Genomic DNA, 115343 nt, shown 5'->3' with positions numbered 1-115343 from the left:
CCATCCGCAAGCTGATTCGCTCCATTTTTTGCATCGGTCGTTCCTTCATGTAACTTCCCAGCACCATTACTTGCATCACTCAACCCTTGTGCCAAATCTTGAAACTTTGAAAAGACACCTTCTGTATAAGATTTCGTAATACTGTTTGAGATTTTTGTTTTCATATTTTCAACAGCTGTCGTTCCAATTTGAGCCGCTACAAAGTTTTTACCTGGATTTACTTTGTACTGCAACTTTGCTGGCTCTGGTTTCTCATTCATAAGTGTACTTACCTTTTTAGAGAAATCTTCCGGAATCGTAACAACCATATAATATTTATCTTCTTTTAACCCTTCATCCGCATTTTTTTCTGATACGAAATGAAAAGCCAATTCCTTATTCTCTTTTAAATTTTTAACAAAATCGTCTCCTGCATGAATTGTTTTTTCATCCATCGCAGCACCCTTATCTAAATTCACAACCGCAACAGGTAATTTATCTAATTTTCCGTACGGATCCCAATACCCAGCTAAAAAGAATCCTGAATAAATTAACGGAACGATTAATAAAAAAATTAAAGCGATACGTCCATGTTTATGGTGCCACATCGCTTTCCAATCTTTAAATATAAGTTTAATTCCCTTCATGAAACATACTCCTCTTCTAATTTAACACCCTTCGAATGGTTTAACAGATTTACTATACACGTCACTTTACATACTGTATAATACATCTTTAATTATTAATTCATTCCTTTTGGTCTATAGAAAGGAGACTCGAAATGGAACTGCTCCAGTTAAAATACTTTCAGACAGTTGCACGACTAGAACACATGACAAAGGCAGCTGAAGAATTGCATATCGCGCAACCTTCACTCAGCAAAACAATCGCTAGACTTGAAAAGGATTTAGGCGTCCCTTTATTTGATCGCCAAGGCCGACAGATTACTTTAAATTCTTTCGGAAAAGTATTTTTAAAACGAGTAGAACGTATTTTTCATGAATTAAGCGAAGGGCAACGAGAAATTAAAGATTTAGCCGAATTACAACAAAGCTCTATTACGCTGGCCGTTTCTATTCCGAGAATATTACCAGAACTACTTGGCTCTTTTTTACTAGAACATCGTAACGTTCGATTCCAACAATTTCTTGCATCCACTCCTTCTATGAAACGACAACTAGATAATATAGAAATTGACTTTTGTATCTCCTCTGTGCCAATTGAAGGTGAGGAGATTGTTTGGGAACCACTTATTACAGAAGAAATTTTCTTAGTCGTCCCTTCAGGCCATCGTTTATCAGGCCGAGAAAATATCCACCTGCATGAAGTAAAAAACGAACCGTTTATTAGTATGAACACTGGCTACGGATTTCGACACTTAACGGATGAATTTTGCAAAGAAGCTGGTTTCACTCCGCATATTGCTTTTGAAGTAGATGAACCGACCGTGATTAGCGACCTCATTAAGCAAGGTCTCGGCATCGCTTTTGTTCCAAGTTTAACTTTATTAAAAAACTCTACTTTAGCATCAAGCAAGTTGCGTATTATTGAACCCAATTGTCAGCGAACCATCGGATTAAGTTGGTCAAAAAAACGCTACTTATCAAAAACAGCTCAGCAATTCCGTGAATTTGTGATTGATTACTTCTCCAACATTAGGACGTAAAATTATATCAACAAATAAAAGTTGCCACCCTCATATGGTGGCAACTTTTATTGTTCACTCTTTTTTAATTCCATTTCAGCTAAAAGTGGTAGTACATTATCAAAAATATGCGTATTATTATTTTCACCTGTTACATATCCACCGTAATATCTACTAAATACGTTATCATTTCGGAATGTGGCCATGTGATCATACAATTCTTTCGCAAACTTTTTATCACCTGTTTGTAGTACGTACAAAATCGTTAATCCGTATGCGGCTGGCGATTCATAATTCACAGTTTGTTTTCCCGTTTCTAAATTGTAACGACCGTATAGCTTTCCATCCTCCTGGAATTTCTTCTTTATAAATTCCAAATAAGCAGCTGATGAAAGACCACTTAAACTTCGATGATATGCAACGTATGATTGGTCAATAAGATTCACTTCTTTATCGTACGTAAATGTACCATCTTCTTTATACTCTTTCGGGAATGCCCAGCCATGCCTTGGATAGTCCGCTAAAAATTGAACGACTTCCTGATATTGCTGAGCAGAAACTTTGTCGTACTTCTTCATATAGGAGAATGCACGTGGATTTATGTATGATGTTGTTACAAAATTATTTTGTTTCCCTGCATCTGCATCATAATAATCAACATAATAATTATCTTTTTTATTATAACGAAGTACAGCATCACTTAATTGATCGGCAAGGTTTTTATAACGCTCTTCCTTATACATTTCATAAGCACGATATAATTGTTCTATAATACGAAGATCATCTATAAGTGCATTTGTAGCTGACTGCCTCTCTCCCTTTTCAGAGAGTTTCCATAAAACGATATGATTCTTATATACGAAATTATCTTGAATAACCTTTACTTGCTCATCAAATAACGCCTGATCATCTTTATCAAGTGTATATTGTAACCATAATCCCGCTGATTCTGATAAAGCTTCACGTCCCTTTGCTTCACCCGTACCTGCCTTAGTATCTACTAAACGGTACGTGGCAAGCGTTCCATTGTCATTCACCATATGTCTTAAAATAAAATTTTCTGTACGGTTTCCTTGTAAAGCTGACCAAAATACAATTCCACCTAAACCGATCAAGAAGATAATTCCAATCCCTATATATAAACGTTTCCGCAATCTTTTCACCTCCCTAGTAAGGCTAACCTTAATTTTATCAGAACATACATAAATTTAAAAAAGACAATCCACTAGATTGTCTCCCCCATTTCTATCCCTCGTAAACCTCTTTAGAAGGTTTATATAGCGATTGTACAAGCCGATCATATTCACGACGTGTAATCTCTTTATTATATAGCTTCAATAATAAATCTCTATGCTCTTTTGAAAATGCCATCTTTTTAATGACTTCAGGATACATAAAACACCCTCTCCATTTCACATAAACTTCTTCTTTTTGAAAATAGAACTTATGTTCGCATAAAAGATTATAAAAGATTCCTGTAAAAAAAACAAACAAAACATGAGAAACTATTTATTTCTTTCTATTCAAAATATTACAACATTATATTATTATATTCACTTTTTAAATACATATATATTTTTGGTAGTTTTTTTGAATAAATCTTCCAATTCAATCAGAAAATAATGGCAAAAAAGAAGAGGAGTTTACATATGGATACGGTAACATTAGCAAGAGCATTTTTTGGTTCTTCATTAGCATTCCACATTATTTTTGCAACACTTGGCGTCGGACTTTCATTGATGATTTTTATAAGCGAAATACTCTATCACTGGAAGAAAGACTCCGACTATGCCATTATGGCGAAAAGATGGACAAAGGCGTTTGCTATTCTTCTCGGTGTAGCAATTCCAACTGGAACAATTGTTGGTGTGCAAATCTCACTTCTTTGGCCTGGTTTCGCCAAAATTGTTGGGCAAGTTATTTCTGTTCCCTTCCAAATTGAGATTTTCGCCTTCTTTTTGGAGGCTTTATTCATGTCGATTTACGTATATGCAGCCGATAAACTCCCTCCATTTATGAGATTAATCTCGCTATTTTTCGTCATGCTTGGTGCCACGGCATCCGCCGTGCTTATTACATCAGCAAATACATGGATGAATACACCAGCAGGATTTTCAATGAATCCAGATGGATCTGTTTTTAACGTTGATCCGTGGAAAGCTTTCTTTAATCCAAGTTTTGGCACAAGTGCATTTCATGTCGTTATTACGGCTTATGCAACTGGTGCGGCTGTCATTGCTTCTATTGCTGGATTTAAATTATTGAAGAAAAATTTAAGTACACGTGAAATTGCTTATCATAAAAAAGGGCTGCTATTAGGGCTTGTCGTTACATTTATTACAGGCGCTACGATGTGGCTTTCAGGACATGAATCAGCGATTGCCTTACATAAACACTCACCTGAAAAACTTGCATCTGCTGAAGCTTTATTTGAAACGACATCACACGCACCGCTATCCATTGGCGGAGTTGTGGATCCTAATACACTTGAACTAAACTATGCACTTGAAATTCCAAACATGCTTAGCTTATTAGTTGGACTAGACCCTAGCACTGTCGTAAAAGGACTAAACGAATTCCCACAAGAAACATGGCCACCATTTTATACACATACACTATTCAACTTAATGGTCGGCACTGCTGCGTTTACCTTTGCTGTTGCAGCAATTGCACTCTTATATTGGTATTTCGTGTACCGAAAAAAGGGAACAGAACTACCGAAGTGGCTACTTTGGGGGGCTGCCGCATGCGGACCAATTATGATGCTCGGTATTGAATTCGGATGGATTTTCAGTTGTAGCGGTCGTCAACCATGGACAATTTATGGTATGCAACGTACCGTCGATGCATCTACACGCGCCGATTTCGTCGGTCCTTTATTTGTTTTGTTCATCATTTTATATATTGGACTCGCTATTTTAACAGTCATTGTTCTACGGACATTCTTTAGAAGACATCCATTAAAGAATGATTTACAACACCAAGGAGGCGATTCTCATGCATGAGGAAAGTATTGCAATCATCATCTTATGGGCCCTTATTTTCGTATACAGTATACTAGGGTCCATTGATTTTGGCGCTGGTTTTTGGGGCATGGTATACGCAAAACATCCGACGCTCGCTGCTAAACTTGCGAATCGATACTTATCACCAACTTGGGAAGTAACAAATACGTTTCTCGTTTTCGTCGTTGTCGCATTTCTCGGCTTCTTTCCGAAAGCGGCCTTTACTCTTGCGACAGTAATGTTCGTACCAGTTATGTTAATTTTAGTGCTCGTTGCAGTACGTAGTACATTTATGGTGTTTGCTTACTCCTTGCCGAAATATCAGTACCTTCTTCGGGTTATTTCAGGTATTACTGGTCTCTTAATTCCAGCACTATTAATTACCGTTTTACCCGTTACAGAGGGAGCCTATATTACAATGTCTGAAGGGAAAGAAGTACTCCTGTATGGAAAACTTCTTTCTAGCCCGGTTATCTATTGCTATATGCTCTTCGGAATAACGTCTGAACTATTTCTCTCCTCTCTCTTTCTTGCTGATTTTGCGAGAGAACAAAGTTCAGAAGATACGTATAGAATTTATAGAAGAAATGCCATCATCCTTGGTCCTGCAACGCTCGTTACGGCGATCATCGCCCTCGTTGTAATGGATCCTGAAACACATTGGCTTATGCAAGGATTAATAAAGCAATTCCCGTGGTTTACAGTTTCTATTGTTTTATTCGTTATCGGATACTCGTCCCTTTGGTGGACAAACAAAAAGTACAATACACTAGGATATCCTCGCATTGCCGTTTTAGCTGTCGTCGCTCAATATGCATTTGCAAGCTACGCTTACGGCGTCGCGCATTTACCTTATATTATTTATCCTGACGTAACTGTATTTACAAGCTTTACAACGACAGAAACGTTCTATGCACTGCTCATTCTATACGCAATTGGGATTGCAATTTTATTACCAGGATTTATTTTCTTCTGGAATTTATTCTTGAAGGATCGTACTTTTTTGAAGGAAAAATAATATAGTCTTGGGGTCTGTTCCAAAAGGCATTTTGGGATGGGCTCCTTTTGTCATGTTTTGTCGATAAGTCGATATATTTTAAAAATCGCTGATATATTTTGAGTTGCACCGATATATTTCAATGATCGCTGATATATTTTGAGTTACGCCGATATATTTCAATAATCGCTGATATATTTTCAGTTACACCTATATAAATCTCATTTACTACCTTACTGCCCAATCAATTAATAGACTCCTATCACAATAGTTATTTCACTACGAGTGACACTTGTCCTTTAGCATGAAAAACACATATTCGCTTCATCTCGTTATACGTCTAGTTCTTCTTATTTTTTGCTGAATATACTACCAATATAAACTTGAGACAAGCTACATCTATTCAAGGGAAAATAGAAAGGTAGGCAAAATATGAGCATTGAAATATGGATTACTATTATTGTATTCTTCTTAACGATGATTGTTATCTTTTGGCGGCCTCGAGGTTTAAATGAGGCGTGGCCAGCAGCAATCGGAGCTGGTATCATCATAATTACTGGACTTGTATCAAAACCAGACGTCATGGATATTATAAGTAAAATTGGCGGTGCTTCCATAACAATATTAGCGACTATCGTCATGGCAGTTATATTAGAAAGCTTCGGCTTTTTCCATTGGTCCGCAGCGAAACTAGCAAATTTAGCAAAGGGTTCTGGACGCCGCTTATACTGGTATATTCAATTATTATGTTTTCTCATGACTCTTTTATTCAATAACGACGGTAGTATTTTAATTACAACTCCAATTTTAATTCTTCTTCTAAAAAATCTTCAATTAAAACCTCATCAGCAAATTCCTTATTTATTAAGTGGTGCTTTAATCGCTACGGCATCTAGTGCACCAATTGGTGTAAGTAATATCGTAAATTTAATCGCATTAAATATCGTTAATATGACTCTTTATATGCATACTGCTATGATGTTTGTACCTGCAACATTAGGCTTATTATTTATGTCATGGCTCATGTATACAGTTTTGAAGAAAAAACTTCCGAAAAAATTACCTGTTTCTTCATATGATATTGAAGAAATTTTCTTCACGAAAAACTTCCATCCACTAAAAGGAAATAATTCTGTTGATACGAAACAAAAACGGACAAGATTCATGTTAAAAGTATTAGGTTTCGTCTTCCTTATGCGCTGTCTTCTATTTGTTGCATCCTTCTTATCCATCCCAATTGAAATCGTTGCAGTACTTGGTTCACTCGTTCTTCTCATTTGGAGATGGTACTACTTACGAACAAATCCTGTCGACATTTTGAAAAAGACACCGTGGCACATTTTAATTTTCGCCTTCTCTATGTACGTCATTATTTACGGACTCCACAACGCAGGATTAACAGCTGCACTTGTACAATGGCTCGAGCCAATTGTGAATCAGCATCTACTCTATGCTAGCTTTGCAATGGGCGGACTTGTATCCATCCTCTCTAACGTCTTCAATAACCATCCTGCCCTTATGATTGGTACAATCACATTAACAGAAATGGGACTAGATCCAGTCACATTAAAAACTATCTATCTTGCAAACATCATTGGTAGTGACATCGGTTCACTATTACTACCAATTGGTACGCTAGCTTCACTCATTTGGATGTATATTCTGAAACAAAACAAAATTAAAGTAAAATGGAAAGACTATTTAAGTGTATCCCTTATCGTTATCCCGCTCACAACAGTCGTCACACTATTCCTCTTATTCTACTGGGTACATCTCTTCTTCGCCTTATAAACAACAGAAGCCCCATTTGCTACCGTCTTAGCAAATGGGGCTTCTTCTATAATAAAGTTAGGTACTACAGTGTGATCAATTAAGTAAAGAGGTGTAACATGTTATTGATATAAATGACTACCAGCTTCTTTAAATTCTTCTGCTTTCTCTTTCATTCCTTTTTCAATTGCTTCTGTCGTTTCTAAATCATTTTCTTTTGCATATTCACGAATATCATGTGAAATTCTCATACTACAAAACTTCGGTCCACACATTGAACAGAAGTGAGCTGTCTTTGCCCCTTCTGCAGGCAACGTTTCATCATGATATTCCATCGCACGTTCAGGATCTAAAGATAAATTAAATTGATCGCGCCAACGGAATTCGAAGCGTGCTTTTGAAAGTGCATCATCACGCTGATGAGCCGTTTTATGTCCTTTCGCAAGATCAGCCGCATGCGCTGCAATTTTGTACGTAATAACACCCGTGCGTACATCATCTTTGTTTGGCAAACCTAAATGTTCTTTCGGCGTTACATAACAAAGCATCGCTGTTCCAAACCAGCCAATCATCGCAGCTCCAATTGCAGATGTAATATGGTCATAACCTGGTGCAATATCTGTCGTTAGTGGCCCAAGTGTGTAAAACGGCGCGCCCTGACAAATATCAAGCTCTTTCTCCATATTCTCTTTAATTAAGTGCATCGGTACGTGTCCAGGTCCTTCAATCATAACTTGCACATCATGTTTCCAAGCAATTTTGGTTAATTCACCAAGTGTTTCAAGCTCAGAAAACTGTGCTTCGTCATTGGCATCTGCAATAGACCCTGGACGTAATCCATCTCCAAGAGAGAACGAAACATCGTACTGCTTCATAATTTCACAAATCTCTTCAAAGTGAGTATATAGGAAGTTTTCTTTATGATGGAATAAACACCACTGTGCCATAATCGAACCACCGCGCGAAACGATACCTGTCGTACGCTTTGCCGTGATTGGAATATAACGAAGCAATACACCAGCGTGAATCGTAAAGTAATCAACGCCTTGCTCCGCCTGCTCAATTAACGTATCACGGTACACTTCCCACGTTAAATCTTCTGCAATTCCGTTTACTTTTTCCAGCGCTTGATAGATCGGTACAGTTCCAACTGGTACAGGCGCGTTACGAATAATCCACTCACGCGTCGTATGAATATTTTTACCTGTAGATAAATCCATAATCGTATCCGCACCCCAGCGCGTTGCCCATGTCATCTTCTCTACTTCTTCTGCAATCGAAGAAGATACAGCTGAGTTTCCGATATTCGCGTTTACCTTCACATGAAAATTACGCCCGATGATCATCGGTTCAGCTTCTGGATGATTAATATTCGCTGGTAAAATAGCGCGGCCTTCTGCGATTTCCTTACGAACAAACTCCGGCTCTACCCCTTCACGAATCGCAACATATTCCATCTCAGACGTAATAATGCCATTACGTGCATAGTGCATTTGCGTAACGTTTGCACCTTGCTTTGCTCTAAGCGGCTGGCGATCCATTTGCGGGAAAACAGGTGTATGCTTCGAAGCTACTTTCACACCGTCATCCTCTGGTTTCACTTCACGCCCTTCGTATGCTTCTACATCACCACGCCCCATAATCCAAGAGTGGCGCGGCGTTGGAATTCCTTTTTCCAACTCGACCTTATACGCAGGATCTGTATAAGGACCGCTCGTATCATACACACGGATTGGTGGATTTGGAACGCCATTCGTTTCGCTTTGTTCAATCTCACGCATCGGCACTTTCATACCTTCTCGTGGTCCATCCACATATACTTTCTTACTCCCTGGTAAACTCGACTTCAATTCAATTTGCTCAGCTGAAACAGATTGTTTCATAATTTTTGTTGCCCCCCTGTTCGTGACAAGGACAAGATATGGCCAGCGCATGCCAAAATAAAAAGAGCCAGGTCCATAAAAAAATAAGGACCTGGCTCATAAAGACATCATTATGTAAAGCCGTTAACTTCCCTACGCTGGTACGAGCCAGATCAGGTCCAAAGGGTTAAGAAGTTCACGCGCTTCTCTCTCAGCCTACGCATACGTTAGGCACCCCTAGTTTATCACTGATTTAATTTTCAATACTTTCCCATCATACACGATAATCTGAAAAATGAAAAGTTTATTTCTTTTGCACTTTACGGAATCATCCAAGTTAAATAATATGCCTGAACATAAGTCATAATCCCCACAATTATGACGAAGAACAAGCTATGTTTCACTGTAAAACGGAACAAATCCGATTCTTTTCCAGCAAGACCAACCGCCGCACAAGCGATCGCAATCGACTGCGGGGAAATCATTTTCCCTGTTACACCGCCTGTTGTATTTGCTGCAACGAGAAGCACTTCAGATACGCCGACTTGCTGTGCTGTAATGGCTTGTAAATTTGAGAACAGTGCATTCGCAGACGTATCAGACCCTGTTAAGAATACGCCAATCCAGCCTAAGAATGGTGAGAAGAACGGGAATAGTCCGCCAGTTCCGGCTAATGCTAACGCTAACGTAGAAGATAGACCAGAATAGTTTGCGATAAATGCAAACCCTAGTACAAATCCGATAGATAGAATTGGCATTTTTAATTCGCTTAACGTTTCTTTAAATGTCACTACTGCATCTTTTACATTCATTTTCAAAATAAACATGGAAATGATACAAGCAATTAAAATCGCTGTTCCAGTTGCCGATAATACATCAAACTTCAGAATTGCCTCGTAAGGCGTTGGTTTATTTACAATTGGCTCTGCTTTCATTACTAAATTATGCAGACCTGGAATTTCAAACTTAAATACAAGACTTTCTAAAGCCCCTCCTGGAGCGAATAATGCCTTAAAGAAACTTTGGCTCCAAATGACTACCATAACCGTTAATACGATAAATGGGGACCATGCCTTCACTACTTTTCCAAACGTTAATTTTGGCATCGATGCTACTGTCGTTGTTGCTGCTACTTCACTATTTGCTTGCCCAGATTGATAAGTTTCTTTCGGCTGCCAAACTTTTAAGAACAGCGCTAAACTAATTAAACTTACAAGTGCCGATGTAATATCCGGAAGTTCCGGTCCTAAAAATGTCGCTGTAATGAACTGCGTAATCGCAAATGAACTACCCGCTACAAGTAACGCAGGCCACGTTTGTCTTATCCCTTTAAATCCATCCATTAAAAATACGATAAAGAATGGAACAAATAATGATAGGAACGGTAATTGATGCCCAGCCATTTGTCCAATTTTATGTGGATCAATACCTGTTACTTGTCCAGCAACTGTAATCGGAATTCCCATCGCTCCGAACGCCACTGGTGCAGTATTTGCAATCAAACAAAGACCTGCTGCGTATAAAGGATTTAACCCAAGACCCGCAAGAAGCGCTGCTGTAATCGCTACTGGTGCCCCAAATCCTGCCGCTCCTTCTAAAAATGCTCCAAATGAAAATCCAATTAAAATAACGAGTAGACGATGATCGTTCGTAATCGATAATACCGATGCACGAATCACATCAAATTGACCTGTTTTCACAGAAATTTTATATAAAAATACGGACATAATGATAATCCAAGCAATTGGCCATAACCCGTACAAAAAACCGTACCCGGTTGCTGCCATTGCCATCGTGAACGGCATTTTATAAGCGAATAACGCTACTAAAACTGTAAGTACAACTGTAATAAATCCTGCCACATACCCCTTCATGCGGAAAACTGCTAAAGCTAAGAAAAAAAAGATAATCGGAATAAGTGCGACCGCTGCCGAAATCCAAATGTTTCCGAATGGATCATAAACTTGTGTCCATGTGTTCATTGTTCTCTCCCCCTAAAGAATCCCCTTTTAAATAGAATAACCTCATCAATAGACTATCAGGTCATCATACCTTTAAGCCTAAAATAAAAAAACGTTTAAGAAAACGTTTTCAACAACTTTCATTTATACTGTACCATAACAATTTCTATTAAAAAAGATTTTTTTGAAAATTTTATTATTTAATAGAAAATCTTACAAAATCGTCACGTTCTTGTAATGTTCATCGATAGGAAGTTTGCCAAAATTATTGCATAATAATAGTATAACAACAGAAATTATTCATGAGGTGATATATATGAACGGAAATAAAATATTAGCTGCGTTATCATACTTTAGTGTACTATTTGCCCCTATCTTATTCCCTATTATCGTTTGGATTGTGGGAGACGCTGAAACAAAACCACATGCAAAACGTGCTCTATGGACACACATCATTCCAAGTATCGCTACATTCATTGGCGTAACTATTCTAGGAATTATGGGCCTTGGATCTGATCAACCAGATGTAACACTTGGAATTGGATCAATGATTGTCTTAGCTATTTGCGGAATCATCAGCTTATACTACTTCATCTGGAACATTGTAAAAGGAATTAAAGTGCTGAAAGCTTAATTTTAAACAAATGTTTGTTTAAAAAGGGCCCCTTGCAATTTGCAAGGGGCCCTTTTCCTAATTCGTTCACTTTATCTTCTGCGTTTCTTCTTTTTTCTCATCATTTTCTTTCGGCGCGTATTCACTTTATCCGCTATAATGTGGAGCGTACTTGCCACAACAATTCCCATTAAGAACGTTACAATTTCAACCTCATGCTTCTTCGCAATTTCTATTAAATTACCATCCAGTGCGATTACATTTAATAGTAACAAAAATGGAGAAAAGACGATTAACATGTACGCAATACGAATTACATCACCAAGTATAATCGTATGTGTAAAGAAAGATCGATGCGGCATTACTTTCTTATAAGGATACCAAAATATACGTAAGAAACCCCATTTGTTATAAGCATTACTGTACGTATCTAAATCTGGTGTTAAAAATGAAGTACCTACTAAAAAACCAATCGTAAAAGTTAATAAAAAATCAAAATTTGTTAATCCATACGAAAAGAGCAAAAACAAAACAACCGGAAGGGATATTAAGTTTATTTTCGTATGCGTTCTTCCTGATGGCATAATGCACTTCCTCGCTTACGTTCGTCCTGTCACCTTATGACAGGTTTCAACTATTGACCTAATTTCTGATCGATAAATGTTGTGTCTATATCCGAACCAAACCATTCTGCCAACTTCACTCGTGCCTTATCTTTCACATCTTCATTGACGTATAACGACACCTGTATTAGTGCGGCCGTTAACGCCCCCAAATCATCCGTATAGCCAATTCCAGCAATGAAATCTGGAATCGCATCAATCGGTGCAATAAAATAAGCAAGTGCTCCAATTACAATAATTTTCACTCGTTTTGGAACATCGGGTCTTTGCAAAACGTAAAACAGTAATAAACTTGCATAAATGACCGATTGCCCTGCTTGCTTTGCAACATGTTTTCCTTTCTTCCAAAACGCTTCAACTGAAAATTTTTGTTTCATGTAAAAAGCCTCCCTATTTTTAAAAAGAAATAAGCTACAATATGTTATCAGTAAAAGTTCATGGAAATTACACAAAACCTATCAATGAACTTTTATTGTAACAAACAAACCAAAAAAGAACAAGTGTTCGTTAATTTTCACACTATTTCCTTCATATAATAGATTTCTAGATAACCCTTACCCATCTTCATTTCTTATTTCTCAACAAAGAAAATTTTCACTTCCACTTAACATTCTGCTCTACCTTTGTTATATTTTCTAGTTGACGGACATATAAACGAATGTTAAAGTTTTCTCTGGTAGTGACAAATCTTATACAAAAAATGTAAAATGTTATAGTGTTTCTCAGAAATGAATTTTGTTGTATAATACAGAAATGACGTTATGCTTATGAGCAACAAAAGAAACCAAAAGGGTATGCATAGTTATAGTCGTATATGGGTGAATATAGAACCTTTAATTATGGCCAAGAAAACTATGTATTTTTTATTTTAGCATTTTTCGCTCCAAAATCGACCAAGCCTGATAGAGAAAGGGTGGAAATGAATGAAAGAAACCTTGAAATCACAATTTCAAAATGTGCGTTTCACTGTATTCGTAGCTTTAGCCTTATGGCTGAAAACTTACCTTATTACACGCACAAGCTTTGATTTAAAACTTGAATCTTTCATGCAAGAATTCATTTTATTCCTTAGCCCATTAGCAGCATCATTACTGCTTGTTGGTCTTGCATTATTTGCAAAAGGGAAAAAACGTAACTATATAGCACTTGGAATTAATTTTGTCTTAACAATCGTTCTTGTTGGTAACGTAATGTTCTACGGATTCTACAATGACTTCGTTACATTACCGGTGCTAGGACAAACATCTAACTTCGGAAGTTTAGGTTCTAGTGTGAAAGAATTATTTAACTACAAAATTATTCTTGCATTTGCAGACATTATCGTTTTCTTCGTTCTATTAAAGAAAATGAAGAACTTTGCACCTACAGAGCGTGTAGCACGCCCGATGCGTTCTCTATACTTCGTATCAACAGTTGCTATTTTCTTCGCAAACTTAGGACTTGCAGAAGCTGAACGCCCAGAACTATTAACACGTTCATTCGACCGCGTTATGCTTGTTAAAAACTTAGGATTATATGTACATCAAGTATACGATCTTGGCTTACAAGCAAAATCAAGTTCACAAAAAGCGTTCGCTGACGGTAGTAAATTACAAGAAACAGAAAACTACGTAAAAACAACACAAAGTAAACCAGATCCAAATATGTTCGGTACTGCAAAAGGGAAAAACGTAATTGTTGTCTCTCTTGAGTCATTACAAACATTCTTAATTGGTGCAACAGTTAATGGACAAGAAGTTACACCATTCTTAAACCAATTTACGAAAGAAAGTTATTACTTTGATAACTTCTTCCATCAAACTGGTCAAGGTAAAACATCTGATGCTGAATTCCTAGTAGATACTTCGTTATATCCACTAGACCGCGGTGCTGTATTCTTCACACACGGTAACAATGAATATACAGCAACTCCAGAAATTTTACGTCAGCAAGGGTATCACACGTCGGTATTCCACGCAAACAACGCAACATTCTGGAACCGTAACATTATGTATCCAGCACTTGGTTATGATCGTTACTACAACGAGCTTGACTACAAGATTACGCCAGAAACAAAATTAAACTGGGGATTAAAAGATATCGAGTACTTCGATCAATCTATTGATATGTTAAAACAAGTGAAGCAACCATTCTATACTCGCTTCCTTACTTTAACGAATCATTACCCATTCACTTACGATGACAGTACAAAATTAATCGATGAATACAATTCTGGTGATGGAGTATTTGACCGTTACATGGTAACTGCTCGTTACTTAGACGAAGCAATGAAACACTTTATTGAGCGTCTAAAAGCAGAAGGTATTTACGACAACTCAGTAATCGTATTCTACGGTGACCACTACGGTATTTCTGAAAACCATAACCGTGCAATGGCACAGTTCTTAGGAAAAGAAGAAATCACTGCATTTGACCATATGAACTTACAAAAAACACCGATGTTTATTCACGTTCCAGGTCAAAAAGAAGGTAAAACAATTTCGAAACCAACTGGTGAAATTGACATTAAACCAACTATTCTAAACTTACTTGGTGTAGATTCTACAAATGACGTTCGATTCGGTCATGATGTATTCTCACCTGATAATAAAGGATTCGTTGTTCTTCGTGACGGTAGCTTCGTTACAGATAAATACATGTACACAAACAGTACATTCTATGACCGTGCTACTGGCGAAGTTGTACAATTACCGAAAGAAGAATCTCAACCACTAATTGATCGTGCCCAAAATGAATTGAACATGTCTGATAAAATCATTGAAGGTGACTTACTTCGCTTCTCTGAAAGTAATAAGATCAAAACTGGTGAAGTAAAAACAGTTATTAAAGAAGAAAAGAAGAGCGCTGAGTAATCTCAGCCTCTTTTTTATTTTCTTCCATACAACTACTTATATTCATTAACTTTAAAATTACATAACCTTTACCAAATATTCACATAGTGTTAATGAAGAATCTCTATAATAAAATATGTAAACGAGGTTCTACATATTTCTCATCTCTCATCTTTCGTAAGATCCCTTAAAGAAATGTGTAAATCTTTTGTTTCTACTTTCTTATAATTGTCTTTCAACTTGTTTTGTTTCCATACACAAAGCATTCAACGAGACAATGTCCCTATGAAAGATAGCTACCCTCCTTGTGCAGCATTCCATAAGAATGTTGCTTTTTTTATTTAAAAGCAGGATTCTCATTTCTTATTTTCGAATTTGTATATACAAAATGCTGTAAAGTGAAACTTTAATCAGCCCTCATCAATCGGGCATTTACGGGCAGTGATTCGCCCACTTCACTTCTTTGCTCTACCCGAATTTGTAAGTAGGGGCTTTACTGCCGTTAATGCGGGGTAGATCATCCTTATTTCTCTATGATTTACAAATACATATATGGTCATATGTAGAGAATTGCTCACATAAAAATTACTATAGTGATTTTTATCTCGCATGAATGAAAGTTTCACGTTACTTACGTACTTACGAAAGGATGGGACGGAAATTGGCATACGAAAAATTTGTACTTTGGAATGATGAAGTTATTGATACAACAAAACAACAAACGTACATAGAACTTGAAGAGAGAGGTTCGCAGTTCGGAGATGGTGTCTATGAGGTTATTCGCCTATATAAAGGGAACTTTCATTTATTAGATCCGCACATAACGAGATTATATCGATCCATGGAAGAAGTAGAATTATCGCTCCCTTTCTCAAAAGCTGAGCTCATCACTTTACTTTACAAATTAATTGAACGAAACCATTTCCACGAAGATGGCATCATTTATTTGCAAGTATCTCGTGGTGTACAAGCTCGCACACATGTATTTTCATATGACAACCCTCCGACAATTTATGCCTATATTACAAAAAAAGAACGACCAGCTTTATGGATTGAATATGGTATACGCGCTATATCAGAACCCGATACTCGATGGCTACGCTGTGACATTAAATCATTAAATTTATTACCAAACGTACTAGCTGCTACGAAAGCTGAACGGAAAGGTTGTAAAGAGGCACTTCTCGTAAGGAACGGTATAGTAACGGAAGGAAGCCATTCCAACTTCTTTTTAATTAAAAACGGAACGCTTTACACACATCCAGCCAATCACCTTATTTTAAATGGCATTATTCGTCAATATGTCCTTTCTTTAGCGAATACTCTTCACATTCCTGTGCAGGAAGAACTTTTCAGCGTTCGTGACGTTTATCAAGCAGATGAATGCTTTTTTACAGGCACAACGATTGAAATTTTACCAATGACCCACCTTGATGGGACCGCGATTCAAGATGGGCAAGTTGGGCCTATCACCAAAAAACTGCAAAAATCTTTTAATCAAATCTTATTACAATCCAATATGTCATCTTCTTAAACACGAATAATTTCTGTCCTTTCATATTCAATATATGCATTTAAATGGAAATCAAGGTGTAATTTTATGCCTTGATTTTTTTCTTGTAATCTTTTTGTCATATTCAGATTCCTATATAAGTCTTGACAGTAATCGACATGCTCTTTAGAATTTTTAACAGTTGGTAAATATTTCTTCACTACATTACAGACAGAAAGGAATCGACAAATTATGAAAAAGTATCTTGCCGGTCTTGCGGCAGTGTCTGTAGCAGGAGGAGCAGCACCTACACTTGATAGTGTTCAAGCTGCACCTGAACAAAATACACAAAAAGCTGCTACAACTGTCCAAGCTTCTGCATCAAACAGCTCATCTTATAAGGTAAACGCGAGCGTATTACATGTTCGTGCGGGATCAAGCACTTCTCACGACATCATCTCACGCGTTTATAACGGTCAATCACTAAACGTGATTGGCGAAGAAAACGGTTGGTTCAAAATTAACATTAATGGACAAACAGGCTTTGTTAGTGGCGAATTTGTATCAAAAAGTGGCGCAGCAAACAACAATGTAAGTACAGGTGGAAACAATAAAGTTACCGCTGATGTATTACGTGTACGTACAGCTCCTAACACATCTAGTTCTGTTTCTGGGCGTGTATATGAAGGACAAACATTAAACGTAATTGGACAAGAAAATGGTTGGGTGAAAATTAACCATAATGGACAAGTAGGTTATGTAAGTGGCGAATTCGTATCTGGCGTTTCTTCTAATGCAGGTTCTTCAAACAACAATACGAATAATAACAACCAAGAAGTAAAACCAGCAAGCGGAAACTATACAGTAAATGTATCTTCCCTTCGCGTTCGTACAGGTCCTAGCACCTCTCATACAACTGTAGGTTCTGTCAAAAAAGGACAAGTAGTACAAGTTGTTGGCGAAGTTCAAGATTGGTTCAAAATCAATTACACAGGACAAACTGCTTATGTAAGCAAAGACTACGTAACAAAAGGCGGTTCTAACGAAAACGTTACAGAAGGCAACAAACAAGAGCAAAACAATAATAATGGAACTATTCAAACTGGTGGTTCTTACGTGGTTAACGCTACATCTCTACGTGTTCGTACAGGCCCTGCCGCTTACCATAGTGTAATTGGTGGCGTTTTAAATGGTACAACATTAAACGTAGTTGGATCTGAAAACGGTTGGTTTAAAGTAAATTACCAAGGAAAAACAGGCTTTGTTAGTAGCGAATTTGTAAAATTCGTTAAAGGTGGCACTACTACTCCTGAGCAACCAAAACAACCTGAAAAACCTAACCAAGGTGCAATTGGCGACTACTACATTAATGCTTCTGCACTAAATGTACGTAGCGGCGAAGGTACAAATTATAGAATCATAGGCGCACTTCCACAAGGACAGAAGGTTCAAGTAATCTCTGAAAACTCTGGATGGAGCAAAATTAACTACAACGGTCAAACTGGTTATATCGGAACACGTTACCTGTCTAAAACACCAGTTGGAGGCGCAGTAGATAATAAGCCTAACAATAACCAAAATAACAATCAAAACAATAGCAACAATAATAATACAGGCAACAATAGCGGCGACAGTTCTTCCGTACTTGCATATGCAAAATCAATGCAAGGTGTACCGTACGTTTGGGGCGGAACTTCTGCTAACGGTGTAGACTGCAGTGGCTACATCTACCACGTATTTAAGAAATTTGGTCATAACATTAGCCGCCAAAGTGTTGCAGGATATTGGAGTAGCCTACCAAAAACTTCAAGTCCACAACCTGGTGACTTAATTTATTTCCAAAACACTTATAAATCTGGTCCTTCTCACATGGGTATTTACCTTGGGGGCGGATCATTTATCCAAGCTGGAGATAAAGGTGTCGCGATCGCTTCATTAAGTAACTCTTATTGGAAGAGCCACTTCTTAGGATACACGAAAGCACCTTAATTAATAGTTTCAAAGCCTTCTAGTTTACTAGAAGGCTTTTTTTGCTATGAGTTCAACATATTACTCCCTTTCTCCTACCTTCTCTCTACAAAAATAATGTATCCATTCTTCCATTTCATACACTTTATTCTACAAAAACAATGCATAACGTTATCATAATGTATATATTTTCATAAAAAACATAACCTATTTCATGTCTATTTATTTTATATGTGTTTTTTTGAAGAATTTTCTTTTTATTTAAACTTTTCATTAGACGTTTGACCTCCGATGTCCATTATGATAAGTTACTAAAGATGTTATATTCGCAAACGTATAGACAACTGGTTTATACACTGTTTTTACTATGAGGAAGGAGCATACACTGCATGAATCTTTTATGGGGAATTGGCGGCGTGATTGGAGTATTAGCAATTGCTTTCTTACTATCTTCCAACCGCAAAGCTATTAATTGGCGCACAATTTTAATTGCGCTAGCATTACAAATGTCATTTTCATTTATCGTATTACGATGGGACGCTGGTAAAGCAGGTTTAAAACACGCTGCTGACGGTGTTCAAGGATTAATTAATTTTTCTTACGAGGGAATTAAGTTCGTTACTGGGGATTTAGTCAACGCAAAGGGACCTTGGGGATTTGTATTCTTTATTCAAGCACTACTTCCAATCGTATTTATTAGTTCATTAGTAGCAATCTTATATTATTTCGGTATTATGCAGAAATTTGTTAGCATCGTTGGTGGTGCATTAAGTAAACTTCTTGGAACTTCTAAAGCAGAAAGCCTAAACTCAGTAACGACTGTATTTTTAGGACAAACTGAAGCTCCAATTTTAATTAAACCTTACTTAGCACGCTTAACAAATAGTGAATTCTTCACTATTATGGTAAGCGGTATGACAGCTGTTGCTGGATCCGTTCTTGTCGGTTATGCAGCAATGGGTATTCCGTTAGAGCACTTATTAGCAGCTGCAATTATGGCGGCTCCATCGAGCTTATTAATTGCGAAACTAATCATGCCAGAGACAGAAAAAGTAGATAATAACGTTGAACTTTCTACAGAACGTGAAGACGCAAATGTTATTGATGCAGCTGCACGCGGCGCATCTGAAGGTATGCAACTTGTTATTAACGTAGCAGCAATGTTAATGGCTTTCATCGCATTAATCGCTTTATTAAATGGATTATTAGGATGGGTTGGTTCTCTGTTCGATATTAAACTTAGCCTTGATTTAATCTTTGGTTACTTATTATCACCATTCGCAATCTTAATCGGGGTTTCTCCTGGTGAAGCGATACAAGCAGCAAGCTTTATCGGTCAAAAACTTGCAATCAACGAATTCGTTGCATACGCAAACTTAGGACCACACATGGCAGAGTTCTCTGACAAAACAAATCTAATTTTAACATTTGCAATCTGTGGATTTGCAAACTTCTCTTCTATCGCAATTCAATTAGGTGTAACAGGAACGTTAGCTCCTACTCGCCGTAAACAAATTGCACAATTAGGGATTAAAGCAGTTATCGCTGGTACATTAGCGAACTTCTTAAACGCAGCAGTTGCAGGTATGATGTTCCTATAAACTTATATAGAGTCTTCTCTTTCTACAAGAGGAGACTTTTTTCATGCAATCCAAACGTCTTTTATGTATCTATTAATCAATTTATCCTAAATATAGGCACATTATGATACAATAATGTTTAAGTCTTTTTATTTTTCTTATGAAAATAGAGATACTACTTGTTGTTACCCTTCAAAAGAATGTAACGACATGGTCAATTTCTTAATAATTGCGCATACTACAAGTATCTATTGATGAAATAGCTTTAAGGAGGAAAGTTTTGTGAAAGATAAGTTCTATAAAATCCTCTCTATGTGGATTTTACAAATTGTATTTTATTTTACTACTGTACATGTGACGAAATATGAGCATGCTCTCATTTTTACACTAATATACGTAATCGTAAATGTACTATTCTTATTTTTAGCTGACAAAACAGCATTTATTTTCTTCATACTAGGAACCATTATTTCCGTATTTTATTTGTTCTATCAAGCATGGCTTCACTTATGGAGTACATCAGATCAATGGCAATATATGATTACCCACTTCCTGATGGCAGCTAACTTCTTCATTGTATATATAACAACTCACCTATTGAAAAAAGTGATTCATGAAAATAAAGCTTTAACTGAGCGTGTGAGAACATTGGAACAATATATTGGAGAATCCAAATTACTAACAAGACAAGAATTCGAGAGACGCCAAGCGTTATTAACGACTGCAATGAATCGTCGTAATGAAACAGGCATTATTGTTTACTTTGATTTCACTTCCTTTAGTAAATATACAAAGGAAAGTGTTATGGACCGTGTAGCTTCTTTATTAGTTGAAACGGTAAGGAATGATTTTGACCTTGCTGCTGAATATGATAATAATACGCTAGTTATTTTATTACAAAACACAAATGAAGCTGGTGCTGACATTGTAATGAACCGCCTAAAACCAAAAATGGAGCAATGGCTTGCTGCTGAAGCAATCAAAGATATAAAAATTTCACGCGAGCAAATTGGAAACAAAGGACAGACACTGTTATGATGACTCTCGTTATACTTCTTTTATTCCTTCTGTTTTGCGTACTCGTTTTTTGGATTAGTATCACATTTTCAATTAAATATGTACTTATTTTTACGGCCTTTCTATTCTCTGGCTTACTCGTTTACTACTCTTTCTTAACAATCGCGGGCTTAATTCACCGAAATAGTAAACGAAAAGATCGTACGCTAGAACATTATCCGAGCGTCGATATTTTCATACCTGCCCATAATGAAGGCGTCGTTATTAAAGATACTTTAGAGGCGATGGCAAAGATTGAATATCCAGGAAAGCTAACTATTTATTTATTAAATGATAACTCTCAAGATGAAACACCTGAAATCGGAGATGATTTCGACAAAGCTTATGCTCATATTCGTCATATTCGTGTTCCTCCCGGTGAACCGAAGGGTAAATCACGTGTACTAAACTATGGGCTTAGTATTTCAGATGGTGAGTACTTCTGTGTTTACGATGCAGATAACCAGCCTGAACCACACGCACTGCGAATGCTTGTAGAACACGCTGAAACAACTGAAGATGCTGTTGGAGCTGTTGGACACGTTCGTACAGTAAACGAAAAAAGAAACTGGTTAACGCGAATGATTTCGCTAGAATTCCAAATCTTCCAGCTCCTTATGCAATCTGGACGCTGGTTACTATTCCAAACGGGCTCGCTGACAGGAACAAACATGCTTCTTCGTCGCTCCGCACTAGAAGAGCTTGGTGGCTATGACCCTTACGCAATTGCAGAAGATGCTGAATTAACATTACGAATTACACAAAAAGGTTATCTCTTACCAATCGTCCCAGAATCAGTTACTTGGGAACAAGAACCAGAGCATTTAAAAATTCTTATTAAACAACGTACACGTTGGCTCCAAGGAAATTTATATATTTTAGAAAAAATGTTCTCATCATTAAGTTTCTTTAAAGGAAAGCTGCTTGTTCATTCCTTACAACAAGTTCTAGTGTATGTTGTATTTTGGCTATTCCTAATCATTTCGAACGTTTGGTTTGTAATTGGGCTACTCGGGATATTCCAAATTCAATATAGCATTCCGCTACTATTTATGTGGTATGTCGCATATATTACATATGTTTCTCAATTATTTAGTGCCCAGAGTGTCGAACGAACCTTTACACCGACTAATATTTTTATTAGCGTTATTATGTACTTTACGTACGCACAGCTCTTTACGTACTTATTTATTCGTAGCTTAATCTTATACTTACGTGCAAAGAGCAAGAAACAAGTCATTGGCTGGGATAAAACAGTTCGATTCAAAAAAGATAAATAATAAAAATAAGCACAGAGCGCCGTATGCTCTGTGCTTATTTATTGCCGTATAAATTATATATCAGACAATACCCCTTAGCTGAAAGTAATTTCACGTCCATCCCCCAACGAACGATCGACCTTCATTTATATACGAAAAAGTGATTGCTATTTTTGTAGAACCAATTGCTTCTCTTGCTGTTCTTTGCGCGTTTCAGTCTTAGGTTCCGTGCTTTCTTGGACACTACGATGTGCCACACGTTTCAAACAAATATGCTTCCACTTTCTTTCGTAACGTTTCATTATTCTAGATGTCCCCCTTGAATGCGCTTTAAAACTATTTGAAATCGCTTACAGGAAATAATATAGCACATATATATAAACGTGACAACACATTTCCGACAATTTTTTGTCAAAAATATGAATAGAATTCGTAAGGGATCGAATATTGTCGAAACCTATCGTTTTTTCTTCGTATAAAAGGCATACTACTTATATGGTAAAGTATTTTATTTCCCCTACCCGCATTTCAAATTCCTTCTATATAAAGTGAAACTTTAATTAACCATCACCAATCGTACTTTTACAGGCAAATAGAGAAATAAAAAAGAGCTGATATGAAATCAGCTCTTTTCCTTCTATTGTTAATGACGCTTCATACGTCCCTCTTTTTGTAACTCTTTAAATAATGCTGCCATCATAAAGAAAATAACAAAGACAAACGGGAATGCTGCAATAATAGCTGCCGTTTGTAAGGCTTCTAATCCGCCAATATATAATAGCGTAGAAGCTATCGCGGCTAGAACGATACCCCAAATCATTTTAATGCGATTTGGTGGGTTTAAACTACCATGTGTCGTTAACATCCCTAAAACAAATGTTGCAGAATCTGCAGATGTAATAAAGAATGTAGAAATAAGAAGAATCGCTAGAACAGATAAAGCTGATCCAAAGCTTCCCATTTGATCAAACATAGCGAATAATCCTACTTCTGTTCCCATCTCTTTAATTTTTTCAAAGATATGTGCATCACCAAACAGCTCCATATGAATACCTGTTCCACCGAAAACAGAGAACCAAAGTGCACCAATTATTGTCGGTACGAGTAACACACCGATTACAAACTCACGAATTGTACGTCCTCGTGAAACACGAGCAATAAACGTACCTACGAACGGTGACCATGCAATCCACCATGCCCAATAGAAAATTGTCCACGATTGAATCCATTGGTTCCCACCTTCGTCTAATGGACTTAAACGGAAGCTCATGCTTGGTAATTCCTGAATATAAGAACCGATTGTTGAAGTGAAGTAATTCATAATAAAGTTTGTTGGACCCGCAAATAATACAATAATCATAAGTGCAAACGCAAAAATAATGTTCGTATTACTTAAATATTTAATTCCCTTATCCAGACCTGTTTGCGCAGATAACATAAATAATACTGTTACGATTGCAATAATAACTAACTGTGTCGTTAATGAGTTCGGGATAGATGTTAAATAACTAACGCCACCCGCAATTTGTTTTGCACCGAGACCTAATGACGTTGCAACACCAAACACAGTTGCAAAAACAGCTAACACATCAAATGAATGAGCAATACGCCCGTGTTCCCCGCCCTTAAATAACGGACCTACTGTCGCACTAATCGTACTTGCTTTTCCTTTTCTAAAGGTAAAGTAAGCAATACATAACGCTACAAACGCATATAGTCCCCAAGGGTGTAATCCCCAATGGAAAAATGAAAAACGCAGTGCAAGACGCGCACTTTCCTCAGTTGCACCTTCTCCAAACGGAGGTGCGTATAAATGGTTTAATGGTTCGGCAACGCCCCAGAAAACTAACCCGATACCCATACCAGCACTAAATAGCATAGCAAACCATGTCATATAACTATAATCAGGTTCGTCATCATCTTTACCTAGACGAATAGAACCGTATTTCGAAACAATTAAAAAGATAGACACACCTAAAATAATAGAAACGGAAATAATATAAAACCAGCCGAACTTACTAACTAATGCAGTTTGAATTGCGGTTGTTACATTTCCTAAACTACCTTTTCCAATAATAGATTCGGGAATAATCCCCCAAATTGTAAATGCAATACATAATGTTAATGAAACGATGAATGTTTTTGTCAGTTTCCTCATCAAATCCCCCTTCGTAGGTTTCGCTTTTGTAAATAACATAAATTCCGATATGTAAAATCGGATAGAAAACTATAATTTTGCGGTGATTTTCTTACTTTCACCTTCACCAATTTGAATTCTTATGGACAGCCTTACCTTTCATATAACCTTTTCACTCTGCAAGAGCTACAAGTTAGAAATACTGCTGTCAAATTGTGTGAGAAAAACGCGGATAGGAATGTATTTTCCTAAAAAAGGATGTGTTACATATGTAAAAAAGGGCAAATTTCTTCCTTGCAACCCTTTCGTTTTGTAACAATTATGCGGTTTTTTTGCTAGTATATAGCACGTGTTTATAGCTTCACAAACAAAATGTTTATGTTTATATAACTATATTACCCATAAAACGGTAAAATACTCAAGGAATGTAACCGTTTAGTAAACATCATGTAACATTCCTGTAATATTTTTATTTACGTCGAAAAAAACATGTTGTATTAAATATTTTGAATATAACTAGAAACCTATGAGTCATATAGAATGAAAAACGCTTTCCTATATTTTTTGTTATATTACAAGATATTAACGACTTATTACGAATGGTTTGTAATTGTGTGTTTTCCCCAAATCCGAAAAAATCTGTTGCTATAATGAGGACACGAAAACAAACGCAATGGAGGCTATCATGAAAAAATTAATTGGTATAGCAACAGCAGCAGTTTTTGGTCTTGGGATTTTCACATCATCTGCTAATGCAGAAACTGTTGTAACAACAGACGTACTAAACGTACGCGAAAACCCTACTACGGAATCAAAAGTTGTCGGTAAATTACTAAACGGTAATAAAATAGATGTACAAAATACAGAGAACGGATGGTCAAAAGTTACTTTAAACGGTAAAGACGCATTCGTAAGTGCAGAGTTCACAAAAAGCATCTACTACGTAACAGCTAACGTATTAAACGTACGTGCTGAAGCGAACACAAACTCAGAGGTTCTTGGAAAGTTGAAGAAAGACGATGTAATCGAAACAACGAACCAAGTACAAAATGAGTGGTTACAATTTGAATATAACGGGAAAACAGCTTATGTTCATGTTCCTTTCTTAACAGGTACAGCACCTGTAATTGAGAAACAAGAAACAACTGCTCCTGCTAAAGCTGAAGCACCAGCTAAGGCTCAAGCACCTGTAGCACAAGCAAAACCAGCTGCTAAGCCTGCTGTGAAAGCTGCTGAAACTAACACACCTTCTGGTGGTCGTGAGTTAACAGTTGTAGCTACAGCATATACAGCTCACCCGAGCGAAAACGGTGGCACATATGGCGGCCGTGTATTAACTGCAATGGGTCATGATTTAACTGCGAATCCAAACATGAAAATGATCGCTGTTGACCCGAAAGTAATCCCATTAGGATCTAAAGTATGGGTAGAAGGTTACGGAGAAGCTATCGCTGGAGATACTGGTGGTGCAATTAAAGGTAACCGTATCGATATCTTACTTGGATCAGATAGCGCTGCTCAAAAATGGGGACGCAAAACTGTTAAAGTGAAAATTTTAAAATAACCAATGACTGCTAAATTACAAGCCGGTTCTCTTTATTGAGAGCTGGCTTTTATTTATTTATAATACATATAAGGAGGCTATGCCCATGAATGTACAAGCAAAAGTAGACTGGATTGGTACGCCAAAACCGTACATATATAAAGATGAAGTAACATATAACGCTACGTCTATTGATTTCTCACTCGCTGGCGATGATAACCGCTATAAGTTAATTGTGCTCAAGTCTGAAAACAATACACATTACAAAATTGTGCAATATGGAATAAAACCAGGCTCTCAAAAGCCATTTCCTATCGACATTCCATTTGAACAAAACATGTTACCAATTATAGAGCAGATATTACATGATCCATATGTACAAGCGATACTAAAGGAAACGCACTCATAATTGTAAAAAAATATATCAACGATTTTTCAATTATATCTATCATAACTTACGATATATCAACGGTTCAAAACGAAATATCGATTTAGCTACAAAAAAAGAAGCTGTTCAAATATTGAACAGCTTCTCTCATATTAACGAGTTGGACCAGATACATCTTCTGATTTCAACGTATTATTTGCACCAAGAGAATGATACAGCATCTTTCCATTTCCATTCACAGTTACAATATGTTCGTTATTAAAACTTTTGAACTTCACAGATCCATCACCGTAACGAATATGATACTCTTCATATGTCGTTACTTTATATTTCGTATCACTTTGACGCTCTACATTACGAACTTCCATTGTTAATAAGTCTTCTGTAATTCCTTTTTTGTGTAAATACTGTATATAATCACGGTCTTCCTTATACGATTTCCCACTCTTATCATAATTCTTTTCAATTAAACTAAAATCATTTAATGAAATTGCACGTACGTTATCATAAATATGATTTCTTACAAATTCACCCACTGCTGAACTTGATGTTTCTTTCGGGAATTTTAAATAATACGTGCTTTGGTCTCCAATTTTAACACTTTCAGATTTCATCACACCAAAATCAGTAGTTTTCTCTAAATGTACTTCTACTGTTTCATCTGTGGATACAGGACCAAGCTTATAACTTCCATAATTTAATTTTCCACGTTTTTTCCCATTCACAAATACAGTTGCATCACTTTCATCAGAAGAAATGCTTACATACTTGCCTTCAAGCGATAAATCCACTTTCACCTTCTCGCTCTGTTCATCCGCTAGATCTACTTCTTTCTCTGTTTCTAATTCAGTCAGTTCTGTCTTCGCCGTTGCCTTTACAACATATGTACCTGGGAAGTATGGCCCCAACTCTTTCGAAGTTTTATCACTAGAAAGCTCTGTTTCTTTTTTGTCATTCACATATATCTCTGCATTTTTTGCAGTTGTACTAATGCTCATATAATAAGATTTCATGCTAAACTTATACTTTGGATATAAGAACCACTCTTTTCCCTCTTCTACTATTTCCCCGTCTTTAAATGCAGGTTTATCTTTTGTTAACTTTTGATCTACTGTCTCTTTCTGTAAATAAGACAGTAATTGTTTGTTGTAAGAAGGATTCTCTTTTAAATAACGCATGTACGCTTTAATATCCTCTGTCTTAATCTTTAAGCTTGAATCATTCGCTTTTACAAACTCATCAATTGCATTAATATCTTTCTTTTGGAATGCTTCAATCATTACATTTACTTGCTTTTCTTTTGAAAACTTATATGCTCCAAATTTATATGCCCCAAATAATAATGCAGCAATAACAACAAAACCAATGATCAAAAATAAATTTTTCTTACTTTTCACTGGTTTTGTCTCGCTTTGTAATTCTGTATATGAAGCAGCAGTGTTATCAACGATTACTTCTACTTTACTCCCACACTCCGGACAAAAGTTCAAATGGTCTGCAACGTTCTTTTTACATGTTCCACAAAACTTCAACGTGCTCTCCTCCTATTTTTTAGCTAATTTCATTCCAGCAAATGCCGCTACATATGTCACAATCAAGCTAAACAAAGTTAAATATATAAATGAATTTTGCATAGATAATACCGTTCCACTTGTTCCAAATAAACCTGTTACCGTTCCTGAAACATTAATTTGGAACTTAGAAATCATATTCATTACAATCATCATAATTGTGTAAGAACCACTACATACCGCTAATGTAATATATATATTGGCAGTCGGTAATTTAGCTAACTTTCTTCCCGCTCTAAACATAAAGAACAATGGAATAATAAGCAGTAATAAACCATAATGGAATACGTTATTCACTTTATCAAATTCTGCAAGGCTTTCCTCATTTGCTCCTTTTGAAATCAATATCTCTCTAAGCTCTACGCCATTTACAGAGACGCCTGATATAAATGAAAACGATAGTGTGCTCTCATATGTATTTGATTTCTTACCAATTCTAGTAAATTCTTTACTAAGTGCTGGACTTGATACTTCTAACGGCGCAAAATGAGCCATACTCCATAATTGAGGTGTTAACTCTAATGCTAATAATGTACTTTCAGATTTTAAAGTTGTTATTTCTTTTAATGGTTCAATACCATCTTCCTTACTTACTAACGCCATAATACAAACCGCTACCGCTGTTACTAATAGTCCTTTTATCATAGCTGAAACACCGTAATACACAGACGCTCCATATGGCATTAACTCTTGAAATGCTACTGCCATATTGTTTTTGCTTGTATGAGCAATAAATCCTAATAAGGTAAATAATGTCCCACATACAAAACCACTCAATAAACTCTTAATCGCTGAATAGCCAACCGTAATCTTACCTGCTTCTGAGAATGGAATTGCAAAAGATTGTGATGCTATAAAACTTATAATGAATAAAAAGACGCCATAAATAATACCAACTGTTGCTGCCATAAAGATTTGATCTTTAATCGTTTTCGCAACATGCTGTTTCCCTAACCAAATTCCTGTACCAGCGAAAATAATAAATGGAATGATTAATAATAATGTAAATGGAGTATGCCAAGATAAAGAAAATATCAACCCACTATCATCGTTAGCTGTAAAACCAAGTAAATGGTAACTTAACATCGTAGAAGTTGCACTCGAATAAAAACTTGGCAACATTTCTAATTCTTTCGCAAATTTGCTAAACATCTCACTTAACATAGAAGCAAATAATAAACTACCAATCCAACCAGCAATTAACATGAGAATACTTGCAACAGCCCCACCAATAAAACCTTTTTGTAAAACGGCTTTATCTGCTTTAAATTCAACTTTAGGAGCACCATCCATTGCAGGCAATTTTACAGATTGTTCTTTTTTCTTCACAACAGATAAAGAATACCCGCACTTTTGACAATATAAATTTTTTTGAGCATTTTCACTGCCACAACCTTTGCAGTATTTTGCAGTATCTTTTTCTAATGTTACTGCATCTATAGCTCCTGCAGTCTCCATACTACCTTCATTTGGGCAATAATTTACTTCTTCACCATGTTGTTTTCCACATGTGCGACAATACATTTAATTCACTCCCCACTTTGCTTAATTCCACAAACTGGACAGTAAGTAGAGTTTTTATCGATATGCTCATTACATGAAATACAATTTACCGTTTCGCCTTCATTTTCTACTGCTAACATCGGGTTAGGTTTTCCACACGAACCACAAAACTTATCATTTATTGATAAAGGTCCACCACATTCACATGTAGCTTTTTCACCTTGTTGTTTTTGCAATTCAACAATGCGCTTTCTTGCTTGATAAATAGCTACATCAAATTCTTGAACTGGAGCAATCATTTCTTTTAAGCTCGCTTCATTTACTCCACTTCCTCTTAATTGAACATACACTTGCTGCCCAACCTCTAATAGAACCTCTGCTTTTTTCTGCATTTGCACTTGCATTCCCTTTTTCAATTGAGCAATTTCTTGTGCAACTTGCAACTTCATTTTCCCTTGTTCTATTCCTTCTTGTAACTTATTCATTCCACTACCTAACTTCGTCTGTAAATCTGACAAATTATCTCTCCTCCTATACGTATATATTCATATATGAAATTAACATTTTATATATTACCATGATTTTCAAGTTATGTAATCCAAATTTCATTTTTTCTGTTTTGAGCATTTTTTGTTTATAATGGTAAAGGAAAGAAATATGTGTACGGAGGAATATTATGCTGCAACACTCAATTACGAAAGATGAAATTATGATGATTGCGAATGAGTTCGTTCAAGGACTAGATCCACAGCAAACAGCTGATCAGGAACATGTCGCTACAGCTCGGCACCTATATCGTAGTGGTGTTGTCTACAACGTTGACTTTGATGGTTATACACTGTCAGGAACTGTAGATGCGGAAGGCAACGTATATAGCGTTCATATTCCGATTCGTAATGTCGCTGAAAGTTATTGTGATTGCTTCGCACCAACACAATGTGAGCATATGCTCGCTGTATTACTATCTGCAGCGTCTAGTTTCGGGCAAGTAGGAGATGTATTAACTTTATTTAAAAATAATACGAGACCTTCCCTTCCTCCTATTAGAACTGCAAGACAAGTATTGCAATCATCAGCTTTTGAAGAAACGGATTATAAAAGTTGGGAATCATATTTTGAAAAAGAATATGAATCATTTAAAAAAGAACAAGCTCGCCTTACTTATAAACAAATGTATTTTCTTATGAGTATCTTTACAGATTTCTATACGAAGCTTGAGCGGAAAGCTCCGCGCGTCATCGCCATACATGAATTATTCAGGTTACATGCAGCAATTTACTGCTTTCAAAAATTATTAGAAGAAATTCAGGCATTCGAAGCAAACAAAACGTATTCTTATCACCAACCTGTTAATGTCATTCGCCTATTTGTAGACAAAGTGGAATCCATCGTTCGGGACTTACAATCAGAAGCGATTCCTTCAGAGTCTGAAATAATTTTGCAAGAAACAGCTCGTCTCGTTCATGAAGTATTCTTCTCTACTGATGCTTATACGCAAGAGCGATTTTTCATTTATCGTCACATATGGAGTGAACTTTTAAACAATAAAGAGAACATACAAGAGGAAGAAAAACGAATCGATACGAAAATCAATCCACTATCCAAAGCATTAGCGTCTTCTCATCTTCTCTTTTTAAATGATGAAGATTTACTAGCGATGGACTTACTAAAGAAACAACCTGCTTCTGTTGTGAGTCTATACTTCTATTGGTTAGAAGAACTATTAAGTGCCATGCAATGGGATCGTGCAAAAAACTGGCTTTCCTTTACGTATAAACAAGTAAAGAAAACGATCCAAGATCACGAAAATACGATTTTCATAAAAGATATCGTTCGGCTATTTGTAATCATGTATGAAACATACGCAACACATACAAATGAACACGCTGGTTTTGAAATGATTTTACAAGAACTATTACCGTATAGTTTCACAAACTACGAACAGTACGTACTCGCGAAAAAACAGTATCGCACATGGGCAGAGCTTCATCTCTTATATGGATTTGAGGCAATTGAACTGTTGAAAGAGCCACTGAAAGATATTGAAAAAGAAGCGCCAGAAGTGGCACTTCCTCTTTACCATCTTGCTGCTGTAGAGGCGATTGAAGAACGAAATCGTAAATCATATAAACGTGCAGTTCGTTACTTAAAAAAATTACGGACATTATATAAACGATTAAAACGCACCGATGAATGGGATGCTTTCATTATTCACATCGCCAATCTCCATTCACGTCTGCGTGCACTACAAGAGGAATTACGGAAAGGAAAATTAATCGATGATCAATCAAACTGAAGTAACAATTAGGCTCCAGCATGTTAGTCAAGGTTGGTTCCTTTGGGGAGAAGATGACAGCGGTACTCCATTATCCGTAACAAGTTGGAAACGAAATGCATTCACATGGCACTCCACTTCTTTCTACGGTACGTTTCTAAAAGAAGCAACCTTCGAAGGAAAACAAGGTGTGCTGCTAACAAATGCACAAGCCTTTGAATACATTGCAAACAAACCGATGAATTCCTTTGCACATATTCAAATAAACGGCACGATTACAGCACTTACGAAAGATGCAAATGAACTATGGGATGCCTTTACGAGTGGTAGTTTCGTACCAGATATGAATCATTGGCCTAAACAACCATCTTGGAAAGTTCAAAATACACCAATTGAAGATGACACATTAGCATCGCTTTTCTCAGCAGCAGTAAATGAAAGCATATTACAAGACAACCGCTCAAATGACGGCTGGGAAGATGCTAAAAGACTATATGAACATTATGACTTTACGAAAAGACAACTGGAAACAGCACTACATGAAGAAGATTGGCTTCGAAAAATTGGTTATATTGAAGATGATCTTCCGTTTACAATCGGACTAAGATTACAAGAACCACAAGAAGAATTTGAAATGTGGAAGCTTGAAACAATTGTGACACCAAAGCGCGGGGCGCATCGCATATATGTATATGAAAACATCGATTCCTTACCGAAAAGATGGCACGATTACGAAGAACGGATTACAGAAACACAAGAAGGTTTTAGTAAGCTCATACCGTGGTTAAAAGAAGGAGATACGTTCCGAAATGAACTCTTTGAAACAGAAGCTTGGAACTTCTTAACAGAAGCAAGCAATGAATTACTTGCAGCCGGCATTACAATTTTACTACCATCATGGTGGCAAAATTTAAAAGCAACAAAACCGAAATTACGTGTCCAGCTGAAGCAAAATACAGCACAAACACAATCGTTCTTCGGTATGAATACGCTCGTTAATTTTGATTGGCGCATTTCGACGAACGGCATTGATTTATCAGAAAGCGAATTTTTCGAACTCGTTGAACAAAATAAACGTCTATTTAATATAAATGGTCAATGGATGCGACTAGATCCAGCCTTTATCGAAGAAGTAAGAAAACTCATGAACCGTGCCGATAAATACGGACTAGAGATGAAAGATGTCCTGCAGCAACATTTATCAAATACGGCTGAAACAGAAATTGTAGAAGATGATAGTCCGTTTACTGATATTGAAATCGAACTAGATGGATATTATGAGGAACTATTCCAAAAGTTGCTTCATATTGGAGATATTCCAAAAGTAGATGTCCCTACTTCACTAAACGCAACACTTCGTCCGTATCAACAACACGGCATTGAATGGTTATTATATTTACGAAAACTTGGATTTGGAGCATTGTTAGCTGACGATATGGGACTCGGGAAAAGTATTCAAACAATCTCTTACTTACTATATATAAAAGAAAACAATCTCAAAACAGGCCCTGCATTAATCGTAGCGCCGACATCTGTTCTTGGAAATTGGCAAAAAGAATTTGAGCGTTTTGCACCGAATTTACGTGTTCAATTACATTATGGAAGTAATAGAGATAAGGGCAATTCTTTTGAAGATTTCCTTCAATCAGCAGATGTTGTATTAACATCTTATGCATTGGCTCAACTCGATGAGGAAGAACTAACTTCATTATGCTGGGATGCTGTTATTTTGGATGAAGCACAAAATATTAAGAACCCACATACGAAACAGTCGAAAGCAGTACGAAACTTGCAAGCAAATCACAAAATCGCTTTAACTGGTACACCGATGGAAAATCGCCTCGCTGAACTTTGGTCCATTTTCGACTTTATTAATCATGGATATCTAGGAAGCTTAGGGCAATTCCAACGCCGCTTCGTCACACCAATTGAAAAGGATCGTGATGAAGGAAAAATCCAGCAAGTTCAACGGTTTATCTCACCATTTTTACTGCGCCGAACGAAGAAAGATCAAACAGTCGCATTAAATTTACCAGATAAACAAGAACAAAAAGCTTACTGTCCTCTTACTGGTGAACAAGCTTCCTTATATGAACAACTTGTTCAAGATACACTGCAAAATGTCGAAGGATTAAGTGGAATTGAAAGACGCGGCTTTATATTACTTATGCTGAACAAGCTAAAACAAATTTGTAATCATCCAGCTCTTTATTTAAAAGAAGAAGAGCCACAAAATGTCGTTGAACGCTCTATGAAAACAAAAACGTTAATGGAGCTCATCGAAAATATAAAAGATCAAAATGAAAGTTGCCTCATCTTCACTCAATACATCGGCATGGGGAACATGCTAAAACGTGTGCTAGAAGAAAAATTCGGCCAGCGTGTCCTCTTCTTAAACGGTAGTGTACCGAAAAAAGATCGCGACAAGATGATTGAGGAGTTCCAAAACGGAACGTATGACATTTTCATCTTATCCTTAAAAGCTGGCGGAACAGGATTAAACTTAACCGCTGCCAACCATGTCATTCACTACGATCGTTGGTGGAATCCAGCTGTGGAAAATCAAGCAACAGACCGCGCATATCGCATTGGTCAAAAACGATTTGTTCATGTTCACAAACTCATTACAACAGGAACATTAGAAGAAAAAATTGATGAAATGCTAGAAAGAAAACAATCTCTAAACAATGCAGTCATCACAAGCGATAGTTGGATGACTGAACTATCAACAGACGAACTAAAAGAATTACTCGGTGTATAAAGTGAAACTTGAATCAGTGGGGGTTTTGTTCATCTCCAACTGATTATCAGCCCTCACCAATCTGGCTTTTACAGGCAACCCGCCCCCCACCTAACTTTTTTACTTTCACTGAATTTTGAGGTGGGGATCTTACTGCCCGTTAATGCGGGATAAAGTGAAACTTTAATTAGGCCAATCACGTAGAGTTTTACTACCCGCAAAAAAAGCGCTAATCTCGAAATGAGATTAGCGCTTTTTTCTATTCCAAAACCAATTACTTATTATAATCCCCGTTAACCCGCCGCACGTATCAAGCAATGAATCTTGCCACATTGGTGTACGGTCTCCCGTATACCATTGGTGAATTTCATCAAATGTTGCATAACCCGCAACGAAAAGAAGGGCATATATAAAACATCTTTTCCTCGAATAACCTGATCGATGAAAAGCGTAATAAATCAATGAACCTAGCATAAAGAACACCATAAAATGAGCACCTTTACGAAGGAAAAACTCAATAAATCCGCCTACACCTTTATTCGCAATACTAACAGGGGTTCCTCCACCATAATCGATAGATACCCATGAAAAATGCTCTTTCACAAATTCAACATTTACATATTGTTCAATATCTGAACGCATATCCTGCTTTTTATATGGTTGTGCCGAAGAATAGAAAATCAGCCCCATCCATAGTAATACAGGAATCCAAAATAACCATTTACGATTCATTATCCAGAATTCTCCTCTCTTAATCTTTTAAGGGTACCAAAAAAAGAAAAAATTTCACGCCAAAACATGACATTTGCATCCTATTTATAAAGTGAAAGGAGGTGATACACATGGCAATTGAAACAATCGTAATGGATTTAACTTTACGTCTTGTCTTAAACAACGGATTAGATAAGAACGGCAAAACAGTTTTCAAGAGCAAACAATTTAAACGTATTAAAACAAATGCGAGCTTAGATCAAGTACACAATGTAGCTCATGCTCTCGCTTCCTTACAAGCATCACCACTTCACGCTGTACAACTTGTAAGCACATCAGATCTTTCTAAACTATAAAGTAAAACTCGGATCAGTGGGGATTTTATTCATCCCCGCTGATTATTAGCCCGCAATTTAACCGGCAGACCCAAATCCCGTAAATAGCGGGATAAATACAAAGGAGGGAATAACACATGCAAGTACTAGAGTTGATTTTCGCGAAGGAAGATGGAAAAACAGTCGTTTTTTCTATCGATACGCCCATCACACCAATCGATGCACAAGTCGTAAATCAAGTAATGGATACAATCCTTGCCTCATCTGTATTTTCATCCATTGATGAAAATACAAGAAAAAAGGGAGCTCGCCTTGTAGAAAAAAATGTATCTGAAGTTCCCATTACTCTATAAAATGAAAAAGACGAATCTGCATTATTTTGCAGATTCGTCTTTTTTCTTCGGCATTTCAATCGGGATAAAAATCTTTGAAAAACCGACGCATACATACTTATAATGTTCTTCCCCTATATCAAACTCAGTCGTATATGTTGAGAAGAATATATAATCATTTCGCTTCGTATAATGATCAATTAATAACCCAACTTGTGGCTCAACATACTTTTTGGCTAACTTTTTACCGGCCGATGCCAAGTCGCCAAGAAGACCCTCTTCATTCTCTTTTTGAACTTCATCTAGCTTCTTACTCACATCATTACGCTTCATAAACTGCTTCGCTGCCCATTCTGTATATTCTCCCTTACTCGGATTACTGTTTGCTAAATATACTAGGAGAACGACAACTAAAGCCATAATAATATACTTTTTTTTCATACTATATCACCGCCTACTCTTTTCTATTTTCATATATATGTACAAGCGATGCAAATTAGAAAGACTATCACCTATTGATTGTAAACGAATAGCCAAAATTTACAATATGAAATAGAATATTAACAGTAAATTTACTTAATTTATATATAATTATATTCGGAATGAAAATTATAAGGGAGGCTATAGAATTATGGATAATGAAAACAACATTTTTATTTCTAGTTCTACAATGATGCTTGAACCATGTAAACACCCTTATTACCGTACAAAAATTATCGACAGTAGCGGAAACCATCTTTACTCCTGTCAAACTGCTCTCCAACTTATACAGAAATCTTGTCTAACAAATATTCATTCTACTTATCAAGGGAGACGTAATGCTGTAAAAACAAAATTTAAATTCAAACAAAACGTTCCAATTCCGATCAATCATAGAGAATATATTTGTGCTTTCCCAACAGAATCTCCTGCTTCTCCAAATTGTATTTGGCTTTTCTTCAAACATGTTCATACAATAGAGTTTTTCAAAAAAGCTAAACGAGCTAAAATTCATTTTTCAAACGGAGCTACCGTAACGATACAAATTAGTTCCCATAAGCTAAGTCAGCAATTATGGAAAGCTGGATATGTATTATCCCAAATGAACATGCAAGATTCATCACCTTAATAACAAATAGAATGGAAGGTAGTATTTCCTCACCTTCCATTCTATTTGCTATTTTTATCCTTTTACACTATCGCGCATTTTCTCGAGTGCTTGCCGATACATCCATCTTACTTGATAATATGTCATTTCCGTCTCTAAAGCGATTTCTCCCATCGTCTTCCCTACAAAAAAACGTTCAAAAATAATATACTTCTCCTTCTCGTCTAACACACTCATAAAATCCTTCACTCTTATTTCAACATCTTCAAAATGAAAGATTTCCTCATACTCACCTACACATACACATCTTTCTTGCAAAGTAGATTCTTTCCTCAATCTTTCTAATATATAACCACGCACCGTTACAAGTGCATATGCAGGGAAATACCCCTTCTTTGCATCAAATCTTTCATACGCATGCCAAAGACCAATTAAACCACATTGATAATACTCTTCATAATCTTGACGAATACCTAATTTCTTTATTTGATTTACAATCATCCCTTCATACAAAACAACTGCCTCTTTAAAAGTGGCTGGCTTCACACAGTACCCGTTTCTAAAAGGTATACCTTTCTAGTATTCCGCGGTACCTTCACAATATAAAAATAAACAAAAGATTTCACCGTGAGTAATTTCAAATACTACCGACGGAATTTGAAATTACAATAGGTAGTATTTGAAATTTTGTTAGTGGTATTTGAAATAGGGGTAAAAATAAAAAAGGTGACTCCTTTAAAGAGTCACCTTTTTAAAATAATATGTTATGCACCAAAGCCGCTTACTAAACCTCTTACAACGCCGAATGCAATTGTTAGGATAAAGAAGATTACAATTAAAATCGTAGCTTGTTTCTTACTTAAACCAGCTACAATGTGTAAGCCTAGTCCTGTTAGAATGAGGCTCCAAATATTAAAAATTTCAATTGAAGAGGCAATTCCATGTGCTACTGTCCCTTGTTCAAATAAAGGAGCTAAACTTGTATAAACATCAGTGCCATTTCCATCAAAAATAAAGCCTAATCCTGCATTTAACAATCCGCCGATATAATAAACAAGATTAGCATATAAGTAAATCGATAATATTTTCATGTATGGTGTATCATTGCTCATAAACATCATAATAATTTTATAAAAACCTGCCGCAATAAAGAGACCTATAGGTGTTCCTAATAGACCAACAAGTGCGCCTCCACCAAGGGTAAATCCTTTTACCATTGCCCCTGCTTCACCATTTAATTCTTTTGCCAATTCTGGAGTACTAATTAATGTTAAGTAAGACACTGCTGTTGCTATAATCGTTCCTAATATAACAAATAAGACAAATGCCCCCCAAACCGGACTTTTCGTCTTCATTCTCTCAAATTGCTCACCTGGAGAAGTAATCATTCCTAATAATGATGGCTTCTTCGCACCTACATCTTGCGTATTAATATTTGCTTCCATTATAACGCCTCCTTCTATTTATATAACCCGTTCTAACGGGCGGTTCACTTCCTCATATAGAGGCTACGAACCGCCCACTAGAACGGTAATGTGTAGTTCTACTACACTATTAATTACTCATAACGCAATGCTTCAATTGGATCTAATTTCGCAGCTTTGTTTGCTGGAATTAATCCAAAAATAATACCGAGTGTCATCGAGAACAGTACGCCTCCAACGACAACTTCCCATGAAACGAGTGGTGGCCATTTTGCGAATGTAGAAACGATATATGCTCCGCCATACCCAAGACCAATTCCGATTAAACCACCTAGAAGTGTTAACATAACGGCTTCAATTAAAAACTGTAATAAAATTTTACTACGCGTTGCTCCAAGCGCTTTACGTATCCCAATTTCACGTGTACGCTCCGTTACAGATACAAGCATGATATTCATAACACCAATACCACCAACGACTAATGAAATACCAGCGATACCACCGATAATCATCGTCATGATGCTAGTTACTTTAGAAACATTTTCTTGGAGTTCTTTTAAATTCACCAGTTCATATTTACCTGGGATTTCACTTGGCTTACGACTATTTAACACATCAACAGCTCGTTTCCCTGCTGCTTCTAAATTGTCTACATTTTTAGCTTGAATTGCGATATTTTGAATATCATCTGTCCCATATAAAACAGGCCATAACGTAAGAGGAATTAACGCTTCTTCCATTTCAAATCCCATAAATTCATTATCTGATGTATACACACCAATAATTTGCATTGGCTGTCCCTTCATCTCAATAATTTGTCCAACTGGGTTTACGTCCTTAAATAACGTTTCCTCTGTTTTTGTGCTAATCATCACAACGTTATTCGCGTGAGAAATATCTGATTCATTTAAGGAGCGGCCCTTTACAACCTTTACTTTATTAACCGCAAAATATTCATTATCAAGTCCAATAACATTCAGCCTTGCTTTTTTATCATTTACATCAAGTGTCTCTGTTGTCGAATTTGTTGTAATAACGTGTGAAACATCTTTCACTTGTTTTACTTCCAAAATATCCTCTTCCGTTAACTTCGGTATTTCAAATCCACCTATAGCAAATTCATCATTAATATCTGCTTTAAATTGAATTGGCATAAGGTTATTACCACCAGAACCTGCGAATTTCGATTTCAACATCGCTTCCCCGCCTTGCCCAATTGCAACGACAGTAATAATCGAACCTACCCCGATAATAATACCGAGCATCGTAAGAGCTGAACGCAGTTTATGAGCTAAAATAGAAGATAAGGCAATTTTTATACTATCTAGTAAACTCATACCGCACACCTTCTATCTTCTGTAACTTTCCCGTCTCGCAGTACAATGCGGCGGGCAGAATACGCTGCCACTTCCTCTTCATGCGTAACCATAACAATCGTCGTACCTTCTGCATTAAGCTTCGTGAAAATATTCATAACTTGCTCACCAGACTTCGTATCAAGTGCACCAGTCGGTTCATCGGCCATAATAAACGTTGGATTATTTGCAATCGCTCTTGCAATCGCTACACGCTGCTTCTGTCCACCTGATAACTCATTTGGTAAATGATGCACGCGATCTGCCAATCCAACTTTACCTAGCGCCTCCAAAGCACGCTTGCGACGCTCTGCTTTCTTCACGCCACCGTATACGAGCGGAAGCTCAACATTTTCCACTGCTGAAAGACGAGGCAGTAAATTAAAATGCTGGAATACAAAGCCAATATATTCATTACGAATTAAAGCAAGCTTTGACTCGTCTGCTGTTAAGATATTCACGTCATTCAGCATATATTCGCCTTCTGTTGGACGATCTAAACAACCGATAATATTCATAAGCGTCGACTTACCAGAGCCAGACGGTCCCATAATTGAAACGAACTCACCGCTCTGAATCGTTAAACTAATACCGTGCAAAATCGGCACTGCCAACTTTCCTTGATAATACGTTTTAGCAATATTATTTAACGTAATCATTTCTCTTTCACTTCCATTCCGTCATACACATCGTCGGAAGGATTTTTAACCACCTTTTGCCCCACTGTTACGCCTTCTACAACCTCTGTCCAGTCCCCATCAGTAGAACCTTTTTTCACATTTTGTTTACGAAGCTTACCTTTATCCTCAACATAAACAAATGCATCATCGCCTTTTGCTACAATGCTCTTACTTGGGACAGCAATCATCTTCTTATTCTCTAAGTTTACTTGCAGAGAAACGTGATAACCTGGAGATAAACCATCTTGACTATCAAGGCTAGCTTTATATGTATATTGAGTCATATTTTGAGTTGCTTCACCCATGCCGCCAGCTTGTGCCATCTCTGCACTTGTTGGGAACTCACTTACCTCTGTAATCTTACCTGTCCACTTCTTCTTATTATTTGCTTTTGCAGTTACAGTGAATGTTTGATCCTTTTGAATTTGTGACTTCTGAAGCTCAGTTAACGTACCTTGAACTTGGAATGGATCTTTAGAAGCTACTTGTAAAAATGCTTTTCCTTGACCACCTAACGCTTGAGATGAACTTTGTGCCACATCTTTATCTAACTTTTGAACAACACCAGCAAAATTGCTATAAATCGTAAGTTCTTTCTGCTTCTTACTTAACTCTTCTTTCTGCAACTTTCCTTTTTCTTTCTCAAGGTCAATTGTTTTTTGCCCTATCTCTAACTCGTTTACTTGCTCGTCCATCGGATCTGTTACTTCTTTCCCAGCTCCGCTATCTTTCGCCTTCTTAATTTCTTTCTTCAACGAATCAATCTTCTTTTTCCCTTGATCGTAACGCATATCTGCCATCTTCTGATCAAGCTCAGCTTGCTTCATTTGAAGATTAATCTCTTCATTATCATAAGAGAATAACTTCGTACCTTTTTCTACCTCTTGCCCTTCTTTTACCTCAATATCTTTCACTTTCCCTTTGGCCGGATCTGCATAGAAGCTTTCAATATTACCAGGCTTCACCTGACCAGAAATTAACTTCGTATTATTCAGCTTACGCTCTGTCACTTTCTCAAAACTTACAGCATCAGCATTTGTTGATGCACCCTTCTTTTTACCTTGCATAACAAAAATATTAATTGCCGCTACAATAACAATTAGTGCAATAACCCCAATAATAATCCATTTCTTCTTCTTGTTTGGAGTACGAACCGTATTTGGTAACATATTCTCTCTCCTTTTTATAACTTAATAGTTTAATATAAAAATTGTATAAAACTTTCTGAAAATAGATTACATATTATTACATTGTTTTTACAAAGTTTTACACATCCATTTATATTGTAACAAAAATTCCAATGATTAGAAATATGACATTATATCTTTTAAGATAGATTTAAGGAAAGATTATATTATATAGAAAAAGCCATCCAAAATAATAATTGGATAGCTTTTTCAAACAAAATATTACGCTACTTTAGGATCTTTTCTCTCATGTCCACGTTGAACAATAAATAAGAAGATTGTTGATAAAACCGCACCTGTTAATAGTAAGATGAAACAACCATCCCAGCCAGAACTATCAACAATAACACCAATTGCTGCGTTAGCTACAAGACTTCCGCCTACATAACCGAATAGACCACACATACCAACTGTCGTACCTACTGCAAATTTCGGTACTAATTCCATCGCACTTAAACCGATTAAGAACTGTGGTACATAAATTAAACAACCGATAATAGAAACTGCAATACTTACAACAAGTACGCTAGTTGCTTGCCAATATATAAACGTACCAATAACAACTCCAACCATACTAATAATACATAATGGCATACGCTTTCCTTTAAATAATTTATCACTTAAAAAGCCAACGATTAATGAACTTGGAATTGCCATACCTTCAAAGATTGCATATGCCGCATGCGCTTCTGCTTTTGAAAATCCTTTAACTGTCGTTAAATAAAGTGGAACCCAGTTAATAACACCGAAACGAATTAAATAAACAAAAGCATTCGCAATACATAAGAACCATACAAATTTATTTTTCACTACATACTTCATTAAAATTTCTTTTGGTGACATCTTGTTAGCATTATCTGCTTTTTCAAGATTTTCATAGTCATTACGATACTCATCAATTGGAGGAAGACCTTCAGATTCTGGTGTATCCTTCGCATTGATCCAAACAAGAACTGCAATTACCATTGCGATAATCGCAGGGAAAATAAACACGCCGCCTTGCCAATGATTTTCACCGAAAATACCTACACCAATTCCGACAAGTGGTGGTACAAGCATTCCACCAACGTTATGTGAAATATTCCAAAGGCCTGTTTTCGTACCACGTTCTTTCTTCGAGAACCATTTCGTCATAACAATACTACAAGGTGGTGCTCCCATACCTTGTACAATACCGTTAACAACGAGTAATGTAACAATCATCCCAAATGATGATGCAAAACCGAAACAAATATTTACAAGCCCTGATAAGAATAAACCGACTGCGATAAAGCGCTGGGCGAAAGCTTTATCTGATAAATTACCCATAAAGAACTTACTAAATCCATAAACAATTGCCATTACTGAGCCTAGTAGACCAATTTCAGCTGTACTAAAACCATATTCTTGTACTAAATATGTACTTGATAACGTAAAGTTACTACGAACTAAATAATAAGCAGCATATCCAACTGAAATCCCGATTAACACACGAATACGTAGTAATCGATATACACGATCGATCATATCCGCTGGCAATCTTTCAATTGCAGGTGCTGGCTTGAGCCATTTAAACATATATTTTCGTCTCCTTTTCTCACTTCAGAGAGAGACGCTGTCTATTCCATATCTCGATTATTCCGCTATTTGATATATTTTGGTTCGTCCTTCTAACCGGCTGTCCTTCTATTTCTTTCTCATTCTTCGCAAACATCGTTGGTACGCCAAACGACACTTTTTCTAAAATATGCCCCGCTTCTTCTGATAAACAATAATCAATAAATAAATCCGCAATAATACCACTCGGTGCACGTTTTAGTTTCGAAATCGCATTAACAGATAACCCCGTTTGCTCAGGTTCGTTACTTAAAATCGGAAAGCCTTGTTTTTGAAGCATTCTCTGATCTCCCATAAAGTTGATGCCTATCATATATTCACCGCTCGCAACAAGTTCTGCTGGGATGTAACCATTCACTGTTACTTCTCCAACTTGTTCTGCCAGATTCTTCACATATCCCTTCGCTTCCTCTTCACCTAACGTATCAATCAGTGATTGGAAAAACGTATATGCTGTACCTGAAACATTTGGATCGGGCATGACAATCTTTCCTTTATATACTGGATTCAATAAATCTTTCCATCTTAACGGATACGAGAGACCGAGCGGCGCTATTTCCTCGTTCCACCGCTCTTTATTAATCGCAATTGCCAGCTTCTCCACTTCATAACCGTACCAATAACCATCTTTATCTTTAACAGTTTTTGAAATACGATTTGCATGTTGGCTTATCACAGGAATAGAAAGATTTTTTTGCTTCATCATTTGATGCGCATCTACTGTACCGCCAATAATAATATCCGCCTTCGGATTTCCAGCTTCTTCTTCCACTCTACGAAGAAGTTCTTCTGTTGAAAGACGAATAAATTCATACGTACATCCACGTGGTTTACAAAATGATGAAAGTAACGCTTCACCAACTTCCTCACGAGCCGCTACATACGCAACAATATGACGATCATCCAAAATAGGGAGACCATTTTTACTATATTTAATAGAGGTTGTATCTCGAGAGCAACTAGACATCGCTCCTCCAATTACTAGCAAAAAGAAGAAAAAGGCTATCTTTCTCATGACGCATTCTCCTTTACGAATAACTCTGCTAGAGAGCCTTTCATATACATGACATTCCCGTTATTATCACCGAGATATTGCACAACAAAGTACGATGGATACACAGAAATCGTAAGAATATCTTCACGATCATTCTTTACACGCTTACCTGTTTTATAAGCCGTAATATAAGCAATCGGTTCATTCTGCGATTGTAATAACTTCTGAATTTCTCCGTAATCTGTAATTTGCTTTGCGTATCGAATAGAATCAAGTATGTGTGTAAGATTGATAGTACGTACCACATCGCCTTGACGTACTACGACATCCTTTGCTGAAGCAAAGAAATCACTAATACGCTCTGGCGTGTAATACAGGCTTAATAAATACGTTTGAAGTGCTGAAATCATCGGATCCATGCCATTCTTTCCGTATACATTTTCCCCATACTGGAACAAGTCACCTACTGCAAAAGTACGCTTATGTCCATTCAAGTACGTTACTTCTCCAGTAAATACTTGTTCTTGGCTCTTAACGTCCCCTGGCTCTATTCGAATTCGGTCAAAGAATGAAACAATCGTATGCAAACGAACTTCATCCGTTACAACGATTTCCCCCCACTTTTCATGTCTTACTTTCACTTCAATTGGAAGAGATTCATTCACCCTTTGTAAAACGGCTTGTTTATCATTTACAATGTTAATTCGATTATAGATTTGCTTCTCCATAACATAAAACAAAACAAGAGAAACAATCATACAAATGACAAACATAAGAATTTGAAATGATAGCCTTTTCATTTCTGCCTACCTCCAAGATAAAAAAACGTTGTTTCGAAAATACCGCATAATTGTTTCATAAATGTATCATTTAACCGCTTTCAAGTTTTTTATGTCTTCCATCCTTCTCGGAAGCAAAAATGTAATGAATATTGTAGTACCTACTTCTTCACTACTCTCAATCCGCATGCTTCCGCCCTGCTTATTCATAATTTCCTGACAAATATACAAACCATAACCATTCCCATAACTAGAAGGAAGTGCCTTTCCTTTCGGAGACTCATTCCACTCTGCAAGCACCACTTCATCTATACCGATCCCATCATCATGAACAAAAACCTTCGCCTCATGCTCATTTACAATTACATTCATACGAATGTGAGAAGCATCACTATACTTAATTGCATTATCAAGCACATTTAAGAAAATTTGCTTCGTCTTATCAAAATCCGCAACAACATGTACATCCGTTAACTCATTTATCACTTCAATTTCAAATTGATTTAGACGAGGTTTCACAATTGAAACTGCTTCTTCTACCAATTCCTTTATATTCACAACTGTAGGAGACACTTCAAACGTACTCGTCCCATATTTCGAAGACTTAAGCAGTTCCTCTACAAGTGATAATAAACGCTCACTTTCCACAGCCACATAACGAAGACTTTCCTGTACATCTTCTTTTGATTGTAACTTCGGAATTAAATCAACATAACCGATAATTGCCGTTAGCGGTGTTTTTAGCTCATGCGTAATGCGGTCTAGGAAATCTTTCTGCTTCTCTTTCTCCTCCTGCAACTGCTTAATATGCAGCTCAATTCCATCGGCCATCGCATTAAAAGATGCTGAAAGCTGAGCGATTTCCACGTACTCATTTAACTCAATCTTACTCTTATAATCACCATTCGCGAGCCGCTGTGCCATTTGTCTCAACTGATCAATCGGTTTATGAAGAGATTTCGCCAAACGAATCGCAAAGAAAATGCCGGTAGCTACTAAACAAAGAGACGTCATTAAGAAAGTCCAGCTCACATTTGTTAAAACTTCCTTCTCACCCGTTAACTCATTTATAAAACGAATACTTCCAATGACATCGTTTCCATAATAAACCGGGCTTGAAAACAAAAGAATAGGAGCTGGATCCGCCTCCTCAAAAACGTAAGACTTCTTCCCCTTCAAAGAACTCTCAATGTCGATGTTACGGTGAAGCAATGCCCCTTTTTGTGTATCTGCAACAACATCGCCATTCTTCCCAATCATCTGCACACGGACATCCATACGCTTCGCTAAATACGACGCAATTAAAAGTGAATTCGGACCAAGCGTATCTACTTCTGCTTCCTTCTCTAAATAATTCATCGTATAAATTTGTGCTTCTACACTTAACTTTTCTAAAGAATCTGCTGCGTTATGATACATATTCTTTTCTAACGTAATATAAACAACTGCATATAAAAGAACAAAAATCGGAATTAACAGCCCAACTATTCCGAACACCATATTTCGCTTTAAAGACATACCATCACCACTTAACAATCCAGTTTATAGCCAACGCCATAAATTGTCTTAATATATTCTCCGCTCGTCCCAAGCTTCTTGCGAAGTCTCTGCACCATAATATCAACTGCTCTCGTATTTCCGATATACTCAAACCCCCATACTTTCTCAAGTAACTCATCCCTCATAAACACACGCTGCGGATTTGAAACAAATAACTGACATAAATTAAACTCTCGGTACGTTAACTGAATCTCTTGTCCACTCACATGTACCTTTCTTTCCTTAGGACAAATCACGATTTCTCCAGCCTCAATTACTTCATGACTTACAGCAGCCTCCGTCTTCTTTACACGCCGCGCCATATTCTTAACCCGAAGAATAAGCTCCGCATAATTAAACGGCTTCGTCACATAATCATCAGCACCAAGCTGCAAGCCAAGCAACTTATCATTCATCTGACTCTTTGCCGTTAACATAAGCACCGGAATATCCCTATCCCTCTCACGGAACAAACGAAGCAACTCATACCCATCCGTATCCGGAAGCATAACATCCAAAATCAATACATCCGGCCCTTCATTCCATCGCTCCAAAGCTTCTCTCCCATCAGCCGCTGCCAATACTTCATAACCTTCCATCTCCAACTGCATCCGAATCAAATTACGAATACTCGATTCATCATCAACCACAAGTATTTTCATCATTCTCCTCCTTCCACCACGTATTATAGTACAGTTTAGTATAGCAAAAATCTTATAAAAAAAGAGAGGGTATTGTCGAACATATTTTGTCGACGATACCCTCTCTTTCATTCCTACTCTTCATAACCATCTTTGTTATTTGATTACCATCTCCAAGAATCTGCACACATTTCTTCTAATCCGCGTGTTGCCTCCCAGCCTAATTCATGCTTTGCTTTCGATGCATCAGCAAAACATACTGCCACATCACCTGGGCGACGCTCTGTAATTTTATAAGGAACTTTCTTGCCCGAAACTTTTTCAAACGCTTCAACCATCTCTAGTACACTATAGCCCATACCTGTGCCCAGGTTATAAGCATCTACTCCCGTTGTACTCAGTACTTTCTCAAGCGCCTTTACGTGACCATTTGCTAAGTCCACAACATGGATGTAATCACGGACTCCTGTTCCATCTTTCGTTGGATAGTCATTTCCGAATACGCTTAATTCTTTTAACTTACCTACCGCTACTTGCGTTACATATGGCATTAAGTTATTTGGGATTCCATTTGGATCTTCTCCGATACGCCCACTTTCGTGTGCACCAAATGGATTGAAATAGCGAAGTAATGCAATACTCCATTCTGCATCTGCAAATGCTACATCACGCATAATTTGCTCAATCATTAATTTCGTTTGACCATATGGATTTGTTGCACTTAATGGAAACTCCTCCGTAATCGGTGACGTTTCCGGGATACCATATACAGTTGCAGATGAACTAAAGATTATCTTCTTTACATTATGTTTCTGCATTACTTCACATAGCACTAACGTGCTTGTAATGTTGTTATGATAATATGTTAATGGAATCGCTACTGACTCCCCTACAGCTTTAAATCCTGCAAAGTGAATAACTGCTTCAATTGAATTTTCTTCAAAAATTGCGTCAAGCGCTTCGCGATTTAAAATATCTTCTTTATAAAACTTAAATTGTTTTCCTGTTATTTCTTTTACTCGATTTATAGATTCTACCGAGCTATTCGAAAGATTATCCACTACTATAACTTCGTAACCGCTATTTAGTAATTCTACACATGTATGACTAGCAATATATCCTGCTCCACCTGTTACAAGTATTGCCATTAGTATACCTCCATTGTTATAACTTATTAACAAAAAAGAGGCAATCACAACAGAAATGATTACCTCTTTAAGCTTCTTTTTTACTTAGCAACGAAATAATCAGTTACATATTTCGCCCAAACATCATGACCTTTCGCACTCGGGAAACCAAACTCTTCTTGTAAGTATGGTAAAATAGCCTTTGTCGATGCATCCGGCCATGCTCCCCAATGATCAATATATGTATAATTATTTTGCATCGCAAATTGTTTTAAAGCTTCAATCGCTTTCGGATAATTTTTCGCACCATACACTGGATTTGATGGTTGAATCATAATCGTAGCACCCTTTGCACTAGTAGAAAGTGCTTGAACAAACTTCTGTGTACTCGCAACAGAGTTCCCATTACCAGTTTTACCGTTATCAGTAATAAATGGTGGCTCAAATAAAATTACATCTGGATTCTCTTTCGCAATCTCTTTATCACGCTTATTCGCGATTAACTCTTCTGTGCTTTCACCCTTATATTCCTTTACAGTCACATTCCATAAACCTTTACCGTAAGCAGTTTCTAAATTAGACGTTAACTTAGCTGCCCAAGCACCTTTTTCAGATGAAGAACCTTCATCACCAACAATAACAAGATTTACTGCCTTTTTATCCTCAGCAGCTTTCTTTAACTTCTCTTTCACTGCATCTGGCAAATTCTTCGCATATGCTTCATTAAAAGATGACTTCGTATCTTGTTTCTTCTCTTCCTTTTTCTCTTCTTTCTTCGCTCCGCTGTCTTTCACTTCAGCCTTTGTTTTCGCTACTTCACTCGTTTGTCCTGTTGCATTCGCAATCTTCTTATTCCAGTACAGTTTACCACTCACAACCGAAGCAACAAACAATACAAAAATAACAAGGACAAGTACTGCTTTCTTATTCATCGATTCACCTCATCTATTAATCTCACAATATATAATACTAATATAAATCCATGCAAAAATAAACCCAACTCCTTCCAAAGGAGTTGGGTTATTACATACTACTTAGTCACTTCAAGATGCGCTCTTAACTTATTCGTTAAATCTTGTTTTGCTGCATCTGGAACATAGTAGTACCAAATACCATCAGCGGCTTTATGTCCGTCACCTGTGATTTGGATATCTTCACTATTCTGCAGACAGTTTTTATAATTCTTCTGCATATCAAACATTTGATCTTGCGTTAAATTCGTTTTCACGTTCTTTTGAATTGCTGTTAACACATCACCATAACTTGATAAAGAAGAAAAACTTGCGCCCTTCTTAATAACGGCCTGCATCACTTGGCGTTGCCGCATTTGGCGTCCGAAGTCACCACGTGGGTCCTCTTTACGCATGCGTGTGAATGCTAGTGCTTGGTCACCTGTTAAGTGGATATTTCCCTTTTGAAAATGATGTTCTCCAAGAGAGAATTCTAAATCATTATCCACATCAACACCACTAACTGCGTCGACGATATCTTTAAAGCCTTCCATGTTCACTTCAATATAGTAATTAATAGGAATATTTAAGAATTTTTCTACTGTTGCAACAGACATATCTACGCCACCAAATGCATAAGCATGGTTGATTTTATCACTTTTTCCTTTTCCAACGATTTCTGTATATGTATCACGAGGGATACTTACTGTTTTCATTGAATTATTTTTAGGATTTAACGTGATGACCATTAAAGAATCTGAGCGTCCTTTATCCTCACCACGCTCATCGGCTCCTAGCAATAGGATTGAAACAGGCTCAGATTTATTAATTTTTTCTTCTTGCTTATTCCCTTGATCACGTTTTAATGGCTTATGAACTTCATCTAATGTTTTTGAAACAGAAGAATATATATTATAAGCGTAAACTCCTCCACCTATAATTAATACCCCTATGATTCCTAATATCCAAAATAGGATTTTCTTTTTCATTAATATACCCTTCTTCCGTCAATCATTCTTAATAGATTTTCTAGGAATATAATTCTTAAATTAAAGTATCTTATTTTCTTTAACTAGTCAACTTCTCCTACCTCTACAACAATTCATCATATATATTTTTTAACATCCATACATATTGTCTGCACCCTTCTAACAAACAATTTAGTTCAATCCTTCAAAATATCATTTAAAAATTTAAAAGCAAGTTAACACATATAAGTGTTTCCTCGCTTTTAATTTGGCCTTAGTCCTCTATATATTCCAATTCTATTTTTGGCAATCAATATATCTTTTAATCTCTACTAAACAAGTCCCTTGTATAAACCTTATCTTCTATATCATATAGTTCATTGGTTAATCTGTTGGCCACAACTACATCACTCACTTTTTTAAATTCCTCAAAGTTATTGATTACTTTGGAATTATAAAATGTTTCTTCATGAAGAGATGGTTCATATACAACAACTTCAATCCCTTTTGCTTTAATTCGCTTCATAACTCCTTGAATAGCCGATTGTCTAAAATTATCTGAATCCATTTTCATGGTTAATCTATAAATGCCAACAACTTTAGGGTTTCTCTTTATAATCATTTCTGCAATATGATCTTTTCTAGTTCTATTTGCATCCACAATTGCTGTCATTATATTATTGGGAACATCCGCATAATTTGCCAGTAGTTGTTTCGTATCTTTAGGTAAACAATAGCCTCCATATCCAAAGGATGGATTATTATAGTGATTACCAATCCTAGGATCCAATCCAACTCCATCAATAATTTGTTTGGTATCCAGTTCTCGTACTTCTGCATATGAATCTAGTTCATTAAAAAAGGCTACCCTCATAGCTAAGTATGTATTGGCAAATAATTTAATAGCTTCAGCCTCAGTCGAATTTGTAAATAACACTGATATATCTTTTTTCACTGCACCTTGAATTAATAGTTCAGCGAATATTTTTGCCCTATCAGACTCTTCACCTACAATTATACGTGATGGGTATAAATTATCATGTAAAGCTTTACCTTCTCTTAAAAACTCTGGTGAAAAAATAATATTATTTGTTTCAAACTTCTCCTTTATTTTTTCTACATACCCTACTGGAACCGTTGATTTCACTATCATTATAGCTTCTGGATTAATAGATAAAACATTAGCAATTACAGCCTCAACAGTTCTTGTATTAAAATAATTTTTATCTGGATCATAGTTTGTAGGTGTTGCAATAATAACATATTCTGCATCCTTAAATGCTTTATAATTATCAGTAGTAGCCACTAAATTTAGTTCTTTTGTCGCCAAAAATTCTTCAATTTCATTATCTATAATAGGAGATTTTCTGTTATTAATCATATCTACTTTTTCTTGAATAATATCAAGTGCTATAACTTCATTATGTTGGGCAAGTAATATTGCATTAGATAAGCCTACATATCCTGTTCCTGCTATTGTGATTTTCACTTTAATCACATCCTTAATAACTTTTTGATGTAACTTTTTGGTTTAGTTAAATAATAATTTAAACGAGAACCATAATGATTCTGAAAATTCCTTAATATCTCTTGATTTAAATCTGGATTATTAAAAATACATTTTCTTAAAGATTGATCAATTTCCACATTATAATGTGATGTAATTCCACTATGTGTTCCAGATCCATCCAGCCCAATGTTTCTTACTCGAGACTTAACTGGATAAACCGTAAACATATTTTTTTTCGATTGAGTATAACACCAACGAATTGCCCAAGAATCTATCTTTCCTTCCATTTGGGCATCGAGCATATTTGACATATCTCTTCCACCGCGGTTGAACTGATTTTTTAAACGTCTATTTTTTTTAAACTCTATATAATCTTTTACATCCCAATCAACTTGATCCCATCTATTCTTCCATGTCGCCCAACCCCAACTACAACCTCTATAAGAATAATAAATGTCACTCTTATAACTCTTAGGGAATCTAATTGGTATATTATATCCACTGATAGACCAGACTTTCTCTAAAGCATCATAATAATTTAATCCTTCATTCATATATGCTAGAAAATCGGGTGTGGTTATCAAATCATCTTCTAAAACTATTACTTTTCCATATTTATTAATAATTTCACTGACACCGTTCATTACCGATTTCGCCAATCCTTTATTTTCCTGAGCCTTCTTAATTGTAAGTGATTTAAAATACTTTTTTTCTTCTATAGTATCTATATAATCACGTACTGCCTTTACCTTTTCAAATGAAGCCTCATTTTTTGCCGCATCAGAAAAAATAAAGACATCGGACTCCCTTGCTAGTTCATTTTCAGATAAAGCTTCTATTGTTTTTATGGTATGTTCAGGTCGGTTGTACACAAAAATTATTACTGGAGCTAACATTTAGCGCCCTCCATTATTATATGATATTTATAACTTTCTTAACTTAAATAGATATTTTGGAGAAAATGCTTTTAAAATCATAATGCTGGAAATTCTTGTTTTTTTAAACAAAGCCAGCGTAACTACATTGGTAAAGACTTGCGCTATAAGAGTCGCAAAAGCTGCACCAAAGCCACCATAAATAGGTATTAACAAATAATTTAATCCCACATTTATTATAAGGCCAACAAAAGTATAAACCAGCGTGTACTTTTGCAGATTTTCAACTAGTAACCAAATGGACCTAGCGGACCCTAGTGTTGCAAAAGTACCAGCCCATACACTTATAGTAATTATATCCGCTGCATTTTTATATTCTTGTCCGTATAAAATAGACACTATAAAATCTGAAAATACAATTACGAGCAAACCAAATAAGATTCCAATCCAAGCGATTATTGAATACAGAAGTTGTATAGTACCTATATAGTTCTCATGTGTATCTAATTTTTTTTTCATGATAATAGGCTGAAATGATGTAATAATAGCTAAAGGAACAAAATACCACATGCTAGCAATTTGAGTCGCAGCTGAGTACATACCCAATTCTTTCTTATCCGTTAACATAGAACCTAACATTACTTTGTCAATTTGCATATATATTGTAACCATCAGGCCTGAGAGAATTAAATACCAACTTTTAGATAATATTTTCTTTGCATACTGAAATTTAAATTTCCATTTCGTATAAGATGTTCTGTTTTTAAAGTACGCAATAACCAACGCTATCCCTATAATCAACGAATCCAACATATATATAAGAGATAAATGGAATAAATCCCCCTCGAAAAATACAAAAATAACTTTTAATAGTGCAGAAAAAATATATGCACCTATACGAATCAAGGAAGATATTTTAGACTTCTGATATGCTTGTATCCAATATTCAATAACTTCAAATGATTTAATAACCATCGTAAATGACATAATCATTACAAGTAAATGAACAAGTGGCTCATTTGGTGCAACTAATCGAATAATTATACTAGTAAACAACGTTAAAACTATACCACCTATAACCCTTAAAACTAAAGAGGTAAAAAGTATAGTCCCTTCTTCTTCCTCCTTATGCACAATTGATTTAACAGATAACGTTTCTAGACCTAATGTCGATAAAGCTGTGAACAAAGTTACATAAGCTAAAGCATAATTATATATGCCATACTTTTCTGGCCCTAAATACCTAGCTACTAGGGCCATAACAAACACACCTATGATCATAGTGACAACTTTATCCCCAACCAACCAACCCGCATTGCTCACGATTTTGGTAGCAATTTCATTACCCTTCATACGTTTTAAAAATAATTTAGAACTATTTTTCAATTTCAATGTTTATACCTTCTTTTATAAGATATCTTTATATATTTCTAATAGGCGTTTTGTATTTTTTTTAGAATCATGCGTTTGTAAAGCATGTAATCTTGCATTTTCAGAAAACCTTAGCGCTAGTTCATCTTTTTTAAATATTTCACACACATAATGCGCCAGCATATAAGGAGCATCTACTTGATACACAAAACCTTCCTCTTTATGCTTTAGCATATCAGACACCCCTCCCACATCCGAAGCAACACAAGGAACACCTAATAGCATCGCTTCTCCTAAAGAATTAGGACTATTTTCAATAGATGACGGACAGACAAATACATTTGACTCTAAATATTTCTCACACATTTGCTGTTCATTTAATAACCCAGTAAAAATAACTTTTTCTTGGATATTATACTTTTTAATAAGTTCATTGATATACTTTCCATACGATGAGAGTTTTATTTTTTCTTTTAAGGTTTTAGACTTCGTTATATCCACACCACCTATGTATAACTTCGCTTGAGGAAACACTTTTAGTATTAAAGGCATAGCTTCAATCATAAAATGCAACCCCTTTATAGGATATGATCCTTGACTTAAGAAGATAGAATATTTCTCCGCCCTTTTTATATCCCACTTATGATTATAGAATTCTTTTCTTAATGTTTCATTACAATGATGGTAAATCACATTTGGATTGATCTGAGTAGAGCATGCCTTATCCCACGTAGTTCTACCAATAACATGTTTTACTTTTTTTAGTGCTTCAATTTCAAACTTCCCACGCTTAATAAACTCTCTCTGTTGCCCTTTTATATTATTTTGTTTTAGTAAATCCCTAAAAGTATATCGATTTTGAACAATGATAGGTAAAGATAGCATATAATGTTTAGCAATAATAGATACTAATCCCTGGATAGATACTATAGTCTTAATATTTTTCTTTTGGCAAACATTTACCATTGAAAGTGTATGCACAAACTCTGTGCCAAAAATATGAACAATATCTGGATTGAATTGCTCAATGATTTGCTCAAGAAATGGATTTTCAACTATACTTTTTAAATTATTCTTATTTACAGATGGGAATGTATAATATTTAATTTTCTCCCCAGATAATAATTGAATATCATTAAATCTATTATTTGGAAATGCAACACATAGTGAAATGTCACTATTCAATGACAATGCTTCAGAGGCATTAACTAACCATCCTCCAAAAGGCAATGCTTCCTCTTTTAGAAGTACACTCGCCTCTGGTAAAGCAATGTTTGTAAGCCACAGTATTTTCATGGGCAAAATTCTCCTTAAAACCCTATTTAGATAATTATTTAAACAGAATGCTAGATTAAAAATAACCTCTACATATAAAATTTATTTATCAAAAAATATATAATATTAAAGTTAACGTTAATATTATTTATGCCAAATATAATTATAACGAGTTCCTAATACTTTTAATAATTTATTATATACTTTAATACTATAACAGCCCTGTGTTTACCAAAGGTTAATTACTTCTCATGATTTAAAAATAACTATATAACTTTTAAATCATGAGAAATTAAAATTAAGAAAAGAATATTTTAAAAGAATAATTAAGTAGATTATTTTCTTCAAATAAATCCTTATACCCAATTAAAGAATTGAGCCACAAAGCAGTAGCAAAGATAAAAACTACATATCTTGAAAATATAGAGCCATATTTACCACGGAAATATTTGGTTATAATTGGGAAAACAACTACTAAAGATACCATTGGGTAATACAAGACTCTTGTAGCAATAACAGAAGATAGCGTAGTAAATAAAATTATAATATAGCAAATGAAAAGATTAATAATTATCTGTTCATTCTTTTCAAGTTCTATCTGATTTGATGTTATTGCAAATACAAGCGCAATAACATATAAAATAAACATCACTTTCCCTCCAGATACATCCACGCTAGAGTTGAAGTCTGTTAGATAAAGTTCATACCAATAATTACCGGTTATTAAAACGTATAATGATAAAATTTTATCACCCAAATCCATTATTAAGAAAATAGGTGAAACCATTAAGATTAACGCAATTTTTTTTATGTTTAAATTTAATATAAAATAAAATATCAAACAAATCGCTGCTGATTTATGGAAAAAACTAGCTATCAGTATCCAAATAATGTATCGAATAAGATTTTTATTCACAATAAATCTTATGGCATAGAAAAAGATAGCCACAGCCACCATTTGTCGAACTGTATTGAAACCATTAAATAGAAAATACTGTAGAACAAATAACGTGATTATGTGTCTATATTTAGCAACCCTATCAAAATACTTAACGCTAAGAAAAATAAATACATAAGTTATTGCGGCATAAACAAAAAATATAAATTGTTGATTGAATCCCATCAAATGGGCAACCTTAACAATAAATTTAAATGAATATTCAATTCGAGGTATATCATTATTCATTAAGTAGTTGAAATTAAAAACATACCCATTATAGTCAGTTCCTACATTATATCTAAATCCAGTAATAAAAATCAGTATAAGATAAGGTATAAAATCAATACTATTAACTATCTTAAGACTAACCTTTTTTGTACTAAGTAATGTTGAAATGTAAGACAGGCTGACACAAATTATAGTTAACCAAATATAAAATCCCAAAATTCCCACCCTTTTAAAAAATTCACTTTAAATTGTATTAATAACCAAAGATCTCACACAATTCCCTTATCTCAATCTATCATAACATTTAAAAAGTCTAAAACTTTCTTCCCTTGAACCTTACTATTCTTATTTTCTAAAATAAATAATCTAGCATCTTGAGTAAGTTTATTTATTTCTTCATCAGGAATCAATAATATTGTTTCAATTTCTTTCTTAATTAAATTAATATCACTATCATTTATTGAATATATATACTTATCATACTCTTGTGGTATACCCTTTAATCTTGTAGTTAAAAACGGAGTCCCTGAAACCATATATTCAAATGTCTTTGAAGGGAAGGAATACATTGTATATTGATCTACTGGATTTCTTGCATTAACTAATAAAGTAGCTCTTTTTTCATATTCAAAAACTTCGGCCCTTGATTTGAAGCCAAAATATTTTACTCTTTTATCTTTTATAGCTAGATTCTCAATATATTCTCTCATATCCCCATCACCAAAAAGCCATAGTTCAAGTTCATTATCTTCTATTTGTTCAAAAGCATCTAAAATATTTTTCACACCATATTCAAAGGCCAATGTACCTGCATACATAATCGCTTTACTCTTTGGTAAAGGTGATAAATCTAAATCATTATTAAAAATACCTTCCAAAACTATATATGGTTTACCTGATAAATTTACCTTTTTATTCATTGGTTCTGTAAATAAAACATAGCCATCATAATTCTGTTCAATATAATCTACTAACCTCTTATAAGTGGAAAGAACATTTTTCTTTATCCAATGCATTTCTTTTTGTCGATTATTATTCATTATATCGCTTGAAAGATCTGTAAAAATGTTTACTCGCTTTATTCTCAATAACTTTGAAGCTATATAGATTCCGAGGGAAAGAGGTGTGTAATTAAATGGTGTCAAAATAACTTTTTCTTTATCTTTAAAGTTTTTCAGACCCCATTTTAAGGTCAAATATACTCCCTGAACCACAGAATATATCTCCTTAATAAGTGGTAAATTAATATTGGATAAATAACGCACCATATTTTTATCATTTAACCACTTTTTTCTTTTTTAAACTTTAAAAATCTTCCTTTAGGATAATATTGCTCTTGGTAAAGGTAATATATTTCCATATCAACATCTTTACTCTCTAAAATTCCATTTACTAATGCTTTTTCAAAGGAATATTGTGCGACGCTTGAAGGAAGTCCCTTGGCATTAGATATTGACTCAAACCACTCTTTATCACAAAGACTACCAAAATATAAAATTTTCATTTTCCACACCTATACATCTATAATTTTTATTCTTCATAATTCAATTAACAATTATTTTTTAACAAGAACCTTCTATAGCATCAATTATTCTTCTAGAATTATTTCTTCTGTACTCAAATTCAGAGGCAATATAATACTCAGCCTGACCTTGTAGATACTCATACATTAGTAAACTTAATTCTTTTGCATTAAAAGTATCAAAGAATTTTGCATTTTTATATTCAGCAAGCACCTCTTTTGAAAAAGGTTCATCTGCCGCAATTATAATTCCCTCACATCTTCTCGCTTCAAGCATAGGCATGCCAAAGGTTTCAATATAAGAAGGAAAAAGTAAGATTGACTTAGTATATAATTCAAATACTTCTTCTCTTGTTTTTTCCCCCGTAAACCGAATAGGCAGACGTTGACTTTGCACTTCCTTATATACATCTGCAATATACTGATTCTCGTCCCCTCTTAATGTAAATATTACTTCATAATTCAAATTCGTTAAATTTTTCAAATGCTTACAAGCTTCTACAATAACCCTATGATTTTTATATATATGTGCGCTCGCAGGATAGAAAAACGTTGATAGTGCTTTTTCATTAGGCTCAAAATGCTTTAATCTGCCTATATTTATAGTCGGTGGTATAACTTCAATTTTATTATCTAAAACCTGAGCTTTTTGTGCACATTTTTTTTTCATCCATTGTGTTTGAACAATTACTTTATTCGCTTTCCTAATAGAACTGATTATATTACGCCCTATGATATTTTGATATACCCAGAACAACCCATTTTCTTTAACGGAAAATTTATAATCGACAAATGGTAAAGATTGATGAACATAAAGAATTTGTTCACACTTTGTATGTGGGACTGTAATATTTTGAAATGAAATTACTTTATCAATTCTATATTCTTTAACTAGTTTTGGTGCTATAAAGTGATCAAAATATAAGCGATGTCCCCAGCCTTTTTTAATCCATGGAAAATTAAGGACTTTTATATTATCAGTTTCTGCTAGCTTCGGTGTACTTAATACAAAAAACCAATTAATATTTACACTGCTGTTTTCAACTACTTCATTATAAAAATCATTTAAAATAGATAATGCTCCACCATTTTCTGCTGGAACATCAAAAACCATAATATTCATACTACTAATCCTTTCCCTAAGCAATTTTATTGATAACTTCAGGGAAAATTTTAATAAATTCCACTCCTATATTTAGAAATTATCCCTTAAATAAGCATAAATCTATTAGCCATCTTCCAAGATGATATAATAATTTTAAAATATCAATTAAAATAAAAGAAATACTTCTCACACAATTACATAGCTCAACTACATAAATCCCAACTCATCTATAAAGGAGTTGGGATTTAAATTTGGTTATAAACTTTAATAATAAACATTTTAAAACCCAAGAAAACTTACTAATACCAACGGTTTTAATATAAAAAGTTATACATAATAGGAGTTTATTATTTACCCCATACAATTCGATTAACATAGTCTGTATATGAAAGAATTATTCTAAGCACTTTATCCGATACATTTGGCATACTGTAATCCCCTACAAGCCTTAATGTGTTTTTTTCTTGACTTTCTAGTACTTCTAATCCTTGAAGAATGCGATCTTTTGTTAAACCCACCATCATAACAGATGCTTCCTCCATTGCTTCTGGTCTTTCATGTGCTTGTCTTATATTGAGTGCCTTAAAACCAAGAATTGAGGATTCCTCACTAATAGTGCCACTGTCACTAAGGACTGTTTTTGATTTGATTTGAAGTTTCACATAATCATTGAATCCTAATGGCTTCAAAGTTCTTACTAACGGATTAAATTTAACTCCTTTCGTATCAATCATATTTTTAGTCCTTGGATGTGTACTTACAATTACAGGCATATTATACTTTTCTGCAATTGCATTTAGACTATCTACTAAATCAAAGAAATTAGTTTCCGAATTGATATTTTCTTCCCTATGAGTAGATACTACAAAATATTTATCCTCTTCTAGCCCTAATCTTTCTAATACATCTGAGTTCTCAATATCATTTTTCCTTGAATTTAAAACTTCAAACATTGGACTTCCTGTTTTAATAACTCTATCTGCCGGCATTCCTTCTCGTAATAAATATTCCCTTGCAATATCACTATAGGTTAAATTAATATCAGCCGTATGATCTACGATTTTTCTATTAGTTTCCTCAGGCACCCTTTGATCAAAACATCTATTCCCTGCTTCCATGTGGAAAATTGGAATATGTCTCCTTTTGGCTGCAATTGCACATAAGCAACTATTTGTATCGCCTAGAACTAAAAGTGCATCTGGTTCCACTTCCTCCATAATAGGATCAATCTTCACTAGTATATTCCCAATAGTTTCCACAGCAGTCCCAGTTGCCGCATTTAAAAAATAATCAGGTTTCTTTAATTTAAAATCAGTAAAAAATACTTCGTTTAACTCATAATCATAATTTTGTCCTGTATGAACAAGAATATGTTCCACTGCATTCGATTCCTCTAACTTGTTAATGACAGCTGATAACCTTATAATCTCAGGTCTTGTGCCAACAACCGTCATAACTTTTAATTTTTTCATCAACTATACCTCCAAAAAATAAGTATCTGGTTTTTCCGGATCAAAACATTCGTTTACCCACATTACTGTAACAAGATCATTTTCTCCTACATTTACAATTGAATGTGTATATCCAATTGGTATATCAACAACTTGTAATTTTTCTCCACTCACTCGATATTCAATAATATCATCTGAATCTATATTTCTAAATCGTACTAAACCTTCACCACTCACTACTAAAAACTTCTCATTTTTAGTATGATGCCAATGATTCCCTTTGGTAATTCCTGGTTTTGATATATTTATAGAAACTTGCCCGCGCTCAGGTGTTCTAATGAACTCAGTAAATGACCCTCTATGATCACTGTGCATTTTTAAATCATAAACAAACTTATCTTCTGGTAAAAAACTTAAATATGTACTATAAAGTTTTTTAGTTAAAGCATCTCCCATATTTGAAATACTTAAATTCTCTCTACCTTCTTTAAAGCTTTTGATAACATTAGCTAACTCACCAAGTTTAATGTTATGCGTTACAGGCACAAAACAATAATCATCCTGTATAGTTGGGGTATGATTCAAAGCTTTAAAAAATTCCTCCAACACATCATCTATATAGCAAAGATTCAGTTCTACATCTGGATTATTCACTTGAATATCTAACCCTCTAGCAATATTATGACAAAATGTAGCTACCACCGTATTGTAATTAGGTTTACTCCACTTTCCAAATAAATTCGGAAGTCTATATATATAGGCCTTACTACCAGTTTCTTTAGCGTATTCAAATAATAGCTCTTCACCAGCTTTTTTACTTTTCCCATAGGGATTATTATTTTCTGCCTGAATAGATGAGGTAATGAGTACAGGAGCCTTATTAACAGATTCCTTTAATAAGTTTAGCAACTGAGATGTAAAACCAGCATTGCCCTCCATAAACTCATTTTCATCCTTTGGTCTATTAACACCCGCTAAATGAAAAACAAAATCACATTCTTTTGTATATCTCTCAAGTAGTGTAATATCATCTTCTCTAGAAAATTCAAATATATCTTTATATCCCTGATTTTTAAGTTCGGCAACAAGGTTTTTTCCAAGGAAGCCCTTTGCACCTGTAACAAGAATTTTCATTAATTATCCCCTCCCCTCTAATTCATTGTATAAACTTTCAATTTATTCCATTCTTCAAGTTCCTTTTGTACATAATCTAATTCTAATAATTTTTCTTTAATTTGTTCAATATCAAGAATTTGTGTATTATCTGAATTATATTCCTCAACAGTCGTAAGTTTTTGATTTCCCTCTTCAAAATATTTATCGTAGTTAAGATCTCTTCGATCAGCAGGAACCCTAAAGAAACCTCCTAAATCTTCCGCTACCACGTATTCTTCCTTTGTTAACAATGTCTCATAGCGCTTTTCTCCATGACGTGTACCAATTACTTTAATTTCGTTATCAACATTAAATAATTCCTTTACAGCCTGAGCAAGATCACCAATAGTACTTGCAGGAGATTTTTGAACCATAATATCCCCAGCTACAGCATTTTGAAAAGCAAATACTACTAATTCTACAGCCTCTTCTAGACTCATTAAGAATCTTGTCATATTAGGATCTGTTACCGTTAAAGGTTGCCCTTTTTTAATTTGTTCTATAAATAGTGGAATAACTGATCCACGTGAAGCCATAACATTACCGTATCTCGTACCACAAATAAGTGTGTTTTCTGGAGATACTGTTTTTGATTTTGCAACAAATACTTTTTCCATCATTGCTTTTGAAATACCCATTGCATTAATCGGATAAGCTGCTTTATCTGTAGATAAACAGATAACTTTTTTCACATTATATTCTATAGAAGCCGTCAATACATTATCTGTACCTATAATGTTAGTCTTTACTGCTTCTAGTGGGAAGAACTCACATGAAGGAACCTGTTTTAATGCAGCTGCATGGAAAACATAGTCTACACCATGCATAGCATTTTTAACACTTGCTAAATCTCTTACATCTCCTAAGTAAAATTTCAATTTCTCATTGTTATAAAGTTTTCTCATATCATCCTGTTTTTTTTCATCACGTGAAAAAATACGAATCTCTTTTATATCAGTATCTAAAAATCTTTCCATTACTGCATTACCAAAAGAACCTGTTCCACCAGTTATTAATAAACATTTATCCTTAAACAATATAATGACCTCCATCTAATTATCTTTAAAATACCCTTTGATTTATTCTTCTAGAGTTTCCCCTTATTTATTGCTTCAATTATCATATGATAGTACATATCTGTACAAATTTTTCTATCATATAAATCTTCAAATATTTTTCTAGCGTTAATACTCGCTTCCTCTAACCCCTCCTTATTACTCATATATTTCATAATTAGTACTTTTAATTTCTCTGCCTCTCCCTGCATAACACTCCCACCAGCATTATATTCTCGTAGATTTTTAGCAATATCAGTTTTATCTGACATTATAGCTAACACTGGCTTACCTGCAGCCAAATAGCCATACGTTTTACTGGGGACTCCGATACCCTCAATCCCTTCTGCCAAGCTAACTAAACAAACATCAGATATTTTTAAGATATCAATATAGTCTGATCCTAATAAAAAACCGTCTATCTTAGCATTCTTTATTTCATTAGAATTTAAATACTCTTTAACATAGCTCACCTTATTACCATGTCCAGTAAAGATAAATAAAATATCTTCACGATTCTTTAACATAGATATACATTCCAGGATTGTATCCATATCCTGCGCGGTTCCCATATTACCACTATACAGTACAATGAATGGCCATTTTTCTCTTAGATCTTTAAATTCCTCGTTAAAAACAATATCATTATCTGTAATTTTATTATCACTATACCAATTTGGGATAACCTTAATTTTTTCCTCTTCACTAACCAGTCCTTGTTCAAGCATATAATGTTTCATTTCATTTCCCAATGCAACTACACTTGATGCATATCCATATACTCTTTTATTAATACTCTTCATTAATTTTTCGATAAATCCATCCTTTTTTATCGCTCCAAGTTTTAGAGCATTATCTGGGTAAATATCAAATGCCACAAAAATAAATTTTGTCTTTGTAATACGAGATATTAAATATGGTATTAGTGGCAATATAGGTGGATTAGAATATACCAACACACACTCATATTTAAATAGACTTGGAAACCTTAATAACATCGACATAAAAAATGAAAAGAAATTAGCAATCCTTCCTATCTTAGACTTATTATTAAACTCTGTATATTTAACTCTAGATATATTAATGCCTTTGTATTGCTCCTTTTTTGGCACTTCTTTTCCTTCATAGTACTCCTTAGGATAACCACAAAGAATATCTACTGAAAGTCCTTTTCCAATTAAGTCTTCTGCTAAATCTGTTGGTAACGTAGCAGATGAAACATATTCTGGGTAAAAATATTGGCACATTATCAATACATTTTTCTTCAAACTTCAGCACCTATTTCTATATTTTTTCACAACGTTTAACTGACTCGACTAAATCAACAACGCAATATTTACAGTCGCTATAATTAGATAATTTCGAATCAATTGTTAAATTCCCAAAGACCTTGTTAATAACCTTAATACGTACTGCTAATAGATTAATACCCAAAGACAAAATTTTTGATAAATACATATTCTTTTTCTTTTCCTTTGCAATTAACCTGACTAAATATGATGTATTAATATATTCTTGATTTTGTGGAAAAAACAATCCATGGTCTTGATTATCAATTAATAACCTTATAAATTCAGATAAATTATCTATAAAAATCATACTTCTGTTGTTATTTATCGCTGGAAACACTGGTGTCTTTTCTGTAATCCACCTTAATTGCCCGTAATTCCCTGGACAATTAGGTCCGTAAATCATAGGAACTCTTAAAATTGCAACTTTAAAGTTCTCGTTTTGAATTTTTTCAAGCAGTTGTTCGGCTTCAAGCTTACTTTTACCATAAAAGCTATTTGGACAACACAGTGTATCCTTATTAATCATAACCTCTTTGCCAACCGTTCCAACAAGACCATATACAGAAAGGGTACTCATAAATATGAATTGTTTTATTCCTGCATTCTTAGCTTTATTAGCTAATTCTATAGTTAAATCCCTGTTTACCTTATAATAAAGTTCTTCCATTTCAGGTTTTTCCTTCTGATGAACAATTGCAGCTACATGAAAAACCACATCGTATAAAGAAAAATCTTTATCTTTCCACTCTTCATTTCTTAAGGAAACAAAATCAATTAAATACTTATCGGGCCATTGCAAAAGCCATTTCTCCAAACTTCTACCAGCATAGCTGGTGTTGCCTGTAATCAATATCTTCATCTAATTATCCCCAACTTAAATTATAAAATTATTTTCTAGCTCCTTCTTTAACTCCATCACTCTTTGCTACACTGACTACTGTTTTCAAAAATACCTTACCATCAAGCAAAAAACTAATCTTCTGAGCATATTCACCATCGAGACTAGCCTTTACATCAATTGGTAGCTCATCTCTTCCATTAATTTGTGCCCAACCTGTCAAACCAGGAAGAATATCATTTGCTCCATGTTTATCACGCTCTTTTATCAAATCATACTGATTCCAAAGTGCTGGTCTAGGACCAACTATACTCATTTCTCCCTTAATAATATTTAAAATTTGTGGTAATTCATCCAAACTTGTTTTCCGTAAAAATTTACCTAATTTCGTAATATAAACCTCTGGATTTTCTAAAAGGTGTGTCGGTGTATCCTTCGGTGTATCTATTCTCATTGTCCTGAATTTTAAAATATAAAATTCCCTTTTCTCTTTTCCAATTCGACGTTGCTTAAATAACACTGGTCCCTTAGAATCGATCTTTATACAAACAATTAATATTAAAATTATGGGTAATAATATTACCAAACCTATTAGCGCAATGATAAAATCTATTATTCTTTTCAAATATAATTTATATATCATTTTTCTCCGTCCTAATTATATACTTTATAATTCAAAACTTATTTTATTTACTAATTTTTTCTCTTCACTATCAATTTTTCTTTTTTAACATCTTATTATTCGCAATATCTAATAATCTCTCTCTTATCTCTTCTTTACGCATCCCCTCAAAATCATTCATAAACTGTCTCAAAATCTCTTGATCCATTAAAACAGCTTTTCCTATATGAATTTTAGGAAATATTTGCTCTGGGTGTATCTCACCTTCATTTAATAACTCTTCATACATTTTTTCCCCTGGTCTTAATCCAGTAAATTCAATTCTGATATCTTCAATAGAGTAACCTGAAAGAGTAATTAAGTTTTTAGCTAAATCCACAATTTTTACTGGATCTCCCATATCTAATACGAATAATTCTCCACCTCTAGCCAATGTACCCGCCTGAATCACTAACCTTGAAGCCTCGGGTATTGTCATAAAGTAACGAATCATATCCGGATGCGTAACAGTTACAGGTCCACCTTTTTGAATTTGTTTCTTAAATAAGGGAATTACACTCCCCCTACTCCCAAGGACATTACCAAACCTAACGGCAACAAAACGTGTATTTGTACTAACAGATGCCATATGCTGCACAATCATTTCTGCAAATCGCTTTGTAGCTCCCATTACATTGGTTGGATTTACAGCTTTATCTGTAGAAACCATTACAAACGTATTTACTTTAAATGTATCTGCCGCTTCAGCTACATTTTTCGTGCCAAAAATATTATTTTTCACAGCTTCTTCAGGATTACGTTCCATTAAAGGAACATGCTTATGTGCAGCCGCATGATATACGATATATGGCTGATGCTTTTTCATTATTTCAAAGATTTTATGACGATCTTGCACATCAGCAATTTCTGTTGTAATTTCAACTGTATCTTGATAGGTAACTCTCATTTCCATTTCGATATTATAAATGCTGTTTTCACCATGTCCTAAAAGAACAATTTTAACGGGTTTGTATTTCATCACTTGACGACAAATTTCTGATCCAATTGATCCACCAGCACCTGTTACTAAAATTGTTTTACCAGTAATTTGCTCTCCAATTCCTGCATCATCTAATTGGATCGGCTCTCTTCCTAATAAATCTTCCACTTGTACATCTCGGAATTCATTAACAGAAACTTTGCCATCTAAAAGATCTTCAAGCATTGGTACAATTTGCGTTTTCGCCTTCGTTTTTCTACACTTCTCAAAGATCTCGTTTATTTGATTTCTATTTAAGGAAGGGATTGCAATAATAATATGTTCTATATCATTATCTTCTACAATTTCTTGGATATGATTTGTTGTACCAACAACCGGCACATTATAAATCTCCAATTTTTGCTTATTTCTATCATCATCAACAAACGCAATTGGATACAGATCCGCTTCTTTATTATGCTGTAATTGACGTACTACCATCGTTCCTGCTGAACCTGCACCAATAATTAATGTTCGTTTTTTATCAGTTGCTTTCGCAATATATGTATCACGGAACATACGCCATACGAAGCGAGAGCCGCCGATTAATAATAAATGTAGCATCCATGCGATTGCTAAAATTCGAACATAAATATCGTGATTAATAATTTGTTGAACAATTGCTGTTACTATAATTGATAGCGTTATTGCTTTAAATATTTGTTTTAATTCCCCAATACTTGCATATTCCCAAGCCTTGTTATACAACTTATAAATAGCTGCAAAAACATGATGACTACATAATAACGTAATCGAACTAATAACTACTGTCGCAGGAATTTTACTTAATATATTGGGATGTATGAACCAATAACTTAAGTAAACAGCAGTTAACACGATAAATGAATCTAATAAAATTAATAACGAGAGCCGTTTTCGATAACTCAATATACCTGTTCCCTTCTTTATACAATTCATATCTTATTTTGATAATAAAAAAGGACATTCTCTTATGAATGTACCTTTTCTTTTTTTACAAGTTCTTTCATATATTCCATTAAATCAACTTTTAATTCTTCATTTTGAAGTGCCATTTCAATCGTGGTCTTAATAAATCCAAACTTCTCCCCAACATCGTAACGTGTACCTTCGAAGTCATAAGCAAATACACGTTGAACTTCATTTAATCGTTGAATTGCATCTGTCAATTGAATTTCCCCACCAGCACCTGTTTGTTGATTCTCAAGGAACATAAAGATTTCTGGCGTTAATACGTAACGTCCCATAATTGCTAAATTTGATGGTGCTGTTCCTTGAGCTGGTTTTTCCACAAATTGACGCACTTGATAACGGCGATCATTTTGTTCAACTGGATCGATAATACCGTAACGATGTGTTTCGTTTTCTGGCACTGTTTGTACACCTATAACGGATGAGTGTGTTCCCTCATATTGATCCATTAATTGGCGCAAACATGGCGTTTCTGCTTGCACAATATCATCACCAAGTAATACCGCAAATGGTTCATTTCCAATAAATTTACGTGCACACCATACTGCATGCCCTAAACCCTTTGGTTCTTTCTGTCTTATGTAATGAATATTAATTTTTGAAGAAGCTTGTACTTTCTCAAGCATCTCATGCTTCCCTTTTTCTAGTAAGCTTTGCTCTAATTCAAAGGAATGATCAAAATGATCTTCAATGGCACGTTTACCTTTTCCAGTAACAATAATAATATCTTCAATTCCTGATTCTATCGCTTCTTCTACTATGTATTGAATTGTTGGTTTATCAACAATTGGTAACATTTCTTTCGGCATTGCCTTTGTTACCGGTAAAAACCTTGTCCCCAGTCCCGCAGCTGGAATAATTGCTTTTCTTACTTTTTTCAAATCTAGTACCCCCAGACATATTATTATATCCATATGTAACAATAACAAAAACCCTACCTATAGAGTCGTCTTTACAACTCCATAAGTAGAGTTTCTAACATAAATAAATTATGGGCATCTAACCCATCCTCACGTCATACTCCCGACGACAAGCGTCTAAGGTAGGTTCGAAATAAAAATTTCTACCCACAGCACGACCGAGTGCCTCCGTTGATAACGGTTAGGAGACATCACCTGTTCTTTATTTAAAAGATGCCAAACAACTTTTTACGGCGAATTTGTTCTGGATCTTCTTTATAAATTGCTTTCCCGCTAATTATTAAATATGGATTCTCTCTTAAATCATTCATAACACTTGAACCGTATTCTTTCTCTATTAGTTCATAGCTTTCCGCTAAATGAAATCCTCTTGATGTCGTGTTATGTGCATCTGATGCGATCATATGTGTTAAATTATGTTCTACAAGCTGTAGTGAGAATTTTTTAATTTTTTTCCAAATTTCCCAAGTAAACTACCTGCTGTCACTTGTGTTAATGCACCTTTATTTACAAGATTATATAACTTATCTGGCCGCTCGATTAACTCGGCATTACGTTCCGGATGAACGATAATTGGAATCATTCCTTTTACGCGCAATTCATATAGTAGTTGTTCTGCATAACGAGGTACGTGATTTGATGGGAATTCAATGAATATATATTTATTTGTTTCATTTAAAGTAACGATTTTACCAGCTTCATAGTCTTCTAATAAATCGCCATATAATCTGACCTCTTGCCCAGGTAAAATGGTAAGTGGAATATTATGTTGTTGTAGTTCATCATTTAGTTGTTTTACGTGATGAATAATTGAGGTACGTTCATTTACATATTTTCCATTTTGATGGTGTGGCGTTGCGACAATGGTATGTATTCCTTCTGAAACGGCTTGTTGTGCCATTGCTAAACTATCTGTTACTGTCTGTGCACCGTCATCGATACCAGGTAAAATGTGACAATGTAAATCTATCATTTGTTTCATCCTCCCTCTCTCCTATAAAGATCTTTTTTCCCTTGAATATGAGATATCGCTCATATTCAAGGGAAAAAAGGAGATATGTTTTTACCATATCTCACTTTAAAATTAGTTTGCACCGTAGTAGTAGTATAGGCCTTGTTCACGTTCACGGTCGTTTAGAACGACGCCCAACAATTTACCTTTAGCCGATTCTAACAAACCTTTTGCTTTTACCGCTGTTTCTTTTTCTGTTGATTCACTACGAACAACAAGAATAGAAGCATCACATACATTTGCCATAATTTGCGCATCGGTAACAGCTAAAATAGGTGGCATATCAAAAATAACTAAGTCGTACATGCTGTATGCTTGCCCAAGAAGTTCTTTCATTGATTTCGAACCTAGCAATTCGGCCGGGTTTGGTGGGATTGGACCACAAGCTAAAAAGTGTAGATTGTCTACAGATGTCGTTTGTACACATTTTTCTAAACGTTCACTATGTGTTAGTACATTCGTAAGTCCAAAAATGTTATCTACTTGGAACATTTGGTGCATTGCTGGTTTACGCATATCTGCATCAATTAATAATACTTTTTTTCCTTGTTGAGCAAACACAACTGCCATATTAGCTGTCGTTGTTGTTTTCCCTTCACTTGGGTTTGCAGACGTGACCATTAATGAATGTAAATTCGTATCAATAGCTGCAAATTCAATATTCGTTCGAATATTACGATATTGTTCTGAAATTGGTGATTTCGGTTGTTGATGAGCAATTAATTGACGGCGTTGACGATGATTCTTTTTCTTTTTAAATAAATTAAGAGCCAATTGTTTGTCCCCTCACTTTTCTTGATGATGGAGCGTGTGATTTCACGTTCATTGTTTCTTCATCCATACGAGCTACAATCCCTAATACTGGTAAGCCAAGTAAGTTTTCCACATCTTCTTCTTTTTTCACTGTGTTATCTAAGTACTCTAGTAAGAATGCAAGACCAACCGAAGCCATTAAACCAACAATAAAAGCAATTGCTACATTAAGCATAGGCGCTGGTTTAATCGGTGATTGATTTTCTGCAACTTCTGCTTTTGACAGTACTGTTACATTATCAACGTTCATGATTTTTGCAACTTCACCTTTAAATACATCTGCCGTTGCATTCGCAATATCGCGAGCTAGTTTTGGATCTTTATCCTCAGCTGTTACAGAGATTACTTGTGAATCCTTTTCATTTGCAACATTAATCTTTCCTGTTAGTGCTTGAGCTGTCATATTTAAATTTAATTTTTCATTCACTTGTTCTAAGATTACTGGACTTTTAATAATAACCTTATATGTATTCGTTAATTGAATATTTGATTGAATTTCCCCTAACTGAATTGCCGTTCCCTCTTGCTTTTTCTGGTTAACAAGAATTTGCGTCGAAGATTGATAGATTGGTGTCATGAAGAAAAAGCTAATGATAGCACTTACAATAGCTGCACCAAAGGCGATTACGAGGATCATTGCTAAACGTTTTTTTAAGATATGAAATAACTCTTTTAAACTAATTGTTTCTTCCATAGGTTCCTCCAACTTTCTAAAATTTACACATAGGAAAAATTATAACATATAAATCTTACATTTTTTATTTTTAATAATTGAGTTTTATATTTGTTCACAAGAAACAAGTTTAATCTTACAAAATAATCTTAAATATGACAACACATTCCAATGATTTCCCAAAAATTTTATCATATCATACTTTTTACACTGTATAACTTGATAAATAATTTTTAGAAAACAAAAAAGCCAACAAAATTTTTGTTGGCTTTTTCATATTTTAGTAATAACCATACTGTTCTTTTTCTTCTCTTTTATCGTTTAAAACAACACCTAGTAGTTTGCCTGATGCTTTATCTAATATTTGTTTCGCTTTTACGATTTTATCTTTTTCTGTCTTTTCACTTCGTACAACGAGTACGATTCCATCACATTTATTCGCAAGTATTTGTGCATCTGTAACCGCAAGGACAGGTGGTGTGTCGATTAATATAATATCAAACATGCTATATGCTTCTAGCAACGCCTCGTCCATTGCCCGGCTCCCTAATAGTTCTGCTGGGTTTGGCGGGATTGGACCTGCTGCCATTAAGTATACGTTCTCTATATCTGTTTTTTGAATACATTGCACGAGTTTCGCTTGTCCTGATAATAGGTTCGTTAACCCATTTGAACTATGAATAGCAAATAAGTTTTGTATCGTCGGCTTCCGCAAGTCAGCTCCAATTAATAAAACTTTCTTTCCTTGTTGTCCGAAAACAACTGCTAAGTTTGCGATTGTTGTTGTTTTCCCATCACCTGGATCGGCTGAAGTAACAATAATAGAACGAACATGATTATCTACAGATGTAAATTCAATGTTTGTACGAATGTTACGGTATTGTTCTGTAATACGCGATTTAGGCTCTTTATGTGTAATTAATTGTCGTAATGGTTTTCTTTTCTTTCTCCCGAACATATTCATAATCTCCTTTTGTGAAATGCGACATTTCCCTTTTCTCTCTCTTATGCTCGATTTCATACGTCTAATTAATATTTTTGCTGAGTTCCCCACATCTCATCATAATCAATAACATTCTACTTTGTCTTATTTAAGTACCTTAACAATATGACAATGCCCTTATTTCTTTATTACCTTTATCACTTATCCTGTTTTCTAGATAAATAATAAAGTAAGTATATGGTAATTACCATCTATTTACAAGTAATTTTCTGATTAGTTTGTATATTATCTTTTCATCGCTATATAGAAGTAAACAAAAAAACTCCTTGTCTTTTCACAAGGAGATTTTTTTATTTTTCTCTATTCTTTTTTATCACCAATTGCAAATGTAATTTCTGCCTCACATGCAACTTCACCATCTACTGTTGCGATTGCTTTTCCTTTTCCAATTGGGCCGCGTACGCGTGTCATTTCTACTTCTAGACGAAGCTGATCACCTGGACGTACTTGTTTTTTGAAACGGCAATTGTCGATACCTGCAAAGAAAGCAAGTCTTCCGCGGTTTTCTTCTTTCTTTAATACCGCAACTGCTCCGACTTGCGCTAATGCTTCTACAATAAGTACACCAGGCATAACTGCATAGTCAGGGAAGTGTCCGTTAAAGAATTCTTCGTTTGCGGATACATTTTTAATCCCAACCGCTCTTTTTCCTTCATCTACTTCTAATATTTTATCAACAAGTAAAAATGGATAGCGGTGAGGAATGATTTCTTTAATTTGTTCTATATTTAGCATGTAACAATCGCCCCTTTTGTAATATTGGTCTTACCACTTGGACATATTGCTATTATCCCATTTTGTTTATTGTTTGTCATTACAAAGTAACATTTTATATTTAGCACAACTTCCTAAAAAAAATGCACACACTCTATTCCATTAAAATAGTTGCACATTTTTGCAACTGACACGGAGGTGGAAAAGAGTGTATGCCCAAATTAGGGAAAGGCAATATGTATTGAAACATTATTTGCCTTAATGTCGTATTCGACTCATTATATTATAAACGTTTTCAATTAAGGAAATATTAAATTTAACCATATATATGAATATTTTACCTGTTTCCTTCATATTTCTCTATTTTCCTTCCATTTTCGCAAAAAAACAAAATAAAAAAATATAAAAACGAAAAAAAGAACTAAGGCACCAGCCTTAGTTCTTTCAAATTATCTCAAAGCACGCTTTGGTAATCTGTCGATATTCTCTAACATAATACCTGTACCAACCGCAACGCAGTGCATTGGGTTTTCAGCAATTAATACTGGTACTTTTAGTTCTTCTGCTAGAAGCATGTCGATACCGTGTAGTAAAGCTCCACCGCCTGTTAGAATAACACCGCGGTCGATGATATCTGCAGATAATTCTGGTGGTGTGCGCTCTAATACACCTTTTGCAGCTTGTACAATAACAGCTGCATTTTCTTTTAATGCTTCTGTAATTTCTTCAGAGCATACTGTAATTGTACGTGGTAAGCCTGTTACCATGTCACGTCCGCGAATTTCAAGTTCTTCGCTACGTGCACCTGGGAATACTGTACCAACTTTAATTTTAATATCTTCTGAAGTACGTTCTCCGATTAATAGCTTATACTTACGTTTAATATAGTTTAAGATCTCCATATCAAACTTATCGCCAGCCATTTTGATAGAGGAAGAGGTAACAATATCACCCATAGATAGTACAGCGATATCTGTTGTACCTCCACCAATATCAACAACCATGTTACCGCTTGGTTGGAAGATTTCCATACCAGCACCAACTGCGGCTACTTTTGGTTCTTCTTCTAAAAATACTGTTTTACCACCTGAACGTTCAGCAGCTTCACGAATTGCTTTTTGTTCTACTGATGTAATATTTGTTGGACAACAAATTAAAATACGAGGTTTTGAAAAGAAGCTCTTTACGTCCAATTTGTTAATGAAATACTTTAACATTGCTTCTGTAATTTCGAAGTCTGCGATTACACCATCTTTAAGTGGACGAATTGCTACAATATTACCAGGCGTACGTCCCACCATGCTTCTCGCTTCTTCACCTACTGCTAATACTTTACCACTATTACGATCAATTGCCACAACAGATGGCTCATTTAATACAATACCCTTACCTTTAACATGAATTAATACGTTAGCCGTACCTAGGTCAATTCCGATATCTCGCGCAAACATTCCCGTTTTTTCCTCCTCGATATTCAAAATCAGGTTACACCCGAATTCTTTTCACCTAATTTCTGATTTTATCATAAATTTAACAGAAACGTAATATTCGCAAAAAGAATTCTTCTGAAAAATATTACCGAATGTGAACGGAATGTTTGCTACTGTAACATTATTGACGTACAGGCTTCTCTACATCTTCTTTTCTATACTTTTGTTTTGTTGCTTCTCCCCCTCTTAAATGACGAATAGACTTATGATAATCAAGAATTTCTTTCACTTCATTTGCGAGCTCTGGATTAATTTCTGGTAGACGTTCTGTTAAATCTTTATGGACTGTACTCTTTGATACCCCAAATTCCTTTGCAATGACACGCACTGTCTTTCTTGTCTCCACGATATACTTACCAATCTTGATAGTTCTCTCTTTGATGTAATCGTGCACACCACTCGCCTCCCTAATTTGGATGTGAGAAGGGTGAAATGAGCCTCGCTGCATACGACTAAGAAGTAAGTGTGAGTGCTGTTTGTAAGCGTTAAACATTCTTGGATTTATAATGAAATGATTCACGATTTCTCACCTCAAACACTCTCTTTGCTTTGGTTTATACCATTGTATTGCCCGCACTACTGATATATGCTACATGTTCACTATTTTTGCGGACTAAGTTAAGAAAAATTACATTTTTTTGTGAGAAATACGTTAACAGTGACTATTTTGGCGAAAAAAAATGACACCTTATATATAAGGCGTCATTCTTCTCTTTCAAACTCTTCTTCTAATAATTGATGGTGGGGAACCTCTTTCTTACCGGCAATATAATAATATAAAGTGAATAAAACAAACAATAAAATAATAGCAGTCGACAGAACAAACAAAAATGACACAGTATCCCCTCCCTTTTGTAATATATATTCGAGAATCTCGTCATTTTTCCTTGTTATTGCAACTTTTTTCTCGAAATTGAGTATTTTTATATAAAAATAAAAAAATCAGCTCCCCTAGTGGGAACTGATTTTTTCACTTTATTACTCTTGTGAAGAAGAATCGTTAGATGATTCTGTAGAACCATTTGTTGATTTTCTTCTTCTTCGGTTCTTCTTTTTTGTCACTAGTTGAACCGCTTGTTGATTTCTCTTCTTTTTGAGACTTGTCTTCTGTTTTACTTTCAGGTTTCGTGCTCGTTGACTTCTCTTCTTTTTGAGATTTGTCATCAGCTTTTTTACCAGAAGCATTCGTAGCCTTTGCAGCACCTGCATCAGCTTTAATTTCTGTTACTGATTTATTTAAGTAACGTTCAGGGTTCACAGCCACATTGTCTTTACGTACTTCAAAGTGAACGTGAGAACCTGCCTCTTTATTCATTGCACTTAGACCGGATGTTCCTAATACTTCACCTTGTGCAACTCTTGCACCTTTTTCTACTTTCACACTGCCTAAGCTTTGATAAGATACCGCTACACCATTTCCACTATCAACTGTTACAACATAACCAAGAAGTGAATCTTTTTCAGCTTTCGTTACTGTACCACTTAAAGCAGCAGCAACATTGAATTCTTTTCCATTCTTCGCAGCAATGTCAATTCCTTTGTTCGGGGAATATGTGTTGTTATAAAAGACAAGTGCTTTTTCTTGTTCCGCCTCAGTTGCTGCATCTTCATAGAATTTCTTCTGTACGACTACTTCCGCATTCGCGGCAGCTGGCATTTTCACTACTTCTGAAGATTTTGTTACTGGTACTGCTGGATCTTCCGATTGTGTATACGGTGTTGCTTGATCGTGGTTTGGAGTCTTCTTCGGATTAGCTCCTTGGAACCATAGCGCAACCATTAAGATTACCGCTGCACAAGCAATGTATAGTGCCGGAAACACCCATCTTTTTTGAAATAAATGTACTACCTTTTGCGACTTTTTATTATTTCTTCCTCGCATTCCATCATCACCTCAGCAATCATTTTGAACAATATTCACGTATCCTATACAACGTATAACTAATTACTTTTCGACAAAATATGTAAAAATATGTATAAGAATTGTAAAATTTCCGAGGAAATGATAGAAAAAAGAAAAAACTGAGCGTTTCGGCTCAGTTTTTAGTCTAATTGTTTCTTTTTGTACACAATAATACAAAGAATGATAAGACATATACTCCAAATTGTATTGTTTAAAATATGTTCTTGAATCGCAATAAACCCTTCTCCCTTTATAACTTTTTGCAATGCCTCCATAACATGATTTGTCGGAAGAAGATTAACTACTTTTATAATAAATTCATTCTTAACCATTTCTTGTAGCATCGGCCCCATTATGAATATTATAAAAATCGGAAGCCCCAATATAGATGTTTGCGCTATATTTTGGGATAGTAAGCCAACTATAGTACCTAAAACGACACATAACAATGTTCCTATTAAAATAATAATAACTAGCATACCAATATTTCCTTTAAAAGTATCTAAAATCACTAAACTAATAAAACTAGATGCTAGTACAAAAAATACAGTTAATACACTTTTCCCTAAAATAACTTCTATTGGACTTGCCGGAGACAACATCAATACTCGTAACGTGTGTTTTTCCTTCTCCTCTGCAATAATAATTGCTTGCACATAACTTCCCACCATGGTAATCGTCATTACAATAATAAAACCTGCAAAGAACTCTTTTATAGAATCCATATTACTATAGAATACAGCAAGTAGAATAGGTAATAGCGCCATTAATATAACTTGTGAGTTTTTACCTGCATCATTTATTTCTTTTCTTACAATAGCCGAAAACCGTTTCATTGAAAATGTCATTATAATCCCCTCCCAGTAACTTCAATAAAAATATCGCCTAAAGTTGGTTCGTGTGAATGAATGGATAGTAATTCTCCTTTGTTCATCCATTCTGAAATACGTTTTGCACCTAATTCATCTTTTTGCACTACTTCTTTTTGCTTATCTTTTAATACGACCTCTATTTGATCCTTAGCGTATTGTAAGCGCAGGTTCTCTGGCGTATCCAGCGCTACAATTTCTCCGCCACACAGGAAGGCAACGCGGTTACAAAGCGTTTCTGCTTCGTCCATGTTGTGAGTCGTTAAGAAAATCGTCGTTCCTTCTTTATTTAAGTCTTTTAAGATTTTATGAATGTTTTGTACGTTTACTGGATCAAGTGCAGATGTTGGTTCGTCTAAGAAGAGGATATCTGGTTTATGAAGGATTGCTCTTGCTAGTGTGACGCGTTGCTTCATTCCCTTTGATAATTTTTTTATTGGTGTTTTTTTATCATCTAATAAATTCACTTGTGCTAGTACTTCATCGATTCGTTCTTTTTTGCAATCATATAAGTCACAAAATAATAGTAAGTTATCATAAATGCTAAGTCTTTCATATAAGCCGCTGTTATCTGTTAAAATACCAATTCGTTTGTAATCGATGCTACTTGGTCCTGTAATATCTTTCCCTAATACTCTTACCGTTCCAACACTATGAAGCAATTGAGAAGTTAAAATTTTTACTGTTGTCGTCTTACCAGATCCACTCGGTCCGAGGAATCCGAATATCTCTCCTTGCTTCACCTCAATATTTACATTTCCAAGTGCCGTTTTTCCGTCGAAACTTTTCATTACATCTTTCATTTCAATTGCCAATGTCATTTCTTCATCTCCTTTGTTTTTCTTCTTTATAGATGAAAGTCGCTTTAGCGCTTTTCGTTTGTTTATTTCGCTTTTCTTGACTCAATCATATGAAAAACAAAGGGATTACGCAGTAAAATACCGGTAAAAGGAGTATTTTTACCGGTGAATGAATCGCATGTTGAGCTTATTGGAGCACTTTTATAGTCCAATAACACCTTTTAATTCATCCATTCGTCCTTTTGAAAGCGGGATTGAACTTTTTCTTTCGTCGTCTAAAATTAAACTGAAACTGTTACGAGTCCATGTAATCACTTCTCGTACTCTTTGTAAATTTACAAGGTAAGAGCGATGACATCTAAAGAAACCAAAACCTGTTAATCTCGCTTCTAGTTCACTTAATGTTAATGCACATACGAAATCGCCTTCACGAACGTGAATATGCGTTACTCCGTTTTGTGTTTCAATGAAATGGATTTCCATCGGATCAAGTAAAATGATTTTATCGTTTACTTTCGCAGGTATTCTTTCTAACTTCATTTGCGGAATCATTTGAATGACTTTTTCTTCACCGACTTCTTCCACTTCCTCTTGCTCAATTTCTATCTTTTTCACACCATCGTTGTTTAATATGTATACGTCCTCTGTTAACGAAAGGGCATCTGATAGAAATGATGACGTAATAAAGATTGCCTTTCCTTGCTCTTTCATTTTCATAATCGCTTTTCGAATAATAACCGTACTCTCTATATCGACATTTTGCTCCGGTTCTTCCAAAATGATTAAATCCGGATTATGAATCATCATTCGTCCAATATGAAGACGACGCTTCTCTGAAAATGATAGTTTTTCTATTTTAACGTTTAACTTATCTAAGAGACCGACATATTGTACAACTTCTTCCGTACTCATATTCGATTCATAAAGCCCCATAAAAAAATTAAAGTATTCCTTCACCTTCAAACGATCATATGCCTCGTCTTTCAAAAAACAAAAACCGATGCGGGAATAATTTTTCTTTCCAATTGCTTCCCCTTCAAACAGTACGTTGCCAGTTGAAGCTTCTTCTTCACCAATAATAATACGGTGTAACACTTTAGCTGTATGATTATTGCATTGCAAAACAATACATTGTCCTTTTTCAACCTTTAGCTCAATTTCCGGTAACTGGTTCGCCTTCCCTAACTGTTTCAACTCTAGTAACGCCATTTCATCTCCCCCAAATGCCTTTTTATCCTATTATATCAAACAATTAATGGAAAATTATTCTATTTTACATAAAAAAAATAGGCGCCAGAGTTCTGACACCTATTTCTTCACCATCAGTTTTCCTTCATAATCATTCATCGTCTTTATTTCAACGCCTTTATAGTAATGAGCGACGATATCTGTATATTTCTTTCCTTCCGCTGCCATGCCGTTCGCCCCGTATTGACTCATACCAACGCCGTGACCGAAGCCTTTCGTCGTAACGATGATTTTATCTCCTTGTTGTTTCCACGTGAAATCAGAAGAACGTAAATCTAACTTTTCACGAACTTCTTTTCCTGTTAATGTTTTTCCTTGAAAAGCTACATCCTTTACGCGCTTTCCTTCCGTAAGGTCTTTAATATTTCCAACCTTCCCGTCTGCTAGCACTTTCACACCGAGACGTTTTTGAAAATCAGCTACTGTAAATGTTTGCTCGCTCGTAAACTTTGGAGAGGCTTGATCCCACGGACTATCTACACTTTTCAAGTACGGATAATCATTTCCCCAATAGTCAGCTGCATTTTCTGTTCGGCCATTACTCGTTGAAAAGAAGGATGCTGAAATTGGTTTTCCATCATACGTTAAAACTTGTCCTGCTGTTTTCGAAACGGCTTCTTCGATTTTCTTCAAATTATTTTCGTAGTTATTACCCCATTGCTTCTTCAATTCATCTTTGCTTTTGTACACTTGATCTTTCACCGTATCTGTCACGTCCGCATTATTTTTCTTTCCTCCGCTTAGCATACGTTGTACTACAAATGTTCTCGCTGCTAATGCCTGCGCCTTTAGTGCCTCTATTTCAAAACTGGCATTCATCTCAGAAGCTACTACACCTGTCACATACTCCTCCACTGGTAATGTTTCTACCTTCTTCTGTTTTTCGCGATATACAGCAACTTGAACAGCTGTATCTACTTTTCCTGGAGCTGGTATACTTTCTATCGCTGGAGGAGTTTTAGAGGCCGTTTCTTCCCCTACTTTCGCTTTCGCAAATGGAATAACAAGGGCTGCAGGTACAATGATAACGAGCGCTATTAAGAGCGCTACTGTAATAAAAAGTGGCTTTGAAAATTTCATCCTATTTTCCCCCAATATAAAAGCTTTACTCCATTCATTCTTATGGAACAACTCTTTCTTTTAGAACATACTTAAGGGGAAGAGTATAAAACAGAAATTTTCTAAATATTTTTACTGGTACGTGCATAAGTACAGAATTTATTGACTATAACAGTAATAACCCAAAAAAATAGCCCCTATGTCAAAAGACATAGAGACTATTTCAATTAAGCGTGAAGATCAGAAACTTCTTGTTCTTTCACTTCTTCTACTTTTTCGTTTACACGTTCAATAGTTGCACCTAATGCAGCTAATTTCTTATGGAAGTTTACATAGCCACGGTCAAGATGTTTTAACTCAGTTACACGAGTATAACCTTCTGATACTAAACCAGCTAAGATTAATGCAGCTGCAGCACGTAAGTCAGTTGCTGCTACTTCAGCACCTTGTAAGCTGTTTGGACCGTTCATAATAACAGAACGACCTTCAATTTTAATATCAGCATTCATACGACGGAATTCTTCAACGTGCATAAAGCGGTTTTCGAATACCGTTTCTGTAATCATGCTTGTTCCATCAGCTTGTAGTAATAATGCCATCATTTGTGATTGCATGTCTGTTGGGAAACCTGGGTGAGGCATAGTTTTAATATCAACCGCTTTTAACTTATCTGGGCCGATAACACGTACACCTTCGTTTTCCTCAATAATTTTAACACCCATTTCTTCCATTTTCGCTGTAATTGAGCGTAAATGTTCAGGTACAGCATTTTCAATTAAGATGTCTCCACCAGTAATTGCTGCTGCAACCATGAATGTTCCCGCTTCAATACGGTCAGGAATAATAGAGTGGTTTGCACCATATAATTTATCAACGCCTTCGATACGAATCGTTCCAGTTCCAGCTCCGCGTACTTTTGCTCCCATCGCATTTAAGAAGTTAGCTAAGTCAACGATTTCTGGTTCTTTCGCTGCGTTTTCAAGAATTGTTGTCCCTTTTGCTAATGTAGCTGCAGACATAATGTTTTCTGTCGCGCCTACGCTTGGGAAGTCTAAGTAGATTTTAGCTCCTTTTAGTTCTCCCTCAACATATGCCTCAACAAAACCGTTACCAACCTGTACTTTTGCTCCCATTGCTTCGAAGCCTTTTAAATGTTGGTCAATTGGACGTGAACCAATTGCACATCCACCAGGAAGTGCAATACGAGCACGACCGTTACGTGCTAATAATGGTCCCATTACTTGAACAGATGCACGCATTTTACGTACATATTCAAATGGTGCTTCAATGTTTAGTTCTTTAGAAGAATCGATTGTTACTTGATTATTTTCAAATACGACTTCAGCATTTAAATGACGTAATACCTCATTAATTGTGTATACATCAGACAAAACTGGTACTTCAGATAGTACATTCTTTCCATCACTCGCTAATAGGGCTGCAGCGATTATAGGTAATACAGCATTTTTTGCGCCCTCAACACGCACTGTGCCGTTTAACCGCTTTCCGCCACGGACGATGATCTTTTCCAAATTATTCCCCTCCGTGTCCTTTTTTCAGTATCTATTCACTCAATACTCAGAAGTTATGATCGGTGTGCCAACCACAATTGTATCTTTGTTGTCTGTAGAACGTATTGCTATTTGCACATTTATTTTCTCTCTATTTGTTGAAAGAGCGTCATCCCACTTTTTATTGTATGCGGAGACTGACACAAATGCTCTTTCTTCTACTTGTTCGATCGCTCTTGCTGAAAGATCTTTCAAAACCTGATTGGTTTTATTTTGCAAAACACCTTCAATCTTATCATTCAGTACACCTTGAACACAAGTGTAAATTATAGGTTTTTCACTAAAAATTTTATTCATGTTTTGAACATACTTCGGGTCCCATTTCGCCCCACTTACTTCAAAGATAATGAAAGTGTTTTCTTTAGTATTTTCTTTACTCCAAGTTACTACTACTCGTTCTTCATAAGAAGAAAGCTTTTTATAGGATGTAGCTTTATATCCATCTGGAGATTGCTCTACTTCCCACTTTTGAATATTTGCCTTTTCCTTCACATCGTTTAACAACTTTTGAAACGTATGTATGTTAGAAATTGTTTTTGTTTCTCTCGCTAACCATGACCATTTTTCTACTTTAGCATCATTTTTCTCTAAAGCCTTGATCATGCTCTCCATTTTCTGTTCATCGCTTATCGGTTTCATCTCTCTATATCCAACCAAAAATAAAACAACACTAAGTGCAACAATAAGAATGGCTTTAAGCTTCAATTTCATCCCCTCCTATCCCCATTGTTAACGGAGATTTGAGGTTCTATACACTTACTTTACTAAATACGTTAAACTCTTCGAATAGCCTAAATAATCAAGGAAAAAGTTACTTACAGATGTCCCAATTGCAATTGTAATTAAGATGAGTAATACTCGCGTCTGCAGCACTTTTCCGGACTTCATTAAACGCTCAATGTGAATGCCTTGTAAGGCCCACCACGTAATGGTAATAAACAATAAATGCGAAACAATGGCAATCAGTGCTTGTTGCCCTAAAAGTTGTGCCAAAAAATCGACCCCTTTTTACTCAGCTACTACTTATGAAAGAATATAAAAACGATACCATAATAAGTAGGAGCTACACTTTTTCAAATGCACATAGACATCTTACATTTTACATCGTGATTTTCTTTCCAAAAACGTATATCTACATTACAAGTTAACACAAAATAAAAAGCGCAGAGTACTGACTCCACACCTTTTATTTTCACTATTGTACCACGTTCCCTAAGAAGAAGAAATCTTTCATTAATGGAAAATATTCATAAAAGAAATTGTACCCAATCATCGGCATAATCCCTAGTATTACAATCGAAATTGCACAAAGACTCATAACAACCTTTATATTTAACGGTAACCGTATCCTCTCTTCTGTCTCTCCTGTGCGGAAAAACATTTGTTGTAAAATACGGAAATAATATACGAATGAAACAACTGTCGTACCCATCATAATCGAAGCTAGTACGTAATGTGCTGGCTCTACATGAAGCGCGCCTAAAAAGATGTTAATCTTTCCAATGAAGCCAGCCGTTCCTGGTATCCCAGCCAGCGATAAAATAAAGATTGTCATCATAATCGCTGCAAATGGTGACCTTTTATATAAACCTGTGAAAATCGTTATATTTTCCTCATCATTTTGTAAGATTAAGCCGTGGATGATAGCAAATGCACCTATATTCATAAGCATGTATGCCAGCATATAAAACCACATGCTATCCATCGTAAATGGTGATAATGCCACAAGTGGAACGAGTAAATACCCTGCATGAGCAATGCCCGAATAAGCAAATAAACGCTTTATATTGTATTGTTTTAACGCGACTACATTCCCAACAATCATCGTAATACTTGCTAGCACCGCAATATATATACTCATATGCCCATATAAAGATTGCATATCTCCTTGTATTAATACACTTGCAAAAACCATAAGGAACAAACGAATAATGAGCAGGAACCCAGCAATTTTAGAAATCGTTCCAAGAAAAGCAGTAACTGGTGTAGCCGCTCCTTCATACACATCAGGTGCCCACATATGAAACGGCACTGTGGCAATTTTAAATGAGAGACCGACTAGCAATAAAAGAAATGCGAGAGCTAACAATAACTGAATACCACTAGCGAGCTCCCCAGTGAGTACCTTTTGCATATCTATAATGTTAGTTGAACCTGTAATACCGTATAAATAACTCATTCCGAAGAGCGTAATCGCTGTTCCAATTCCTCCGCTAATGACGTATTTCATTGCCGCTTCATTTGATGCACGGCTCTTTTTTCGTATTCCTACTAAAATATAGGAAGAAAGTGAAAGTAACTCCAAACCAACGAAAAGGGTAATGAAATCAACACTAGAAGCCATGAACATCGCACCAAGAAGTGCCATTAAAAATAAGTAATAATATTCACCCTTATCTTCAATTGGATTCTTCTTATCATCGCTCATTGCGGTGCATAAAATGAGAGCTGAGGCACCTAATAGCAATGTTTTAAACCCTTTTGAAAATCCATCTAACACAAACGATCCATTTAAAATATCTCCAGCTGGTTCGCTATATAGCGTAATTAATGACACAATTGCTAATACGATGGCAGCGATCGCACCAAGAGCTACATATCTATGGTTCAGCTTAAAAAACAAATCACATATGGACAGAAGGATGGCGGCCCCGAGAATAATAAATTCTGGCACCATTAGATGCCACGATAAGCTAAGTAACGTATTCATATCCATCCTACTTCACCCCCAATGTTTTCAATGTATTTTGAAGCGGATCCCCTAGTATCTCTGGCATAACTCCAATTGCAATAATACAAAAGATAAGTAGTAAAACAGGGACATACTCCCATCCATGTATATCAGATTTTGCTTCCCACTCTTTCTTTCCGAATGTCACTTGAAGTGTCGCCCTTAATACATATACAGCGGTTAAAATGATGCCAATCACACCGACTGCAGCAATGACGGGCTCTCCTTGAAATAAACCGAGAAAGGCAAGAAATTCACTAACAAACCCAGACATCCCTGGTAATCCAAGCGATGCCATTCCTCCTGCTAAGAAGAAGCCGCTAAGTACTGGGACACTTTTTGCGAGTCCACCAAGCGCTGTAATTTCTGATGTTCCGAAACGTTGTTCTATAACACCGAGTAAGAAAAACAGTAAGGCTGCAATTAAACCGTGCGATACAACCTGGAATAACGCCCCTTGTGTACCCGGTGCATTAAGTGACGCAAGTCCCATTAACACAATTCCCATATGCGAAATACTAGAGTAAGCCAGTACTTTCCTAAAGTCCGTTTGGATGAGCGCTAAAAAGGCACCGTACAATAAATTAATTACACCTAATATCGCAATTAGCGTTGCAACATCGTGAAAATATTCCGGGAATAGCCCTTTTCCGAAGCGAATAATACCGTACGCTCCAATCTTTAGCAAAACACCAGCATGAAGCATAACTACAGCTGGATGCGCTTCTATGTGCACATTGACCATCCAACGGTGCAACGGAAAAACAGGTAGTTTAATTGCAAAGGCAATCATTATGGAAATAAATACACTAAGCTGCAAGCTACTTGGGATGATGAGTTCTCCTTCTGCACTTACGCTTCTTAATATCTCTTTCAGCTCCACAATATTTGTTGTACCTGTTTTCGCGAACAAAATTGAGAAAACAACGAGCAAAATAGCTGATCCAATACCGTTATATATTAAATAACTATACGCAGCCTTTTCGCTCGATAATTTCCCCCACTTCCCAATCAATAAGAACATTGGTGGCAATGTAATTTCAAAGAAGATAAAAAACAACATTAGATTTTGAGCAGCAAAGACGCCGAGCATCCCTATTTCTAGCATGAGTAACAGCATATAAAATGCTTTTAAATTTCTTTTAATAGAAAAGGCTGCAATTGCTGCGAGCATCGCTAGAAGAGCCGTCAGCACCATCATAACAAGCGACAAACCATCAATACCGAGCTCGTAATAAATAGAAAACCACCTTTTATCTACCGCTGTAAAATCTCCGAACTTAATCCATTTCACCTTTTCATCAAATAGTGACAAACTCTTTCCAGAAGCATATGTACAAGCGATGACGATAGCGATTCCAAATGGAAGTGCCGTCCCAAATAAGCCAAGCGCCCGCACTGTACGCAATTCCTTTTTTGGTGTTAATACAAGCAATAAAATTCCTAAAAGCGGGGAAAAAATGAAGAACGTTAACAACAAATCATTCATCGTAAATCCCCTCCCGTATAGAGCAAAATAATGACGAGTACAGCGAGCGAAACCGCCGTTACAGTACCGTACACTTGTACATTCCCGTTTTGAAGTTTCGATCCAAGATTACTTGTGCCTTTAACTACACTTGAAATTAAAACTGCAATTCCTTCGACTACATACACTTCAAATAAGCGAAGCACATGAGCGATTCCTTTCGTAATAGGGATCACCGTCATGTTGTATAGTTCATCCACATAATATTTTTCTTTCAAAAGATTATAAAGAGATGTTTCCGTACCCCCAGCCCAATCTCTAGAAATTGATTTCTTGCCATATATGAAATATGCAAGAGCGATTCCCGCAAATGAAACGAGTGTCGCAACAATCATAATCCAAACTGGTCCATGCGCTTCTTCAACCTTAAACCCTACATCTTTCGTCAACCAATCTCCGAGAAATGTCCCAAACCATGGTGTATTTATATATCCTGCCACTACCGCAAGAACGCCGAGAACAATCATTGGATACGTCATAACGCGAGGCGATTCATGCACTTCTTCCTTCGTCTTCGTTTCTCCAGTAAAGACAAGAAAGTAAAGGCGGAACATATAAAATGCTGTTAAAAACGCCGCAATTACTGCTAAAGTAAATAAAACGTAATTGCCATTCATCCACGTCGCCGCTAAAATTTCATCTTTGCTGAAAAAACCGGAAAGCAGCGGAACACCGCTAATGGCAAGGGTACCTATTAAAAATAGCGTACCAGTTACTTTCATCTTCTTCTGTAAACCGCCCATTTTATTAATGTTTTGCGTATGCACAGCATGAATTACACTTCCTGCTGCCAAAAATAGTAGTGCTTTAAAAAAAGCGTGTGTCGTTAAATGGAATATACCAGCTACATAGCCGGCAGAACCTAACGCGAGCATCATATACCCGAGCTGGCTAACTGTAGAATAAGCAAGCACCCTCTTTATATCTGTTTGCACAAGACCAATAGAGGCCGCAAAGATTGCAGTGAAAGCTCCAACGATTGCCACTGTCTGCATCGCCACTGTACTTGCTGAAAATAGAGGGAACATCGTCGCTACTAAATATACGCCAGCTGCCACCATCGTCGCCGCGTGAATAAGTGCCGAAACGGGCGTTGGCCCTTCCATTGCATCTGGCAACCACGTATGAAGCGGGAACTGACCTGATTTCCCCATCGCCCCGATAAAAATTAATATCGCTGTTATTGTAATCATGTAAGGAGGTAGATCCCCTGTATAAATCGCCCTAAATATTGCGTCATATTCAAAACTACCTGCGTACCAAAAAATTAAAATCATCCCGATAAATAAACCAACATCCCCAATACGGGTCATAATAAAAGCCTTTTTTGCAGCAGCCTTCGCTTCTTCTTTAAAGAAATAAAAACCGATAAGTAAAAATGAACCAAGGCCAACTAATTCCCAAAATATATAAAGCTGTAATAAATTCGTTGATATAACAAGCCCTAACATCGCAAATGTAAAGAGTCCTAAATATGCGTAAAAGGTTGGTAATCGTTCATCACCTTTCATATAACCTTTCGAATACACATGTACAAGTAGACTCACAAGCGTCACGATAAATAACATTAAAGCTCCTAATGCAGTCACCTCAAAGCCGAATGATATATCCACATCTCCAGCTCTAAGCCACACCCACTTATGCTTCACGCTTGCTTCTGAAAACCTTTCTATTAACACAAGTACCGCAAGTATAAAGGAGAGAAAGACGAAAAAAATACTAAGTACGCTGCTTCCTTCTCTAATTTTCTTCCCGAATATAATAAGTAACAAAAACGAAACGAGTGGGAAAAGCGGTATGAGCCATGCATAATCGATCATTGTTTCCTTCCCCCTTTTTCGGTCACAATGCTATCCTTTAAGCGTATCCATTTCATCCACCTGAACTGTTGTACGATTACGATATAAAGCAATTAAAATAGCGAGTCCTACCGCCGCTTCCGCTGCCGCTACAGCCATCGTAAACAGTGAAAAAATTTGACCTGTTAAATTCGGAAATAAGCCTAATTTACTAAACGCCACTAAGTTTAAATTGGCAGCATTCAGCATTAATTCGATACAAACTAATACGATTACTGTATTCCGCTTTGTTACAGCTCCAAATAGACCGATGCAAAACAAAATAATCGCAAGTGTTAAATATGCAGAAGCTGGAACGCTACTCATTGGAATCCTCCTCTTTCTCATCCTTTTTCGCAAGTACAATCGCGCCAACGAGTGCTACAAGTAAAATAACTGAAGTTAGTTCAAATGGGATAATATATTTTGAATAGAGAAGCGTACCGATTTGAAGTGTGTTGTTTTCATGGAGAGGTAAACTTCCTTGTGTGCTTTCATTTGCAAAATCAACATTATTAACAGCGAAATACATAACCGCTCCAAATGCTACAACTGCAAAGAAGATAATCCATTTTCGAAGAGTAAGACGCGATTCATTTTCCGCGTTATGTTTCGTTAACATAATGCCGAAAATCATAATAATTGTGATTGCACCAGAGTAAAGTAAAATTTGTGCAACGCCTATAAATTCAGCTGATAAAAGAAAATACAAACCTGCAATGCTGAGAAATGTCAGAACGAGAGCTAGCATCATGTGCATAACTTTCGTTAAGTTCAACATAAGAACACCGCCGATAATTGCAGACAAGGATAGTATAAAGAATGCTACAAACTCGCCATTCATGCCTTGTTCTCCTTCCTGACGTTTTCGTCGTTTTCGTCAAGCCACTGCAAATTTTTAAATAAGTCATCACGTGAATATTCCGCGAGTTCAAAGTTATTTGTCATGACAATTGCCTCTGTCGGACAAACTTCTGTACATAAATCACAAAGAATACAAATTTCAAAATTAATATCATACGTGTCGATAATTTTTCCTTTTTTCGTAGGATCCGGATGTTTCTTTCCTGTTAACTGAATACAGTCTGTCGGACAAATGTTAGAGCACTGATTACAAACAATACATTTCTCCGGATAAAATTTTTGAATTCCACGAAAACGGTCTGGCAACGGCAACGGTTGATTCGGATAATCGTAAGTCACCTTCTTCTTACTCAAATTACTTAATGTATATTTTAATCCTTTAAATAGTCCTTTCATCTCTTACTGGCACCCCCCTCATAGATTAGAAGAATAACTCCTTAATCAATGCCGTTAAGAAAATATTCGCAAGTGCAATTGGCAATAATACTTTCCAGCCAAACTCCATTAACTGGTCACCTCTTATACGCGGAAACGTAACGCGGAACCAAATTAATAGAAAGACTACACTGCTAAATTTCAAAGCAAACCATACAGCTCCTGGGATAAATCCAAGGAACATAACTGGATTCCATCCACCTAAAAAGAGCACTGTAATTAAAGATGCCATCCCGAAGAAATATACGTACTCTGAAAGCATGAAAAACGCCCAGCGAAAACCTGAGTATTCCGTATGATATCCAGAAACAAGTTCTGACTCCGCTTCTGGCAAATCGAATGGCGTTCTATTTAACTCTGCAACTGCTGCGATTAAGAAAACGACGAAGCCAATTGGCTGTACGAAAATGTACCAAACCTTCTCCTGCGCCGCTACAATCTCATTTAAATTCAGACTACCAGCTAGCAAAACGATACCAATTACACTCATTACGAGCGGAATCTCATAAGAAATCATTTGCGCCGCCGCACGCATCCCTCCTAAAAGGGAATATTTATTATTCGATGCCCATCCCCCAGTTACAACACCTATCGTCGTAATACCGGAAACAGCGATATAATAAAGTAACCCGACTCCAATATCTGCAAATTGAAATTTATCAGTGAACGGGATAACTGCAAGCACCATAAATGCTGGTGCAAATGCAATGACAGGTGCTAATATAAACAGCGGTTTATCTGCTGCTTTCGGAATACTATCTTCTTTCAATAATAGTTTTAAAACATCAGCTACCGTTTGCAGTAAACCAAATCGGCCTCCAACCTGGTTTGGACCAATCCGCCCTTGCATAAACCCCATCACTTTCCGTTCTGCCAAGATTCCATATGTAACGAAGCCAAGGACTGCAAATAGTAGAAGTACCGCTAATCCGAAAAAAATGAAGAAATTCGTCCAGCTTGAAGGTGATTGTAAGAGCGTCTCAATCATTAGCCATCAACCTCCCCAAGTACAATATCAACTCCACCTAAAATCGTAATTAAATTAGCGATGTTTTCACCTTTCAATAACTTCGGTAAAATTTGCAAGTTATAAAAAGATGGCCTACGAAACTTCAAACGGTACGGCTCTTTCTTTCCGTCACTAGCGATATAACACCCAATCTCTCCGCGTGGCGATTCGATACGTACAAATGCTTCTCCCTTAGGTGCCTTAATAATTTTCGGTACTTTTGCCAGCACAGCTCCATCTTTCGGGAACTGCTGAACCGCTTGCTCAACAATCTTTAAAGACTCCTCGATTTCTTGCATTCGGCAAACGTAGCGATCCCAAGCATCTCCCACGCTTCCAACAGGAATATCAAAATCAAAACGATCATAAATCGAATACGGCTCATCTTTGCGAAGATCCCAGTTTACTCCAGTGCACCGCAAATTTGCTCCGCTTAAAGAATACGAAATCGCTTCTTCCGCGCTATATATACCAACGCCTTTCACACGATTTAAGAAAATCTCATTACCGCTAACAAGATCATGATAACCTGCCAATTGCTCTCTCATATACGGAACAAACTCTTCCACCTTTTCAATCCAACCATCTGGTGCATCCCACTTCACACCGCCAACTCTCATATAGTTAAAAGTAAGCCGTGCCCCGCATAATTCATTTAATAAATTTATAATCATCTCTCGTTCACGAAACGCGTACAAAAACGGGCTTACCGCTCCTATATCAAGAAGATTCGTCCCCCACCAAACGAGATGGCTCGCAATTCTTCCTAGCTCCATCGCAAGTACTCGCAAGTATTCGGCACGCTCCGGAATTTCAAGCCCCATCATCGTCTCTACAGCATGGCAAATGACGTAATTATTCGTCATGGCTGATAAATAGTCCATTCGATCTGTATAAGGGATAATTTGCGTATACTGTAAGCTCTCAGCGATCTTTTCCGTCCCGCGATGTAAATACCCAATAACAGGTGTAGCTTCTTTAATAATTTCCCCGTCAATTTTAATTACGAGCCTGAACACACCATGTGTACTCGGATGCTGAGGTCCTACATTCAAAAGCATCTCTTCCGTGCGGATCATAGCTACACCTCCACATCATACGGTTCATAGTCTTTTCTAAGCGGATATCCTACCCAATCCTCTGGCATTAAAATACGTGTTAAATTCGGATGCCCTTTAAATATAATGCCTAGCAAATCGTATGCTTCTCGCTCCGGCCAGTCGGCCCCCTTCCAAAGCGCTGTCACAGATTCGACTTGCGGTGCTTCCCGGTCTAGCTTTACCTTCACCGCTACCGATTGTTTCTTGCCATATGAAAACAAATGAACATACACTTCCATATGTGTCACAAAATCCGTCGCATGTAGCTCTGACATATAATTAAAAGCAAGTCCCTCATGGAATCGCAGTGACTCCATCACTTCATAATATTTTTCGGGATCCACCACAAGAGTTGGCACATCCTTTGACAGTTTATTAATGTAGGAATCTACTAATGCACCCTCTCCTAACTTCTCCCTAATAGCCTCAACATACTGATTTAAATACGGCTGATTTACGGACAGTTCTTCCTGCTTCGGCTCATCCTCTTTCTTACCTTCAGCCCCCTTTATCTTCGCTCTTGCAGCCGCTGCTGCTTTCGCTTTTGCCGCTGCAATTGCCTTTGCCTTTTCATCTCCCGAATCCCCATCACCTTGCGAGGCTTTCTGCTTCGCCAATGCTGCCGCTTTTGCCTTGGCCGCTGCCACCGCCTTCGCCTTGGCTTTCGCTTTTTCTTCTTCCGTTACTTCTTCGGTTCCTTCTCTTTTCTGCTTCGCCAATGCTGCCGCTTTTGCTTTTGCAGCTGCTGCTGCCTTCGCCTTGGCTTTCGCTTTTTCTTCTTCCGTTACTTCTTCTGTCCCTTCTCTTTTCTGCTTCGCTAACGCTGCCGCTTTTGCCTTGGCCGCTGCTGCTGCCTTCGCCTTGGCTTTCGCTTTTTCTTCTTCCGTTACTTCTTCTATTCCTTCTCTTTTCTGCTTCGCTAACGCCGCCGCTTTTGCTTTTGCAGCTGCTGCTGCCTTCGCCTTGGCTTTCGCTTTTTCTTCTTCCGTCACTTCTTCGGTTCCTTCTCTTTTCTGCTTCGCTAACGCTGCCACTTTTGCTTTTGCAGCTGCTGCTGCCTTCGCCTTGGCTTTCGCTTTTTCTTCTTCCGTCACTTCTTCGGTTCCTTCTCTTTTCTGCTTCGCTAACGCCGCCGCTTTTGCTTTTGCAGCTGCTGCTGCACGTCGTTTTGCTTCTTCTATAGTAATATCATCTTTTTTTGGTAGCGCTTTCTCTTTTTCTTGATCTTCTTCCTCAAGCTCACTTATTTCCGCCTCGTGTTTCGCTACAAGGCGTTTTCTCGCTTCTTCTTTTGCACGCCTAGCTGCTTCTTTTTTCAGCTCCTCTAAATCTTTATTTGGATTGCTCATTTATTCGTCACCTGCTTCCCGGTCTTTGCTTCGTAACGAATTTTTTCTTTTAATTTATTAATTCCATAAATTAAAGCAGCTGGATTTGGGGGACAACCAGGAATATACACATCAACTGGTACAATTTGGTCTACACCTTTCACAACAGCATATGAATTTACATACGGACCACCTGCTGTTGCACAAGATCCCATCGCAATAACCCATTTCGGTTCGGGCATTTGATCATATAAGCGCCGAACAATAGGAGCCATCTTCTTCGTTACCGTTCCCGATACAATCATGACGTCCGATTGCCTTGGTGAAGTTCGAAAAAATGACCCAAATCGATCTAAATCATAATGTGATGAGCCTACTCCCATCATTTCAATTGCACAGCACGCCAGTCCGAATGTCATCGGCCATAAAGAATTGCTCCTCGCCCATCCTTTCAACTGTTCCAATGTAGAAAAAAAGATATTTCGTTCTAATTCTGCTCGCTCATTTGGATGTAATTCCTCAAAATTTATAACCATTGTAACACCTTCTTTTTCCAAGCATACGCTAATCCAACTAGCAACATTACAACAAAGATGAGCATTTCAATTAATGCAAATAAACCTAGCTTGTCATACGCAACAGCCCAAGGATATAAAAATAAAGTTTCTACATCAAAGATCACAAACAATAAAGCGAAAATATAATAACGAGCATGAAACCGAATATTTGCATCATGAAAAGGCTCAATTCCACTCTCATACGTCGTCGCCTTTGCTGCACTTGGTTTATTTGGGCGCAGCATCCTTCCTAATGTAAGAGCCACTACCGGCAGCAATATACCTAATAGCAAGAAAATCAAAACGATCATATAACTATTTTCATATACACTTGCCATTGTGAAACCCTCCCCCCTAAATTAAGAACAAGTTCACATAGTAAACAATATGTCCTAGTTGCAGTAATTATTATTTTTAAATTTTTCTAAATAATGCAACTATTCTAATCATTATAGCAAACTTCAAATTCCTATGTCGATATGTTGGGAGGCAGAAACAAGAATTATTAAAATCTATCTTTACAACTTGCTATAATTGTGCAAAATAAATATAAAACTTATATATGCTTTTCAAGAAACCGTAGGTGATATAAATGAAAAAACAAACACATGTAAGTATTCTTATAAGCATTGTATTGCTGTCTATAACGCTTCACTATGTAGCGATGCCTTTTCTATATGAATACTCATTTCCTTTTCAGCTATTAATTGGAACGAGTACCCTATTAATTGATATTATCGCTTGTAGTTATATAATTTACTTTTCAAACATGAAAGAAGGGCTATCTCGTTTATTCTGGATCATATTATCTGTTGGAGCTCTCTCTTATTTTATCGGCGATATAGTCGTTGCCTATCAGCGTTTAATTGTAAAAGACTTCTATACGTTCGTTGATCCATCTGACTTTTTTTACTTACTTTTTTTATTTAGCATTACGTTTGCCTTTCTATACGAAATCATTTACAACCGAGATTTATTAGAAAAACTTTTTATGCTATGTGATATTTGTATTATCGTTACAGCCCAATTTACTTTAAGTTACTACTTACTTATTGAACGAACTATTCACATCTTTACAACATCCTATATCGACATATTTGTTCAACTTACCTATCCAATGGCTGATTTACTCTTTCTCTTAATAGGAATCAACCTTTTATTTAAACCACTATCCTTATTACCTAAAAAGGTCGGTGCACTTCTTGGCAGTGCTTTAATTTTATATGCTACTACAGATGCGATTTATGCGTATATAAAATACTTCATACCAGAGTATTCTATGTTTACAGTTACTCCTTTCTATCAAGTAACCTTAGTGTTAGTAGCAATCGCCTGTATTCTCCATACAAAAGAGCCTGAAAAACAAGAACAAGTACTACTAACACCTAAAATTGGTGAATCAATCCGATTATCATTACCGTATATTTCGGTAGTAATGCTTATTGTTTTCATATTAGTTGAATACGTTTTTGCGCCTATTATAGTAATTGGACTTATAATAACTTTCTCTTTCGTTCTCATACGTCATAGTTTAGTTCGAAAACAAAATAAAATCTTATTGCTAGCTCAAATGCAATTCAACTCAGAACTCGAGAAACAAATTAAACTACGTACAGAAGATTTAGTAGAACAGAAAAATGAACTCTATCATAATCAACAAATGTTTAAATCTTTATACGAGCATCATCCAGATCCAATCTTCACATTAGATTTGTACGGTAATTTTCTCAAAGTAAATAACGCTGGTACTACTTTACTCGGTTATCAAACGAATGAATTATTAAACCAGCCTTACTATTCACTCATATACGAAGAAGATTTAGAAGAAATGATTAACGCCTTTCATCGCGTGAAAAAGGGGTATTCTATCTCTTTAGAAATACGGGCGTACCATAAAAACAGAGATATTTACTACTTGCACGTTACCGCCGTACCGATCTTTTTAAAGGAGAAAATTTCTGGGGTTTATTTAATGATTAAAGATATTACGGAAAGCAAACAACAACAAGAACAAATTAATTTCCTAGCATACCATGATACTTTAACAGAGCTTGCAAATCGACGTGCATTTCATCAACATTTAGAACAGGCAATTGCGCGAGCAAAAATATCGAAAAAGCCTTTTGCTGTTATGTTTCTCGACCTAGACCGTTTTAAAGTTATTAATGATACCCTCGGTCATCGAGTAGGAGACCTATTGCTCATCGCAGTAGCAAAAAGGCTCGAAAGAATAGCAACATCAAATATGAAACTCGCGCGGCTAGCTGGGGATGAGTTCACAATCCTTATCGAGAATTACAAAAAAAAGCCAGATGTCCAAAAAATAGCTGATAGGATTGTAACGGCCATGAATGAGCCATTCGAAATCGAAAATCAACATTTACAAATCTCACCGAGCATCGGAATTGCAATATATCCTGAAGCAGGTGAAGATGCGCTATCCATTTTGCAGCATGCTGATATGGCCATGTACGAAGCAAAGAATAAAGGAAAAAACGGTAGCTCTCTTTACACGAAAGAACTATATAAAAAAATGGAACGAAAAGCTCGAATTGAAAAAGATTTGCCAATCGCTTTAGTAAACAAAGAATTTTATCTCGTTTATCAACCACAAATTGATACGACAACAAATAAAATTATCGGCGCTGAAGCTTTAATACGTTGGAAACACCCACTATTAGGTGACATTTCACCATGTGAGTTTATTCCAATTGTAGAAGAGACGCCACAAGTAGTCCCACTTGGACATTGGGTATTACAAGAAGCTTGTCTCCAATTAAAAATATGGCATACCTTTGGCTACCAAAATTTAAAAATAAGTGTTAATCTATCCGCAAAAGAGTTCCGGCAAGATCAATTAATTGAAAGCATTTCACAAATATTAAACGACGTGCAAGTCGATCCAAAATATGTAACACTTGAGTTAACAGAAAGAATTGCAATGGTTGACGAGAAAGAAACGTTATTAAGACTGAAGCAATTAAAAGAATACGGTATCCAAACTTCCATTGATGACTTCGGTACTGGATACTCTTCTCTTGCTTATTTATCAATTTTTCCAATCGACACATTAAAAGTACCGAGAGAATTTACACAATTAGCTGATCATCGTCCTGAAGAACGAGCCATCGTTTCTACAATACTTTCCCTCGCGAATACTTTAAATCTTTCAGTCGTCGCCGAAGGAATTGAAACCGAAAAACAACTTAAGTTTCTGCAAAAACATAACTGTAAATATATGCAAGGTTACTATTTCAGTAAACCACTTACTAGCAATCAGTTTATAAAGTTTCTACAAAAAACCCCCAGTATGAACAAATAATTCATACCGGGGGTTTTTTAGTGCTAAATATTTTTCTCATAATATTCTTCTGCAATCTCTTCGTAAAAAGCTGCAGATGTCGTATAGAAATATGGAATTAACCATAAGAATCCAATCCCTAACGTAATACAACTTAATATAAACCAGCCAATAAAACTTAAACATAAAATGAAATACTCCATCTTATGTCCATCCATCATACGACGACTTTCTGTAATAGCTTGGTTCAGTGAATACTCAGGATGATCGTTTATAATAAAGTATGTCATCGCATAAGAAAATGATTTAATAATACCTGGAATAATGAACAATAACGTCCATAAGAAAAGATAAAGATTTACTAATAAATATAATAAAAATGATTTTAGAAATCTCTTTCCCTCTGAAAACCAAATGAATACATTACCAATACTAGCTTGCTTTTCACGAAGGATATTTAAACCAAGGTAATATCCACCTAAAGTTAACGGTCCAGTAACAAAAAATGTAAGAATATTCGTTGAAAGTGAACCATTTGTTTTTTGCCAACCGAAAATCACAGAAAATCCCCAATCAACACTAAAACTAAAAGCCGTGATAAGAATTGAAATGAGTAGTGTAGCTCCAACAGCTAATCCCCATTTTCCTTCTAATGAATCTAGTGCTTCTCCTTTTAAATCACTAATCATGCGTAGCCTCGCCTCCTATACACAATAATTCTATTAGTATAGCATGTTCCTATTGAAATTCACCTTTTGAAATATAGCGATAAAAGTGTGCTGTCGTCGTACTCATATACGGACTAAGCCAAAGAAATCCTATTCCAAAAGTAAGAAGCGCTAAAATAGCCCATCCTATGAAGCTCAGCCATAAAAGAAACAAATCTAACTTATGACCCTTCATAAGATTCTTACTTTCCTTCATCGCCTGCGAAACACTATATTCTGGATTTTCAATCATCACATAGTACGTCAGTGCATAAGAAAAATACATCACAATCATACCAACGATTGAAATAGCTAGTAGTACACAGATAGCAATAGCAAACGACGCATTTCCTTCTTCACCAAAAAATGCAAATAAGGCTACTAACAATATCGGAATCCATGTACCTGTATATAATAAAATTGCAAGCATTGCCCATATTGTTTTCATCATTCTTTTAAAGCCACGAAATCCTTCGAATAAGTAATCTACTTTAGCATCTTCTCGTTTACTAATCTGTAAAAATACATTTGTATAACCGTATGATGTAATCCCATAGGATGCACTACTCAAAATTATCATAATGCAATAAAAAATCCCGAATGTAACACTTGCTCCATTTGATATTGTTTGCCCTTCAAGTGAACCTACTAAACCAGCAAATAAGAGAAATATAATAATTCCTGGAATTAATAGTATAAGCATTGTAGCCATCGAAACAACATAACTTAAAATAAAATATAAAATTGTTGATCCAACACCTAGTCCCCATTTTCCCTTTAAAGAGTACAATGCTTCTCGCTTCATTTCACCAATCATTGATTCATCCCCTTTATGAAATATAAATTGTTGTACACTTCTACTTATACAAGCATCAATATAATTATACCAGTTTTGTAAAATTATCCATAAAATACAAAAAAAAATCCGTAAAGGCAAAGCCCTTACGGATTTTTTTACTTCATATCGGAAACGTTCAAACGGTTCACAGCACGTTGTAATGCCATTTCTGCACGTTTAAAGTCAACATGTGCTTGTTTATCTTGCAGACGTTGCTCAGCGCGACGCTTCGCTTCATTTGCACGATGGATATCGATATGGTTTGCTTCTTCAGCAGATGATGATAATACAGTCACTTTATCTGGACGAACTTCGATAAAGCCACCGCTTACTGCTACATAATCAGTGTGTCCACCATTTTTCAGACGAACTGCACTAATTTTTAATGGTGCAACAGTTGGAATGTGACCTGGTAAAATCCCCATTTCCCCACTCTCTGCTTTTACACTTACCATTTCTACTTCTTTTTCGTAAACCGGTCCATCAGGAGTTACAATACTGACTGGAAATGTCTTCATACTTCGTCCCTCCTAAGGCCTTACGCCATCATTTTCTTCGCGTTTTCAATAACTTCTTCAATGCCACCTACTAAGCGGAATGCATCTTCTGGAAGGTCATCATATTTTCCTTCTAGAATTTCTTTGAAACCACTAACTGTATTCTTTACAGGTACGTAAGAACCTTTTTGACCTGTAAACTGCTCAGCTACGTGGAAGTTTTGAGATAAGAAGAATTGAATACGACGAGCACGATGTACAACTAACTTATCTTCTTCAGATAACTCATCCATACCTAAGATAGCGATGATATCTTGAAGTTCTTTATAACGTTGTAAAGTTTGCTGTACTTGACGAGCTACTTCATAATGTTCTTCTCCTACGATTTCTGGAGAAAGTGCACGAGATGTAGATGCTAATGGATCTACGGCTGGGTAAATACCCATTTGCGTTAAACGACGCTCTAAGTTTGTTGTTGCATCTAAGTGAGCGAACGTTGTAGCTGGTGCTGGGTCAGTATAGTCATCGGCTGGTACATATACCGCTTGGATAGACGTGATAGACCCTTTATTTGTAGATGTAATACGCTCTTGTAATTGACCCATTTCTGTTGCAAGTGTTGGTTGGTAACCTACCGCAGATGGCATACGACCAAGAAGGGCAGATACTTCAGAACCCGCTTGCGTGAAACGGAAGATGTTATCGATGAACAGAAGTACGTCTTGTCCTTGCTCATCACGGAAATGCTCAGCCATTGTTAAACCTGTTAATGCAACACGTTGACGTGCTCCAGGTGGCTCGTTCATTTGTCCAAATACCATCGCAGTTTTCTTGATTACGCCAGAATCGCTCATTTCGTGGTATAAGTCATTACCCTCACGAGTACGCTCACCTACACCAGCGAATACAGAGATACCACCGTGCTCTTGTGCGATGTTGTTAATTAATTCCTGAATTAATACTGTTTTACCTACGCCGGCACCACCGAATAGGCCGATCTTACCACCCTTAATGTAAGGAGCAAGTAAGTCTACTACTTTAATACCAGTTTCAAGAATTTCTACTTTAGTAGATAATTCTTCGAATGCAGGTGCTTGACGGTGAATTGGATCACGATGTACATCTGCAGGAACCTCACCATCTAAGTCAATTGCATCACCTAATACGTTAAATACGCGACCAAGTGTTACATCACCAACTGGTACAGAGATTGGTTTACCAGTATCTTCTACTTCTGTGCCACGAACAAGTCCATCTGTGGAAGACATTGCAACTGTACGAACTGTATCATCACCTAAATGAAGTGCAACTTCAAATGTTAAGTTAATACTTCCGTTTTCGTTGCTTTGTTTTACCGTAAGGGCGTTGTAGATTTCTGGTAGCTTTCCGCCATCAAACTTAACGTCTACAACCGGACCCATGATTTGCGTAACGCGCCCTTTATTCATCGGGTTCCCTCCTAGCTTTCTTTTAATTAGCCAACTTTCTACGAGCAGCTAGCTTTTAATTTTTTATTGGTTTATAGCTTACGCGACTCTTTTGACAGAGCCGCTTCCGCCTTTTAATACTATTCTAACGCTGCTGCTCCACCAACGATTTCCGTAATTTCTTGCGTAATCGCTGCCTGACGCGCACGGTTGAATGAAAGTGTAAGTGAATCGATAACTTCCATTGCGTTGTCTGTAGCACTCTTCATTGCTGTCATACGCGCTGCGTGTTCACTTGCTTTACCGTCTAGTAATGCACCGTACACTAAGCTTTCTGCGTATTGTGGCAATAGTACTTTTAAAATTTCTTCTTCAGAAGGTTCGAATTCATAAGCTGTCGTCGGTTTGTCAGACGCCACATCAGTAAGCGGTAAAATTTTATTTTCCGTTACCTCTTGTGAAATTTTACTTACGTAATGGTTGTAGTAGATGTACAGCTCATCATAAGCACCATCTGCAAACATCGCAATTGCTCGAGAAGCAAGGTCTTTAATATCAGTAAATGATGGGTGGTCAGATAATCCAACTACTTCATCAATAATGTTAAAGCCGCGACGTTTTAAATAATCACGTCCTAGTCGTCCAAGCACAATAATAGAATATTGGTTTGAATCCATATTATGACGTTCACGAATTACGTTACTTACTGTACGTAATACGTTACTGTTATAACCACCTGCTAGTCCGCGATCAGACGTAATAACGATGTATCCTGTACGCTTTACAGGACGCGCATTTAGCATTGGATGATTAATCCCTTTGCTTCCTTGCGCAATGCTCGCTACTACTTCTTGAATCTTTTCCATATACGGAACGAAAGATTTAGCATTTTGCTCTGCACGGTTTAACTTAGATGCAGATACCATCTCCATCGCTTTCGTAATTTGACTCGTTTTCTTTGTCGAGTTAATCTTCGCTTTTATATCGCGTAAAGATGCCACAGGTTTTCACCACCTTTTTTCCGGAAGTTGGCACGATTAGTAAGAATCCTCTTCCTAATCTACGTTGCAAGATATTCTTGCTCATGATTGAAGGAAAAGAATAGGTGCACCTACTCTTTTCCTTTACATGACCTTTAGCAATCTCAGAGCCCGAGATGCCTTTTATATATACTATCTAGCTCCAGCGGCTTGAATGCTCGGTGGCTTCACTTCTTCCTACGAGGCAAACACCGCCTCTTCGTCAGAAGCTCCATCCCCCTCACATTCACAACGAGCCGCTTCCGCTTTTATTAATCTAGTTCCGCCTCCTAGCCCCTTTCGTCTAAGAACCTTCCCCACAAGAAGGTAAAAAGCACCTTCTGTGAGAAAGAACCTTAGCCGATGGGGCTGAACAGTCGGCTTCACTTTTTATTATTATTCAGAAGCTACAAATACTTTTTTAAATCCATTGATTGCTGCTGCAAATTTGTCGTCATCCGCAAGTTTCTTAGTTGTGCGGATTTCTTCTAATAAGTCAGTCGCATTAGAATCTAACCAAGCATGGAATTCTTCTTCAAAACGAGTGATATCTACTACTGGGATATCATCTAGGAATCCACGTGTTAAAGCGTAAAGAATGATAACTTGTTTCTCTACACGTAATGGTTTGTGTAATCCTTGTTTTAATACCTCAACAGTACGAGCACCACGGTTTAATTTCGCTTGAGTTGCTTTATCAAGGTCAGAACCGAACTGAGCGAACGCTTCTAACTCACGGTAAGATGCAAGGTCAAGACGAAGTGTACCTGATACTTTACTCATTGCTTTAATCTGAGCAGATCCACCTACACGAGATACAGAAGTACCCGCATCGATCGCTGGACGTACGCCAGAGAAGAATAGGTCAGATTGTAAGAAGATTTGTCCATCCGTAATAGAAATTACGTTTGTTGGGATGTATGCTGATACGTCCCCTGCTTGTGTTTCGATGAAAGGTAGTGCAGTTAAAGAACCGCCGCCTTTTGCATCACTTAATTTTGCTGCACGCTCTAATAAGCGAGAATGTAAGTAGAATACATCCCCTGGGTAAGCTTCACGACCTGGAGGACGACGTAATAGTAATGACAGCTCACGGTAAGCCGCTGCTTGTTTTGATAAGTCATCATATACTACTAATACGTGTTTACCATTGTACATGAACTCTTCACCCATTGTTACACCAGCGTAAGGAGCTAGGTATAATAATGGAGCTGGTTGAGAAGCAGATGCAGTTACAACGATTGTGTACTCTAATGCACCGTGCTTACGTAGTGTTTCTACTACGTTACGTACAGTTGATTCTTTTTGTCCAATTGCTACGTAGATACAAATCATATCTTCATCTTTTTGGTTAATGATTGTATCAAGTGCAACTGCTGTTTTACCAGTTTGACGGTCACCAATGATTAACTCACGTTGACCACGGCCAATTGGTACAAGAGCATCGATCGCTTTAATACCTGTTTGAAGTGGCTCATGAACAGATTTACGATCCATTACACCTGGTGCTGGACTTTCAATTGGACGAGTGTTTGTTGTATTGATTGGGCCTAAACCATCAACTGGTTGACCTAATGGGTTTACAACACGACCAATTAGTTCTTTTCCTACCGGTACTTGCATGATGCGACCAGTACGACGAACTTCGTCACCTTCACGAATTTCTGTGTAAGGTCCTAAAATGATAATACCTACGTTATTTTCCTCTAAGTTTTGTGCTAGTCCCATAACGCCGTTAGAGAACTCTACAAGTTCACCAGCCATAACGTTATCAAGACCATGAGCACGCGCGATACCGTCACCAACTTGGATAACTGTACCAACATCACTAACTTCGATTTCAGACTGATAGTTCTCGATTTGTTGCTTTATCAGTGCGCTAATTTCTTCAGCTCTGATGCTCATGTGCTTCACCCCTATCTATTCTTCATTAATTCACGCTGAATACGTGCTAATTTTCCTTGTAAACTTCCGTCATAAATGCGATTTCCAATACGTACTTTAATTCCGCCTAGTAAATCTTCATCTACAACATTTTTCACGCGAATTGCATCTTTTCCTGTTCTCTTCGCAAATGCTTCTGCAATGTTAAGCTTCTCTTCTTCTGATAGAAGACGAGTAGAATATACAGTTGCGTCCGCTACGTTACGTTCTTCATTAGCAAGAACAACATATTCATCTGCAATTTCAGGTAAGATATCAATGCGTTTGTTATCAATTAAAATATATAACGTATTTAAAATAGATTCAGAAACAGATCCGAATACGTTTGCAAGAAACGTTTTCTTTTGTTCCTTTGAAATGTTCGGTTGCGTTAAAAAGCTATGTAGTTCTCCGTTCTTTACATAAACGTTTTGTACAAGGCGTAATTCCTCTTCAAACATTTCTAATACGTGTTTTTCTTTAGCAATTTTAAAAAGAGCGACAGCATAACGTTTTGCTACAATCCCATTGCTCATCGCGCTTCTCCTACTTCTTTAATATAATCGCGAATTAACTTCACTTGATCTTCTTCTTTTAATTCTTTTTCAATTACTTTAGAAGCAATTTGAACAGATAAAGAAGCAACTTGTTCTTGTAAAGCAGCAATTGCTTGCTCTTTTTCGCGTTGAATTTCTTGTACAGCAGATGCTTTAATTGATTCTGCTTCTTCTTTCGCAGCAGCAACAATAACATCTTTTTGATCTACAGCTTGCTTTTTCGCTCTTTCGATTAACTCTTGTGCTTCAACACGTGATTGTTTTAACATTTCACGTTGTTCTTCTACTAACTTCTTCGCCTCAGCATTACTTCTTTCTGCAGCGTCGATTTCATTAGTAACATGCTCTTCACGTTCTTTCATAATTCCCATTAAAGGACCCCACGCAAATTTGCGTAGCATTACTAATAGAAGTAAGAAAATGAACAATGTATAAGCAATCGTTCCAAATGGAATGGCAGCACCTAATAATAAAGTTGGCACAAGGATTCACTCCCTTCAAAATATCTAAATTGATCATATGAAAAAAAAAGACATACGTTTCATTCATAAAGCAATGGCGAAGAAAGTTCGGAAAAACACTCTTCGCCATCTATGTAAGGGGAGTCTCCCTTATTTGTTCATTACGATGAAAGCAATAACTACACCGATGATTGGAAGTGCCTCAACTAAAGCAACCCCGATGAACATAATTGTTTGAAGTGCGCCTTTTAGTTCTGGTTGACGAGCAACACCTTCGATTGTACGTGATACGATAAGACCGTTACCAATACCTGCACCTAATGCTGATAAACCAATTGCAATTGCAGCTGCGATTACACCTAAACTCATTTAATTTGTCCTCCTTTGTATTATAAAAAAATAAATTTTTTCTTACTTAAATTATATTAATGGTCATGGCTTACTTTATGAGCCATATAAACCATCGTTAACATAACGAAAATAAATGCTTGGATTGAACCAACGAATACACTGAATCCCATCCACGCTAACATAGGTACAAGTGCACCTAATGCGCCAAGGAATGATGCTCCGCCCAACTTAGCAAGTAATCCTAATAAGATCTCACCTGCATAAATGTTACCAAATAAACGAAGACCTAACGTTAATGTGTTAGCAAACTCCTCAATAACCTTTAATGGGAATAAGAATTTCATAGGTTGGAAATAACCTTTTACGTACTCTTTCGTACCCTTCATCTTAATTCCATAATAATGGGTGAGGGTAACTACCATCACGGCTAATGTTAATGTAACTGCTGGATCAGACGTTGGTGATCTCCACCATGCAATATGTTCGCCAGCTTCAGTTGCTGAATACATGAATGGTAAACCAAGGAAGTTCGATACGATGATAAACATGATAAGCGTAACGCCAAGCGTTAAGAAACGTCCACCTGTTTTCCAGTCCATCGTACTATTGATAATCCCTTTCACGAAGTCAAACACCCATTCCATGAAGTTTTGCATCCCGGTTGGGCGAAGAGCTAAGCTGCGAGTTCCGATAACAGCGATTAAGAAAACAATAACTGCTGCTACAGTAACCATCATAACTGATGACAAATCGAACGTTAAACCTAGAAATTCAACTAATTTACCGTGTTCCACTAGTAATTCACCTCTCTTCCCTGCTCTTATACTCTAAATAAAGAAAATCTATGATCATGACAAGGTATCCTGTCAGCAATCCTACACCTAGGCCCCACATCGCGATTAACTCTTGATATTTGGCTGCAAATAAAATTAATAACCCAATCGTGGCGAATCTTGAATATGTACTTACCGCTGTTGCCTTGAACTTCACGTTTTCTCCATTTGTTACGCGATCTAGCAGCTTGTCTGTTCTACGTGCAATGATGCGCAAACTAAGAAAACTGAAAATCGTCCCGATAATCAGTCCAAGAAATACATCCTTGTAAGAGGTAAATCCCCATCCTAGCACTAGAAGCGCAAGCAAGTAGTACATATATTTCTTTTGTCTTTGGACAAGTCCATGTACGTCTATCATCATTGCTCTCCCGAATAGTAATGTCGAATGAGTCGAATCATTGCGTATACCCCTGTTCCTAGTCCGAGTAATAACCCTATAATAAGAAACAACGGAAACGTTCCAACCTTATTATCAATCCACTGCCCACCAAAGATTCCAACAAGAATAGAACCGACTAATTGAGCAAGAATACCTGACATTAAAGCATAAGCTTTTATATGGCTGCGATCGTTTTTTTGCAAGGATTCATCCCTCCAATATGTAACCCTCATTCACGATGTGTTAATAATAACTCATTTTTTTGCATAAATCCTATACAAAACAAAAAGTTTACATTTTCGTCACGGAATAGATGTAATTTTGTCACTGAAAGCCCTACCATCTATCCCCGTTGTTAGCATACAATAGGGTATTAACAGTGTCAACGAGAAATCGTAAAAAATCTAAAAATTTGAGTATTAGGCATTTCCTCCCAAAAATGAAAACGTTCCCCTTCTAAATACTGGTTACATATATGCAATTTCTAACAGTTTTCTCTTTATAATAGAAGGAAATGTTCACAAGTTTGTCACTATTATATTTTCGAGATATAACGCTTTTCTTCCATAATATAGTGTTCCTCAGACGTAAGACTTCTATATTATATGTGAGGTGTATGCAACTTATGTTGTATATACGATGTATATTTATCCTCTCCCCCTCCCCTACTTGCTTACAACAAAAAAGACGAGCTGGGGAATCTCCCCTGCTCGTCAGTTGTCTTACTTCGTTCCGAATAAACGGTCACCAGCATCACCAAGACCTGGTACTACATATCCGTGGTCATTTAATTTCTCATCTAATGCTGCTACATAAATATCAACATCAGGATGTTCTTCTTGTACTACTTTTACCCCTTCTGGAGCTGCAACGATACACATTAATTTAATTTGTTTCGCACCGCGCTTTTTCAGAGAGTTAATTGCTTCAGCCGCAGAACCACCTGTTGCTAGCATCGGATCTAGTACGATAAAGTCACGCTCTTCTACATCCGTTGGAAGTTTCACATAGTATTCTACCGGTTGCAATGTTTTAGGGTCACGGTATAAACCAACGTGTCCTACTTTTGCTGCTGGAATTAATTTCAGAATTCCATCAACCATTCCTAAACCTGCACGTAAAATCGGAATTAAACCAAGTTTTTTACCAGCGATCACTTTTGTTGTCGCTTTGCTTACAGGTGTTTCAATTTCAATGTCCTTAAGTGGAAGGTCGCGAGTAATTTCGAAAGCCATTAAGCTTGCTACTTCGTCCACTAATTCACGAAAATCTTTCGTACCTGTATTCTTATCGCGAATATATGTAATCTTATGTTGAATTAACGGGTGATCAAATACATACAGTTTTCCCATGTGAATCTCTCCTTTAGATGATATTCATGCGTTTGCACGCTTTTTTACACTATTTACGATTGTAAAGAAAACGCTACTAATATTCAAGGGCAAATTTGGCAAAATCATGATTTTACGATGAATCTATCTAGTATCTTTACCAATTATGGGAGCTGTATCCTTCATTATATCGCCAAAATTTATTCATCATTTGTATACATACTTTAAAAATAATATATGTCCACAAAAAAAGACCGCCAAAACAATTAAGTCTGGCAGTCTTCTTCAATCTATTATAGATTTGGATACATTGTGAATTTGCTAGTTAACGCTTCTACACGCTTACGTACTTCTTCTAATGCAACTTCATTTTCATGATTTTTTAATGTATAAGCAATAAGTGACGCAATTTCATCCATTTCTTCTAAACCGAAACCACGAGATGTTACAGCTGCTGTACCGATACGTACACCACTTGTTACAAATGGGCTTGCTGTTTCAAATGGAATTGTATTTTTGTTCACTGTAATACCAACTTCATCTAATACGTGCTCTGCTACTTTACCTGTGATTTCTAAGTTACGAACATCAATCAAGATTAAGTGATTGTCTGTTCCGCCAGAAACAAGTGTAAGTCCTTCTTTTTGAAGACCTTCAGCTAAGCGGTTCGCATTGTTAACGATATTTTGTGCATATGTTTTGAAATCATCTTGAAGTGCTTCACCAAATGCAACAGCTTTTGCAGCGATTACGTGCATAAGTGGACCACCTTGAATACCAGGGAAGATTGATTTATCAATTTGTTTTGCAAATTGCTCTTCACATAAAATCATACCACCACGCGGACCACGTAACGTTTTATGTGTTGTCGTTGTAACGAAATGTGCATGTGGTACTGGATTTGGGTGTAAACCAGCAGCTACTAAACCAGCGATATGTGCCATATCAACCATTAAATAAGCGCCCACTTCATCTGCAATCTCACGGAATCGCTTGAAATCGATAACACGAGGGTATGCACTTGCACCTGCAACGATTAATTTTGGTTTATGTTCTTTCGCTTTTGCTAATACATCATCGTAATTAATACGGTGAGAGTCAGCATCCACGCCATATTCTACGAAATTATATTGTACTCCACTGAAGTTAACAGGGCTTCCGTGTGTTAAGTGACCACCATGAGATAAGTTCATACCAAGTACTGTATCGCCTTGCTCTAAAATCGTAAAGTATACTGCCATGTTCGCTTGTGCACCAGAGTGTGGTTGAACATTTACGTGCTCTGCGCCGAAAATTTCTTTCACGCGATCACGTGCGATATCTTCTACTACGTCTACGTGTTCACAGCCACCATAGTAACGTTTTCCAGGATATCCTTCAGCATACTTATTCGTTAAAACAGAACCTTGTGCCTCCATTACTGCTTCACTTACGAAGTTTTCCGAAGCAATTAACTCAATCTTTGAACGCTGTCTTCCTAGTTCTGCCTCAATTGCAGCAAATACCTTTTCATCTTGACGTTTTAAATGATCCACCAAAATCCCCCTTTTCTGAACGAATTACATCGATTCCCAACAGTTTTTTCTTATTTATTCAGAAAAAACGAAAATTCAGGTTGTAATTCTTTCGAACCTTCATGTTTTCAACTACATTCTAACATGACTTTCTATATCATAAAAGAAAAAAAGACCGAAAATCGGTCTTTTCTTTCTTCTATTATAAAGTCAGACAACATACCTTTTATCTTATGATAAACAGTTACTATATGACTTCCTAATTTCTCATATTTAACGGCAAGTGGTAGTCTCTTCCACTGCCGCATAGACAGCACGCGCTCCACCAATTAGTTTTCCACGTGTTTTGGCCATCGTTACATGCGCACTTCCAATTGCCTTCACACTTGTACGAACCGGAACAGCTACATGCTTTAAATGCATACCGATAAATGTATCACCAATATCCATTCCTGCATCAGCTTTAATAAACTCAACTACTACCGGATCTTTCAAATTGTGATACGCGTATGTCCCCAATGCACCACCTGCTGATCTAACAGGCGTAACTGTTACAATTTCAAATTGATATTTTATCGCTACTTCTCTCTCAACTACTAAAGCACGGTTTAAATGCTCACAACATTGAAACGCTAATTCAATACCTGTTTGCTCTTGAAATTGTTTTAACTCAGAGAAAATCGCCTCTGCTACTTCCATCGTTCCTGATGTTCCAATTCTTTCGCCTAGCACTTCGCTCGTGCTACAACCCACTACAAAAATTTGACCGCTTTGTAATGAAGCTTGTTCTTGGAAATCAGAAAGCGACATTTGTAGCTGTTCTCTTACCTTTACGATTTCTGTCATTACGCCTCTTCCTTTCACAGGTTGGTTCACCAAATTATATTTCACACTACTGATAGTTAGAATGTATTACTTTGTTTCGTATGTTTTAATTTTTCCTACGCGGTTTTCGTGACGACCACCTTCATAGTCAGTTGTTAACCAGATTTTCGCGATATCACGCGCTAGACCAGCACCAATTACACGCTCACCCATCGCTAGCATATTAGTGTCATTATGCTCTCTCGTTGCTTTCGCGCTGAAAGTATCATGAACTAACGCACAACGGATACCATTTACTTTGTTTGCTGCGATTGACATACCAATGCCTGTCCCACAAACTAAAATACCACGATCTACTTCACCATTCGCTACCATTTCAGCTGCTGGAAACGCAAAGTCAGGGTAATCAACAGAACCAGCTTCACATTCACAACCTAAATCAACATATTCAATATTTAACTCTTCTAATAAACTTACAAGTTCTTTGCGGATATTCATACCGCCGTGATCAGATGCTATTACTACTTTCATTTTTACCCCTCCAAAGTTTCAATCAATTATCTTCATTTCACACTCGCTACCTCACATAGGAAGAAGTGATCTCCAATATCGTATTATACACGAAACATCAACCTACTGAATGTTTTTTCAGTAAAGTTTGTACAAGTTTTTCCATCTCATCTAACGTTTCTTTATAAATAGAAAGCGAGCCTCCAAATGGATCTGAAATGTCCTTGCCTATACCTTCAGTTAATCCATATAACGTATTTAATTTCTTTTCAACGCTCGGATAATGCCCAAGTACAATTTGCTTATGGTTTTCTGTCATCGTTACGACAATATCAGCCCAATCAAGCAAAGTTTCATTTATTTGCTGCGCCGCATGATCAATTAAAATTCCTTTTTCAGCTAAAGCTTCCTTCGCATGTACCGATGCATCGCTCCCAGGATAGGCGAAAACACCAGCAGATTGCACTTCAAACTTATCTCCTCCGTGATGACGAAGCAACGCCTCAGCCATTGGACTACGACATGTATTGCCAGTACAAACAAATAACACTCGTTTCATTCAAACCCACCCCTATATTCGATTTCTTACCATTCATCATAACTTACATTAGAATAGAACAAAAGAAATGTGAATATACAAAAGGCGCATTTCTCTTATATTTTTTCTAAGAAAAATGCGCCTTATCCACATATATGTGAAACCCTATTTCCAAGTGCCTAGAGTATTTTAACATACATACTGAACACGCAACAAAAATAAGGAATCCATTTCATACGAAACGGATTCCTCTTATATTGCAATTATTTCATTGTAACTTTCATTACTTCTGTTGAACCTTTTGTAGCTGCTACGCCTACAGTTGTCTTAATAGACTCAGCTGCATCTGTGTTTGTAATAACAATTGGAGTAATTGTGCTTTTCGCTTTTTCACGGATTAATTCTAAGTCGAATGAGATTAATTTATCTCCAGCTTTTACAGCTTGGCCTTCAGAAACGTGAGCTTCGAAACCTTCGCCTTCCATTTTTACAGTTTCTAATCCAACGTGGATTAAAATTTCTGTACCGTTTTTCGCTTTAATTCCGATAGCATGTTTTGTGTGGAATAATTGTACGATTTCACCATCAACTGGAGATACAACTACACCTTCAGTAGGATCGATTGCAACACCGTCACCCATCATACGACCAGCAAATACTGGATCTGGTACTTCTTCAATATTTTTCACTGCTCCAGTTAATGGAGCTACGATTGTTTCTTCATTTGTTTTTGAACCAAAACCGAATAATTTTTTAAACATAGGATAGTCCTCCTTATAATTTACCTAAAAGTTTATAGGGCAATCCCTAGTAAAGCTCGGGATACATGTAAGACTTCATACTTCGAATATTATACTGTAAAAACGCTTTCGAAATAAATTACGTCATTACTAATAGACTCTTATTGTAGCGCTTCACAAAATTCCAGTCAATTCTGATTGTCTGAATAACAATTAGAAGTTAACTTCTATTTATATTTTCTCTTTTTTTGCCCAACTTGTCTAGAGGTCTTTACTACATTTTATTTTTTGTTGTTAATTTGTAAAATTTAATTCAAACTTTTTTCAAAATCCACTTGACTAAAGTAAGTAACTATTTTATTATTACTTACGTAAGGTAAGTTAATAACTTTTAGGAGGTTTTTAAAAATGATGGATTTCGGTCTACTTATTATTCGTCTTATTATAGGAATTACATTCATGGGTCATGGCGCTCAAAAATTATTTGGGTGGTTCGGCGGTTACGGTTTAAAAGGAACAGGTGGCTGGATGGAGTCAATCGGTTTACGTCCTGGTGTATTTATGGCATTTATGGCTGGCGCAACTGAATTACTAGGTGGTTTCTTATTTGCATCAGGTATTTTCATTGTAGTTGGTTCATTATTTATCGTTGGAACAATGTTAATGGCTATCTTCACTGTTCACGGAAAAAATGGTTACTGGGTAACACAAAACGGATATGAATATAACTTAATGTTAATCGCTGTCGCTGTTGGTGTAGCTTTAATCGGACCTGGCGCATACGTTTTACTTTAATTTTTATCTCAAATTTGAGATTCTTGAAAAAAGAACTTACTTCATTACAATTGAAGTAAGTTCTTTTTATGAAACAAAATATTATTTCCAGCAGGATTTTCTCATCGTTATCTTGTAAACAAACAATAAGTATTCATATTTAGAAAGGGGATTACAAGCATGTTATCCATTAATCCAAATGAACAAACTGAAAAAGATAATTACAAATTACTTACTGGAAGTATCATCCCTCGTCCTGTCGCATTCGTTACTTCTGTAACAAAAGAAGGCGTACTAAACGGAGCACCATATAGTTATTTCAATATTGTCGCTGCTAATCCACCACTTATCTCAGTATCTGTACAACGAAAAGCCGGAGAAAGAAAGGACACTTCCCGAAACGCAATTGAAAAAGGAGAATTTGTCGTACATATTTCTGACGAATCATATGTAGCAGCAATTAACGAAACAGCAGCTAATCTCCCGCCAAATGAAAGTGAAATTGAACTAGCAAAACTAACACCAATCGAAAGTGAAGTCATCTCTGTTCCAGGTGTAAAAGAAGCAAATATTCGAATGGAATGCGTATTAGAACGTGCAATTCCACTTGGCGGAACGGAAGACTCACCAGCTTGTGATCTACTAATTGGACGCGTCGTTCGTTTCCACGTTGCCGAACATCTATATGAAAAAGGGCGCATTCACGCCGAAGGACTCAAACCAATAAGCCGCCTAGCAGGACACAACTATGCAAAATTAGGAGAACAATTTGAATTGGTTAGGCCAGTTTAAAAGTGGAAGTGGCCCGTTTAGCTCTGACCAGCTAAGGTTCTCTCGCACAAAAGGTGCTTTTTACCTTTCGTGCGGGAGGTTCTTAGATGCAAAGAGCTGGCCACTGGAACTGGATAATATCTAAAAGCGGAAGCGGCTCGCTCAGAATGAGAGGGGGATGGAGCTTCTGACGTAGAGGCGCTTTTTGCCTCGCAGGAAGACGCGAAGCCACCGACCATTCTAGCCGCTGGAACTGGATATATTTAAAAGCAAGGCGGCTAGATTCCTCCCATCACTCAAATATAAAATCCCCTGCTTTTTAGCAGGGGATTTTATCATTGTAATTCTTCCTTCTTTTCCTCTAAAGTAGGCATTTTCTCTTTTTTCGGCTTCCCTAGCTTAATTACGAAGAAGTATAGGGAAAGCAATGTAATAAGAAAAACAATTAAAAACGGGTACGGAGAGTAAAAGGCACGCGCCGCCTCAGTCTTTCCCGCAACAAATTTCAATGACTCAATATCTAAAAACTCAGCAAACATTTGTACACCGAGCATACTAAACCAAAAAACAAAAAAACTAATAATAATACCAAAAACTTGCTTCAATCTCGTCATTCATCTCATCCTTTCTATATCTGTAATTTTTAGCGCAATAAATATAGTACAAACAAAATATTCACAGAAAGGAACTATCTCACCATTCACGAATTAACTTAATCCAACCTAACATCGAAATTTGCAAAATAATACCCCAAATTATAAGTCTTCTTAGCCATCGAGGATAGAAGGTTAAAAATTTAACATACCATTCCAATAGCTTGTTCATAATTCCCTCCTACATAAAATTATATAGGAAAAAGGATATATAATCCAAACCCAACTAAAATGATACCACCTACTATCTCACCATATGTACCGAGCATATCTTTCGCATGTCTCCCAATTAATAAACCCATCCACGCTAATAACATGCTAACAAATCCAAAAAGTAAAATCGTAATAATTGTTTGTGCTCCATAAATACCAAGACTAAGTCCTACTGAGAAACTATCTATACTGACGCCAAATGCAAATACGAATAAACTAATTCCAATAGGGGCTGTTCTAGTCTCTTCATTTTGTAAAATGCTCGAATATACGATATAAAACCCTAGTCCGATTAATAAAATAGCACCCGCAAAATGTGCGATATCTCCATACTTCTCTGATAAAAAACGACCTAGTACCATTCCTATAAACGGCATAATAATATGAAATATCCCTATCGTCATACCAATATACAGGATTTGTCTTAACTTTAGGGGTATCATCCCCATACCAAGACTCACCGAGAACGCATCCATCCCTAAGGCGAATGCCATAATTATTAAAGGTATTAGCTGTTCAAACGTCATTCATGCCCCTCCTTGGACGTGCTACTTCACAATATGCTTATCCAAGGAGAAATATTCTGTTTGCTAATCTTACCTTATCATTCAATAATAATATGATGTCCTGCCGCTTTTGTTAAACGATTCATAATTGCATTCCCTATTCCTTCATTAGGGAATGACTCACTAAAAATAACATCCACTTCACTTGCATCAAATGTTCTAAGTACATCATATAATTTAGTCGCAACACTAGCTAAGTCACTTCTAACACCACAAGATAATATAACATCTGCACTATATACATGCTGATACTCTTCTGTCGTTAATACGCCTACTTTAAATCCTTCTTCCTTTTTCTCATCCACAAGATGCTGAATAAACTCACGTGAACCCTCAACAATACTAAGTGGTGCTTTCGGCGCATAATGTGTGTATTTCATTCCAGGCGATTTCGGTTTTTCCTTCTCATCCTTTAAAGCTGGATCTAAAGAAACAGTACCTATCACCGCTTCTAATTGTTCTTTCGTAATCCCACCTGGACGTAATATTGTTGGAACCGCGCTTGTACAATCAATTACAGTTGATTCAACGCCTACTCCAGTTGCACCACCATCAACAATACCTGCAATCTTCCCATTCAAATCTTCATATACGTGAGAAGCTAATGTTGGACTTGGACGCCCTGAACGATTCGCACTTGGTGCTGCAACAGGTACATTCGCCTCTTCAATAAGAGCAAGTGCAATTGGATGATCAGGCATTCTTACTCCAACCGTATTAAGTCCTGCCGTCACCTTCTGTGAAATCCCTTCTTTTCTCGGCAAAATAATTGTTAATGGTCCTGGCCAAAAATGCGCCATTAACTTCTCTGCAACTGGTGGAATTTCTTTCACAATCCCATCTAACTGAGATTTTGTACCTATATGGACAATGAGTGGATTATCACTCGGTCTTCCTTTCGCTTCGAAAATTTTCGCGATTGCTTCATCATCCATCGCATTTGCACCTAACCCATATACTGTTTCCGTAGGGAAAGCCACCGCCTCATTTTCTCTTAATAATTTTGCTGCTTCTTGTAACTGTGGATAATATTTTTTTCTTTCCACAACATTATCCACAACCCACATGTTTGTATGCATTTTTTTCCACGTCCTTTTCTACCCTTAAATACTTGTATATTTTTAGTTTACTATGAGATTTATCCAAAAGACAAACAAGGTTTATCCACAAAATGTGGATAAACCTAATTAATCCGTGGATAACTTTGTGAATAGCTGACAATTTAGTATTATTGCATTCTGCTCTTTTATATTTTTACAAAAATGTTCTAGTTGTTGAATTCCCTCTGGAACCTCATCCTTTTCTATAGTAAAAAAGTCAAAAAACTGAAAGATCGGTACAGATTGTGGATGATTTGTTAGTAAGTACAATTGTTGAACACTTTTTTCTTTCATATACTGCAAAAACATTTCAAAAAAATATAAGAAAGTCTGTTT

The 115343-nt window shown here is 36.2% G+C and carries 112 protein-coding genes, 3 pseudogenes and 1 riboswitch (1 of these 116 only partly in view); of the genes and pseudogenes, 21 read left to right on the top strand and 94 right to left on the bottom strand.

Annotated features, from left to right (window positions below; genetic code table 11):
• On the bottom strand, positions 1-626 hold the beginning of the coding sequence (locus HMPREF1014_RS22090; RefSeq protein WP_000676208.1) for a YhgE/Pip domain-containing protein. It extends 1375 nt beyond the left edge of the window; 626 of the gene's 2001 nt are visible here — the first part of the coding sequence; its start codon is at positions 624-626; the stop codon falls past the left edge of the window.
• Positions 627-760: 134 nt separating this feature from the next.
• Between HMPREF1014_RS22090 and HMPREF1014_RS22085 the strand changes: the two genes are divergently transcribed.
• Positions 761-1645: a LysR family transcriptional regulator gene (locus HMPREF1014_RS22085; protein ID WP_000421941.1), complete on the top strand. Its 885-nt coding sequence runs from the start codon at positions 761-763 to the stop codon at positions 1643-1645.
• 47 nt (positions 1646-1692) lie between these two features.
• On the opposite strand, the gene HMPREF1014_RS22080 is transcribed toward HMPREF1014_RS22085, so the two are convergent.
• Complete coding sequence (locus tag HMPREF1014_RS22080; RefSeq protein ID WP_001231657.1) at positions 1693-2778, bottom strand: hypothetical protein; 1086 nt, start codon at positions 2776-2778, stop codon at positions 1693-1695.
• A 91-nt stretch (positions 2779-2869) separates the two neighbouring features.
• Positions 2870-3019 carry a hypothetical protein gene (locus HMPREF1014_RS31740; protein ID WP_000283181.1) on the bottom strand — a complete coding sequence of 50 codons (150 nt, stop codon included), beginning with the start codon at positions 3017-3019 and terminating at the stop codon, positions 2870-2872.
• 254 nt (positions 3020-3273) lie between these two features.
• Between HMPREF1014_RS31740 and cydA the strand changes: the two genes are divergently transcribed.
• The 3 genes from cydA to HMPREF1014_RS22060 all read left to right on the top strand — a co-directional run bounded on the left by cydA (position 3274) and on the right by HMPREF1014_RS22060 (position 7417).
• Positions 3274-4629, top strand: a complete 1356-nt coding sequence (gene cydA / locus HMPREF1014_RS22070) for a cytochrome ubiquinol oxidase subunit I (protein WP_000381985.1) — start codon at positions 3274-3276, stop codon at positions 4627-4629.
• Positions 4622-5647, top strand: coding sequence for a cytochrome d ubiquinol oxidase subunit II (locus tag HMPREF1014_RS22065; RefSeq protein WP_000544183.1), 1026 nt, complete (start codon positions 4622-4624; stop codon positions 5645-5647). The genes cydA and HMPREF1014_RS22065 overlap by 8 nt, the downstream gene beginning before the upstream one ends.
• A 411-nt stretch (positions 5648-6058) precedes the next feature.
• On the top strand, positions 6059-7417 hold the full coding sequence (locus HMPREF1014_RS22060) for an arsenic transporter (protein ID WP_000021123.1): 1359 nt from the start codon (positions 6059-6061) through the stop codon (positions 7415-7417).
• Between the two features lie 101 nt (positions 7418-7518).
• On the opposite strand, the gene thiC is transcribed toward HMPREF1014_RS22060, so the two are convergent.
• Both thiC and lldP read right to left on the bottom strand, forming a co-directional pair.
• Positions 7519-9279, bottom strand: coding sequence for a phosphomethylpyrimidine synthase ThiC (gene thiC, locus HMPREF1014_RS22055; RefSeq protein ID WP_000814479.1), 1761 nt, complete (start codon positions 9277-9279; stop codon positions 7519-7521).
• A gap of 112 nt (positions 9280-9391) precedes the next feature.
• Positions 9392-9507: riboswitch (TPP riboswitch) on the bottom strand.
• A gap of 71 nt (positions 9508-9578) precedes the next feature.
• Positions 9579-11240: an L-lactate permease gene (lldP, locus tag HMPREF1014_RS22050; RefSeq protein WP_001099342.1), complete on the bottom strand. Its 1662-nt coding sequence runs from the start codon at positions 11238-11240 to the stop codon at positions 9579-9581.
• Between the two features lie 295 nt (positions 11241-11535).
• Between lldP and HMPREF1014_RS22045 the strand changes: the two genes are divergently transcribed.
• Positions 11536-11853: a magnetosome magnetite crystal formation protein family gene (locus tag HMPREF1014_RS22045; RefSeq protein ID WP_001014099.1), complete on the top strand. Its 318-nt coding sequence runs from the start codon at positions 11536-11538 to the stop codon at positions 11851-11853.
• 71 nt (positions 11854-11924) lie between these two features.
• Here HMPREF1014_RS22045 and HMPREF1014_RS22040 read toward each other — a convergent pair whose 3' ends face one another.
• Both HMPREF1014_RS22040 and HMPREF1014_RS22035 read right to left on the bottom strand, forming a co-directional pair.
• Positions 11925-12416: a metal-binding protein gene (locus HMPREF1014_RS22040; protein WP_001139076.1), complete on the bottom strand. Its 492-nt coding sequence runs from the start codon at positions 12414-12416 to the stop codon at positions 11925-11927.
• Between the two features lie 50 nt (positions 12417-12466).
• Positions 12467-12832, bottom strand: coding sequence for a YkvA family protein (locus HMPREF1014_RS22035; RefSeq protein WP_000810364.1), 366 nt, complete (start codon positions 12830-12832; stop codon positions 12467-12469).
• Positions 12833-13378: 546 nt separating this feature from the next.
• Between HMPREF1014_RS22035 and HMPREF1014_RS22030 the strand changes: the two genes are divergently transcribed.
• From HMPREF1014_RS22030 to HMPREF1014_RS22005, 6 genes are all read left to right on the top strand, one after another.
• Complete coding sequence (locus HMPREF1014_RS22030; protein ID WP_000665358.1) at positions 13379-15307, top strand: LTA synthase family protein; 1929 nt, start codon at positions 13379-13381, stop codon at positions 15305-15307.
• A 628-nt stretch (positions 15308-15935) separates the two neighbouring features.
• Entirely contained in the window at positions 15936-16820 is an 885-nt protein-coding gene (locus tag HMPREF1014_RS22025) for a D-amino-acid transaminase (protein WP_080473662.1), read from the top strand.
• A 210-nt stretch (positions 16821-17030) separates the two neighbouring features.
• A complete protein-coding gene (locus tag HMPREF1014_RS22020) occupies positions 17031-18767 on the top strand; it encodes a C40 family peptidase (protein ID WP_000760293.1) in 1737 nt (578 codons plus the stop codon).
• Positions 18768-19135: 368 nt separating this feature from the next.
• Entirely contained in the window at positions 19136-20347 is a 1212-nt protein-coding gene (locus HMPREF1014_RS22015; RefSeq protein WP_001051029.1) for a NupC/NupG family nucleoside CNT transporter, read from the top strand.
• A gap of 261 nt (positions 20348-20608) precedes the next feature.
• Positions 20609-21364, top strand: a complete 756-nt coding sequence (locus HMPREF1014_RS22010) for a nucleotidyl cyclase domain-containing protein (RefSeq protein ID WP_000653224.1) — start codon at positions 20609-20611, stop codon at positions 21362-21364.
• The gene (locus tag HMPREF1014_RS22005) at positions 21361-22662 is read left to right on the top strand and encodes a glycosyltransferase family 2 protein (protein ID WP_000988751.1); all 1302 of its coding nucleotides are present in this window, start codon (positions 21361-21363) and stop codon (positions 22660-22662) included. The genes HMPREF1014_RS22010 and HMPREF1014_RS22005 overlap by 4 nt, the downstream gene beginning before the upstream one ends.
• Positions 22663-22808: 146 nt before the next feature.
• Here the strand turns inward: HMPREF1014_RS22005 and HMPREF1014_RS32265 are convergent, their stop codons facing one another.
• Both HMPREF1014_RS32265 and opuD read right to left on the bottom strand, forming a co-directional pair.
• Positions 22809-22943: a hypothetical protein gene (locus HMPREF1014_RS32265; protein ID WP_000833067.1), complete on the bottom strand. Its 135-nt coding sequence runs from the start codon at positions 22941-22943 to the stop codon at positions 22809-22811.
• A gap of 341 nt (positions 22944-23284) precedes the next feature.
• Entirely contained in the window at positions 23285-24799 is a 1515-nt protein-coding gene (gene opuD, locus HMPREF1014_RS21995; RefSeq protein WP_001230113.1) for a glycine betaine transporter OpuD, read from the bottom strand.
• Between the two features lie 664 nt (positions 24800-25463).
• Between opuD and HMPREF1014_RS21990 the strand changes: the two genes are divergently transcribed.
• Both HMPREF1014_RS21990 and HMPREF1014_RS21985 read left to right on the top strand, forming a co-directional pair.
• Complete coding sequence (locus HMPREF1014_RS21990; protein ID WP_000733352.1) at positions 25464-26342, top strand: cell wall-binding protein EntA; 879 nt, start codon at positions 25464-25466, stop codon at positions 26340-26342.
• A gap of 85 nt (positions 26343-26427) precedes the next feature.
• Positions 26428-26730 carry a DUF3910 family protein gene (locus HMPREF1014_RS21985; RefSeq protein WP_001102539.1) on the top strand — a complete coding sequence of 101 codons (303 nt, stop codon included), beginning with the start codon at positions 26428-26430 and terminating at the stop codon, positions 26728-26730.
• Positions 26731-26861: 131 nt separating this feature from the next.
• Here HMPREF1014_RS21985 and HMPREF1014_RS21980 read toward each other — a convergent pair whose 3' ends face one another.
• The 3 genes from HMPREF1014_RS21980 to HMPREF1014_RS21970 are packed head-to-tail and all read right to left on the bottom strand — an operon-like array spanning position 26862 to position 30301.
• On the bottom strand, positions 26862-28241 hold the full coding sequence (locus tag HMPREF1014_RS21980; RefSeq protein ID WP_000666890.1) for a zinc ribbon domain-containing protein: 1380 nt from the start codon (positions 28239-28241) through the stop codon (positions 26862-26864).
• Positions 28242-28253: 12 nt separating this feature from the next.
• Complete coding sequence (locus HMPREF1014_RS21975; RefSeq protein ID WP_000271661.1) at positions 28254-29804, bottom strand: zinc ribbon domain-containing protein; 1551 nt, start codon at positions 29802-29804, stop codon at positions 28254-28256.
• A 5-nt stretch (positions 29805-29809) separates the two neighbouring features.
• A complete protein-coding gene (locus tag HMPREF1014_RS21970) occupies positions 29810-30301 on the bottom strand; it encodes a zinc ribbon domain-containing protein (RefSeq protein ID WP_001281753.1) in 492 nt (163 codons plus the stop codon).
• A 158-nt stretch (positions 30302-30459) separates the two neighbouring features.
• Here HMPREF1014_RS21970 and HMPREF1014_RS21965 point away from each other — a divergent pair, with 158 nt between their 5' ends.
• Both HMPREF1014_RS21965 and HMPREF1014_RS21960 read left to right on the top strand, forming a co-directional pair.
• The gene (locus tag HMPREF1014_RS21965) at positions 30460-32079 is read left to right on the top strand and encodes an SWIM zinc finger family protein (RefSeq protein WP_000939151.1); all 1620 of its coding nucleotides are present in this window, start codon (positions 30460-30462) and stop codon (positions 32077-32079) included.
• On the top strand, positions 32063-34819 hold the full coding sequence (locus tag HMPREF1014_RS21960) for a DEAD/DEAH box helicase (RefSeq protein ID WP_000610111.1): 2757 nt from the start codon (positions 32063-32065) through the stop codon (positions 34817-34819). The genes HMPREF1014_RS21965 and HMPREF1014_RS21960 overlap by 17 nt, the downstream gene beginning before the upstream one ends.
• A gap of 225 nt (positions 34820-35044) precedes the next feature.
• Here the strand turns inward: HMPREF1014_RS21960 and HMPREF1014_RS21955 are convergent, their stop codons facing one another.
• The gene (locus HMPREF1014_RS21955; protein WP_001080709.1) at positions 35045-35530 is read right to left on the bottom strand and encodes a VanZ family protein; all 486 of its coding nucleotides are present in this window, start codon (positions 35528-35530) and stop codon (positions 35045-35047) included.
• A 110-nt stretch (positions 35531-35640) separates the two neighbouring features.
• On the opposite strand from HMPREF1014_RS21955, the gene HMPREF1014_RS21950 reads away from it, so the two are divergent.
• Together HMPREF1014_RS21950 and HMPREF1014_RS21945 are read left to right on the top strand one after the other, a co-directional pair.
• Positions 35641-35865, top strand: a complete 225-nt coding sequence (locus HMPREF1014_RS21950) for a DUF1659 domain-containing protein (protein ID WP_000963858.1) — start codon at positions 35641-35643, stop codon at positions 35863-35865.
• Positions 35866-35981: 116 nt separating this feature from the next.
• The gene (locus tag HMPREF1014_RS21945; protein ID WP_001197593.1) at positions 35982-36197 is read left to right on the top strand and encodes a DUF2922 domain-containing protein; all 216 of its coding nucleotides are present in this window, start codon (positions 35982-35984) and stop codon (positions 36195-36197) included.
• A gap of 21 nt (positions 36198-36218) precedes the next feature.
• Here HMPREF1014_RS21945 and HMPREF1014_RS21940 read toward each other — a convergent pair whose 3' ends face one another.
• Positions 36219-36617, bottom strand: coding sequence for a DUF4359 domain-containing protein (locus HMPREF1014_RS21940; protein WP_000731405.1), 399 nt, complete (start codon positions 36615-36617; stop codon positions 36219-36221).
• Positions 36618-36807: 190 nt separating this feature from the next.
• Here HMPREF1014_RS21940 and HMPREF1014_RS21935 point away from each other — a divergent pair, with 190 nt between their 5' ends.
• Positions 36808-37284, top strand: a complete 477-nt coding sequence (locus tag HMPREF1014_RS21935) for a competence protein ComK (protein ID WP_000368313.1) — start codon at positions 36808-36810, stop codon at positions 37282-37284.
• A 54-nt stretch (positions 37285-37338) separates the two neighbouring features.
• Here HMPREF1014_RS21935 and HMPREF1014_RS21930 read toward each other — a convergent pair whose 3' ends face one another.
• From HMPREF1014_RS21930 to nuoA, 56 genes and pseudogenes are all read right to left on the bottom strand, one after another.
• The gene (locus HMPREF1014_RS21930; RefSeq protein ID WP_043308743.1) at positions 37339-37809 is read right to left on the bottom strand and encodes a sigma-70 family RNA polymerase sigma factor; all 471 of its coding nucleotides are present in this window, start codon (positions 37807-37809) and stop codon (positions 37339-37341) included.
• A gap of 218 nt (positions 37810-38027) precedes the next feature.
• On the bottom strand, positions 38028-38708 hold the full coding sequence (gene yknW / locus HMPREF1014_RS21925) for a YknW family membrane protein (RefSeq protein WP_000387923.1): 681 nt from the start codon (positions 38706-38708) through the stop codon (positions 38028-38030).
• 113 nt (positions 38709-38821) lie between these two features.
• Entirely contained in the window at positions 38822-40024 is a 1203-nt protein-coding gene (locus HMPREF1014_RS21920; protein WP_000054354.1) for an ABC transporter permease, read from the bottom strand.
• On the bottom strand, positions 40021-40701 hold the full coding sequence (locus HMPREF1014_RS21915; RefSeq protein ID WP_000631625.1) for an ABC transporter ATP-binding protein: 681 nt from the start codon (positions 40699-40701) through the stop codon (positions 40021-40023). The genes HMPREF1014_RS21920 and HMPREF1014_RS21915 overlap by 4 nt, the downstream gene beginning before the upstream one ends.
• Positions 40698-41891, bottom strand: coding sequence for an efflux RND transporter periplasmic adaptor subunit (locus HMPREF1014_RS21910; protein ID WP_000937324.1), 1194 nt, complete (start codon positions 41889-41891; stop codon positions 40698-40700). Before HMPREF1014_RS21910 ends, HMPREF1014_RS21915 begins: the two co-directional genes overlap by 4 nt.
• 240 nt (positions 41892-42131) lie before the next feature.
• Positions 42132-43466 carry an MFS transporter gene (locus HMPREF1014_RS21905; RefSeq protein WP_000477602.1) on the bottom strand — a complete coding sequence of 445 codons (1335 nt, stop codon included), beginning with the start codon at positions 43464-43466 and terminating at the stop codon, positions 42132-42134.
• A 19-nt stretch (positions 43467-43485) separates the two neighbouring features.
• Entirely contained in the window at positions 43486-44520 is a 1035-nt protein-coding gene (locus tag HMPREF1014_RS21900; protein WP_001225645.1) for an ABC transporter substrate-binding protein, read from the bottom strand.
• Positions 44517-45299, bottom strand: coding sequence for a DUF3919 family protein (locus tag HMPREF1014_RS21895; RefSeq protein ID WP_000826624.1), 783 nt, complete (start codon positions 45297-45299; stop codon positions 44517-44519). Before HMPREF1014_RS21895 ends, HMPREF1014_RS21900 begins: the two co-directional genes overlap by 4 nt.
• Positions 45300-45365: 66 nt before the next feature.
• A complete protein-coding gene (locus HMPREF1014_RS21890) occupies positions 45366-46796 on the bottom strand; it encodes a HAMP domain-containing sensor histidine kinase (RefSeq protein ID WP_000054028.1) in 1431 nt (476 codons plus the stop codon).
• A gap of 11 nt (positions 46797-46807) precedes the next feature.
• Positions 46808-47479: a response regulator transcription factor gene (locus HMPREF1014_RS21885; protein ID WP_000699553.1), complete on the bottom strand. Its 672-nt coding sequence runs from the start codon at positions 47477-47479 to the stop codon at positions 46808-46810.
• Positions 47480-47622: 143 nt separating this feature from the next.
• On the bottom strand, positions 47623-48606 hold the full coding sequence (gene galE, locus HMPREF1014_RS21880) for a UDP-glucose 4-epimerase GalE (RefSeq protein ID WP_000996518.1): 984 nt from the start codon (positions 48604-48606) through the stop codon (positions 47623-47625).
• 80 nt (positions 48607-48686) lie between these two features.
• The gene (locus tag HMPREF1014_RS21875; RefSeq protein WP_001034179.1) at positions 48687-49517 is read right to left on the bottom strand and encodes an SGNH/GDSL hydrolase family protein; all 831 of its coding nucleotides are present in this window, start codon (positions 49515-49517) and stop codon (positions 48687-48689) included.
• 98 nt (positions 49518-49615) lie between these two features.
• The gene (tagU, locus tag HMPREF1014_RS21870; protein ID WP_000727061.1) at positions 49616-50524 is read right to left on the bottom strand and encodes a polyisoprenyl-teichoic acid--peptidoglycan teichoic acid transferase TagU; all 909 of its coding nucleotides are present in this window, start codon (positions 50522-50524) and stop codon (positions 49616-49618) included.
• Between the two features lie 301 nt (positions 50525-50825).
• Positions 50826-51992 (bottom strand): nucleotide sugar dehydrogenase, encoded by a 1167-nt coding sequence (locus HMPREF1014_RS21865; protein ID WP_000704746.1) that lies wholly within the window; start codon positions 51990-51992, stop codon positions 50826-50828.
• Positions 51993-51997: 5 nt separating this feature from the next.
• The gene (locus tag HMPREF1014_RS21860; protein WP_000880840.1) at positions 51998-52909 is read right to left on the bottom strand and encodes a glycosyltransferase family protein; all 912 of its coding nucleotides are present in this window, start codon (positions 52907-52909) and stop codon (positions 51998-52000) included.
• Between the two features lie 27 nt (positions 52910-52936).
• Positions 52937-54280, bottom strand: a complete 1344-nt coding sequence (locus tag HMPREF1014_RS21855) for a flippase (protein ID WP_000769229.1) — start codon at positions 54278-54280, stop codon at positions 52937-52939.
• Between the two features lie 15 nt (positions 54281-54295).
• Entirely contained in the window at positions 54296-55555 is a 1260-nt protein-coding gene (locus tag HMPREF1014_RS21850; protein WP_000699780.1) for a glycosyltransferase family 4 protein, read from the bottom strand.
• 277 nt (positions 55556-55832) lie between these two features.
• Positions 55833-56918 (bottom strand): EpsG family protein, encoded by a 1086-nt coding sequence (locus HMPREF1014_RS21845; RefSeq protein ID WP_000508261.1) that lies wholly within the window; start codon positions 56916-56918, stop codon positions 55833-55835.
• Between the two features lie 71 nt (positions 56919-56989).
• On the bottom strand, positions 56990-57916 hold the full coding sequence (locus tag HMPREF1014_RS21840) for a glycosyltransferase (protein WP_009327440.1): 927 nt from the start codon (positions 57914-57916) through the stop codon (positions 56990-56992).
• A 65-nt stretch (positions 57917-57981) separates the two neighbouring features.
• Complete coding sequence (locus HMPREF1014_RS32260) at positions 57982-58206, bottom strand: hypothetical protein (protein WP_000699789.1); 225 nt, start codon at positions 58204-58206, stop codon at positions 57982-57984.
• Between the two features lie 58 nt (positions 58207-58264).
• Positions 58265-59347 carry a glycosyltransferase gene (locus HMPREF1014_RS21835; protein ID WP_001024417.1) on the bottom strand — a complete coding sequence of 361 codons (1083 nt, stop codon included), beginning with the start codon at positions 59345-59347 and terminating at the stop codon, positions 58265-58267.
• Positions 59348-59676: 329 nt separating this feature from the next.
• The gene (gene wecB, locus HMPREF1014_RS21830) at positions 59677-60801 is read right to left on the bottom strand and encodes a non-hydrolyzing UDP-N-acetylglucosamine 2-epimerase (protein ID WP_000734429.1); all 1125 of its coding nucleotides are present in this window, start codon (positions 60799-60801) and stop codon (positions 59677-59679) included.
• 3 nt (positions 60802-60804) lie between these two features.
• Positions 60805-61914 (bottom strand): capsular polysaccharide biosynthesis protein CapF, encoded by a 1110-nt coding sequence (locus tag HMPREF1014_RS21825; RefSeq protein WP_000699353.1) that lies wholly within the window; start codon positions 61912-61914, stop codon positions 60805-60807.
• A 17-nt stretch (positions 61915-61931) separates the two neighbouring features.
• The gene (locus HMPREF1014_RS21820; protein ID WP_000471739.1) at positions 61932-62972 is read right to left on the bottom strand and encodes a polysaccharide biosynthesis protein; all 1041 of its coding nucleotides are present in this window, start codon (positions 62970-62972) and stop codon (positions 61932-61934) included.
• A gap of 50 nt (positions 62973-63022) precedes the next feature.
• Complete coding sequence (locus tag HMPREF1014_RS21815; RefSeq protein ID WP_000742547.1) at positions 63023-64258, bottom strand: glycosyltransferase family 4 protein; 1236 nt, start codon at positions 64256-64258, stop codon at positions 63023-63025.
• Positions 64259-64274: 16 nt separating this feature from the next.
• The gene (locus HMPREF1014_RS21810; protein WP_000697853.1) at positions 64275-65141 is read right to left on the bottom strand and encodes an NAD-dependent epimerase/dehydratase family protein; all 867 of its coding nucleotides are present in this window, start codon (positions 65139-65141) and stop codon (positions 64275-64277) included.
• 28 nt (positions 65142-65169) lie between these two features.
• On the bottom strand, positions 65170-65763 hold the full coding sequence (locus HMPREF1014_RS21805; protein WP_000639511.1) for a sugar transferase: 594 nt from the start codon (positions 65761-65763) through the stop codon (positions 65170-65172).
• Between the two features lie 70 nt (positions 65764-65833).
• Positions 65834-67648, bottom strand: coding sequence for a polysaccharide biosynthesis protein (locus HMPREF1014_RS21800; protein WP_000122125.1), 1815 nt, complete (start codon positions 67646-67648; stop codon positions 65834-65836).
• Between the two features lie 62 nt (positions 67649-67710).
• Entirely contained in the window at positions 67711-68592 is an 882-nt protein-coding gene (gene bpsC, locus HMPREF1014_RS21795; protein ID WP_000757831.1) for a UTP--glucose-1-phosphate uridylyltransferase BpsC, read from the bottom strand.
• 245 nt (positions 68593-68837) lie between these two features.
• Positions 68838-69604 (bottom strand): annotated as a pseudogene (locus HMPREF1014_RS21790) (tyrosine-protein phosphatase).
• A 111-nt stretch (positions 69605-69715) separates the two neighbouring features.
• The gene (locus tag HMPREF1014_RS21785; RefSeq protein WP_001207150.1) at positions 69716-70417 is read right to left on the bottom strand and encodes a CpsD/CapB family tyrosine-protein kinase; all 702 of its coding nucleotides are present in this window, start codon (positions 70415-70417) and stop codon (positions 69716-69718) included.
• Entirely contained in the window at positions 70407-71150 is a 744-nt protein-coding gene (locus tag HMPREF1014_RS21780) for a YveK family protein (protein ID WP_000393160.1), read from the bottom strand. Before HMPREF1014_RS21780 ends, HMPREF1014_RS21785 begins: the two co-directional genes overlap by 11 nt.
• 259 nt (positions 71151-71409) lie before the next feature.
• The gene (locus HMPREF1014_RS21775) at positions 71410-72087 is read right to left on the bottom strand and encodes a CpsD/CapB family tyrosine-protein kinase (RefSeq protein WP_000467948.1); all 678 of its coding nucleotides are present in this window, start codon (positions 72085-72087) and stop codon (positions 71410-71412) included.
• Positions 72088-72432: 345 nt separating this feature from the next.
• Positions 72433-72867 (bottom strand): 3-hydroxyacyl-ACP dehydratase FabZ, encoded by a 435-nt coding sequence (fabZ, locus tag HMPREF1014_RS21770; protein WP_000931959.1) that lies wholly within the window; start codon positions 72865-72867, stop codon positions 72433-72435.
• Between the two features lie 428 nt (positions 72868-73295).
• Entirely contained in the window at positions 73296-74297 is a 1002-nt protein-coding gene (locus tag HMPREF1014_RS21765; protein WP_000457978.1) for a rod shape-determining protein, read from the bottom strand.
• 160 nt (positions 74298-74457) lie between these two features.
• The gene (spoIIID, locus tag HMPREF1014_RS21760) at positions 74458-74730 is read right to left on the bottom strand and encodes a sporulation transcriptional regulator SpoIIID (protein WP_000544012.1); all 273 of its coding nucleotides are present in this window, start codon (positions 74728-74730) and stop codon (positions 74458-74460) included.
• A gap of 308 nt (positions 74731-75038) precedes the next feature.
• Positions 75039-75173: a hypothetical protein gene (locus HMPREF1014_RS21755; protein ID WP_000008901.1), complete on the bottom strand. Its 135-nt coding sequence runs from the start codon at positions 75171-75173 to the stop codon at positions 75039-75041.
• Between the two features lie 141 nt (positions 75174-75314).
• Positions 75315-76218: pseudogene (spoIIQ, locus tag HMPREF1014_RS21750) on the bottom strand (stage II sporulation protein SpoIIQ).
• A 161-nt stretch (positions 76219-76379) separates the two neighbouring features.
• A complete protein-coding gene (locus tag HMPREF1014_RS21745) occupies positions 76380-77087 on the bottom strand; it encodes an ABC transporter permease (RefSeq protein WP_000144419.1) in 708 nt (235 codons plus the stop codon).
• Positions 77087-77929, bottom strand: coding sequence for an ABC transporter ATP-binding protein (locus HMPREF1014_RS21740; protein WP_000170819.1), 843 nt, complete (start codon positions 77927-77929; stop codon positions 77087-77089). Before HMPREF1014_RS21740 ends, HMPREF1014_RS21745 begins: the two co-directional genes overlap by 1 nt.
• A 180-nt stretch (positions 77930-78109) precedes the next feature.
• Positions 78110-79117, bottom strand: a complete 1008-nt coding sequence (locus tag HMPREF1014_RS21735) for a LytTR family transcriptional regulator DNA-binding domain-containing protein (protein WP_001185917.1) — start codon at positions 79115-79117, stop codon at positions 78110-78112.
• A gap of 99 nt (positions 79118-79216) precedes the next feature.
• A complete protein-coding gene (gene spoIID, locus HMPREF1014_RS21730) occupies positions 79217-80236 on the bottom strand; it encodes a stage II sporulation protein D (protein WP_000672663.1) in 1020 nt (339 codons plus the stop codon).
• Between the two features lie 206 nt (positions 80237-80442).
• Positions 80443-81747 carry a UDP-N-acetylglucosamine 1-carboxyvinyltransferase gene (murA, locus tag HMPREF1014_RS21725; RefSeq protein ID WP_000411274.1) on the bottom strand — a complete coding sequence of 435 codons (1305 nt, stop codon included), beginning with the start codon at positions 81745-81747 and terminating at the stop codon, positions 80443-80445.
• Between the two features lie 39 nt (positions 81748-81786).
• Positions 81787-82491 carry a YwmB family TATA-box binding protein gene (locus HMPREF1014_RS21720; protein ID WP_000767916.1) on the bottom strand — a complete coding sequence of 235 codons (705 nt, stop codon included), beginning with the start codon at positions 82489-82491 and terminating at the stop codon, positions 81787-81789.
• A gap of 51 nt (positions 82492-82542) precedes the next feature.
• Positions 82543-82779, bottom strand: a complete 237-nt coding sequence (locus HMPREF1014_RS21715; protein WP_000057889.1) for a DUF1146 family protein — start codon at positions 82777-82779, stop codon at positions 82543-82545.
• A gap of 202 nt (positions 82780-82981) precedes the next feature.
• Positions 82982-84496 (bottom strand): NADH-quinone oxidoreductase subunit NuoN, encoded by a 1515-nt coding sequence (gene nuoN, locus HMPREF1014_RS21710; RefSeq protein WP_009327433.1) that lies wholly within the window; start codon positions 84494-84496, stop codon positions 82982-82984.
• Between the two features lie 7 nt (positions 84497-84503).
• Complete coding sequence (locus HMPREF1014_RS21705) at positions 84504-86006, bottom strand: NADH-quinone oxidoreductase subunit M (RefSeq protein WP_000998923.1); 1503 nt, start codon at positions 86004-86006, stop codon at positions 84504-84506.
• A complete protein-coding gene (gene nuoL, locus HMPREF1014_RS21700; protein ID WP_000568225.1) occupies positions 86003-87865 on the bottom strand; it encodes an NADH-quinone oxidoreductase subunit L in 1863 nt (620 codons plus the stop codon). Before nuoL ends, HMPREF1014_RS21705 begins: the two co-directional genes overlap by 4 nt.
• Before the next feature lie 30 nt (positions 87866-87895).
• On the bottom strand, positions 87896-88210 hold the full coding sequence (gene nuoK, locus HMPREF1014_RS21695; protein WP_000100086.1) for an NADH-quinone oxidoreductase subunit NuoK: 315 nt from the start codon (positions 88208-88210) through the stop codon (positions 87896-87898).
• On the bottom strand, positions 88203-88727 hold the full coding sequence (locus HMPREF1014_RS21690; RefSeq protein ID WP_001012814.1) for an NADH-quinone oxidoreductase subunit J: 525 nt from the start codon (positions 88725-88727) through the stop codon (positions 88203-88205). Before HMPREF1014_RS21690 ends, nuoK begins: the two co-directional genes overlap by 8 nt.
• Positions 88724-89143 carry an NADH-quinone oxidoreductase subunit NuoI gene (gene nuoI / locus HMPREF1014_RS21685; RefSeq protein ID WP_000677191.1) on the bottom strand — a complete coding sequence of 140 codons (420 nt, stop codon included), beginning with the start codon at positions 89141-89143 and terminating at the stop codon, positions 88724-88726. The genes HMPREF1014_RS21690 and nuoI overlap by 4 nt, the downstream gene beginning before the upstream one ends.
• 25 nt (positions 89144-89168) lie before the next feature.
• Positions 89169-90170, bottom strand: coding sequence for an NADH-quinone oxidoreductase subunit NuoH (gene nuoH, locus HMPREF1014_RS21680; protein ID WP_000573426.1), 1002 nt, complete (start codon positions 90168-90170; stop codon positions 89169-89171).
• Complete coding sequence (nuoD, locus tag HMPREF1014_RS21675; RefSeq protein ID WP_000621434.1) at positions 90170-91270, bottom strand: NADH-quinone oxidoreductase subunit NuoD; 1101 nt, start codon at positions 91268-91270, stop codon at positions 90170-90172. Before nuoD ends, nuoH begins: the two co-directional genes overlap by 1 nt.
• Positions 91271-91272: 2 nt before the next feature.
• Positions 91273-92640, bottom strand: coding sequence for an NADH-quinone oxidoreductase subunit C (locus HMPREF1014_RS21670; protein WP_009327432.1), 1368 nt, complete (start codon positions 92638-92640; stop codon positions 91273-91275).
• Positions 92637-93155 carry an NADH-quinone oxidoreductase subunit NuoB gene (gene nuoB / locus HMPREF1014_RS21665; protein ID WP_000236331.1) on the bottom strand — a complete coding sequence of 173 codons (519 nt, stop codon included), beginning with the start codon at positions 93153-93155 and terminating at the stop codon, positions 92637-92639. Before nuoB ends, HMPREF1014_RS21670 begins: the two co-directional genes overlap by 4 nt.
• Positions 93146-93514, bottom strand: coding sequence for an NADH-quinone oxidoreductase subunit NuoA (nuoA, locus tag HMPREF1014_RS21660; protein ID WP_000179273.1), 369 nt, complete (start codon positions 93512-93514; stop codon positions 93146-93148). Before nuoA ends, nuoB begins: the two co-directional genes overlap by 10 nt.
• 254 nt (positions 93515-93768) lie before the next feature.
• On the opposite strand from nuoA, the gene HMPREF1014_RS21655 reads away from it, so the two are divergent.
• Entirely contained in the window at positions 93769-96498 is a 2730-nt protein-coding gene (locus HMPREF1014_RS21655) for a putative bifunctional diguanylate cyclase/phosphodiesterase (RefSeq protein WP_000744998.1), read from the top strand.
• A gap of 23 nt (positions 96499-96521) precedes the next feature.
• Here HMPREF1014_RS21655 and HMPREF1014_RS21650 read toward each other — a convergent pair whose 3' ends face one another.
• The 19 genes from HMPREF1014_RS21650 to HMPREF1014_RS21560 form a co-directional block, all read right to left on the bottom strand.
• Positions 96522-97166, bottom strand: a complete 645-nt coding sequence (locus HMPREF1014_RS21650; protein WP_000622470.1) for a DUF975 family protein — start codon at positions 97164-97166, stop codon at positions 96522-96524.
• A gap of 49 nt (positions 97167-97215) precedes the next feature.
• Positions 97216-98001, bottom strand: a complete 786-nt coding sequence (locus HMPREF1014_RS21645) for a DUF975 family protein (RefSeq protein ID WP_000578836.1) — start codon at positions 97999-98001, stop codon at positions 97216-97218.
• Positions 98002-98138: 137 nt separating this feature from the next.
• On the bottom strand, positions 98139-98540 hold the full coding sequence (gene atpC, locus HMPREF1014_RS21640) for a F0F1 ATP synthase subunit epsilon (RefSeq protein WP_000847211.1): 402 nt from the start codon (positions 98538-98540) through the stop codon (positions 98139-98141).
• A gap of 20 nt (positions 98541-98560) precedes the next feature.
• A complete protein-coding gene (gene atpD / locus HMPREF1014_RS21635) occupies positions 98561-99967 on the bottom strand; it encodes a F0F1 ATP synthase subunit beta (protein WP_001032593.1) in 1407 nt (468 codons plus the stop codon).
• Positions 99968-100086: 119 nt separating this feature from the next.
• A complete protein-coding gene (gene atpG / locus HMPREF1014_RS21630; RefSeq protein ID WP_000157696.1) occupies positions 100087-100947 on the bottom strand; it encodes a F0F1 ATP synthase subunit gamma in 861 nt (286 codons plus the stop codon).
• A gap of 414 nt (positions 100948-101361) precedes the next feature.
• The gene (gene atpA, locus HMPREF1014_RS21625) at positions 101362-102870 is read right to left on the bottom strand and encodes a F0F1 ATP synthase subunit alpha (protein ID WP_000027518.1); all 1509 of its coding nucleotides are present in this window, start codon (positions 102868-102870) and stop codon (positions 101362-101364) included.
• Between the two features lie 11 nt (positions 102871-102881).
• Complete coding sequence (atpH, locus tag HMPREF1014_RS21620; RefSeq protein ID WP_000064683.1) at positions 102882-103424, bottom strand: F0F1 ATP synthase subunit delta; 543 nt, start codon at positions 103422-103424, stop codon at positions 102882-102884.
• Positions 103421-103927, bottom strand: coding sequence for a F0F1 ATP synthase subunit B (gene atpF, locus HMPREF1014_RS21615; protein ID WP_001142618.1), 507 nt, complete (start codon positions 103925-103927; stop codon positions 103421-103423). The genes atpH and atpF overlap by 4 nt, the downstream gene beginning before the upstream one ends.
• Positions 103928-104056: 129 nt before the next feature.
• Entirely contained in the window at positions 104057-104275 is a 219-nt protein-coding gene (gene atpE, locus HMPREF1014_RS21610) for a F0F1 ATP synthase subunit C (RefSeq protein WP_000052064.1), read from the bottom strand.
• Positions 104276-104331: 56 nt separating this feature from the next.
• Complete coding sequence (atpB, locus tag HMPREF1014_RS21605; RefSeq protein ID WP_000399870.1) at positions 104332-105051, bottom strand: F0F1 ATP synthase subunit A; 720 nt, start codon at positions 105049-105051, stop codon at positions 104332-104334.
• Positions 105052-105058: 7 nt separating this feature from the next.
• A complete protein-coding gene (locus HMPREF1014_RS21600; RefSeq protein ID WP_000567600.1) occupies positions 105059-105451 on the bottom strand; it encodes an ATP synthase subunit I in 393 nt (130 codons plus the stop codon).
• Entirely contained in the window at positions 105451-105675 is a 225-nt protein-coding gene (locus HMPREF1014_RS21595) for an AtpZ/AtpI family protein (protein ID WP_001171223.1), read from the bottom strand. Before HMPREF1014_RS21595 ends, HMPREF1014_RS21600 begins: the two co-directional genes overlap by 1 nt.
• A 26-nt stretch (positions 105676-105701) precedes the next feature.
• The gene (locus HMPREF1014_RS21590; protein ID WP_000232962.1) at positions 105702-105815 is read right to left on the bottom strand and encodes a DUF4024 domain-containing protein; all 114 of its coding nucleotides are present in this window, start codon (positions 105813-105815) and stop codon (positions 105702-105704) included.
• Between the two features lie 379 nt (positions 105816-106194).
• Positions 106195-106824 (bottom strand): uracil phosphoribosyltransferase, encoded by a 630-nt coding sequence (gene upp / locus HMPREF1014_RS21585; RefSeq protein WP_000517539.1) that lies wholly within the window; start codon positions 106822-106824, stop codon positions 106195-106197.
• Positions 106825-107096: 272 nt separating this feature from the next.
• Positions 107097-108338, bottom strand: a complete 1242-nt coding sequence (glyA, locus tag HMPREF1014_RS21580; RefSeq protein ID WP_000349811.1) for a serine hydroxymethyltransferase — start codon at positions 108336-108338, stop codon at positions 107097-107099.
• 252 nt (positions 108339-108590) lie between these two features.
• Positions 108591-109163, bottom strand: coding sequence for a TIGR01440 family protein (locus HMPREF1014_RS21575; RefSeq protein ID WP_000136376.1), 573 nt, complete (start codon positions 109161-109163; stop codon positions 108591-108593).
• Positions 109164-109229: 66 nt separating this feature from the next.
• Positions 109230-109673, bottom strand: a complete 444-nt coding sequence (rpiB, locus tag HMPREF1014_RS21570) for a ribose 5-phosphate isomerase B (protein ID WP_000869547.1) — start codon at positions 109671-109673, stop codon at positions 109230-109232.
• Between the two features lie 97 nt (positions 109674-109770).
• Positions 109771-110211, bottom strand: coding sequence for a low molecular weight protein arginine phosphatase (locus tag HMPREF1014_RS21565; protein ID WP_000832368.1), 441 nt, complete (start codon positions 110209-110211; stop codon positions 109771-109773).
• A 242-nt stretch (positions 110212-110453) separates the two neighbouring features.
• The gene (locus tag HMPREF1014_RS21560) at positions 110454-110951 is read right to left on the bottom strand and encodes a PTS sugar transporter subunit IIA (protein WP_000473645.1); all 498 of its coding nucleotides are present in this window, start codon (positions 110949-110951) and stop codon (positions 110454-110456) included.
• A gap of 387 nt (positions 110952-111338) precedes the next feature.
• On the opposite strand from HMPREF1014_RS21560, the gene HMPREF1014_RS21555 reads away from it, so the two are divergent.
• Together HMPREF1014_RS21555 and HMPREF1014_RS21550 are read left to right on the top strand one after the other, a co-directional pair.
• Positions 111339-111725 carry a DoxX family protein gene (locus HMPREF1014_RS21555; RefSeq protein ID WP_000968616.1) on the top strand — a complete coding sequence of 129 codons (387 nt, stop codon included), beginning with the start codon at positions 111339-111341 and terminating at the stop codon, positions 111723-111725.
• Between the two features lie 159 nt (positions 111726-111884).
• On the top strand, positions 111885-112496 hold the full coding sequence (locus tag HMPREF1014_RS21550) for a flavin reductase family protein (protein WP_000949055.1): 612 nt from the start codon (positions 111885-111887) through the stop codon (positions 112494-112496).
• A 314-nt stretch (positions 112497-112810) separates the two neighbouring features.
• Here HMPREF1014_RS21550 and HMPREF1014_RS21540 read toward each other — a convergent pair whose 3' ends face one another.
• The 5 genes and pseudogenes from HMPREF1014_RS21540 to HMPREF1014_RS21525 form a co-directional block, all read right to left on the bottom strand.
• A complete protein-coding gene (locus HMPREF1014_RS21540; protein WP_000197472.1) occupies positions 112811-113089 on the bottom strand; it encodes a DUF3935 domain-containing protein in 279 nt (92 codons plus the stop codon).
• A gap of 79 nt (positions 113090-113168) precedes the next feature.
• Entirely contained in the window at positions 113169-113300 is a 132-nt protein-coding gene (locus HMPREF1014_RS32255; protein ID WP_001037636.1) for a hypothetical protein, read from the bottom strand.
• Positions 113301-113319: 19 nt separating this feature from the next.
• Entirely contained in the window at positions 113320-113868 is a 549-nt protein-coding gene (locus tag HMPREF1014_RS21535; RefSeq protein WP_000142463.1) for a manganese efflux pump MntP, read from the bottom strand.
• A gap of 77 nt (positions 113869-113945) precedes the next feature.
• Complete coding sequence (locus tag HMPREF1014_RS21530; protein WP_000557359.1) at positions 113946-114986, bottom strand: L-threonylcarbamoyladenylate synthase; 1041 nt, start codon at positions 114984-114986, stop codon at positions 113946-113948.
• Between the two features lie 108 nt (positions 114987-115094).
• Positions 115095-115343: pseudogene (locus tag HMPREF1014_RS21525) on the bottom strand (GNAT family N-acetyltransferase); the annotation flags it as partial.

It is taken from the genome of Bacillus sp. 7_6_55CFAA_CT2, from assembly GCF_000238655.1.
GTDB classification, from domain to species: Bacteria; Bacillota; Bacilli; order Bacillales; family Bacillaceae_G; genus Bacillus_A; species Bacillus_A cereus.
The sequence above is the reverse complement of the archived record's forward strand: the minus strand, read 5'-3'. Positions and strand labels throughout refer to the sequence as shown.

Bases quoted from the DNA above. Each gene is read 5' to 3' on its own strand.
- HMPREF1014_RS22085 (WP_000421941.1), top strand. From the start codon at position 761: ATGGAACTGCTCCAGTTAAAATACTTTCAGACAGTTGCACGACTAGAA.
- HMPREF1014_RS31740 (WP_000283181.1), bottom strand. From the start codon at position 3,019: ATGTATCCTGAAGTCATTAAAAAGATGGCATTTTCAAAAGAGCATAGA.
- cydA (WP_000381985.1), top strand. From the start codon at position 3,274: ATGGATACGGTAACATTAGCAAGAGCATTTTTTGGTTCTTCATTAGCA.
- HMPREF1014_RS22065 (WP_000544183.1), top strand. From the start codon at position 4,622: ATGCATGAGGAAAGTATTGCAATCATCATCTTATGGGCCCTTATTTTC.
- HMPREF1014_RS22060 (WP_000021123.1), top strand. From the start codon at position 6,059: ATGAGCATTGAAATATGGATTACTATTATTGTATTCTTCTTAACGATG.
- thiC (WP_000814479.1), bottom strand. From the start codon at position 9,279: ATGAAACAATCTGTTTCAGCTGAGCAAATTGAATTGAAGTCGAGTTTA.
- lldP (WP_001099342.1), bottom strand. From the start codon at position 11,240: ATGAACACATGGACACAAGTTTATGATCCATTCGGAAACATTTGGATT.
- HMPREF1014_RS22045 (WP_001014099.1), top strand. From the start codon at position 11,536: ATGAACGGAAATAAAATATTAGCTGCGTTATCATACTTTAGTGTACTA.
- HMPREF1014_RS22040 (WP_001139076.1), bottom strand. From the start codon at position 12,416: ATGCCATCAGGAAGAACGCATACGAAAATAAACTTAATATCCCTTCCG.
- HMPREF1014_RS22035 (WP_000810364.1), bottom strand. From the start codon at position 12,832: ATGAAACAAAAATTTTCAGTTGAAGCGTTTTGGAAGAAAGGAAAACAT.
- HMPREF1014_RS22030 (WP_000665358.1), top strand. From the start codon at position 13,379: ATGAAAGAAACCTTGAAATCACAATTTCAAAATGTGCGTTTCACTGTA.
- HMPREF1014_RS22025 (WP_080473662.1), top strand. From the start codon at position 15,936: ATGGGACGGAAATTGGCATACGAAAAATTTGTACTTTGGAATGATGAA.
- HMPREF1014_RS22020 (WP_000760293.1), top strand. From the start codon at position 17,031: ATGAAAAAGTATCTTGCCGGTCTTGCGGCAGTGTCTGTAGCAGGAGGA.
- HMPREF1014_RS22015 (WP_001051029.1), top strand. From the start codon at position 19,136: ATGAATCTTTTATGGGGAATTGGCGGCGTGATTGGAGTATTAGCAATT.
- HMPREF1014_RS22005 (WP_000988751.1), top strand. From the start codon at position 21,361: ATGATGACTCTCGTTATACTTCTTTTATTCCTTCTGTTTTGCGTACTC.
- HMPREF1014_RS32265 (WP_000833067.1), bottom strand. From the start codon at position 22,943: ATGAAACGTTACGAAAGAAAGTGGAAGCATATTTGTTTGAAACGTGTG.
- opuD (WP_001230113.1), bottom strand. From the start codon at position 24,799: ATGAGGAAACTGACAAAAACATTCATCGTTTCATTAACATTATGTATT.
- HMPREF1014_RS21990 (WP_000733352.1), top strand. From the start codon at position 25,464: ATGAAAAAATTAATTGGTATAGCAACAGCAGCAGTTTTTGGTCTTGGG.
- HMPREF1014_RS21985 (WP_001102539.1), top strand. From the start codon at position 26,428: ATGAATGTACAAGCAAAAGTAGACTGGATTGGTACGCCAAAACCGTAC.
- HMPREF1014_RS21975 (WP_000271661.1), bottom strand. From the start codon at position 29,804: ATGTATTGTCGCACATGTGGAAAACAACATGGTGAAGAAGTAAATTAT.
- HMPREF1014_RS21965 (WP_000939151.1), top strand. From the start codon at position 30,460: ATGCTGCAACACTCAATTACGAAAGATGAAATTATGATGATTGCGAAT.
- HMPREF1014_RS21960 (WP_000610111.1), top strand. From the start codon at position 32,063: ATGATCAATCAAACTGAAGTAACAATTAGGCTCCAGCATGTTAGTCAA.
- HMPREF1014_RS21955 (WP_001080709.1), bottom strand. From the start codon at position 35,530: ATGAATCGTAAATGGTTATTTTGGATTCCTGTATTACTATGGATGGGG.
- HMPREF1014_RS21950 (WP_000963858.1), top strand. From the start codon at position 35,641: ATGGCAATTGAAACAATCGTAATGGATTTAACTTTACGTCTTGTCTTA.
- HMPREF1014_RS21945 (WP_001197593.1), top strand. From the start codon at position 35,982: ATGCAAGTACTAGAGTTGATTTTCGCGAAGGAAGATGGAAAAACAGTC.
- HMPREF1014_RS21940 (WP_000731405.1), bottom strand. From the start codon at position 36,617: ATGAAAAAAAAGTATATTATTATGGCTTTAGTTGTCGTTCTCCTAGTA.
- HMPREF1014_RS21935 (WP_000368313.1), top strand. From the start codon at position 36,808: ATGGATAATGAAAACAACATTTTTATTTCTAGTTCTACAATGATGCTT.
- yknW (WP_000387923.1), bottom strand. From the start codon at position 38,708: ATGGAAGCAAATATTAATACGCAAGATGTAGGTGCGAAGAAGCCATCA.
- HMPREF1014_RS21920 (WP_000054354.1), bottom strand. From the start codon at position 40,024: ATGAGTTTACTAGATAGTATAAAAATTGCCTTATCTTCTATTTTAGCT.
- HMPREF1014_RS21915 (WP_000631625.1), bottom strand. From the start codon at position 40,701: ATGATTACGTTAAATAATATTGCTAAAACGTATTATCAAGGAAAGTTG.
- HMPREF1014_RS21910 (WP_000937324.1), bottom strand. From the start codon at position 41,891: ATGTTACCAAATACGGTTCGTACTCCAAACAAGAAGAAGAAATGGATT.
- HMPREF1014_RS21905 (WP_000477602.1), bottom strand. From the start codon at position 43,466: ATGTTTAAATGGCTCAAGCCAGCACCTGCAATTGAAAGATTGCCAGCG.
- HMPREF1014_RS21900 (WP_001225645.1), bottom strand. From the start codon at position 44,520: ATGAGAAAGATAGCCTTTTTCTTCTTTTTGCTAGTAATTGGAGGAGCG.
- HMPREF1014_RS21895 (WP_000826624.1), bottom strand. From the start codon at position 45,299: ATGAAAAGGCTATCATTTCAAATTCTTATGTTTGTCATTTGTATGATT.
- HMPREF1014_RS21890 (WP_000054028.1), bottom strand. From the start codon at position 46,796: ATGTCTTTAAAGCGAAATATGGTGTTCGGAATAGTTGGGCTGTTAATT.
- HMPREF1014_RS21885 (WP_000699553.1), bottom strand. From the start codon at position 47,479: ATGAAAATACTTGTGGTTGATGATGAATCGAGTATTCGTAATTTGATT.
- galE (WP_000996518.1), bottom strand. From the start codon at position 48,606: ATGGCAATACTTGTAACAGGTGGAGCAGGATATATTGCTAGTCATACA.
- HMPREF1014_RS21875 (WP_001034179.1), bottom strand. From the start codon at position 49,517: ATGAATAAGAAAGCAGTACTTGTCCTTGTTATTTTTGTATTGTTTGTT.
- tagU (WP_000727061.1), bottom strand. From the start codon at position 50,524: ATGAAAAAGAAAATCCTATTTTGGATATTAGGAATCATAGGGGTATTA.
- HMPREF1014_RS21860 (WP_000880840.1), bottom strand. From the start codon at position 52,909: ATGTTAGCTCCAGTAATAATTTTTGTGTACAACCGACCTGAACATACC.
- HMPREF1014_RS21850 (WP_000699780.1), bottom strand. From the start codon at position 55,555: ATGAAAATACTGTGGCTTACAAACATTGCTTTACCAGAGGCGAGTGTA.
- HMPREF1014_RS32260 (WP_000699789.1), bottom strand. From the start codon at position 58,206: ATGAAAATTTTATATTTTGGTAGTCTTTGTGATAAAGAGTGGTTTGAG.
- HMPREF1014_RS21835 (WP_001024417.1), bottom strand. From the start codon at position 59,347: ATGAATATTATGGTTTTTGATGTTCCAGCAGAAAATGGTGGAGCATTA.
- wecB (WP_000734429.1), bottom strand. From the start codon at position 60,801: ATGAAAAAATTAAAAGTTATGACGGTTGTTGGCACAAGACCTGAGATT.
- HMPREF1014_RS21825 (WP_000699353.1), bottom strand. From the start codon at position 61,914: ATGAAAATTCTTGTTACAGGTGCAAAGGGCTTCCTTGGAAAAAACCTT.
- HMPREF1014_RS21810 (WP_000697853.1), bottom strand. From the start codon at position 65,141: ATGAAGATATTGATTACAGGCAACACCAGCTATGCTGGTAGAAGTTTG.
- HMPREF1014_RS21805 (WP_000639511.1), bottom strand. From the start codon at position 65,763: ATGATATATAAATTATATTTGAAAAGAATAATAGATTTTATCATTGCG.
- HMPREF1014_RS21780 (WP_000393160.1), bottom strand. From the start codon at position 71,150: ATGGAAGAAACAATTAGTTTAAAAGAGTTATTTCATATCTTAAAAAAA.
- HMPREF1014_RS21775 (WP_000467948.1), bottom strand. From the start codon at position 72,087: ATGTTCGGGAGAAAGAAAAGAAAACCATTACGACAATTAATTACACAT.
- fabZ (WP_000931959.1), bottom strand. From the start codon at position 72,867: ATGCTAAATATAGAACAAATTAAAGAAATCATTCCTCACCGCTATCCA.
- HMPREF1014_RS21765 (WP_000457978.1), bottom strand. From the start codon at position 74,297: ATGTTTGCGCGAGATATCGGAATTGACCTAGGTACGGCTAACGTATTA.
- HMPREF1014_RS21745 (WP_000144419.1), bottom strand. From the start codon at position 77,087: ATGACATTTTCAATGAAACGGTTTTCGGCTATTGTAAGAAAAGAAATA.
- HMPREF1014_RS21740 (WP_000170819.1), bottom strand. From the start codon at position 77,929: ATGACATTGGCAATTGAAATGAAAGATGTAATGAAAAGTTTCGACGGA.
- HMPREF1014_RS21735 (WP_001185917.1), bottom strand. From the start codon at position 79,117: ATGGCGTTACTAGAGTTGAAACAGTTAGGGAAGGCGAACCAGTTACCG.
- spoIID (WP_000672663.1), bottom strand. From the start codon at position 80,236: ATGAAATTTTCAAAGCCACTTTTTATTACAGTAGCGCTCTTAATAGCG.
- nuoN (WP_009327433.1), bottom strand. From the start codon at position 84,496: ATGAATACGTTACTTAGCTTATCGTGGCATCTAATGGTGCCAGAATTT.
- HMPREF1014_RS21705 (WP_000998923.1), bottom strand. From the start codon at position 86,006: ATGAATGATTTGTTGTTAACGTTCTTCATTTTTTCCCCGCTTTTAGGA.
- nuoL (WP_000568225.1), bottom strand. From the start codon at position 87,865: ATGATCGATTATGCATGGCTCATACCGCTTTTCCCACTCGTTTCGTTT.
- nuoK (WP_000100086.1), bottom strand. From the start codon at position 88,210: ATGAGTAGCGTTCCAGCTTCTGCATATTTAACACTTGCGATTATTTTG.
- HMPREF1014_RS21690 (WP_001012814.1), bottom strand. From the start codon at position 88,727: ATGAATGGCGAGTTTGTAGCATTCTTTATACTATCCTTGTCTGCAATT.
- nuoI (WP_000677191.1), bottom strand. From the start codon at position 89,143: ATGAAAGGACTATTTAAAGGATTAAAATATACATTAAGTAATTTGAGT.
- nuoH (WP_000573426.1), bottom strand. From the start codon at position 90,170: ATGATTGAGACGCTCTTACAATCACCTTCAAGCTGGACGAATTTCTTC.
- nuoD (WP_000621434.1), bottom strand. From the start codon at position 91,270: ATGATCCGCACGGAAGAGATGCTTTTGAATGTAGGACCTCAGCATCCG.
- HMPREF1014_RS21670 (WP_009327432.1), bottom strand. From the start codon at position 92,640: ATGAGCAATCCAAATAAAGATTTAGAGGAGCTGAAAAAAGAAGCAGCT.
- nuoB (WP_000236331.1), bottom strand. From the start codon at position 93,155: ATGGTTATAAATTTTGAGGAATTACATCCAAATGAGCGAGCAGAATTA.
- nuoA (WP_000179273.1), bottom strand. From the start codon at position 93,514: ATGGCAAGTGTATATGAAAATAGTTATATGATCGTTTTGATTTTCTTG.
- HMPREF1014_RS21655 (WP_000744998.1), top strand. From the start codon at position 93,769: ATGAAAAAACAAACACATGTAAGTATTCTTATAAGCATTGTATTGCTG.
- HMPREF1014_RS21650 (WP_000622470.1), bottom strand. From the start codon at position 97,166: ATGATTAGTGATTTAAAAGGAGAAGCACTAGATTCATTAGAAGGAAAA.
- HMPREF1014_RS21645 (WP_000578836.1), bottom strand. From the start codon at position 98,001: ATGATTGGTGAAATGAAGCGAGAAGCATTGTACTCTTTAAAGGGAAAA.
- atpC (WP_000847211.1), bottom strand. From the start codon at position 98,540: ATGAAGACATTTCCAGTCAGTATTGTAACTCCTGATGGACCGGTTTAC.
- atpD (WP_001032593.1), bottom strand. From the start codon at position 99,967: ATGAATAAAGGGCGCGTTACGCAAATCATGGGTCCGGTTGTAGACGTT.
- atpA (WP_000027518.1), bottom strand. From the start codon at position 102,870: ATGAGCATCAGAGCTGAAGAAATTAGCGCACTGATAAAGCAACAAATC.
- atpH (WP_000064683.1), bottom strand. From the start codon at position 103,424: ATGAGCAATGGGATTGTAGCAAAACGTTATGCTGTCGCTCTTTTTAAA.
- atpE (WP_000052064.1), bottom strand. From the start codon at position 104,275: ATGAGTTTAGGTGTAATCGCAGCTGCAATTGCAATTGGTTTATCAGCA.
- HMPREF1014_RS21600 (WP_000567600.1), bottom strand. From the start codon at position 105,451: ATGATAGACGTACATGGACTTGTCCAAAGACAAAAGAAATATATGTAC.
- HMPREF1014_RS21590 (WP_000232962.1), bottom strand. From the start codon at position 105,815: ATGGTAGGGCTTTCAGTGACAAAATTACATCTATTCCGTGACGAAAAT.
- upp (WP_000517539.1), bottom strand. From the start codon at position 106,824: ATGGGAAAACTGTATGTATTTGATCACCCGTTAATTCAACATAAGATT.
- HMPREF1014_RS21575 (WP_000136376.1), bottom strand. From the start codon at position 109,163: ATGACAGAAATCGTAAAGGTAAGAGAACAGCTACAAATGTCGCTTTCT.
- rpiB (WP_000869547.1), bottom strand. From the start codon at position 109,673: ATGAAAGTAGTAATAGCATCTGATCACGGCGGTATGAATATCCGCAAA.
- HMPREF1014_RS21565 (WP_000832368.1), bottom strand. From the start codon at position 110,211: ATGAAACGAGTGTTATTTGTTTGTACTGGCAATACATGTCGTAGTCCA.
- HMPREF1014_RS21560 (WP_000473645.1), bottom strand. From the start codon at position 110,951: ATGTTTAAAAAATTATTCGGTTTTGGTTCAAAAACAAATGAAGAAACA.
- HMPREF1014_RS21555 (WP_000968616.1), top strand. From the start codon at position 111,339: ATGATGGATTTCGGTCTACTTATTATTCGTCTTATTATAGGAATTACA.
- HMPREF1014_RS21550 (WP_000949055.1), top strand. From the start codon at position 111,885: ATGTTATCCATTAATCCAAATGAACAAACTGAAAAAGATAATTACAAA.
- HMPREF1014_RS21540 (WP_000197472.1), bottom strand. From the start codon at position 113,089: ATGACGAGATTGAAGCAAGTTTTTGGTATTATTATTAGTTTTTTTGTT.
- HMPREF1014_RS32255 (WP_001037636.1), bottom strand. From the start codon at position 113,300: ATGAACAAGCTATTGGAATGGTATGTTAAATTTTTAACCTTCTATCCT.
- HMPREF1014_RS21535 (WP_000142463.1), bottom strand. From the start codon at position 113,868: ATGACGTTTGAACAGCTAATACCTTTAATAATTATGGCATTCGCCTTA.
- HMPREF1014_RS21530 (WP_000557359.1), bottom strand. From the start codon at position 114,986: ATGCATACAAACATGTGGGTTGTGGATAATGTTGTGGAAAGAAAAAAA.